This is a genomic window from Paraburkholderia caledonica (assembly GCF_000383275.1).
GTDB lineage: Bacteria > Pseudomonadota > Gammaproteobacteria > Burkholderiales > Burkholderiaceae > Paraburkholderia > Paraburkholderia caledonica.
Genome location: NZ_KB911050.1, coordinates 1 through 115,343, shown reverse-complemented (window position 1 = coordinate 115,343; position 115,343 = coordinate 1). Strand labels below are relative to the sequence as shown.

Annotated in this window: 98 protein-coding genes; 52 read left to right on the top strand and 46 right to left on the bottom strand. The window is 62.1% G+C overall.

Annotated elements, in window-relative coordinates; genetic code table 11:
* Nucleotides 1-30: 30 nt before the first annotated feature.
* Nucleotides 31-1,266, bottom strand: coding sequence for an NAD(P)/FAD-dependent oxidoreductase (locus H281_RS0131325; RefSeq protein WP_020071080.1), 1,236 nt, complete (start codon nucleotides 1,264-1,266; stop codon nucleotides 31-33).
* A 389-nt stretch (nucleotides 1,267-1,655) separates the two neighbouring features.
* Between H281_RS0131325 and H281_RS0131320 the strand changes: the two genes are divergently transcribed.
* On the top strand, nucleotides 1,656-3,059 hold the full coding sequence (locus H281_RS0131320; protein ID WP_020071079.1) for an aminotransferase-like domain-containing protein: 1,404 nt from the start codon (nucleotides 1,656-1,658) through the stop codon (nucleotides 3,057-3,059).
* Between the two features lie 383 nt (nucleotides 3,060-3,442).
* On the opposite strand, the gene H281_RS0131315 is transcribed toward H281_RS0131320, so the two are convergent.
* The 7 genes from H281_RS0131315 to H281_RS0131285 all read right to left on the bottom strand — a co-directional run bounded on the left by H281_RS0131315 (nucleotide 3,443) and on the right by H281_RS0131285 (nucleotide 10,028).
* A complete protein-coding gene (locus H281_RS0131315) occupies nucleotides 3,443-4,066 on the bottom strand; it encodes a hypothetical protein (RefSeq protein WP_027805107.1) in 624 nt (207 codons plus the stop codon).
* Between the two features lie 605 nt (nucleotides 4,067-4,671).
* Nucleotides 4,672-5,799: a porin gene (locus H281_RS0131310; RefSeq protein ID WP_020071077.1), complete on the bottom strand. Its 1,128-nt coding sequence runs from the start codon at nucleotides 5,797-5,799 to the stop codon at nucleotides 4,672-4,674.
* Nucleotides 5,800-6,127: 328 nt separating this feature from the next.
* A complete protein-coding gene (locus H281_RS0131305; protein WP_020071076.1) occupies nucleotides 6,128-6,484 on the bottom strand; it encodes a host attachment protein in 357 nt (118 codons plus the stop codon).
* 89 nt (nucleotides 6,485-6,573) lie between these two features.
* Nucleotides 6,574-7,788: an alkene reductase gene (locus H281_RS0131300; RefSeq protein WP_020071075.1), complete on the bottom strand. Its 1,215-nt coding sequence runs from the start codon at nucleotides 7,786-7,788 to the stop codon at nucleotides 6,574-6,576.
* 391 nt (nucleotides 7,789-8,179) lie between these two features.
* Nucleotides 8,180-8,422, bottom strand: a complete 243-nt coding sequence (locus H281_RS0131295) for a hypothetical protein (protein WP_020071074.1) — start codon at nucleotides 8,420-8,422, stop codon at nucleotides 8,180-8,182.
* 191 nt (nucleotides 8,423-8,613) lie between these two features.
* Nucleotides 8,614-9,252, bottom strand: coding sequence for an SDR family oxidoreductase (locus H281_RS0131290; protein WP_020071073.1), 639 nt, complete (start codon nucleotides 9,250-9,252; stop codon nucleotides 8,614-8,616).
* Nucleotides 9,253-9,497: 245 nt separating this feature from the next.
* A complete protein-coding gene (locus tag H281_RS0131285) occupies nucleotides 9,498-10,028 on the bottom strand; it encodes a DUF1269 domain-containing protein (RefSeq protein WP_020071072.1) in 531 nt (176 codons plus the stop codon).
* Nucleotides 10,029-10,460: 432 nt separating this feature from the next.
* Here H281_RS0131285 and H281_RS0131280 point away from each other — a divergent pair, with 432 nt between their 5' ends.
* Nucleotides 10,461-11,114, top strand: a complete 654-nt coding sequence (locus tag H281_RS0131280; protein ID WP_020071071.1) for a BON domain-containing protein — start codon at nucleotides 10,461-10,463, stop codon at nucleotides 11,112-11,114.
* A gap of 115 nt (nucleotides 11,115-11,229) precedes the next feature.
* Here H281_RS0131280 and H281_RS0131275 read toward each other — a convergent pair whose 3' ends face one another.
* Nucleotides 11,230-12,057 (bottom strand): helix-turn-helix domain-containing protein, encoded by an 828-nt coding sequence (locus tag H281_RS0131275; RefSeq protein WP_027805105.1) that lies wholly within the window; start codon nucleotides 12,055-12,057, stop codon nucleotides 11,230-11,232.
* A 446-nt stretch (nucleotides 12,058-12,503) separates the two neighbouring features.
* On the opposite strand from H281_RS0131275, the gene H281_RS0131270 reads away from it, so the two are divergent.
* The 3 genes from H281_RS0131270 to H281_RS0131260 all read left to right on the top strand — a co-directional run bounded on the left by H281_RS0131270 (nucleotide 12,504) and on the right by H281_RS0131260 (nucleotide 16,867).
* Nucleotides 12,504-13,079, top strand: a complete 576-nt coding sequence (locus tag H281_RS0131270; RefSeq protein ID WP_020071069.1) for an HdeD family acid-resistance protein — start codon at nucleotides 12,504-12,506, stop codon at nucleotides 13,077-13,079.
* A 143-nt stretch (nucleotides 13,080-13,222) separates the two neighbouring features.
* Complete coding sequence (locus H281_RS0131265; RefSeq protein ID WP_020071068.1) at nucleotides 13,223-13,858, top strand: Hsp20/alpha crystallin family protein; 636 nt, start codon at nucleotides 13,223-13,225, stop codon at nucleotides 13,856-13,858.
* A 174-nt stretch (nucleotides 13,859-14,032) separates the two neighbouring features.
* Nucleotides 14,033-16,867 (top strand): ATP-dependent Clp protease ATP-binding subunit, encoded by a 2,835-nt coding sequence (locus H281_RS0131260; protein WP_020071067.1) that lies wholly within the window; start codon nucleotides 14,033-14,035, stop codon nucleotides 16,865-16,867.
* A 53-nt stretch (nucleotides 16,868-16,920) separates the two neighbouring features.
* On the opposite strand, the gene H281_RS0131255 is transcribed toward H281_RS0131260, so the two are convergent.
* Together H281_RS0131255 and H281_RS0131250 are read right to left on the bottom strand one after the other, a co-directional pair.
* Nucleotides 16,921-17,193, bottom strand: coding sequence for a UBP-type zinc finger domain-containing protein (locus H281_RS0131255; protein WP_020071066.1), 273 nt, complete (start codon nucleotides 17,191-17,193; stop codon nucleotides 16,921-16,923).
* A 59-nt stretch (nucleotides 17,194-17,252) separates the two neighbouring features.
* Nucleotides 17,253-18,488, bottom strand: a complete 1,236-nt coding sequence (locus tag H281_RS0131250) for an NAD(P)/FAD-dependent oxidoreductase (RefSeq protein ID WP_027805104.1) — start codon at nucleotides 18,486-18,488, stop codon at nucleotides 17,253-17,255.
* A gap of 292 nt (nucleotides 18,489-18,780) precedes the next feature.
* Between H281_RS0131250 and H281_RS0131245 the strand changes: the two genes are divergently transcribed.
* Nucleotides 18,781-19,347 carry a phosphate-starvation-inducible PsiE family protein gene (locus H281_RS0131245; protein WP_020071064.1) on the top strand — a complete coding sequence of 189 codons (567 nt, stop codon included), beginning with the start codon at nucleotides 18,781-18,783 and terminating at the stop codon, nucleotides 19,345-19,347.
* Nucleotides 19,348-19,460: 113 nt separating this feature from the next.
* On the opposite strand, the gene H281_RS0131240 is transcribed toward H281_RS0131245, so the two are convergent.
* The 3 genes from H281_RS0131240 to H281_RS35050 form a co-directional block, all read right to left on the bottom strand.
* The gene (locus H281_RS0131240; protein ID WP_020071063.1) at nucleotides 19,461-19,772 is read right to left on the bottom strand and encodes a DUF4148 domain-containing protein; all 312 of its coding nucleotides are present in this window, start codon (nucleotides 19,770-19,772) and stop codon (nucleotides 19,461-19,463) included.
* Between the two features lie 243 nt (nucleotides 19,773-20,015).
* Nucleotides 20,016-20,981 (bottom strand): LysR family transcriptional regulator, encoded by a 966-nt coding sequence (locus H281_RS0131235; protein ID WP_020071062.1) that lies wholly within the window; start codon nucleotides 20,979-20,981, stop codon nucleotides 20,016-20,018.
* 287 nt (nucleotides 20,982-21,268) lie between these two features.
* Nucleotides 21,269-22,894 carry a putative bifunctional diguanylate cyclase/phosphodiesterase gene (locus H281_RS35050; protein ID WP_020071061.1) on the bottom strand — a complete coding sequence of 542 codons (1,626 nt, stop codon included), beginning with the start codon at nucleotides 22,892-22,894 and terminating at the stop codon, nucleotides 21,269-21,271.
* A 487-nt stretch (nucleotides 22,895-23,381) separates the two neighbouring features.
* Between H281_RS35050 and leuC the strand changes: the two genes are divergently transcribed.
* From leuC to H281_RS0131145, 17 genes are all read left to right on the top strand, one after another.
* Nucleotides 23,382-24,791: a 3-isopropylmalate dehydratase large subunit gene (leuC, locus tag H281_RS0131225; RefSeq protein WP_027805103.1), complete on the top strand. Its 1,410-nt coding sequence runs from the start codon at nucleotides 23,382-23,384 to the stop codon at nucleotides 24,789-24,791.
* A 5-nt stretch (nucleotides 24,792-24,796) separates the two neighbouring features.
* Nucleotides 24,797-24,955, top strand: coding sequence for an entericidin A/B family lipoprotein (locus H281_RS0131220; RefSeq protein ID WP_020071059.1), 159 nt, complete (start codon nucleotides 24,797-24,799; stop codon nucleotides 24,953-24,955).
* A gap of 86 nt (nucleotides 24,956-25,041) precedes the next feature.
* Entirely contained in the window at nucleotides 25,042-25,695 is a 654-nt protein-coding gene (gene leuD / locus H281_RS0131215; RefSeq protein ID WP_020071058.1) for a 3-isopropylmalate dehydratase small subunit, read from the top strand.
* A gap of 86 nt (nucleotides 25,696-25,781) precedes the next feature.
* Nucleotides 25,782-26,849 (top strand): 3-isopropylmalate dehydrogenase, encoded by a 1,068-nt coding sequence (gene leuB / locus H281_RS0131210; protein ID WP_020071057.1) that lies wholly within the window; start codon nucleotides 25,782-25,784, stop codon nucleotides 26,847-26,849.
* Nucleotides 26,850-27,254: 405 nt separating this feature from the next.
* Nucleotides 27,255-28,376 (top strand): aspartate-semialdehyde dehydrogenase, encoded by a 1,122-nt coding sequence (asd, locus tag H281_RS0131205; RefSeq protein WP_027805102.1) that lies wholly within the window; start codon nucleotides 27,255-27,257, stop codon nucleotides 28,374-28,376.
* Between the two features lie 140 nt (nucleotides 28,377-28,516).
* Nucleotides 28,517-30,835 (top strand): FimV/HubP family polar landmark protein, encoded by a 2,319-nt coding sequence (locus H281_RS0131200; RefSeq protein ID WP_027805101.1) that lies wholly within the window; start codon nucleotides 28,517-28,519, stop codon nucleotides 30,833-30,835.
* The gene (gene truA / locus H281_RS0131195) at nucleotides 30,832-31,650 is read left to right on the top strand and encodes a tRNA pseudouridine(38-40) synthase TruA (RefSeq protein WP_020071054.1); all 819 of its coding nucleotides are present in this window, start codon (nucleotides 30,832-30,834) and stop codon (nucleotides 31,648-31,650) included. Before H281_RS0131200 ends, truA begins: the two co-directional genes overlap by 4 nt.
* The gene (locus H281_RS0131190; protein WP_020071053.1) at nucleotides 31,640-32,365 is read left to right on the top strand and encodes a phosphoribosylanthranilate isomerase; all 726 of its coding nucleotides are present in this window, start codon (nucleotides 31,640-31,642) and stop codon (nucleotides 32,363-32,365) included. Before truA ends, H281_RS0131190 begins: the two co-directional genes overlap by 11 nt.
* Before the next feature lie 52 nt (nucleotides 32,366-32,417).
* Nucleotides 32,418-33,611 carry a tryptophan synthase subunit beta gene (gene trpB / locus H281_RS0131185; RefSeq protein ID WP_020071052.1) on the top strand — a complete coding sequence of 398 codons (1,194 nt, stop codon included), beginning with the start codon at nucleotides 32,418-32,420 and terminating at the stop codon, nucleotides 33,609-33,611.
* Between the two features lie 11 nt (nucleotides 33,612-33,622).
* On the top strand, nucleotides 33,623-34,534 hold the full coding sequence (locus tag H281_RS0131180; protein ID WP_020071051.1) for a DNA-methyltransferase: 912 nt from the start codon (nucleotides 33,623-33,625) through the stop codon (nucleotides 34,532-34,534).
* Between the two features lie 50 nt (nucleotides 34,535-34,584).
* Nucleotides 34,585-35,397: a tryptophan synthase subunit alpha gene (gene trpA / locus H281_RS0131175; RefSeq protein WP_027805100.1), complete on the top strand. Its 813-nt coding sequence runs from the start codon at nucleotides 34,585-34,587 to the stop codon at nucleotides 35,395-35,397.
* Between the two features lie 79 nt (nucleotides 35,398-35,476).
* Complete coding sequence (gene accD / locus H281_RS0131170; protein ID WP_012428630.1) at nucleotides 35,477-36,349, top strand: acetyl-CoA carboxylase, carboxyltransferase subunit beta; 873 nt, start codon at nucleotides 35,477-35,479, stop codon at nucleotides 36,347-36,349.
* A gap of 185 nt (nucleotides 36,350-36,534) precedes the next feature.
* Entirely contained in the window at nucleotides 36,535-37,845 is a 1,311-nt protein-coding gene (gene folC, locus H281_RS0131165) for a bifunctional tetrahydrofolate synthase/dihydrofolate synthase (RefSeq protein WP_027805099.1), read from the top strand.
* Nucleotides 37,846-37,874: 29 nt separating this feature from the next.
* Nucleotides 37,875-38,834: an SPOR domain-containing protein gene (locus H281_RS0131160; protein WP_020071048.1), complete on the top strand. Its 960-nt coding sequence runs from the start codon at nucleotides 37,875-37,877 to the stop codon at nucleotides 38,832-38,834.
* Between the two features lie 7 nt (nucleotides 38,835-38,841).
* Nucleotides 38,842-39,336 carry a CvpA family protein gene (locus H281_RS0131155; RefSeq protein ID WP_020071047.1) on the top strand — a complete coding sequence of 165 codons (495 nt, stop codon included), beginning with the start codon at nucleotides 38,842-38,844 and terminating at the stop codon, nucleotides 39,334-39,336.
* 144 nt (nucleotides 39,337-39,480) lie between these two features.
* A complete protein-coding gene (purF, locus tag H281_RS0131150; RefSeq protein ID WP_020071046.1) occupies nucleotides 39,481-41,031 on the top strand; it encodes an amidophosphoribosyltransferase in 1,551 nt (516 codons plus the stop codon).
* Nucleotides 41,032-41,354: 323 nt separating this feature from the next.
* A complete protein-coding gene (locus tag H281_RS0131145) occupies nucleotides 41,355-42,545 on the top strand; it encodes an O-succinylhomoserine sulfhydrylase (RefSeq protein WP_020071045.1) in 1,191 nt (396 codons plus the stop codon).
* Nucleotides 42,546-42,669: 124 nt separating this feature from the next.
* Here H281_RS0131145 and H281_RS0131140 read toward each other — a convergent pair whose 3' ends face one another.
* A complete protein-coding gene (locus H281_RS0131140; protein ID WP_020071044.1) occupies nucleotides 42,670-43,452 on the bottom strand; it encodes an AraC family transcriptional regulator in 783 nt (260 codons plus the stop codon).
* A gap of 33 nt (nucleotides 43,453-43,485) precedes the next feature.
* Complete coding sequence (locus H281_RS0131135) at nucleotides 43,486-43,827, bottom strand: FKBP-type peptidyl-prolyl cis-trans isomerase (RefSeq protein ID WP_006047612.1); 342 nt, start codon at nucleotides 43,825-43,827, stop codon at nucleotides 43,486-43,488.
* A 183-nt stretch (nucleotides 43,828-44,010) separates the two neighbouring features.
* Here H281_RS0131135 and H281_RS0131130 point away from each other — a divergent pair, with 183 nt between their 5' ends.
* Together H281_RS0131130 and H281_RS0131125 are read left to right on the top strand one after the other, a co-directional pair.
* Entirely contained in the window at nucleotides 44,011-44,814 is an 804-nt protein-coding gene (locus tag H281_RS0131130; RefSeq protein WP_027805098.1) for a sensor histidine kinase, read from the top strand.
* A gap of 93 nt (nucleotides 44,815-44,907) precedes the next feature.
* Nucleotides 44,908-46,251, top strand: coding sequence for a hemolysin family protein (locus tag H281_RS0131125; RefSeq protein ID WP_020071042.1), 1,344 nt, complete (start codon nucleotides 44,908-44,910; stop codon nucleotides 46,249-46,251).
* Between the two features lie 73 nt (nucleotides 46,252-46,324).
* Here the strand turns inward: H281_RS0131125 and treY are convergent, their stop codons facing one another.
* The 8 genes from treY to H281_RS0131085 all read right to left on the bottom strand — a co-directional run bounded on the left by treY (nucleotide 46,325) and on the right by H281_RS0131085 (nucleotide 65,994).
* Nucleotides 46,325-49,180: a malto-oligosyltrehalose synthase gene (gene treY / locus H281_RS0131120; RefSeq protein ID WP_020071041.1), complete on the bottom strand. Its 2,856-nt coding sequence runs from the start codon at nucleotides 49,178-49,180 to the stop codon at nucleotides 46,325-46,327.
* On the bottom strand, nucleotides 49,177-51,396 hold the full coding sequence (gene malQ, locus H281_RS0131115; protein ID WP_020071040.1) for a 4-alpha-glucanotransferase: 2,220 nt from the start codon (nucleotides 51,394-51,396) through the stop codon (nucleotides 49,177-49,179). The genes treY and malQ overlap by 4 nt, the downstream gene beginning before the upstream one ends.
* A complete protein-coding gene (treZ, locus tag H281_RS0131110; RefSeq protein ID WP_020071039.1) occupies nucleotides 51,393-53,312 on the bottom strand; it encodes a malto-oligosyltrehalose trehalohydrolase in 1,920 nt (639 codons plus the stop codon). Before treZ ends, malQ begins: the two co-directional genes overlap by 4 nt.
* 66 nt (nucleotides 53,313-53,378) lie before the next feature.
* The gene (gene glgX / locus H281_RS0131105) at nucleotides 53,379-55,598 is read right to left on the bottom strand and encodes a glycogen debranching protein GlgX (protein ID WP_020071038.1); all 2,220 of its coding nucleotides are present in this window, start codon (nucleotides 55,596-55,598) and stop codon (nucleotides 53,379-53,381) included.
* Between the two features lie 144 nt (nucleotides 55,599-55,742).
* Nucleotides 55,743-57,953, bottom strand: coding sequence for a 1,4-alpha-glucan branching protein GlgB (gene glgB, locus H281_RS0131100; protein WP_020071037.1), 2,211 nt, complete (start codon nucleotides 57,951-57,953; stop codon nucleotides 55,743-55,745).
* Nucleotides 57,946-61,407, bottom strand: coding sequence for a maltose alpha-D-glucosyltransferase (gene treS / locus H281_RS0131095; RefSeq protein WP_020071036.1), 3,462 nt, complete (start codon nucleotides 61,405-61,407; stop codon nucleotides 57,946-57,948). Before treS ends, glgB begins: the two co-directional genes overlap by 8 nt.
* On the bottom strand, nucleotides 61,404-64,856 hold the full coding sequence (locus H281_RS36220; RefSeq protein ID WP_020071035.1) for a maltotransferase domain-containing protein: 3,453 nt from the start codon (nucleotides 64,854-64,856) through the stop codon (nucleotides 61,404-61,406). The genes treS and H281_RS36220 overlap by 4 nt, the downstream gene beginning before the upstream one ends.
* 475 nt (nucleotides 64,857-65,331) lie before the next feature.
* Nucleotides 65,332-65,994 (bottom strand): DUF1345 domain-containing protein, encoded by a 663-nt coding sequence (locus H281_RS0131085; protein WP_020071034.1) that lies wholly within the window; start codon nucleotides 65,992-65,994, stop codon nucleotides 65,332-65,334.
* A 397-nt stretch (nucleotides 65,995-66,391) separates the two neighbouring features.
* Here H281_RS0131085 and H281_RS0131080 point away from each other — a divergent pair, with 397 nt between their 5' ends.
* Nucleotides 66,392-67,129, top strand: a complete 738-nt coding sequence (locus H281_RS0131080; RefSeq protein WP_020071033.1) for a metallophosphoesterase — start codon at nucleotides 66,392-66,394, stop codon at nucleotides 67,127-67,129.
* A 34-nt stretch (nucleotides 67,130-67,163) separates the two neighbouring features.
* On the opposite strand, the gene H281_RS0131075 is transcribed toward H281_RS0131080, so the two are convergent.
* The 3 genes from H281_RS0131075 to H281_RS0131060 form a co-directional block, all read right to left on the bottom strand.
* Complete coding sequence (locus H281_RS0131075) at nucleotides 67,164-67,865, bottom strand: RES family NAD+ phosphorylase (RefSeq protein WP_020071032.1); 702 nt, start codon at nucleotides 67,863-67,865, stop codon at nucleotides 67,164-67,166.
* Nucleotides 67,862-68,299, bottom strand: a complete 438-nt coding sequence (locus tag H281_RS0131070) for an MbcA/ParS/Xre antitoxin family protein (protein ID WP_020071031.1) — start codon at nucleotides 68,297-68,299, stop codon at nucleotides 67,862-67,864. Before H281_RS0131070 ends, H281_RS0131075 begins: the two co-directional genes overlap by 4 nt.
* A 723-nt stretch (nucleotides 68,300-69,022) precedes the next feature.
* Nucleotides 69,023-69,874, bottom strand: coding sequence for a LysR family transcriptional regulator (locus H281_RS0131060; RefSeq protein WP_020071029.1), 852 nt, complete (start codon nucleotides 69,872-69,874; stop codon nucleotides 69,023-69,025).
* A 98-nt stretch (nucleotides 69,875-69,972) separates the two neighbouring features.
* Here H281_RS0131060 and H281_RS0131055 point away from each other — a divergent pair, with 98 nt between their 5' ends.
* On the top strand, nucleotides 69,973-70,356 hold the full coding sequence (locus tag H281_RS0131055; protein ID WP_020071028.1) for a tautomerase family protein: 384 nt from the start codon (nucleotides 69,973-69,975) through the stop codon (nucleotides 70,354-70,356).
* Between the two features lie 154 nt (nucleotides 70,357-70,510).
* Nucleotides 70,511-71,347 carry a TOBE domain-containing protein gene (locus H281_RS0131050; protein ID WP_020071027.1) on the top strand — a complete coding sequence of 279 codons (837 nt, stop codon included), beginning with the start codon at nucleotides 70,511-70,513 and terminating at the stop codon, nucleotides 71,345-71,347.
* A 41-nt stretch (nucleotides 71,348-71,388) separates the two neighbouring features.
* Here the strand turns inward: H281_RS0131050 and H281_RS0131045 are convergent, their stop codons facing one another.
* The 4 genes from H281_RS0131045 to H281_RS0131030 all read right to left on the bottom strand — a co-directional run bounded on the left by H281_RS0131045 (nucleotide 71,389) and on the right by H281_RS0131030 (nucleotide 74,423).
* Nucleotides 71,389-72,090 (bottom strand): sulfate/molybdate ABC transporter ATP-binding protein, encoded by a 702-nt coding sequence (locus tag H281_RS0131045; protein WP_020071026.1) that lies wholly within the window; start codon nucleotides 72,088-72,090, stop codon nucleotides 71,389-71,391.
* A 1-nt stretch (nucleotide 72,091) separates the two neighbouring features.
* On the bottom strand, nucleotides 72,092-72,766 hold the full coding sequence (gene modB / locus H281_RS0131040) for a molybdate ABC transporter permease subunit (RefSeq protein WP_020071025.1): 675 nt from the start codon (nucleotides 72,764-72,766) through the stop codon (nucleotides 72,092-72,094).
* A gap of 51 nt (nucleotides 72,767-72,817) precedes the next feature.
* Nucleotides 72,818-73,591, bottom strand: a complete 774-nt coding sequence (gene modA / locus H281_RS0131035; protein ID WP_027805097.1) for a molybdate ABC transporter substrate-binding protein — start codon at nucleotides 73,589-73,591, stop codon at nucleotides 72,818-72,820.
* Between the two features lie 130 nt (nucleotides 73,592-73,721).
* Nucleotides 73,722-74,423: a phosphatase PAP2 family protein gene (locus H281_RS0131030; protein ID WP_027805096.1), complete on the bottom strand. Its 702-nt coding sequence runs from the start codon at nucleotides 74,421-74,423 to the stop codon at nucleotides 73,722-73,724.
* A 333-nt stretch (nucleotides 74,424-74,756) separates the two neighbouring features.
* Here H281_RS0131030 and H281_RS0131025 point away from each other — a divergent pair, with 333 nt between their 5' ends.
* On the top strand, nucleotides 74,757-75,947 hold the full coding sequence (locus H281_RS0131025; protein WP_020071022.1) for an extracellular catalytic domain type 1 short-chain-length polyhydroxyalkanoate depolymerase: 1,191 nt from the start codon (nucleotides 74,757-74,759) through the stop codon (nucleotides 75,945-75,947).
* A gap of 109 nt (nucleotides 75,948-76,056) precedes the next feature.
* Nucleotides 76,057-76,233 (top strand): DUF3563 family protein, encoded by a 177-nt coding sequence (locus tag H281_RS35040; RefSeq protein ID WP_084530981.1) that lies wholly within the window; start codon nucleotides 76,057-76,059, stop codon nucleotides 76,231-76,233.
* Nucleotides 76,234-76,369: 136 nt separating this feature from the next.
* On the opposite strand, the gene H281_RS0131015 is transcribed toward H281_RS35040, so the two are convergent.
* From H281_RS0131015 to H281_RS0130985, 6 genes are all read right to left on the bottom strand, one after another.
* Nucleotides 76,370-77,869 carry a cryptochrome/photolyase family protein gene (locus H281_RS0131015; protein WP_020071020.1) on the bottom strand — a complete coding sequence of 500 codons (1,500 nt, stop codon included), beginning with the start codon at nucleotides 77,867-77,869 and terminating at the stop codon, nucleotides 76,370-76,372.
* Nucleotides 77,870-77,992: 123 nt separating this feature from the next.
* Nucleotides 77,993-78,412, bottom strand: a complete 420-nt coding sequence (locus H281_RS0131010; protein WP_020071019.1) for an organic hydroperoxide resistance protein — start codon at nucleotides 78,410-78,412, stop codon at nucleotides 77,993-77,995.
* Nucleotides 78,413-78,583: 171 nt separating this feature from the next.
* The gene (locus H281_RS0131005) at nucleotides 78,584-79,036 is read right to left on the bottom strand and encodes a MarR family winged helix-turn-helix transcriptional regulator (protein ID WP_020071018.1); all 453 of its coding nucleotides are present in this window, start codon (nucleotides 79,034-79,036) and stop codon (nucleotides 78,584-78,586) included.
* Nucleotides 79,037-79,229: 193 nt separating this feature from the next.
* A complete protein-coding gene (locus tag H281_RS0131000) occupies nucleotides 79,230-80,039 on the bottom strand; it encodes a BPSS1780 family membrane protein (RefSeq protein WP_020071017.1) in 810 nt (269 codons plus the stop codon).
* A complete protein-coding gene (locus H281_RS0130995) occupies nucleotides 80,030-81,025 on the bottom strand; it encodes a homoserine kinase (RefSeq protein WP_027805095.1) in 996 nt (331 codons plus the stop codon). The genes H281_RS0131000 and H281_RS0130995 overlap by 10 nt, the downstream gene beginning before the upstream one ends.
* A gap of 218 nt (nucleotides 81,026-81,243) precedes the next feature.
* The gene (locus H281_RS0130985; RefSeq protein WP_020071014.1) at nucleotides 81,244-81,639 is read right to left on the bottom strand and encodes a hypothetical protein; all 396 of its coding nucleotides are present in this window, start codon (nucleotides 81,637-81,639) and stop codon (nucleotides 81,244-81,246) included.
* 200 nt (nucleotides 81,640-81,839) lie between these two features.
* On the opposite strand from H281_RS0130985, the gene H281_RS0130980 reads away from it, so the two are divergent.
* Nucleotides 81,840-83,366 carry an AMP nucleosidase gene (locus tag H281_RS0130980; protein ID WP_020071013.1) on the top strand — a complete coding sequence of 509 codons (1,527 nt, stop codon included), beginning with the start codon at nucleotides 81,840-81,842 and terminating at the stop codon, nucleotides 83,364-83,366.
* Between the two features lie 75 nt (nucleotides 83,367-83,441).
* On the opposite strand, the gene H281_RS0130975 is transcribed toward H281_RS0130980, so the two are convergent.
* Nucleotides 83,442-83,969 carry a chromate transporter gene (locus H281_RS0130975; protein WP_020071012.1) on the bottom strand — a complete coding sequence of 176 codons (528 nt, stop codon included), beginning with the start codon at nucleotides 83,967-83,969 and terminating at the stop codon, nucleotides 83,442-83,444.
* Entirely contained in the window at nucleotides 83,966-84,535 is a 570-nt protein-coding gene (locus H281_RS0130970; protein WP_027805094.1) for a chromate transporter, read from the bottom strand. Before H281_RS0130970 ends, H281_RS0130975 begins: the two co-directional genes overlap by 4 nt.
* 97 nt (nucleotides 84,536-84,632) lie before the next feature.
* Between H281_RS0130970 and H281_RS0130965 the strand changes: the two genes are divergently transcribed.
* The gene (locus H281_RS0130965; RefSeq protein ID WP_020071010.1) at nucleotides 84,633-85,565 is read left to right on the top strand and encodes a transcriptional regulator GcvA; all 933 of its coding nucleotides are present in this window, start codon (nucleotides 84,633-84,635) and stop codon (nucleotides 85,563-85,565) included.
* A gap of 39 nt (nucleotides 85,566-85,604) precedes the next feature.
* Here H281_RS0130965 and H281_RS0130960 read toward each other — a convergent pair whose 3' ends face one another.
* Nucleotides 85,605-86,348, bottom strand: coding sequence for an LOG family protein (locus tag H281_RS0130960; protein ID WP_020071009.1), 744 nt, complete (start codon nucleotides 86,346-86,348; stop codon nucleotides 85,605-85,607).
* Between the two features lies 1 nt (nucleotide 86,349).
* Between H281_RS0130960 and polA the strand changes: the two genes are divergently transcribed.
* The 3 genes from polA (at nucleotide 86,350) to H281_RS0130945 (ending at nucleotide 91,554) form a co-directional block, all read left to right on the top strand.
* Nucleotides 86,350-89,091: a DNA polymerase I gene (polA, locus tag H281_RS0130955; protein ID WP_020071008.1), complete on the top strand. Its 2,742-nt coding sequence runs from the start codon at nucleotides 86,350-86,352 to the stop codon at nucleotides 89,089-89,091.
* 155 nt (nucleotides 89,092-89,246) lie between these two features.
* Nucleotides 89,247-90,593, top strand: a complete 1,347-nt coding sequence (locus H281_RS0130950) for an NAD(P)/FAD-dependent oxidoreductase (RefSeq protein ID WP_020071007.1) — start codon at nucleotides 89,247-89,249, stop codon at nucleotides 90,591-90,593.
* A gap of 88 nt (nucleotides 90,594-90,681) precedes the next feature.
* Nucleotides 90,682-91,554, top strand: a complete 873-nt coding sequence (locus H281_RS0130945) for a dienelactone hydrolase family protein (RefSeq protein ID WP_020071006.1) — start codon at nucleotides 90,682-90,684, stop codon at nucleotides 91,552-91,554.
* Nucleotides 91,555-91,740: 186 nt separating this feature from the next.
* Here the strand turns inward: H281_RS0130945 and H281_RS0130940 are convergent, their stop codons facing one another.
* Together H281_RS0130940 and H281_RS0130935 are read right to left on the bottom strand one after the other, a co-directional pair.
* Entirely contained in the window at nucleotides 91,741-92,610 is an 870-nt protein-coding gene (locus H281_RS0130940; protein ID WP_020071005.1) for a sulfurtransferase, read from the bottom strand.
* Between the two features lie 160 nt (nucleotides 92,611-92,770).
* On the bottom strand, nucleotides 92,771-93,877 hold the full coding sequence (locus H281_RS0130935; RefSeq protein WP_020071004.1) for an aromatic ring-hydroxylating oxygenase subunit alpha: 1,107 nt from the start codon (nucleotides 93,875-93,877) through the stop codon (nucleotides 92,771-92,773).
* Nucleotides 93,878-94,164: 287 nt separating this feature from the next.
* Between H281_RS0130935 and H281_RS0130930 the strand changes: the two genes are divergently transcribed.
* The 4 genes from H281_RS0130930 to folE2 all read left to right on the top strand — a co-directional run bounded on the left by H281_RS0130930 (nucleotide 94,165) and on the right by folE2 (nucleotide 98,494).
* On the top strand, nucleotides 94,165-94,473 hold the full coding sequence (locus tag H281_RS0130930; RefSeq protein ID WP_020071003.1) for an exodeoxyribonuclease VII small subunit: 309 nt from the start codon (nucleotides 94,165-94,167) through the stop codon (nucleotides 94,471-94,473).
* The gene (locus H281_RS0130925; protein WP_020071002.1) at nucleotides 94,470-95,351 is read left to right on the top strand and encodes a polyprenyl synthetase family protein; all 882 of its coding nucleotides are present in this window, start codon (nucleotides 94,470-94,472) and stop codon (nucleotides 95,349-95,351) included. Before H281_RS0130930 ends, H281_RS0130925 begins: the two co-directional genes overlap by 4 nt.
* Nucleotides 95,352-95,436: 85 nt before the next feature.
* The gene (gene dxs / locus H281_RS0130920; RefSeq protein ID WP_020071001.1) at nucleotides 95,437-97,344 is read left to right on the top strand and encodes a 1-deoxy-D-xylulose-5-phosphate synthase; all 1,908 of its coding nucleotides are present in this window, start codon (nucleotides 95,437-95,439) and stop codon (nucleotides 97,342-97,344) included.
* Between the two features lie 343 nt (nucleotides 97,345-97,687).
* Nucleotides 97,688-98,494, top strand: a complete 807-nt coding sequence (gene folE2 / locus H281_RS0130910) for a GTP cyclohydrolase FolE2 (RefSeq protein ID WP_020070999.1) — start codon at nucleotides 97,688-97,690, stop codon at nucleotides 98,492-98,494.
* Nucleotides 98,495-98,582: 88 nt separating this feature from the next.
* Here folE2 and tsaD read toward each other — a convergent pair whose 3' ends face one another.
* On the bottom strand, nucleotides 98,583-99,611 hold the full coding sequence (gene tsaD / locus H281_RS0130905; protein WP_020070998.1) for a tRNA (adenosine(37)-N6)-threonylcarbamoyltransferase complex transferase subunit TsaD: 1,029 nt from the start codon (nucleotides 99,609-99,611) through the stop codon (nucleotides 98,583-98,585).
* Nucleotides 99,612-99,723: 112 nt separating this feature from the next.
* Here tsaD and H281_RS0130900 point away from each other — a divergent pair, with 112 nt between their 5' ends.
* From H281_RS0130900 to H281_RS0130855, 10 genes are all read left to right on the top strand, one after another.
* Entirely contained in the window at nucleotides 99,724-100,941 is a 1,218-nt protein-coding gene (locus tag H281_RS0130900; RefSeq protein WP_020070997.1) for a BaiN/RdsA family NAD(P)/FAD-dependent oxidoreductase, read from the top strand.
* A gap of 68 nt (nucleotides 100,942-101,009) precedes the next feature.
* Entirely contained in the window at nucleotides 101,010-101,222 is a 213-nt protein-coding gene (gene rpsU / locus H281_RS0130895) for a 30S ribosomal protein S21 (protein WP_020070996.1), read from the top strand.
* 234 nt (nucleotides 101,223-101,456) lie between these two features.
* Entirely contained in the window at nucleotides 101,457-101,903 is a 447-nt protein-coding gene (locus H281_RS0130890) for a GatB/YqeY domain-containing protein (RefSeq protein WP_027805093.1), read from the top strand.
* 75 nt (nucleotides 101,904-101,978) lie between these two features.
* Nucleotides 101,979-103,847 (top strand): DNA primase, encoded by a 1,869-nt coding sequence (gene dnaG, locus H281_RS0130885; protein ID WP_020070994.1) that lies wholly within the window; start codon nucleotides 101,979-101,981, stop codon nucleotides 103,845-103,847.
* Nucleotides 103,848-103,939: 92 nt separating this feature from the next.
* The gene (rpoD, locus tag H281_RS0130880; RefSeq protein WP_027805092.1) at nucleotides 103,940-106,351 is read left to right on the top strand and encodes an RNA polymerase sigma factor RpoD; all 2,412 of its coding nucleotides are present in this window, start codon (nucleotides 103,940-103,942) and stop codon (nucleotides 106,349-106,351) included.
* A gap of 632 nt (nucleotides 106,352-106,983) precedes the next feature.
* Nucleotides 106,984-107,715 (top strand): transporter substrate-binding domain-containing protein, encoded by a 732-nt coding sequence (locus H281_RS0130875; protein WP_027805091.1) that lies wholly within the window; start codon nucleotides 106,984-106,986, stop codon nucleotides 107,713-107,715.
* A 105-nt stretch (nucleotides 107,716-107,820) separates the two neighbouring features.
* A complete protein-coding gene (locus H281_RS0130870) occupies nucleotides 107,821-108,276 on the top strand; it encodes an MEKHLA domain-containing protein (protein WP_020070991.1) in 456 nt (151 codons plus the stop codon).
* Between the two features lie 279 nt (nucleotides 108,277-108,555).
* On the top strand, nucleotides 108,556-109,266 hold the full coding sequence (locus tag H281_RS0130865; RefSeq protein WP_033379740.1) for an FkbM family methyltransferase: 711 nt from the start codon (nucleotides 108,556-108,558) through the stop codon (nucleotides 109,264-109,266).
* A 440-nt stretch (nucleotides 109,267-109,706) separates the two neighbouring features.
* Nucleotides 109,707-110,057 (top strand): DUF4148 domain-containing protein, encoded by a 351-nt coding sequence (locus tag H281_RS0130860; protein WP_020070989.1) that lies wholly within the window; start codon nucleotides 109,707-109,709, stop codon nucleotides 110,055-110,057.
* Nucleotides 110,058-110,189: 132 nt separating this feature from the next.
* Nucleotides 110,190-110,936 (top strand): alpha/beta hydrolase, encoded by a 747-nt coding sequence (locus tag H281_RS0130855; protein WP_020070988.1) that lies wholly within the window; start codon nucleotides 110,190-110,192, stop codon nucleotides 110,934-110,936.
* A 271-nt stretch (nucleotides 110,937-111,207) separates the two neighbouring features.
* Here H281_RS0130855 and H281_RS0130850 read toward each other — a convergent pair whose 3' ends face one another.
* Both H281_RS0130850 and H281_RS0130845 read right to left on the bottom strand, forming a co-directional pair.
* Nucleotides 111,208-112,161, bottom strand: coding sequence for a quinone oxidoreductase family protein (locus H281_RS0130850; protein ID WP_020070987.1), 954 nt, complete (start codon nucleotides 112,159-112,161; stop codon nucleotides 111,208-111,210).
* Nucleotides 112,158-112,442 carry a hypothetical protein gene (locus tag H281_RS0130845; RefSeq protein WP_020070986.1) on the bottom strand — a complete coding sequence of 95 codons (285 nt, stop codon included), beginning with the start codon at nucleotides 112,440-112,442 and terminating at the stop codon, nucleotides 112,158-112,160. Before H281_RS0130845 ends, H281_RS0130850 begins: the two co-directional genes overlap by 4 nt.
* Nucleotides 112,443-112,537: 95 nt before the next feature.
* On the opposite strand from H281_RS0130845, the gene H281_RS0130840 reads away from it, so the two are divergent.
* From H281_RS0130840 to ppnP, 3 genes are all read left to right on the top strand, one after another.
* Nucleotides 112,538-113,329: an AraC family transcriptional regulator gene (locus H281_RS0130840; RefSeq protein WP_020070985.1), complete on the top strand. Its 792-nt coding sequence runs from the start codon at nucleotides 112,538-112,540 to the stop codon at nucleotides 113,327-113,329.
* A gap of 87 nt (nucleotides 113,330-113,416) precedes the next feature.
* Nucleotides 113,417-114,121, top strand: a complete 705-nt coding sequence (locus H281_RS0130835; RefSeq protein WP_020070984.1) for a hypothetical protein — start codon at nucleotides 113,417-113,419, stop codon at nucleotides 114,119-114,121.
* Nucleotides 114,122-114,279: 158 nt separating this feature from the next.
* Nucleotides 114,280-114,600: a pyrimidine/purine nucleoside phosphorylase gene (gene ppnP / locus H281_RS0130830; RefSeq protein ID WP_020070983.1), complete on the top strand. Its 321-nt coding sequence runs from the start codon at nucleotides 114,280-114,282 to the stop codon at nucleotides 114,598-114,600.
* A gap of 86 nt (nucleotides 114,601-114,686) precedes the next feature.
* Here ppnP and H281_RS0130825 read toward each other — a convergent pair.
* On the bottom strand, nucleotides 114,687-115,343 hold a 657-nt coding region (locus H281_RS0130825), incomplete at its 5' end, for a succinate dehydrogenase iron-sulfur subunit (protein WP_020070982.1).

Here is a 115,343-nt window from a genome sequence, read left to right as displayed (position 1 = left end):
CCGGTGAGTTGTCCGCAGTCTGGTCCTTCGCTAAATGCCAAAACGCGTCGCCGCATATGGCGCAAGATCGAGCGGAGGCGCACGACGCGCAACCAGGTCCGCGACGATTCGCCCGCTCACGCCGGCCAGCGTGAGCCCAAGATGCTGGTGACCGAATGCATAGATCACACGCTCGCTTGCACGTGAGCGCGCGAGCACCGGCACACCGTCGGGCAAGGTCGGACGAAAGCCAAGCCAGCTGGAGTCCGGCTTTTCGAGCAGAGGTAACGCGCGTCGTGATGAAAACGTCAACAGGTCGAGCAACGAGCGGTTGCGCGTGTCGCTGAAGCCGCCCAGTTCGACGGTTCCCGCGACGCGGATGCCGTCGCTCATCGGCGTCATGTAAAAGCCCCGTTCGGCCCAGCCGACAGGCCGCGAAATGAGTTGCTGCGCGCCCGGATAACGCACGTGATAGCCGCGCTCCGTGTCGAGCGGCACGACGTCGCCGCATTGCCGCGCGAACTGCGCTGAGCGCGCGCCCGTAGCGATGACCACATGACCAAAGCGCCGCGTGACTCCGTCGGCCGTCACGCTTGCGCCATCGCCGGAAGGCTGCACCGCGCTGACAGTCGAACGCTGCAGCGTCAGTCCTTGCGCCGCCAGTTGCTCAAAAAGCGCTTGCAGGAAGCCTTGCGGATCCGAGAAATGCCAGCTGTCGCTGAACAGCACGCCGCGCTCGAAAATCGGCGCGAGCGATGGTTCGAGCGCGCGGATGTCGTTGCCGCCCAGCACGTCGAAGATCACACCCAGCTTCTTGCGTAGATCGAGCGCGGGGCGCGCCGCGTTGAACGAAGCTGCGCTGGAGTAGAGATACAGGCATTCACGTGACCGCACGAAGCGCGCGAGTTCGGCGTTCGCCAGCAACGGCGCATAGCCTTCCTGCGCTTGCGCGAGCAGCGCAGCGAGCGCGCCCGCGCTCGCCTCATAGCGGCGCGGCAGCGAACTCATCATGAAGTGCGCGAGCCACGGCACGAGGTGCGGCAGGTATTGATAGCGCAGCCTGAACGGGCTGTCGCCTGAAAACAGGTAGCGCGGCAGGTCACGGAACACAGACGGGTTGTTCACCGGAATGCACGCGTAATGCGCGAACGTCCCTGCGTTGCCGAACGACGCGCCTTGCCCGACGCCGGACGGATCGAATATCGTGACCCGATGTCCGTCGCGCATCAACGAAGCGGCGCTGGCAAGGCCGATGAATCCCGCGCCGACGATGGCGATCTCAGACATTACTGGCGTCCATCGCGATCATCGCGACGTGCTGTTGACGTAAAGCCGCGCCGGGTTTGGGCGGTGCGTCGGAGACCGTGGACTGCGTAACACGCACTGGAACACTCCTGCTGACTGATTCCTGAACGATGCCGGGCGGCGTCGCGCCACGCTCGCTACCAGACAAACTCTGGCATCTAGAATCACACAATAAATTTTTGTGTGCAATTAAAACGATTGTTGTGTGGTCCTGGCATTTTCCCTGGATGAAGGCGGGCACAATCTTCGCCGCTGTCCACGACCACGTCGGGACCGTCAGGAAGGCATACGCTCGGGCGTGTCTGGTATAGAATCGCCACACCTCCGCACAATTGCGGACAAAGCCGGTTTGTATGGAGACAGTTGATCTTATGGCTTCTGGCAAAGACGCAGCCTGCGCGGCCAACGGCGCGCCGGAGCAGGCGAAGCGATCGACCTACATCGAAGTGTCTAGCTCGATCGAGAGCGAAATCCGCAGCGGCGTCTATCCGCCCGGCAGCCGTCTGCCGCCGCAGCGGCAACTGGCGACTGAACTGGGCATCAACGTGTCGACGGTGTCGCGTGCCTACAAGGAATTGCAGTTGCGCGGGCTGGTGATCGGCAGCAAGCGACGCGGCTCGCTAGTAACTGGCGGCGCGATGCCGAGCGTTGAACCGGCGCGCGCGACGAACAATGCCGCCATCGACCTGACGGTGAACCGGCCGGCCACGGGCGAATTTCTGGAGTGTCTGGCGCGCACGCTCGCCGAGTTGCCGCGCGATCCACGCTATGCGCAATTGCAGGAATACCAGCCGCCACAAGGTCCCGAATGGGCGCGCGCGGCTGGCGCACGCTGGATGGCGGCGCCCGGATTTACGCCGGATGCCGCGCACGTGGTCGTCACGAGCGGCGCGCAGCACGGCCTGTATGCGGTGCTGAACAGTCTGATCGGCACGGACGGCGTGATCCTCGCCGACCGGCTCACCTACTACGGGCTGAAGGCGCTTGCGCCCGTGTTCCAGTTCGAGATCGTCGGCATTCCGAGCGACGCCGACGGCCTGCTGACCGATGAGCTCGACGCCGCATGCCGGCGCATGCCGGTCAAGGCGATCTTCACGGTGCCCAATCTGCAGAATCCGACTGTCACGACGATGAGTCTCGAACGCCGGATGGCGCTCGTCGACATCGCGCGCAGGCACGGTGTCGTGATCATCGAAGACGACGTATATGGACCACTGGTGTCTCAGCGTCTGCCGACACTCGCGAGTCTGTGTCCGGAGCTGACCTTTCATATCGCCGCGACGTCGAAGATTCTCGCGCCCGGGCTGCGGCTCGGCTATCTGGCGAGTCCGCCCGACAGTTCCGCGCTGTGCGCGGAGGCCGTTCGCACTACCGCGTGGATGCCCGCGCCGATGTCGATGCTGATCGCGTCGATCTGGATCGAGGACGGTACCGCGCGCCACATCATGGATGCGCAACTCGCGGAGATTCGCGCGCGTCAGGCGCTCGCGCGGGAGTTGTTGCCGCAGTCGTTGCTACAGACCGATCCCGCCTGCATGTTCGTCTGGCTGAAGCTGCCGCCGCCCTGGCGCGCCGATGATTTTGCAGCCAACGCGAAGGCGCGCGGCGTGGTGGTCATGCCGTCGTCGGCGTTCGCGGTGGATCGCTCGGAAATCGAGCATGGCGTGCGTATCAATCTCGCGTGTGCATCGAGCCGCGATCAGCTCGTGAGCGCGTTGCGGTTGCTGGCGGGCACGTTAAAGGATCGGCCGAGGGCATTGTTTGGGACGATCTGAGTTCTGGCTCGTCGATGTCGCAAAGGCGGCTTCGCTTCAGGCTATCTACTACTCGTGCAAACCGTCGAAGCTGACGAGAAGCACATGTTCGACCTCATTGTGCCTGCCCTGATCGCCGTCTCCTCGCGATGATGGGTAACACAACAACCTGCCGGACCATCAATGTGCAACGTGATTGCGTCGAGTCCATGAACGTTGACTTTCACCTAGCCGTATTTCGCCGAGGTTGCACAAGAATTTAGATGAGTGCGAGAGGTCGAGGAAGCGACCCTATCGTCAGGCAGACGGTGCGGAATTAAAGGACCAGGAACTTTCGCCCAAGGCTGGGCTCAGCGCCGCTCATGGCAAGCGCCTCAGCGAGCGTGAGCCCATCTGGATCCCGATTAGCGGAAGCCGTAGACAACGATTTTCTTCCCCTCAAAATTCTCTTGCACAGCCTGCTCGCAATATTGCGGGCACATTACCGAGTTGTCTCCGCTCGCGCCGGAGACAGTGACCGCCCTGTAAACAACGGATTCGACGAGCGTCCCATCCGCGGCGATGACCATGTTCAGGTCAGTCTCGACACCCGCCGGCACGGCTCCCCCGGCGGTATAAATGATTTTCATGGTGCCGGTGCAATCGGAGTTCACCGAGTATGTTCCGTTCTGGTTTGGATTGAAGGTCGTGAGGCCCCCTTTCGGCAGCCCGCCGATCATGCCGAAGTCGGTGCGCGTGAAGCCGCCCGTGCCATCGAACGTCACGAGGGCGACGTCATCAAGAATCAACGTGGACGCATAGGGAGCGACTTTATTGTTCGGTCCTATCAATCCGATAATTTCACCGTGACCGGTAAATGCATACGGTCCTCTGAGCGTTGCGTTCGAACAAAGGCCGCGTGGGCCGCCGTGTCCGTCGTGTCCCTCGTGGCTGTCGTGTCCACCGGGACCCTCGGCTTGCGCGGCGCTGCTGAGTAAGAGAAGCGCCACGACGGTTGCTGAGAGAATGCTGAATGGTTTGATCTTCACGATAATCTCCTTGTTACCCAATCTGGCGCGAACCATCTCAGCGCAGGGGCCCATTGCCTGGCGGGATGAGACGCCCAATTCAAACGGAATGGAATTAGAGAATCGGTGCAGCGATAGGGCTGCCGCTGTTTGCGGAAACGAGCGATGGAAGAAAGAGGGCCGTCGGTGCTATTAGCTTTGGCTCACAGGATGCGAGAAAGCTCGTCGTTCGCTAGCTAGTTAATTGGCGAAACTAACTGGCGAAACGCTTCACCAAGCAGTAGTTTTGCCCGGTGTCGGCAGGCACGTGCAGAAGGGGTGCACGAAAGTCCGCGAATTTGTGACTTCGTGAGTCAGCCACGCTTTAATGTCGCATAGCAAAGGGGAGCGTAGTCCACAAACTTTGCCGATGCCAAACGAATATCGGACAAAACGCAGGCGCATTCAGAATCGCGTTGAGAGGACGATGGACTTTATCGAGTGATTCCCGACGACTCCGAAGAATCTTCGTTGAAGTGCGCTGTGCCCGAGCCCAAGGTGAATCTGCGCCGGCGGGTGGCTCGCCGGCGCACACGGCTCTTGCGCTAACACAGGGCTAACTCGCTAACCCTGCGCGCCAGACTTCCTTAGAAGCGGGTGAGTATACCGACCGAACCCATGACCTGATTGCCCGTCGACGAAGCGCCACCTGCGTTGTACATGACCGCGACGTTTTTGTTGCCGGTTGCATGCTGGTACATAGCTTCGGCATACAGCTCCGTACGCGTCGACAGCGAGTAGCGCGCAATCGCGTTGACTTGATTCCACTTCGGATCGGCGCCGAACGACGTTGCACCACTCAGATGCGCATCGGTGTAGGCATAAGAAACGCCGAGCATGAGCGCTGGCGTAACTGCGTACTTGCCATTGAGTTCGTAGTTGTCAAAATGAGCGCCACCATTTTTCAGCCCGAACGCGTTCGTATTCTGATATTGGCTGTGCGTGTAAACAAAGCCGACCGTCGCTGGGCCGAAGCCGTAGCTCACGCCTGCACCAGCCGTACGCTGTACATCCGACGTCAGGCCACCCTTGAACTCGGTTGGATCAGCGGCACCCGTGGTATTCGGATTCGAAGCGCCCGAACCATTGATCTGCAGGTAGGCGGCAGCCACGTTCAAGCCGCCGAATTTGTAGCTGGCGCCCGCGCTGTACGCACGATCGACAGCAAAGCCTGTTTGGGTGTTACTGAACGCATACATACCGCCAGCCTTGAAGCCCGCATAGTCAAGGCTGGTGAACTTGACCGCGTTGTTGAAGCGAACGCTATGTTGCAGGTTGTCGTTGTCATACGGATGCGCGAACCCCGAGTCACCGAACGGGCCTGCTGTGGCAGACAGCGGTGCGACGAAATCAACCATCGAGTCATACTGGCGGCCCAACGTGACGGTGCCAAAACTGTTGCTGCTCAGGCCGACATACGCCTGGCGACCAAACATCCGGCCACCCTGGCCGAGCGTGCCGTTATTGACGTTGAAGCCATTTTCGAGCACGAAGACGGCCTTCAGGCCGCCACCGAGATCTTCCGTGCCACGCAGGCCGAAGCGGCTACCGCTGATGTTGCCGCTCGCCAGTGCAACCCGGCTGCTTCCGCCGACGTTATTCGTGTAAGTGATACCGGCGTCGATGAGGCCGTACAGCGTGACCGAGGTCTGTGCGTGGGCGGCCGTCGCGGCAAGCGCAACGGAGACAGCGAGGGCGATGCGAATCTTTTTCATGAATTAACTCGAGCGTGTTGGGATTGCGTCAGAAGACAGCGGGGCGAGTATAAAACCGCCCAAGCGGCGCACTTCATTTCCGGTCTGGATTGGACCTTTGCGTATTTCTGAAGTAATTCGCCACAATTTCGCCACAATTCGGGTGGTGTCCCAGCCCGCAAGGCGCAGCGCTTCCGTGCTTCATCGCACCGCTCGAGTCGCTGTTGTATCGAAGCGACGGTATTGGGGTTAGCCGCCGCCGCGAACCAGAGAGAACACGCCCGCGTGCAGGCCCGACTCTCTGACGGCTTGACGCATTTAATGCGGCATACGACCGGGCAGTTCGCCGTCAATGACTTCGCAGGTGCGCTTGAACTTCGCGCGCATCGAGGGCCGAGAGGTCTTCGTTGATCTCTTCGAAAACCATCTGACGCGTCTCCTCGCTCAGGCGCGCGCGCAGCATCCCGAGAAACTTCGGCTCGGCGGCTAATCGTAATCGCTGATACCGCTGATGGAGCCGTCCCTGTTCGATATAGTCGGCGACGGTCTTCGCGAACTTTTCGCGATCCTTCTCGCTCAGCGCCGGTCCACTTGGGCCGACATTGACGAGGTCTTCGATTTCCCGCAATTCCAGTTTAAGTCCCGGTGTCTCGAAGATTCGTGCACGGCTGCCGTCGGCAACGACAACCCAGGTAGTCACAACCATGGTGCGCCTCTCAGCAATGATCGATCGCCGACTCTGCGGCCATCGCAAATCGTCGCGTGACGTCAGCGGGCTCGCCGGTCAACGACGGTCTATCTCCAACGCCCGTCGATGACGGACCGTGGGGCCTCCCCGCGCTCCTGCGCAAGCGACGGATAGTCGGTGTATCCGCGCTCGCCGCCGCCGTAGAACGTGGACGGATCCGGCGAATTGAGCGGAGCGTGCAACCGGAGGCGTTCGGGCAGATCGGGATTGGCGATGAACGGGCGTCCGAACGCGATCAGGTCCGCGTTGCCATCCTCGAGCCATCTTTCCGCACTGCTGCCGTCGAACCCGCCTGCGACCATCAGCACACCGCGATAGGTGCGCCGTATCATCTCGCTCATGCGTTTCGCACGCTCCGTGAAAGTGCCGTCCTCACCGGTCGCCGCCAGCGCGGGATTAACGATGTGCAAATAAGCGAGCCGGTATCGATTGAGTTTCTCGATGACGTAAGAGAACGTCGCCTCGGGATCGTCGTCATGCATGTCGTTGAAGGTGCCGAGAGGAGAAAGCCGCACGCCGACCCTTTCGGGCCCCCAGACTTCGCAAACCGTCTCGATCACCTCAAACAGCAGCTTGGCCCGGCGCTCGCTCGACCCGCCATATTCGTCCGTGCGGCGGTTTGTGCCGGACAACAGGAACTGGTCGAGCAGATACCCATTCGCTGCGTGCACTTCGACGCCGTCCATACCGGCAGCCTTTGCGTTGCGCGCACCCCTGAAATACTGGCGCACGAGGTATGGCATCTCTTCGATCTGCAGCGCGCGGGGCGTGACGCAGGGCGCGAGGACACCTTCGCCGCGCTCATTCTCGATGAACGCCTCCGCTTTCGGCTGGAGCGCAGACGGCGCAACAGGCAGCATTTCATCAGGCTGCAACGAAGGGTGCGATATGCGTCCGACGTGCCAGAGCTGCATGAACATCAACCCGCCCGCCTCGTGCACGGCGTTCGCCACGAGCCGCCAGCCTTCGACCTGCTCGCGACTGTGAATCCCGGGCGTCCACGCATAGCCCTGTCCTTGCATCGACACCTGCGTCGCCTCGCTGATGATGAGCGCGGCCGATGCACGCTGCGCGTAATAGCAGGCGTTGAGCTGAGACGGTATGTTGCCTGGCCGGCTCGCGCGCGAACGCGTCAGCGGCGCCATCACGGCACGATGTCGCAGGTTGTACGGCCCCACCTTGACGGGTTCGAAGAGCTTGCGCAGCGGGATCTGTTCGTCGTGCTGCCCGGCGGCAGCAAACGTGGTTTCCGTATCCGGCATGAATTCGCTCCTTGCGTTTTTGACTCGGCCCGAAAAGTACTGCCATGACGTTTCCAGGCGTCGGCGTCGGATCACATCGTCCTGATTCCGCTTCTAGCCACTCTAGCCATGGTCCGCGCACGCTTCTTTCCGGTTTCTGCCCAGATCTGTCGCGATCCTGCCGCCACGCGGTCTATCGCTTCATCGCGCCGGATCTGGTCCTCTGCAACGACCCAACGCATGTCCGGCTGCGTTCCGGTCGAGTTTCACGCCGCCGTCATCGGCGTACAGCGTGAGTGCGGCGCAGAGATCATCCGCTTCACTCTCCGAACTCATCGCCTGACCTTACAAGCCGTTGTGTGCCCGACCTCGTTCAACGGAACCGCTCACGCGATCATGCGGCGTTGCAGCGTCAATCCGGCAGAACGAACTCGGTGCGCATGTCTTCGACAATGCGCCGGACCTCGTGGGTGAAGTCGGTGCCCTTCTCGTTGAGCGGCACCATGTTCCAGTTCCTGCCGGCGGCATCGGGCGGGTGCCGTTCGGGCAGCGGTATGCGCACGCGCAGTTCTTCCGGCGTATTCGCGCTTATTTTTGCCACGCGACTTTGCGCTTCATCGCGAATCTGCTCAGCTGAGAAAACGGTCTTCGGCATGGGAGTTCTCCATCGCGACGGGCCGCACGGCTCTGTTCTCGCGGGCAGGCGGCCGACATTTCAGTCTAGTTCGTATTGTCGGAATGTTCGCCCGGACGTTCGCGCCGTTGCGCGCGTGTGAGTGCGCGACGCAACTGGCGGCCTGCGTCACCGCCTATGGCGCGACGATCTGGCATGAGCGGCGCGCAACGTCAATGAAGTGCGGCCAACGCGTCGTCGATCGGTTTGCTGCCACCAGCAAATCCGACGATCCTGTTGACAAGGCCGATCCTGAGCGCTTCGAGCGCGACATCGGCAACATCCTCGCGCGCAACGGGGGCACGGGCGGACTGCGCGTCGGCCACGATCTCAATCTTCCCGGTACCGGGCTCCATAGTCAGTGTGGCGGGACGCAGCACAAGATAATCGAGTCCACTGCCGATCAGATAATCGTCAGATGCGCGCTTCATCTGGGCGTAATGCCGAAGCGCATCTGGAGCGGATTCAGGGGCGTATGCCAGCAAGGTGCTGACGACGATGAAGCGGTCCGCGCCATGCTGCTTCGCGCAATCGACCGCCTTGATGATTGCGTCCCGGTCGATCTGACGCTCCTGCTCGGCGCCCTCGGATTCAGCGGAGCCAGCGGCAAAGATAACCGTATTAACCCCCGCAAGCGCCGCGCAAAAGTCCTGCGTCAGGTCGACGATCACGGGGCTCCCGCCGAGGCTTTCGAAATGGGCCCGCTGCGCCTCGTCGCGCAGCAATGCACGAAACGGAATGCCCGCACGGTGCAATTTTTCCGCGACTAAGCGACCGGTGCGGCCGGTGGCGCCAATTAATGCAATGCTCATCGTGTCTCTCCAGGAAGGCATCCGCGGGATGCGCGAGCTTTCGGTGTGCTGACGCTTTCCCGCAAGCCATCAGATAGCGGGGTTGCGCTCAAGGGCGGCATGGTCAGCTTGCATGGGTTCGCGCGCGGTTGGAAGCGATGTCCGGATCGCACTTCCGTTCGTACTCCGCGTCCGGGTGTCGATCCGACCCAACTGCGAGCTTCGACACAACTCACGACCACGACCGTGATGCAGCGCAGTGATGCTCATGCTGTCGTGCCGCTGCTGTTCAGGCTCTCTAGTGCCTTTTTCAGGCGTTCCTCCTGATCGTTGGTGAGAGACGTTTTCAATACCTTTCCGCCGAAAGGCTTCAGCTCAGGCAGGACCTTGTCGAAATTCACTTGACGCACGAGGATGAAGAGTGCCGACGATCCCGGCTCGATGTTCTGGCCCGTCGAACGCATGAAATCATCATCGATTCCATAGTCCGAGAGCGCGCCCGACAGCGCGCCCGTACCAACGCCGATGGCCATGCCTGTAGCCAGTCCGGCGAGCGGATTGAGCAACATGAGACCAACCAGCGCACCAAACAGGCCACCCCACGCCGCGCCACTGAGCGCGCCGATCTTGACGAGATCGACGGCTTGCTTGAGGTGTACCTTGCCATTCGCGCTGCGGACCAGAACACAGGCATCCTCAAGGTCGATCAGGTGCTCCTTTTGCATCTGCTGGAGTTTGGTCAACACCTGGTCGGCCGTTTCTTCGCCTTTAAAGCTTACAACGACTAAATCGCTCATCGATTTGCTCCTTTTCTCTGGAAATAAGCGCAGACCGCTTACGCGGCAAGACGGTTGCACTCATGCTCAGTGCCGCGCGCAAGATGTCGACCGCGCCGCAAAACAGCAGCGGTGTCAGCCAACCGTGCATGTCGCGCCCGGCGCGCACCCTGGAATGTGGACGGGTCATTGTCGCGATGACGATGACCTCAAGACTAGGTTCTTGACGGTTGCACTTCTTCCTCATTCCTGCGAAGACGTGTCGGATCTCTGCGCTGTGCTGCGCGGCTTTCGAATGTGAACGTAAGGTGGCATTGCGCAAAACTGCGCAGGCGTACGGAAGAAAATGGGCCCGGCGCGTCATACCGTTGCCCTATTGCGGACCGATGCGTGTGGAGTAGGGCGTGGTCCGCGTGCGCGCGTTAGTCCATCAACAAACCGACGAGAAGCGTGATGAGCGCCGACGAAGACCTCAAGCGAGACGTAGAGAACGAACTGAAGTGGGATCCGGACGTCGATGCAGCGGATATCGGGGTTGCGGTCAGGGACGGTGCGGTCACATTGTCCGGTTTCGCGCGCAGTTTCCGGCAGAGGCGCAAGGCCGAAGAGGACGCGACGCGCGTGCGCGGCGTGAGGGGTGTCGCAAACGATGTGGAGGTGCGGTTGCCTTTGATCAACAGGCCGCCCGATCCGGAGATCGTGCGCGAGATCATTGCTCAACTGCAGGTCGAATTGCCTGATGCGGCGGACACCATCAAGGTGGTTGTCAGGGACGGAGATGTGACGCTGAAGGGCGAAGTCGAATGGGACTACCAGCGCCGCCGCGCGGCAGATACGGCGCTACGGGCGAGCGGCGTAACCGGCCTGACGAACGAGATTGAGATCAAGCCGAAGGTCGAGCCCGACGACCTCAAGCGCAAGATCGAGGACGCGTTCAAGCGCAACGTGGAAGTCGACGCACAGCACATCACTGTGGAGGCCGAAGGCAATAATGTCGTCCTGCGCGGCACGGTCCGCTCGTGGGCCGAGCGCGAGGAGGCCGAGCGGGTAGCATGGCTTGCCCCCGGTGTGATGCGGGTCGACAACCGGATCACCGTCGATTACTGACAGGTTCGCGGGTCATAAATCAAGGCGAACCCGCATAGTTCCCCCGCTACGGGGGCATCAATCGCGATCGCGGAAGTACAGCGGTTGTTACCTGTTCGCAACTTCGCTAAACGAATTAATTACCGGAGCTCCGGTGGGAAAGCCGGAATGCGCGCGGCGTCACACCGGTATATCTATGGAATACGTCGGTGAAATGCTGCTGCGTCTGAAATCCCGCGCGTGCGCCAACGTCGACCAACGGAATGGTCTCCTCGCACAACATCGCTCTCGCAAATTTCACTCGTTCGAGTGTCACGTACAGATGGGGCGGGCTTCCCGTCGCCGTTTTGAAAACGCGTGCAAACTTTGAAACACTCATGTTCACCAGAACTGCGAGTTGCTCGACCAGAATGGTTTCGGCGATGTTGTCGTGAACGAAGGCTTGAATGCGAGCCAGCATTTGACGCGTAATAGGCATGTCCGGCTCGGTCGCACCAGCACAGTGCCCGTAACGGACAGCGATGTGCACCGAAATGACATCGGCAAAAGCGTCGGCGCACGCAGCGTCGAAAAGATCCGCGTTCGCCAAGGCATTCAATGTATCCGCGGCCTCGCGCAAAAAGGGATCCCAAGACTCGGACCATTTCGGGAGGGCGTCAAACGCTTCTTGCGAGACTTGGCCCAGTACGCTCGGTCTAAGTGCGATAAGCCATCCGCTGAGATCGTTGTCAGCGTTCGTGGCCAACTGCGCCGCCCCGGTAATAACTGCGACAAATGGAGCACTTATGAGAATCGAGTGACTCGTTCCAAGGTCGTCGGAGCCCACAGCCTGCACAACAGTGTTACCCGTGGGTATGACGAGCCGAAATCCTTGCACCAGATTCAGCTCGCCATTGTTGAAAACGACGTTCATCGGTTGGCAGCGTAACCCGTGATCAGGAGTCGATCCTATTGCTTGCTTCATGATGAGCAAAGTCTCCTTCTTGCGTTGGCGCATACCTAAGCTTAGGCCGAATTGAAGGCTGCTTTAGGCGGGTTCGTAATATGGGCAGAAGCAACCGGCTTCGTTGACGGAGCGCAGTTTCATTGCTGGGCAACCCGGCACGACGTTTGACACGATGATTCAAAACGATACCGACCTGTCCTGTGCCACAAGAATGTCATGAATGACGCAATGCACGGACCGTGCGCTGCAAAGTTCATGTTAGAACTCCTCACGGCGAACCGCTATAAGACGCGGTGATGGCTCGGGTCATTTCGGTGCATCCGGGATACCAATCTGGATGCTGTTCGCCATGCGTCCTGACTCAACGCAGAATTGCGAAACACATGGCAGAAACGCGAAAGAATCGCAGATGCGTGGAGCCTAGACTGAAGTTCATTAACTGACGTTACGGCTCGGAGTCCCACATGGATGAACTACTTGGGCGCGCCTGGTGGATGCTCATTCTGCGCGGCACGGTAGCGCTGCTGTTCGGCATGCTGGCGCTGTTCTGGCCGGGTCTTACTCTGCTACTGCTCATCACTCTTTTCAGCGCCTACGCAATTGCCGGCGGCATTGTCACGATCGTTGCGGCCATCCGCTACCGCTCGACGCACGGCACGTGGTGGGTGCTCTTGCTGCTGGGTATCTGCAGCGTCGCAGCTGGTGTGATAGCCGCGTTAGTGCCGGGACTTACTACGCTTGTGCTGATCGCCGTTATCGGTGCAAACGCGATTATCACCGGCGTACTCGATCTGATCGCGGCAACCCGGCTGCATAGGCGTCTGCGCAACGCGTGGATGCTGGTGCTCACCGGAGTGCTCGCCGTGCTGTTCGGCATCTTCGTGCTGGTCTTTCCGGGCGCCGGCGCACTGACGCTTGTCTGGCTGATCGGCGTGTATGCGTTGTTCACGGGCGCGCTGCTTTTCGTACTCGGCATCACTGCGCGTGCCTGGCACCATGACGGCCTGACCGGCGAGCCACACGCGCCTTTACATCCGTAAGTGCACCGCTGGCGGGACTCGTCGTGGGTCAAAAGGTCACCCCCGCGGCAAACCTCGCATCCGGAGATCGAGTGGACCGTCCGTCTCCTCCAGTGGTCCGGCCTCAGGTCTGGCACTGGCGTACCTCACGCAGGGAGAATCACATGCTTCTCGATCTCGACAAATGGAACCCGTTCCGGTTCTTGCGCTCGCACACCGCGCAACAGAGCGCATCGGGCGGCGCCGGCGCACCGAACACCAGTCAGCAAAGCGCGAGGTCAAATGCGCAACAGACTGGCGGCACGCAAACGGGTAACGGTGCACCGGCGGCAGCCGCTGCTGCGCCGGTAGCACTTTCAGCTGCCGCGTGGCCGCTGCCCGATCCGATTCATCTGTTGGCCGAATTGATACGCGATCCGTTCGGCGGCCGTGGACCGCTCGGAAGCTGGTTCGGCGACTTCAGCGCCAGCGAGTTTCAACCGCGGATCGATGTTACCGACGAAGGCGACGCACTGCGTATCGTCGCCGAATTGCCAGGCATGACCCGTGACGACGTCGAGCTCGAAGTGGTTGAAGACATGCTGATCATCAGTGGCGAAAAGCGCCTGGAATCGACGAGCGAAGAACAAGGATGCTATCGCGTCGAGCGGTCGTTTGGACACTTTCAGCGCGCGGTCCCACTGCCCGCAGGCGTCGATCTCGATCGGGTAGAGGCCAGATTTGAAAACGGCGTGCTGACGCTGCGCGTTCCCAAAGCGGCCGGAGAACCGGCACCGAAGCGGCGCATCGAGATCAAGTGAAGATCCGCACTCCTCAGCCATGCCTGTCGTGAACAACCGGTCAGCTTCCGCGGTCTCGATGAAGTCCGGCGCGCAAACAGGGGCGGCATCGGAATAAGCAGCGGAACAGAGATTTTCCACCCACCCATTACCCGCCCGCAAAGCGATGCGCTCTCGGACGGACAGGAGATCATCATGGCCGAGTGCAGTGTTTGTGGAAAGCCAGCAACCTCGCAGATCACGATCACCGAAAACGGCCAACGCCGTCAGCTGATGCTGTGCGATCAGCACTACATGGAGTTCATGGCGCGCAATCAGCGCCGCCTGTCGCCGCTCGAATCCCTCTTTCACGGCGGACTTTTCGAAAGTCTGTTCGACGACATGTGGCCGCAGATGGAAGACGACCGCGGCAGCCGGTCACGCATTAGACGCGCGCCGGGACAATCCGGCGGCGCGGAGCAGGATACAGGCACCGGTAGCGGACAAATCGGCGATTCAGCGGGAGGACAGTCGGGCGGCCGGACACGCCGTCATCGCCGTGCGCGTGAAGCGGTGGACCTGCAGACGTACCTGAGCCAGAGCGGTCTGGACCGCCTGCAAGCTGCGGCGCAAGCAGCCGTCGAATACGGCAAGAACGAAGTCGATACGGAACACCTGTTGCTGGCGCTCGCCGATAACAATGTCGTGCAGGAAGTCCTGCGGGAATTCAAGCTCGATCCCGAAGAGATCAAGAAGACCATCGACCAGACGGCGCCGCGCGGCACCCGCAAGGAGCCGAGCGACAACGAGCAGATCGGCGTGTCGCCACGCGCCAAAAGTGCACTGGAAAACGCGTTGAAGGCGTCGCAGGAACTGGGTCACAGCTACGTCGGGCCTGAACATATTCTGATAGGGCTCGTCGAGGAAGAAGACGGGTTTGCAGGTGAATTGCTGCGCAAGCTCGGACTGTCGTCGCCATCGCTGCGGCAAAAAGCAGTCAAGGTGGTCGGCCAGGGTGCCGAAGACGGCAAGATGGAGGGCCGCTCGACCACGCCCACGCTCGACAAGTACGCGCGCGATCTCAGCGCGCTTGCGCGTCAAGGCAAGCTGGATCCGGTGATCGGCCGTGACAAGGAAATTGAAACCACCATTGAAGTGCTCGCGCGGCGGCGCAAGAACAATCCAGTGCTGATCGGCGAGCCCGGTGTGGGCAAGACCGCTATCGTCGAAGGTCTTGCGCAACGCATTGCTCAGGACCAGGTGCCGGAGGTGCTGCGTGGCAAGCGGGTGGTCGAGCTGAATATCAATAGCGTCGTGGCAGGCGCGAAGTATCGTGGCGAGTTCGAGGAACGCGTCAAGCAGGTGCTGGACGAGATCATCGAGAACCAGGACCGTCTGGTGGTGTTCATCGACGAACTGCATACCATTGTCGGCGCTGGCCAGGGCGGCGGCGAAGGCGGTCTGGATATCGGCAATGTCTTCAAGCCCGCGCTCGCTCGCGGTGAGTTGCACCTCGTGGGCGCGACCACGTTAAACGAATACCAGAAGTACATTGAGAAGGATTCGGCATTGGAGCGGCGCTTTCAGCCAGTCATGGTGCCTGAGCCGAGCGTCGAGGAAACGATCGAGATTCTGCGTGGACTGCGCGACCGGCTCGAAGCGCATCACAAGGTAAAGATCACCGAAGAGGCGATCGATGCTGCTGCAAAGCTCTCGGACCGCTATATCGCCGCACGCTTTCTGCCAGACAAGGCAATCGATTTGCTCGATCAGGCCGCCGCACGCGTGCGCATTTCGTCGAATTCGCGTCCGCAGCCATTGCACGATGTCGAGGCGACCATCCGCCGTATCAAACAGGAACAGGACGCGGCCAGCGCTGCAAAGAAATTCGATAAAGCCAAGGAACTGGAAGAGAGGCTCGTCACCGAACAGAAACGCCTGCATGAAGCCACTGAAACGTGGAAGAAAGAGCGCGGCACCAGTTCGCAGGAAGTCACGGCGGAGGATATTGCGCAGATCGTTTCGTCGCTCACGGGTGTGCCGTTGGCTGAACTCACTGCTCAGGACCGTGAAAAGCTGTTGCGACTGGAAGACCGCCTGAAGGAGCGCGTGGTCGGCCAGGATGAAGCCGTCTCCGCCGTCGCCAAAGCAGTGCGGCTTTCGCGCGCCGGTCTGACAGAAGCCGGCAAGCCGACTGCCAGCTTCCTCTTTCTGGGCCCAACGGGCGTCGGCAAAACCGAACTCGCGAAGGCGCTTGCCGCTTCGGTGTTCGGCGACGAGAACGCGCTGGTGCGCATCGACATGAGCGAGTATTCGGAGCGCCACACGGTGGCACGGCTAGTTGGTGCGCCGCCCGGATATGTCGGCTACGAGGAAGGCGGCCAACTCACCGAGCGCGTGCGGCGCAGGCCATATTGCGTGGTGCTGCTCGACGAAATCGAAAAGGCGCACTCGGAGGTGCACAACCTCCTGCTGCAACTGTTCGACGAAGGGCGCCTCACCGACGGCAAGGGACGTCTGGTCGATTTCACCAACACGATCATCATCGCGACCAGCAACGTTGGCTCACAGGTGATCCAGGACAACATGAAGGCCGACTCGAAGCAGCTCGACTATCCTGCACTGCGCGACCGGTTGATGGAAATCCTGCGGCATCATTTCAAGCCGGAGTTTCTCAATCGCGTCGACGAGGTGGTTGTGTTTCATGCGCTCGGCAAGGAGCAGATTCGCAGCATCGTCGATCTGCAACTTGCGCGCGTACGGCGTACGGCGCTGGCCCAAGGCATCGATCTGTCGTTCGACGATGGCTTGCGCGATCACCTTGCGCAGATCGGCTATGACCCCGAGTTCGGCGCGCGGATGCTCAAACGTAAGATTCGGCTCGAAGTGGAATCGCAACTCGCCGATGCGCTGCTGCGAGGCGACGTGCGCGACGGCGACAAGGTCACAATGACCTACGACTCGGGTACGCATTCGGTGCGTGTGCAAAAAGGAGCAACGCCTGCAGAAGCGCCCAGCGAGGCGCCAAAACAGGCACCGGCGCATGCGTGACGCGGGCATGCCGAAGAACGCAAAACCGGCCGCACGTGCGGCCGGTTTTGCCGTCACGACTCAAGCTCACCTACGACGATCTCGTCGCGATAACACCAGATCCACGTTTCGCCGGGTTCGATTGAACGGACCAGCGGATGGCCGGTCGCGAGAAAATGTTTGCTTGCATGCCGGTTGGGCGACGAATCGCAACAGCCGACGTGTCCGCACGAAAGACAAAGCCTTAAATGTACCCACGGCTGGCCGAGCTTCACACAATCCTCGCAATAGTCGATGGGCGTGTGGAAAATGCGGGCCGCGCCTTGGTGCGTGCAACCAGGGGTCATGTTCGTACTCCTCGGACAAGGTACGCGCAGAGGCGCGTGGATCAAGGTTGCGCGTCCGCTCAAGCGCTAGTGAGATAGCGATGCACCAGCGCCACAGCCATTGCGCCTTCGCCCACTGCTGACGCCACGCGCTTGATCGACGCGTGACGCACGTCGCCTGCTGCGAATACGCCGGGCATAGATGTTTCCAGATGCAGCGGCGCGCGCTCTAACGGCCAGTTGAAGTGCGCCCGGTATTCCTGCAGGTCGGGACCGGTCACGAGGTAGCCGCCTTCATCGCGGACAATGCCGACCTCCTGCGCCCACTCGGTCTGTGGCACCCCGCCAATGCACACGAATAGCCAGTTCGTCTTTACCGTGCTTTGCCGGCCGGTGCGGATATCGGTCAGCGTGACCTCCTCCAGCACGTCACCGCCTGCGAGCGCGGTAACTTCGGTGCACGTGCGTACTTCGATGTTCGGCGCGGACGTGATGCGATCCACCAGGTAATGCGACAACGTGTTCTTGAGCGATGTGGCACGCACGACCATGTAGACGCGGTTGGCCGACTGCGAAAAATGCATGGCGGCCTGTCCTGCCGAATTGCCGCCGCCCACCACATATACGTCTTCGCCATCGATCAGCTCGGCTTCACTCGCACCGGCGCCATAGTAGAGACCCGCGCCGAGAAAGCGCTCTTCACCCGCGAGGGCCAGCGTGCGATATGCCACCCCGGTCGCGCAGATAGACGTGCGCGCCGTGATACGTGTGCCGTCTTCCAGAGATACGATGCCACGGCCTGGCGGAAACTCCGCGTGCACGCCGGCGCGCGCCAGCAGGATTTCGGCGCCGAACTTGACGGCCTGAACGCGCGCCCGCTCTGCGAGTTCCGCGCCGCTCAAGCCCTGTGGGAAGCCCAGGTAGTTTTCGATTTTCGAGCTGCTGCCTGCCTGGCCGCCCAGTGCCCAACGCTCCACTAGTACCGTTTGCAGCCCCTCCGATGCACCGTACACTGCCGCGCTCAATCCCGCTGGTCCCGCGCCGTAAATCGCGAGATCGTAGGCCTCACGGGATGGACTTGCGAACCAGCCGAGCTTTTCGGTGATTTGCCGGATGGTCGGACATTCGAGCCGCGTGCCGTCGTGGAAGACGCAAACCGGCAAGCGCGAGTCGGAAAGATGCTGAACGTGCGCCAGTTCCTCCGCTTCTTTATCGCTGCGCAGCTCGATCCATTCGAACGGAATGTCGCTCCGATGCAGGAAGTCGCGTATTGCGTAGCCGTTTGCGCTGCGCATGGGTCCATAGATTCTGACCATGAAATGCTATCCGCCTTAGATGACGTTCACGAGCAGGCGACCGCGTTGGGATAACCGCGGTCCGCCATATTGGTGCATCGTAAGCACACGGTGAGTGGGCGTCTTTCGCGATACTCCCGGATTTTGTTCGCTTTCCGCCGATCGTTCCTTTACATCGCGACGCGCTCGACTTCCGCGTCTTCCGATTGAATGACGCATACGCTCTTGCATGCCGTGCATGCGTCTACGATGCTTCAAGTCTAGTCGTTAATCCGGGTATGCTTGGACAATCCGGCCGCTGCGGAGCCAAATCATGGAAAGAAAGAAAAGCTGGCTGCGTAAGGATCTCGATACGCTACGCGTACAGTGGGATCTGCTCACCTTTTATGAAAGATTCGAGCAGATTGTCACGCATGTCCTGAGCGTGGTGATTTCTATCATCATCCTCGTGTCGCTCTGGCAGTTGATTCGCGCGGTGATTTTGTTGCTGGTTTCGAACGCGCTGAACCCGCTGGATCACGAGGTGTATCAGACCGTTTTCGGCATGATCATGACGCTGTTGATCGCTATGGAATTCAAACATTCGATTACGCGCGTGATGGCCCGGCGCGATCACATCGTGCAGGTCAAAACAGTACTTCTGGTTGCGCTGCTGGCTATCGCCCGCAAATTTATTATTCTGGATCCCGCCGGTGCGCCGGCACAGATCGCGGCGCTTGCGTTTGCGTTGGTGGCGCTGGGGAGCGTCTACTGGCTGATGCGGCAGCGTGATGACCCGATCGACGCAACGGCCGCCGCGCAAGCGGAACGAGATCGCGTTGCGCTCGCGCAGCGACGGCAAAGGGCAGGGGCCGGCGAAGGCGAGCAGGGCGACAATTGACCCGAGTTCCGGCAACACGAGACCGACCGCATATCGATCTACGACGGAACCCGACGGCGCGGATGACCAGATACTTTTGCATCCTCCTGCCGCGCACATTCAAAACTAATGCATTACGGGTGGTTGTACATCGCGTTCCAGTCCGCATTTGTCACTGACGGGTGTCCTGATCCCGACGAACCCTTTACCTCACCGCCGTAACCGCTTGTCGCGCCGTTCTGCGCAGCAACCTTGGCTTCAGCAGCCTGAATGGCTTCGGGATAGTGTGCGTTGTCGCCGTCACCAACGTGATAGCCCGCGTTTTGCAACTGGGTCAGTTCGGCGCGTACCTGTGCACGGGTGACTGACCCATTCGATTGCGCGAACGACACTACCGGAGCAGCAAGGGCAGCGGCAACGACAACGGCGTGAATGAGAGACTTCATGATTACCTACCTCCAGACTTGTTTGTCCTGCTACGAACAGCCCTGTTCGTAAACCAGTGATCACAGTCTAAATAAGCAGGCGCTTAAAATTAAGGGTGCTCCGTGCAGAAGATTGTTCTTGGATTTGGGTAAACCTCTCGTTCGCGGGAACTCATTGCGCATGTGCAAAGGCAGATGCTTCGTCACGCCGCCCGTGAGAGATTTCGGTATCTGCAAGGTGTGACAGACCTATGTATGGCCGCGCTATCCGCGCGGCTTCGCATCGCTGCCGCTATCGGTCCGGCCAATCTCAGCCAGCAAAGCCTCGTCGCGGGCGATCACCTTTGGCAAATGCGCGCGCAAAAACTCCACCCATGTCCTCGTCTTTGCGTCGATAAACTTCCGCGACGGATACAGCGCATAAACGTGCATCTTCTGCAGCGTGTAGTCCGGCAATACGCGTATTAACGTGCCATCCCTCAATCCGGCGATTGCCGCGTAAAGCGGCACCATACCAATGCCCATCCCTTCCCGGATCGCAACGACGAGCGACTCCGCGATATTCACCTGCACCGGGCCGTCGATCTGCATCGCCTCACTGCCGTTTGGCCCGTCGAGTATCCACTCGTGCGGCGCGAATGCGGGCGTCTGCAGAATCAGGCACTCATGGTCTGCAAGATCCGCCGGCCGCTTCGGCGCACCGTGCGTTTTTACATACGAGGGCGATGCGCACAGTATGCTGAACGTCGTTCCAAGCGGGAACGAAACGAGGTCGGAATCGGGTAGTGCAGAAGCGCCAATCACGGCGACATCCGCGCTGCCTTCGAAAAGATCCGGCATGCGCTGCGACAGTGTCAGCTCAACGGTCACGTCGGGATAAAGCGCGCGATAGTGTGCGATGGCGGGCAGCACATAGTGTTGTCCGATACTCGCAAAGCTATGCATACGGAGCGCGCCGCTCGGGCGTTCGTGGGCACAACTCGCTTCTTCTTCCGCTGTGTCGATATCCGCAAGAATCTGTTGACATCGCTTGAGATAACGCTCGCCTGCGGTAGTGAGCGCGAGACGGCGTGTGGAGCGATTGAGCAAGCGCGTGCGCAGATGAGCCTCCAGTTCGGAGACTGCGCGTGACATGGCGCCGGTCGTCGAATTAAAAGACTGAGCGGCGGCGGTGAAACTGCCGGCCTCCACTACGCGCACGAAAACGCGCATGTTCTGTAATGTGTCCATCGATCACTGACGCGTGCAGCGGAAGTGGGAGTCGGGATTGTTTGCTCAAGCGCAGCGGCGCGTTGACTGTGCCTCAGCGCTCAGGCCTTGTGCTGTTGCAAGCAATGCAAGTCCGTCATGGAGAGTGTACTGCGTTCGCTGTCGACATGCTTTCCCGCCGGGTTGATCGGAGAGCATTCGTGTGCACGGTACAACCTGGAACAAACAGCAGGCGGGCCGCATTATCAGCCGCGTTATCGGCATCACGCAGTTGCAAGCTGAAGTCGCCAACATTACTTTCAATCGCGCTATGACACTCGCAACATGAACTCCGCCACGGCCTTCGAGTCAAGCGGGCGGCTCACCAGATAACCTTGAATGGCATCGCACCCGGCGTCCTTCAACTCTTCGGCCTGGTATTGGCACTCGACGCCTTCCGCGATAGTTTTCATGCCCAGCGAACGTGCGAGACCGACAATGCCTCGAATGACCGTCGACGCCTTCTGTGACTCGGCCAGTGCTCGAACAAACGACTTGTCGATCTTCAGCGTGTCGATAGGCAATCGGACCAGATAGCCGAGGCTGGAGTACCCGGAGCCAAAGTCGTCCAGCGATGTGGATATGCCCGCTTGCTTCAGCGCGGACAGAATGGACGTTGCCTTTTCGATATCGCTTACCAGCGAATCCTCCGTGACCTCAATGTCGAGCATTGCGGGGGAAACGTCGTATTTCGTTGCGATATGGAGAATCCTGTCTGTAAGACCCACGCTCACAAGTTGCCGAGCCGACAGATTGAGGCTGACCCGCGGTATGTATATGCCCTGCCGTCGCCATTCAGCAATATGCCGGCAAACTGCATGGAGCAGCCATTCGACGAGCGCCCCTTCGTAAGGGGACTCAAGTAAGACTGCGAGGAATGCGTGCGGAGTCAGCAACCCTCGTTCAGGATGACGCCAGCGAAGAAGTGCCTCGACACCGATTGCGGAATTGTTCGTCAGCGATATCTGAGGCTGGAAATGAAGCTCGAACTGGTTCGCCTCAAACGCTTCACGAAGATCCATGCGCAAAGCAAGGCGCTCACGCACGCCTCGGTCGAGGGCTCCATCGTACGAGCGCACCTGGAAACGGCCAGATGACTTCGCTGCGTACATGGCCGCGTCGGAATGATTGAGCAACGTCTCGGCCGAGCCCGGCGCTTCTCTTAGCAGCGCGATGCCAATGCTAGCCGACAGCGAGATGGATCTTCCAGATACTTCGAATGGCGCTGCAAGTTCGCGAAGCACCGCATGCGCGAACGCTTCTGCCGCGCTTGCCGTGATGTTGCGTAACAACAGAACGAACTCGTCGCCCCCTACGCGTGCGGCGAAAACCGCAGGGTCGGGAATGGCCATCAGCCTTTTCGCAAAGCCGCGTAGCAGTTCATCGCCGACAGCATGACCAAAGGCGTCGTTGACTTCCTTGAAATGGTCCAGGTCGATAAACAGGACCGCATCTGAAGCATCGTGCGTAGAGCGAGGCGAAGCAGCGTCAGCGACGGCGCGTGACAGAACTTCCATGCACTTGCGCCGGTTCGCCAACCCGGTCAGATAGTCGTGGCTCGCTTCGAATTCCAGTTGCGCCGCGTGCTCGCGTTCACGTGTGACGTCGCGAAAGAGCACGGTAATGCCATCGTCGTGCGCAAATGAACGAACCTCGAACCACGTGCCGAGCGGTGCGTAATAGTCAGTGTGCCGGCCGGGAAGACCCGTTGCCGCCGTCTCCTGATAGACGCGATAGTAGCCGGAGCCTACCAGGTCCGGGTAACACTGCCATATGTCGCGTCCGAGCAGATTTTGCCGTTCCTGCTGCAAGAATCGTTCAGCTGTATGGTTGAGATAGGTGAAGCGCCACGACCTGTCGATCGACATGAGTCCGTCGCTCAAGCTGTCGAGCATGTCGGCGAGGTGGGTCGGTGCAGACTGTCGGGAGCCGGCATCTGTCGGGCGGGGAGGACGAGAGTCGGACTGTCGTTCCATTTTTTGTCCTTCTATTCGCGTCGGATCAAAGGCGTCGCTCGTGCGCAAACCGGGGCTCGTCGCATTCTAATCGGACTTGTCAGCGTTTCGAACACTGAAAGCTGTCGCGCCGCGCCGCTGAGCGAGTCGCTTATTCATCGTGCATTGCGTTCGCAATCAATCCGTCGATCAAGCGGGACCACCGTTCCTCGTGATGCGCCGGAAAGTTCTGCGGGAACAGATTTCTTCTGCAATCACCGTCACGATCCTTCCGCTCATCAGGGTAACGTCGATACAGGTATCGACACTACCACCCAACTCACTGTTTTTTATCGCTTTTTCCCATCGCGAGGCGCCCTGGGGCGAGACTTTGCGTGGCATAATCGACCGACACAGTCAGCCCGCAGTCATTACTACCCCGCATACCATGCCACAGACTCTCTACGACAAATTGTGGAACACACACGTGATCCACACGGAAGAAGACGGCACGACGATTCTCTATATCGACCGTCACCTGCTGCACGAAGTGACCAGCCCCCAGGCATTCGAAGGTCTGAAGCTGGCTCAGCGTCCGGTGTGGCGCATCAGCGCGAATCTGGCCGTCTCGGACCATAACGTGCCCACCACGGACCGCAGCCACGGCATCGCCGATCCGGTGTCGAAGCTGCAAGTCGATACGCTCGATTCGAACTGCGACGCCTACGGCATCACGCAGTTCAAGATGAACGACCTGCGTCAGGGCATCGTGCACATCATCGGGCCGGAACAGGGCGCTACGCTGCCGGGCATGACGATCGTCTGCGGCGACTCGCACACGTCCACGCACGGCGCGTTCGGTGCGCTGGCGCACGGCATCGGCACGTCGGAAGTCGAGCATGTGCTCGCCACGCAAACACTCTTGCAGAAGAAGAGCAAGAACATGCTGGTGAAAGTAGAAGGGCCGTTGCCGCGCGGCTGCACGGCGAAAGACATCGTGCTCGCGATCATCGGCAAGATCGGCACGGCGGGCGGCACTGGTTACGCCATCGAATTCGGCGGCTCGACGATTCGCTCGCTGTCCATGGAAGGCCGCATGACAGTCTGCAACATGGCGATCGAAGCGGGCGCGCGTGCCGGCATGGTCGCAGTCGACGACACGACCATCGAATATCTGAAGGGCCGCCCGTTCTCGCCACAAGGCGCGGAGTGGGATCACGCGGTCGAGTACTGGAAGCAGTTCAAGTCGGACGAAGGCGCGCAGTTCGACCGCGTTGTCGAGCTCAACGCGGCGGACATCGTGCCGCAGGTTACCTGGGGCACGTCGCCGGAAATGGTCACCGCCGTGGACGGCCGCGTGCCGGATCCCGAGCGCGAGAAAGACCCGGTCAAGCGCGATGCAATGGAACGCGCGCTCAAATACATGGCGCTCGAACCGAACGCGCCGATCGAGTCGATCAAGCCGGATAAAATCTTCATCGGGTCGTGTACCAACGCGCGCATTGAAGACATTCGCGCCGCGGCTTACGTCGTGAAGAAACTGGGTCGCCGCGTCGCGCCGAACATCCGTCTCGCCATGGTTGTGCCGGGTTCGGGTCTGGTCAAAGCGCAGGCGGAACGTGAAGGCCTCGACAAGGTCTTTACAGACGCCGGTTTCGAATGGCGCGAGCCGGGCTGCTCGATGTGTCTCGCGATGAACGCCGACCGGCTGGATCCGGGTGAGCGTTGCGCGTCCACGTCGAATCGTAATTTCGAAGGTCGTCAGGGCGCCGGTGGCCGTACCCATCTCGTGAGCCCCGCCATGGCCGCAGCCGCGGCCATCGAAGGGCATTTTGTCGATATTCGCAAGCTGGGATAAATCGCATGATGAAGAACATGAATCGCACCGCTCTTTTGCGCCGCTTCGCGCTCGGTACTCTGGCTGGGCTACTGCTCGGTCTGACCGGCTGCAACACGGTGCACGGATTTGGGCAGGACATGTCGCACCTCGGCAATTCGATCAGCAATCACGCTGAAAAATAACCGGTTTTTGATTTTTGCCGGCGACGCGGCGAGCGGCTCTCATGCCGCCACGCGCATCGCCCGGTCCTGAAACAGGCGCAAGCGTCATGGATAAATTCACCGTACACACAGGCGTCGTGGCCCCGCTCGATCGCGAGAACGTCGACACGGACGCGATTATTCCGAAGCAATTCCTGAAGTCGATCAAGCGCACGGGTTTCGGTCCGAACGCGTTCGACGAATGGCGGTATCTCGACCACGGCGAGCCGGGTCAGGACAATTCGAAGCGTCCGCTGAATCCGGACTTCGTACTGAACCAGCCGCGTTATCAGGGCGCTTCGGTGCTGCTCGCGCGCAAGAATTTCGGCTGCGGCAGCTCGCGTGAGCACGCGCCTTGGGCGCTTCAGCAATACGGCTTTCGCGCGATCATCGCGCCGAGTTTCGCCGACATTTTCTATAACAACTGCTTCAAGAACGGCTTGCTGCCGATCGTGCTGAGCGAACAGCAGGTCGATCACCTGTTCAACGAAACGTATGCGTTCAACGGTTTTCAGTTGACCATCGACCTCGAAGCGCAAGTCGTGCGCACTTCGGACGGCGGCACCGAGTATCCGTTCGAAGTCGCGGCGTTCCGCAAGTACTGCCTGCTGAACGGTTTCGACGACATTGGCCTCACGCTGCGTCACGCCGACAAGATTCGTCAGTACGAAGCCGAGCGTATTGCGAAGCAGCCGTGGCTCGCGCATCGCATCGTCGGTTAAGACTTGCGTGCTTGAGCGCTTGAGTGTTTGAGGCGCGTCTGTTAGCTCAGGCTCGAAGCCTGGAAGACAATCATTAAGGAATTCGCATGAAGATCGCAGTGCTGCCGGGCGACGGCATCGGTCCCGAAATCGTCAAAGAGGCCGTGAAGGTTCTGAACGTGCTTGGCGAAAAGTTTGAACTGGAAGAAGCGCCGGTTGGCGGCGCGGGCTACGAGGCGAAAGGTCATCCGCTGCCCGATTCCACGCTCGCGCTCGCTAAGGAAGCCGACGCCATTCTGTTCGGCGCCGTCGGCGACTGGAAGTACGACAAGCTCGAACGCGCGCTGCGCCCGGAGCAGGCGATTCTCGGTCTGCGCAAGCATCTGCAATTGTTCGCGAACTTCCGTCCGGCAATCTGCTATCCGCAATTGACCGGTGCGTCGTCGCTGAAAGAAGAAATCGTTTCGGGTCTGGATATTCTGATCGTGCGCGAGCTGAACGGCGACATCTACTTCGGCGCGCCGCGCGGCGTGCGCGAAGCGCCGGACGGCCTGTTCGCCGGCTCGAAGGAAGGCTTCGACACGATGCGCTACTCGGAGCCCGAAGTGCGCCGCATCGCCCACGTCGCGTTTCAGGCCGCGCAAAAGCGCGGCAAGAAGCTCACGTCGGTGGATAAAGCCAATGTGCTCGAAACGTCGCAATTCTGGAAAGACGTCATGATCGACGTGTCGAAGGAATACGCGGATGTGGAGTTGTCGCACATGTACGTCGACAACGCCGCGATGCAACTCGTCAAGGCGCCGAAGTCGTTCGACGTGATCGTGACCGGCAACATGTTCGGCGACATTCTTTCGGACGAAGCGGCAATGCTGACGGGCTCGATCGGCATGCTGCCGTCGGCCTCGCTCGACAAGAACAACAAGGGCTTGTACGAGCCGTCGCACGGTTCCGCGCCGGACATCGCCGGCAAGGGCGTCGCGAATCCGCTGGCCACCATTTTGTCGGCGGCCATGATGCTGCGTTATTCGCTGAACAAGGCCGAGCAGGCGGATCGCATCGAAAATGCGGTGAAGAAGGTGCTTGAACAAGGCTACCGAACCGGCGACATTCTCACGTCCGGTTGCAAGCAGGTCGGCACTGTCGCAATGGGCGACGCCGTCGTCGCGGCGCTGTAACTACCGCTCGCGCGTCGACAAGCTTACGGCTGCGCGGCTGGCTTGACGGAAGATCGGTCAGTTCATCAGTCAGGTCATTAACCAGCCTCAAAAACGCGAATCGGCCTTCAAAAAGGCCGATTCGTGCGTAATACGGACGGCAGCGACGGACATTGACGTCGCCGGATTCCGGTTTTCGTGTATATTGTAGCGATGGCACAAACGGCTCAAATCTCCTCGATTTCGAAACTGCACGGCAAAACGGCCCGTGTGGTTAAGCTCGCCATTACCACCGCAACATCCACTAAAACGATTACCCCGAAAACGATCACGAAGCGCTGATCGTCCGTCGTGCCCGCTCATCTTCCCCGCGCGGTCACTGCGGGCAAAGATGCGGGGAAGTTTCCACTCGAAGGGTATGAAGTCATGAACGTAGGTCTCGTAGGTTGGCGCGGCATGGTCGGCAGCGTCCTGATGCAACGCATGCAACAGGAAGGCGATTTCGACTTGATCGAACCGGTGTTTTTCAGCACCAGCAACGCGGGCGGCAACGCGCCGTCGTTCGCCAAAAACGAGACCAAGCTCAAAGATGCAACAAGCATCGAAGACCTGAAGAAGTGCGAAGCAATCATCTCCTGCCAGGGCGGCGACTACACGAACGAGGTGTTCCCGAAGCTGCGCGCGGCCGGCTGGAACGGTTACTGGATCGACGCGGCGTCGTCGCTGCGCATGAAGGACGACGCGGTCATCATTCTCGATCCGGTCAACCTCGACGTGATCAAGAACGCGCTTGTGAAGGGGCAGAAGAATTTCATCGGCGGTAATTGCACGGTCAGCCTGATGCTGATGGCACTCGGTGGCCTGTTCCGCGAAAACCTCGTCGACTGGATGACGGCCATGACGTATCAGGCTGCATCGGGCGCGGGCGCGCAGAACATGCGCGAACTGCTGCAACAAATGGGCACGCTATACGGTGCAGCCAAAGAAGATCTGGCTGATCCGTCGTCGGCGATTCTCGATATCGACCGCCGCGTGTTGTCCGCCATGAATAGCGACCGCATGCCGACCGACAACTTCGGCGTGCCGCTCGCCGGCTCCCTGATTCCGTGGATCGACAAAGACCTCGGCAACGGCATGTCGAAAGAAGAGTGGAAGGGCGGCGCCGAAACCAACAAGATTCTCGGCAAGCCGGCCATGGGCACGCCGGGTTCGATTCCGGTAGACGGCCTGTGCGTGCGGATCGGCGCAATGCGTTGCCACTCGCAAGCGTTGACCATCAAGCTGAACAAGGACGTGCCGCTCGACGAAGTGAACAGCATCCTCGCTTCGGGCAATGACTGGGTCAAGGTTGTCCCGAACGAGCGCGAGGCGTCCATGCGCGACCTCTCGCCGGCAGTGGTAACGGGAACGCTCACGGTGCCGGTCGGCCGGGTGCGCAAGCTGGCCATGGGCGGTGAATATCTGTCGGCATTCACGGTCGGCGACCAGCTGTTGTGGGGCGCGGCCGAGCCGCTGCGCCGTATGCTTCGCATTGTGCTCGACAAGTAAAGTAAACTACGCGGTCACGACGCGTAGAAAACTCAAGAAGCGTCGCGCTTGCGCGGCGCTTTTTTCATTTGTGTGCTCCGAATATCTTGTCTTTTTATAACCGCAAAAAAGGGCCGCGCGCTGACGCGCCAGGAGTCCCGATGAATCTTCGACTCTCTTCCCTTCGGGCCATGTTTGCGCGCCCAGATACCGGCCGCCTGGCGGTCGCAGCCGCTTTGGCGGTGATGCTGGCTGGCGCCGCTTCGAGCAGCGCCATCGCGGCGCCCGTCGACGCAGCGAGCGCGCCGGACGGCGGTTTGGTATCCGCTTCCGGAACCGCGGCCGTCTCCTCTGCGGCTGGCGGCCAATACACGGTGCGGCCTGGTCAGTCGCTGAACGACGTGGCGATCGCCGTCACGCAGTCACACGACCGCGCCACGCTCGCTCGCGCGGCCCGCGCGCTCTTCGACGCGAATCCAAGCGCCTTCATGGGCCACGATCCGAGCCGCATGCGATTGGGCTCAGTGCTGAACGTGCCGGCGCTGGACGCGTCGGGCGCGGTTGCAGCGTCTGCAACGGGTTCGGCATCGGCGCCGACGGCTGACAGTGGCTCGTCGTCGAATGCGGCAGTCGGATCCGGCGCAAGCAGCGCCGCGCCGGGCAATGCAGCGGCGGCGAGTGCGGCAGGCGGGCAAAGCCCCGCTACGCAAGCTGCGACGTCGCCCGCGGTTCAGGGCTCGGCCAGCGACGCAAGCTCCGTGGTGTCGAGCGACGCGGCATCGTCGGGTGCTGCTACTGCTGCCGGATCGCAAGCTGCATCGGCTGCGAGCGGCACGCATGTGTGGGCCGGCTCGGTCCAGCCTTCGGCAAGCGAGGCAGCCGCCGCCACCGGCGCCTCGCAGCCGCGCGCACAAGTGTCGAGCTTGCAGCAGTTGCTCGCGCTCAAGAATCGCGTGCTGATGGAGTTGCAGAAGCACGGCATCGGCAAGGCCCCGGCAGCGCCGGTCGCGCCTGTTGCAAGCGGCACGCAATCGGCCGGGGGTGCGTCGTCTGCCGCGGTCGTGCCCGATCGTTCGGGCACTGGGACCACCACGTCGAACGATACGGGCATTTCGCAGACGAACCTCGCTATTGCGGCGGCGGTCGGCGCTGCGCTGGTCGTGCTGTTGACCGCCTTGCGTCTTGGCCGGCGCAAGCGTGAGCGTCTGGCGCAGGAGGAACACGCGGCGTCAGCGGACGGCATAGCGGCGTCCGGCGTGGCTGAGCAGTCGAATCGGATTGCGCCTGCAGACGAGGTGGTCGAGCCTAACTTGACCGACGCGGACGCCGCCGCCGCGCAGCATGCGGCCGCAATGGCCGCCGCCGAGCGCGAAGCTGCCGAGGGCGAAGCCGCCGCTCGCGAAATGTCGGAGCGTGTTGCTGTAGAGCGCGAGGCGGAAATTCGCGCAGCCGCTTCGCGCGAGGCTGAAGCGCGCCAGGCGGCAGAGCAGGGAGCAGCAGAGCGGGATACTGCGCAATTCGCTACCGACGAGGTCGCGGGCGTACGCGACATGGCCCAGCCAGCCGCAGAGCACGAGCCATCGGCGGACTTCGCGGCGTCGAACGCCGAACTGAGCGACGACCACGCCGCGCCCGCGGAAGCCGCTGCGCTGGAACAATCCGAACTCCCGCCGGCCCAGATCCACCACGAACTGGACGCCGCGACGACCGTTGCCAGCCTCGACGCCGCTGCCGAGCTAGGCGCCGACGCACTGCCGCGCGCGCCGCTCGAGCCGCTCGAGCAGGTTAACGAGGCGTGGGAGCCGGAACCGCTTTCGCATCGTCTCGAATGGGACGACGAGCCGTTGCCGGCCGAGCCGATGGAGCCGTTGAGTCCGCAGCCGCTGGCGACAACCGCGCAAGTCCACGACGATCAAGTCGACACTCCCGCGCAGCCCGCAGCGGCCGACCAGCCGCGCGTCCAGGCGCCGGCGGACTTCCCGCGCGACGCCCTCGATGCATTCGGCAGTCTCGATATGCCCTTGCCGCCGCGCGTGGAGTCGGCGGCAGAAACCGTTCATGCGCCCGAGTCGCTGAGCACACAGCCCGTCGCGTCCCAGGAAGCAACGGCGCGGCAGGCGGTGCTGCCGCCCGATGCGGACGAAGCCCCGCATGCGGCCGATGAAATCGCAGCCGGGACCGCCGGCCGTGCTGCCGTGGCAGGTCTCGGTGCCGGCAACCTCGGCACGGCGGGCTTCGGCGCGCTGAAGCTCGATTTCGATCTGGAGTTGCCGCCAAGCCCGGCCCAGCCGCTGCCGGCGTTCACGCCTGCCGACCTGGCCCGCATCGCGCGCAACAAACTGGACCTGGCGGCCGAGTACATCGAACTGGGCGATCTTGCCGGCGCACGCACGCTGATTAACGAAGTGATCGAGTCAAACGATCCGGCCACGCGCAACGACGCCCGCGCGTTGCTCTCGACGCTCGCTCCGTTGTCGTGAAGCGGATTGCTTTGGGCGTCCAGTATGACGGTTCGGCGTTCTGCGGATGGCAGTCGCAACCGCATGGCAACACGGTTCAGGACGAGCTCGAAAAGGCGCTGCGCGAATTCGCACAGACGCCGGTGCACACCGTAGTCGCCGGCCGCACGGACACGGGCGTGCATGGGCTCGGCCAGGTCGTGCATTTCGATACGGAGCTCGATCGAGCGGACATTTCGTGGATTCGCGGGACGAACTCGTTTTTGCCGAAAACAATCTCCGTGCAGTGGGCGAAGCCGATGCCGGAAGCGTTCCACGCGCGGTTTTCGGCGTTCGAGCGCACGTATCACTATCTGTTGTACGTCCATCCCGTACGCTCGCCGATGCTCGCAGCGCGCGCCGGCTGGGTGCACACGTCGCTCGATATAGACGCGATGCGGGCGGCAGCGACCCTTTTGATCGGTGAACACGACTTTTCGGCGTTTCGCTCGTCGCAATGTCAGGCCAAGACGCCGGTTAAGCATCTGTATCAAATCGACATTCAGCAACAGGGCGACTTCATCCATTTCCGTTTCCGGGCGAACGCGTTCCTGCATCACATGGTGCGCAACCTGATGGGGTGCCTGGTCTATGTCGGCAAGGGTCGGCGCCCGGTCGCGTGGATGGCCGAAGTGCTCGCGAGCCGCGACCGCGAATGGGCGGCGCCGACCTTCATGCCGGACGGGTTGTATCTCGCGCAAGTGGGCTATCCTGAGCACTTCGCGGTGCCCGCGCCGCAGACCGGCAGCGTGCCGTGGAGTACCGTATGGAACGAGCAGGCACATCATGAACTTTGAAAATCACGGGACCGACAGCCTCGCGAACGAAGCCGGCGCTGCCGCGCCTGAGCAAGGCATTCCGCGGCGAACGCGCATCAAGCTGTGCGGACTGTCGAAACCCGCCGACGTCAACTGCGCGATAGATCTCGGCGCCGACGCCATCGGCCTCGTGTTCTACCCGCCGAGCCCGCGTTCAGTGAGCGTTGCGCAGGCCGTCGAGCTTGTGCATCAGGTGCCGCCGTTCGTGTCGGTGGTCGGCTTGTTCGTGAACCCCACGCCCGACTGGATGCGCGAGGTGGTCAGCAACGTCGGGCTTTCGCTGTTGCAGTTCCACGGCGACGAGACGGCGGACCAATGCGAATCGCTCGCCGGCGTTGCGGGTTTGCCTTGGTTGCGCGCGCTGCGAGTTGCGGCGGATACTCAACCGGCCGATTTGGTAAAATCGGCTCTCAACTATTCAGCTGCCAGCGGCTTTCTGTTCGACACCCATGTCGAAGGCTATGGCGGCGGCGGGAAGGTTTTCGATTGGTCACTTATTCCAGCAGAGCTCGCGCGTCGGGCCGTTTTGAGTGGTGGGTTGAACGCGCAAAACGTCAGTGACGCGATCCATCGCGTGCGCCCGTACGCGGTCGATGTCTCGAGCGGCATCGAAGTACCGGGCGCCAGGGGCGTGAAAGATCACGCCCGGATGGCGGCATTCGTGCGCGCGGTGCGCGCGGCGGATGCCGGATGATTTCGCGGCGCGGCACCCAAAAAATGCCGCGCGCCAGATATGAGTGATCACCATGTACAACTTGCCTGACGAAAGAGGCCATTTCGGCCAGTTTGGCGGCGTGTTCGTCGCTGAAACGCTTGTGCACGCGCTCGACGAGCTACGTGCTGCCTACGAGAAATTCCAGAAAGACCCGGAGTTCGTCGCCGAATACGAGCGCGAACTGAAGTATTTCGTTGGTCGGCCCTCGCCGATTTACCACGCGCAGCGTTGGAGCGAACTGCTGGGCGGCGCGCAGATTTTCCTCAAGCGCGAAGACCTTAATCACACCGGCGCACATAAGATCAACAACGTGATCGGCCAGGCATTGCTGGCCAAGCGCATGGGCAAACCGCGCGTGATCGCCGAAACCGGCGCCGGCCAGCACGGCGTCGCCACGGCGACCATCGCCGCGCGTTTCGGCATGGAATGCGTGGTCTACATGGGCGCCGAAGACGTGCGCCGGCAGGCCGCGAACGTCTACCGGATGAAGCTGCTCGGCGCTTCGGTTGTGCCGGTCGAGTCGGGGTCGCGCACGCTGAAGGACGCGCTGAACGAAGCAATGCGCGACTGGGTGACGAACGTCGAAAACACGTTCTATATCATCGGCACGGTGGCGGGGCCGCATCCTTATCCGATGATGGTGCGCGACTTCCAGCGTGTGATCGGCGACGAGTGCAAAGTGCAGATGCCCGAACTCATCGGGCGGCAGCCGGACGCGGTGATCGCGTGCGTTGGCGGCGGTTCGAACGCTATGGGCATTTTTTACCCGTACATCGACGACACCGCGGTCGAGCTCATCGGCGTGGAAGCGGCGGGCGACGGCATCGAGTCGGGCCGTCACGCCGCCTCGCTGATCGGCGGCAGTCCTGGGGTTCTGCACGGCAACCGTACTTATCTGCTTCAGGACGAGAACGGGCAGATCATCGAGACACATTCGATCTCGGCGGGCCTCGACTATCCGGGCGTCGGCCCTGAGCATGCGTGGCTAAAAGAGATTAACCGCGCCCAATACGTTGGTATCACCGACGAAGAAGCGCTCAAGGCGTTCCACGACTGCTGCCGCATCGAGGGCATCATTCCGGCGCTGGAGTCCAGCCACGCGCTGGCTTACGCCACGAAGCTCGCGCCGACGCTGCCCAAAGACAAGCACCTTCTGGTGAACCTGTCGGGCCGCGGCGACAAGGACATGCATACGGTCGCCGAGCGATCGGGCATCCAGTTCTGAGCACCGCACCGATGCGTGACGAGTTCGACGAGCCGCAACCGGCGACCACTGACATACCGCCGGCCGGCGCGCCACTGACGCCCGAGGCGCCTGCTCTGTTTTTGCCGCAGGTGCCTGCGGGCATCCAGTTGCTGAACCGCGATTTTCTGACCGATGTAGCGAACATTCCCGACGGGTCGATCGACCTGATCCTGTGCGATCCGCCATATGGGCTCGGCAAGGATTACGGCAACGACTCCGACATGCGAACCGGCGACGATTTTCTCGCCTGGACGCGTGGTTGGCTGGAGCTGGCAATCCCGAAGCTCAAGCCGTCGGGCTCGCTTTATATCTTTTGCACGTGGCAGTACGCGCCGGAAATCTTCAGCTTCCTGAAGACAAAGCTCACGATGATCAACGAAATCATCTGGGACCGGCGTGTGCCGAGCATGGGCGGAACGGTGCGCCGGTTTACTTCGGTGCATGACAACATCGGCTTTTTCGCGGTGTCGAAAGATTACTATTTCGACCTCGATCCCGTCCGCATCCCGTACGATGCAGTCACGAAGAAGGCGCGTTCGCGTAAGTTGTTCGAGGGCAGTAAGTGGCTGGAGCTTGGCTATAATCCAAAGGACGTCTGGTCTGTATCGAGGCTGCACCGGCAGCACGCCGAGCGCGTCGATCATCCCACGCAAAAGCCTTTGGAAATTGTCGAGCGAATGGTGCTGGCAAGTTGTCCGAAGGGCGGCCGCGTGCTCGATCCTTTCATGGGCAGCGGCACCACCGCAGTCGCTTGCGCCCGTCAGCAGCGCGAATTCGTCGGCTATGAGATCAATGAAAGTTACTGCGCGATAGCGCGCGAACGCGTGAGCGCGGCTGCTTCCGCGCCCGCAACGCGTCGGCCGGCCAAACCCAAGGCTCAGCGGCAAACGGAAGTTCAATGACGCAACGCGCCGAGCGCCAGCGCAGCAGTCGCTTAATCGAGAATAACTCCATGTCCCGTATCAAGAACACGTTCGACGCGCTGTCAGCGCAAGGCAAAAAAGGCCTGATTCCTTTCATGACGGCCGGCGATCCGGATCCAGCCCGCACGGTCGAATTCATGCACGCGCTTGCCGCCGGCGGCGCCGATGTGATCGAGCTCGGCGTGCCGTTTTCCGACCCAATGGCGGACGGTCCGGTCATCCAGCAGTCGTCCGAGCGGGCACTCGCACACGGCGTGTCGCTGCGCCACGTGATCGCCGACGTAAAACGCTTCCGCGAGACCAACGACACCACGCCGGTCGTGTTGATGGGCTACGCCAATCCCATCGAACGCATGGGCGCGGAAGCCTTTGCGAAGGCAGCGAAGGAAGCGGGCGTCGACGGTGTGCTGGTAGTCGACTATCCGCCGGAAGAATGCGCTAACTTCGCCGAAAAAATGCGCTCCGCGGGCATCGACCCGATCTTTTTGCTTGCGCCCACGTCGACCGACGAACGTATCGCGGAAGTCGGCAAAATAGCCAGCGGCTACGTCTATTACGTATCGCTGAAAGGCGTGACCGGAGCAGCAAATCTGGACGTTTCCAGCATCGCGAGTAAAATCCCGGCCATCAAGTCGCGCGTGCCCTTGCCGGTGGGCGTCGGTTTTGGCATCCGTGACGCCGAAACGGCGCGTCTCGTGGCCGAAGTATCCGACGCCGTTGTGATCGGCAGCCGTATCGTGCAATTGCTCGAGCAGACGGCTCCCGAAGCCGCCGCCGGGACGCTCACACGCTTCGTCGCCGAAGTGCGCGAAGCGCTCGATAGCGTCGCGACCGCCCGATAACAGTAATTTTGTCGTCTGTAGTGCGAGCGGCGGGTTTGTCCCGCCGTTTGCTCGACCGTTGACCCCAGAAGGATTGAATATGAGCTGGCTCGATAAGCTGCTGCCGCCGAAAATCAAACAAACCGACCCGAAAAACCGCAAGGGGATTCCGGAAGGCCTGTGGATCAAGTGCCCGTCGTGCGAAGCCGTGCTGTACCGCAACGACGTCGAGGCGAATCTGCACGTTTGCCCGAAGTGCGATCACCACATGCGTATCGGCGCGCGCGAGCGGCTGGACGGCTTGCTGGATCCTGAAGGCCGCTACGAAATCGGTCAGGAAATCGTCCCGGTCGACGCGCTCAAGTTCAAAGACAGCCGCAAGTACCCCGATCGCCTGAAAGAGGCGATGGACGACACCGACGAAACCGACGCAATGGTCGTCATGGGCGGCGCGATCCACACGCTGCCAGTCGTCGTGGCCTGCTTCGAATTCTCGTTCATGGGCGGCTCGATGGGTTCGGTGGTCGGCGAGCGCTTTGCGCGCGGCGCCCAGAACGCGCTCGAGCAAAAAGTGCCGTTCATCTGCTTCACCGCTTCGGGCGGCGCGCGGATGCAGGAAAGCCTGCTCTCGCTGATGCAAATGGCGAAAACCACCGCCATGCTGACCAAGCTGGCCGAAGCCAAGCTACCCTTCATCTCGGTGCTGACCGACCCGACCATGGGCGGTGTCTCGGCGAGTTTTGCGTTCCTCGGCGACGTCGTGATCGCGGAGCCGAAGGCGCTGATCGGCTTCGCCGGCCCGCGTGTGATCGAACAAACCGTGCGTGAAAAACTGCCGGAAGGCTTCCAGCGCGCCGAGTTCCTGCTGACGAAGGGCGCGATCGACATGATCGTGGACCGTCGCAAGCTGCGCGAGGAACTCGCTCAATTGATGGCGTTGCTGAGCCATCAGCCGGCGGACGCCGTCGCGTAAGCAGCGCTTGACGGGAACGCCCGTCGAACACCGTCCTCGTTGAAATGCAGTAAAAACAGCGCGCCGCGTGAGCAATCAAGCGGCGCGCTGCCATTTCCGGGATAATCACGGACTCACCTGCAGCACCATGCGCCGTCCCGCGCATGTTCGTCGCACCGCTCAATGATTTTCTCGCGATTCACCCGATGACCACATTCCCCACCCTCGACGCGTGGCTCACGCACCTTGAATCCGCGCATCCGGTCGGCATCGACATGGGTCTCACGCGCATCAGTCAGGTGCGCGACGCGATGGAACTGTCGTTCGCGTGCCCGGTGATCACGGTCGGCGGAACGAACGGCAAGGGCTCGACGTGCGCGATCCTCGAATCGATCCTGCTGCGCGCCGGTTTTACCGTGGGTTGTCATACTTCTCCGCATTTGCTGTCGTTCAACGAGCGCGCGCGGATAAACGGCGAGATGGCGAGCGACGCCGAACTGCTGTCGCACTTCGAAAAGGTCGAAACCGCACGGGCGAGCCTTGCCGAGCCGGTCTCGCTCACTTACTTCGAATTCACGACGCTGGCGATCATGAGCCTATTTGCGTCGCGCGGACTGGACGCGGTGATTTTCGAAGTCGGTCTGGGTGGCCGCCTCGACGCGGTGAACATTCTGGACACCGATTGCGCGATCATCACGAGCATCGACATCGACCACACGGAATACCTCGGCGACACGCGAGAGAAAATCGCGCTCGAGAAGGCTGGCATTTTCCGGGCGGGCAAGCCGGCGATCTGCGCGGACCCGGTCCCGCCGCAAACGCTGATCGACTATGCCGACCAGATTGGCGCCGATTTGTGGTTATTCGGCCGCGATTTCCGCTACGAAGGGCAGGCCGGCAGCGAGCGCCAGCAATGGAGCTACGTCGGCCCTACGCTGCGGCGGTCCGCGCTCGCCTATCCGGCGCTGCGCGGCGCGAATCAGTTGATCAATACCTCCGCGGCGCTGGCCGGGCTGGAGGCACTCCGCGACCGTCTGCCGGTCTCGGCCCAGGACATCCGGCTCGGTCTCGCGAACGTCGAATTGCCCGGACGTTTCCAGGTCCTGCCGGGCAAACCGGCAGTCGTGCTGGACGTCGGCCACAATCCGCATGCGGCCGCCGTGCTGAGCCAGAATCTCGGCAATATGGGCTTTTTTCCGTACACGTACGGCGTGTTCGGCATGATGGGCGATAAGGATATTGCCGGCGTGCTCGCGCACCTGAAGGGCGAGATCGACCACTGGTGTGTGACCGATTTGCCGACGCCGCGAGCGGCATCGGCGGAAGAACTGGAAGCCGCCTTGCACGCGCAAGGCGTGGGCGACAGCGCCGACAGCACCGTGACGCGCTACGCCACGCCAGCCGAGGCGTACCAAGATGCGCTAAAGCGGGCGTCAGAGAATGATAGAATCGTGGTTTTCGGCAGTTTCTATACGGTAGCCGGCGTTATGGCCTACCGTAAATCGCAGCAACACTGAACGGGCGCCACGCTCGAACCAAGCGATTCATGGGAATTTTCTCGTTCGGCAAGAAAGACGACGCGCCCAGCCGGCGCGACGCAAACACCAGTTCCACCCGGGCTGCCCGTAGCGAGCGCGTGGAGCGGCGAACCCGCCGCACGGAGCGCACCGTCGACGCCGATGCGATGCTGCTCGACCCCACGTTGCCCGAAAAGCAGCGCGCGCGGCGTCGGCTGGTTGGTGCAATCGCAATGGTCGTCGCGGCCGTGGTCGTGCTGCCCATGGTGCTCGACTCGCATCCGAAGCCTGTCACAGACGACATCTCCATCGACATTCCGAGTCGCCCGGCGCCCAAGCTCGCGCGGCGCGAGGAAGACACTCAGGCTGGCGTAGCGCCGGACAATCCGACGCCCGACTCAGCGCTCGCGGCTTCGGGCCTCGCGCCCGCTACTTCGTCTGCGCAAACGCAGTCAGGCGGCGCAAAGAAGAACGCCACGCAGGAAGCAAAGCAGGACGCCAAGCCGGCGGAAGCGAGCGCGAATCCTGCGCCCGCCGCCAAGCCGGCTGTGAAGCCGCAGGCACCCGCCGTTGCCGCCAACGCCGCGCCTGCACCTGCGCCAGCCACCGCGGCGCCAGCCGTTGCCGCGAAGCCGGCCAGCAAGCCCGCACCGCGCAGCAATGCAACGTCCGCCGCGCCATCGGCGGAGGAATCCAACGCCGTCGCCAATACGGACGCGAATTCGGGCACGCCGGCGTCGCCGCCAGGCAGCCGTTTCGCTGTGCAGCTCGGCGCTTTTGCCAACGAAGCGAATGCGCGCAGTTGGGCAACCAAGTTGAAAGCGGCCGGAGTGCCCGCATATACCGAACATCGGAAACAGGCTGACGGCACAACGCTCACACTTTTGCGTGCCGGCCCGTTCGCGGACCGGGCAGCGGCAAGTGCCGCAATTGCAAAGGTTCGTGAGGCCGGCCTGTCGTCGGGCGCGAACAACGGCGCTGCACAGTAAGCGAGCGATGTTCACTGCCTTCGACTACGCTGTAATGGCGGTGATCGGTTTGTCGGCCTTGCGCGGCACGTGGCGCGGGTTTTTGTCCGAGGTGTTCGGCCTCATCGGCTGGATTGCGGCGTTTTTCATTGCTTGCCGCTTCGTCGGTTATGTCGTGCCGTATATCCCGTCCACGTGGCCGGGCGGCGCGTTGACACAGTGGCTGCTGGCCTTCGCGTTGGTGGCGATCGGTGTGGTGCTGGTGGCGAGCGTGCTGAACGCGCTGCTTGGCCGCATCGTGCAGGCTACCGGCCTGAGCGGCGTGGACCGCTCGCTCGGTTTGATGTTCGGCCTCGTGCGTGGGGTCGTTCTGGTGCTGATTCTGGTCGCCCTCGCAGGCTTGACCGAATTGCCTCAACAGGAATTCTGGCGCAACGCCTTGCTGCGGCCATATGCGGTAGAGGGCGTGCACGTAATGAAACCGCTGCTTCCGGAGACGCTCGCTGCCTACGTCCGCGTGTGACGAGCAAACGAGTGTCTAAGGAACGCCGCAGGAATCCGGCTCAAACCGGCTGCCTCTACATCATGTCGCGAACCCGCGCGTCATATCGTGCGCTTGCGAGGCACCGGCCGCTCTGACGAATTTCGTACCTTTGAAGGACATGCCATGTGCGGCATCGTAGGCGTAGTTTCCCATTCTCCGGTCAACCAGCTGATCTATGACAGCCTGCTGCTGCTGCAGCACCGCGGTCAGGACGCCGCCGGCATCGCCACGGCGAACGGCAGCAATTTCCACATGCACAAGGCCAACGGCATGGTGCGCGACGTGTTCCGCACGCGCAACATGCGCAGCCTGCCGGGCAACACCGGCATCGGCCAGGTGCGCTACCCGACCGCCGGCTCGGCGTCGAGCGAAGAAGAAGCCCAGCCGTTCTACGTGAACGCGCCGTTCGGCATCATCCTCGCGCACAACGGCAATCTGACCAACTGGCAGCAGCTGAAAGATGAGATGTTCCGCATCGATCGCCGCCACATCAACACGAATTCCGACACGGAAGTCATGCTCAACGTGCTCGCGCACGAATTGCAGCTTTCGAGCTCGGGCCTGCAACTGGATCCGGCTGCGCTCTTCAAGGCCGTGTCGGGTGTGCATCGCCGGGTGCGCGGTTCGTATGCGATCGTTTCGCTGATCGCCGGCTACGGCCTGCTCGGCTTCCGCGATCCGTTCGGCATTCGCCCGCTTTGCCTCGGCAAGCAGGAAACGGCGGAAGGCGTCGAATGGATTCTCGCGTCGGAGTCGGTGGCGATTGAAGGTATCGGTTTTGAATTCGTGCGTGATATCGCGCCGGGCGAAGCGATTTTCATCGACATCGAAGGCAATCTGCATTCGCAGCAGTGCGCGACGAACCCCAGCTTGAACCCGTGCATTTTCGAGCTCGTGTATCTGGCGCGTCCGGATTCGGTGCTCGACGGCGTGCCGGTCTACAACGTGCGTCTGCGCATGGGTGACTATCTCGCCGAGAAGATCCGGCGCGAGCTGCCTGACGTCGCAATCGACGTCGTGATGCCGATTCCCGACTCGTCCCGTCCGGCCGCGATGCAGGTCGCGAAGAAGCTGGGCGTGGAGTATCGCGAAGGTTTCTTCAAGAACCGTTATGTCGGCCGCACGTTCATCATGCCGGGCCAGGCCGTGCGCAAGAAGTCGGTGCGCCAGAAGCTGAACGCCATGGGCATCGAGTTCAAGGGCAAAAACGTGCTGATCGTGGACGACTCGATCGTGCGCGGCACCACCTCGCATGAAATCGTGCAGATGGCGCGCGATGCCGGCGCGAACAAGGTGATTTTTGCTTCGGCCGCGCCGCCGGTGAAATTCCCGAACGTCTACGGTATCGACATGCCGACGCGCGGCGAACTCGTCGCTCATGGCCGCTCGGACGAAGAAGTGGCACGCATGATCGGCGCGGACCATCTCGTCTATCAGGACGTCGACGCGCTCAAGCAGGCCGTTCGTGACATCAATCCGGCGCTGAAGGAATTCGAGGCGTCGTGTTTCGACGGCAACTACGTGACCGGCGACGTGACCACGGAGTATCTCGACCGCATCGAAACCGCGCGTCTCGCACCGTCTTCGCAGTCGGATCGCGACGCCGCGAGCGAAGCGATCGACGGTGGCGGCCCAGCGCGCTCGCAGCTGCATTTGCAGTTGTCGGTGGGCTGAGTTCAGAGCTGGCGTTCGCGGCATGGCGCGCCTCGCTGCACGCCGCGCCGCGAGCGTGTTAGCATGGCAGCTTGCGTCGATTTGATCTCAGCTTGCGGACGCGGGGCAACCCAAAACAGCTAAAGCGAATGGTGGACAAGCCGCAACCATCCGCCTCCGCTCCAGCTTTCCCCCGCATATGAAGCCCGCTTGTACCGACGCAAAAGCGCCGGCACAGAAGCGGGCTTTTTTGTTGCTGCCGTTCGGCCGCGGTTTCGCTGCATACAACCGCATACTAGCCGCGCACCGAATGCAGTCATGGAACATTGGAAACCACAACGAACATGGACGACTCCCTGAACTTCGATACGCTGGCAGTCCGCTCGGGCACGGTGCGCAGCGACTTCAACGAGCATTCGGAAGCGATATTCCTGACGTCGAGCTTCGTCTTCGCGAGCGCCGCGGACGCCGCCGAGCGCTTCAAGAATTCCGAGGACTATTACACGTATTCGCGCTTCACCAACCCGACCGTCTCGATGTTCCAGGACCGTCTGGCCGCGCTCGAAGGCGGCGAAGCGTGCATGGCGACTGCTTCCGGCATGGCGGCGATCATGTCCGTCGTGATGTCCACGCTGCAAGCGGGCGACCACCTGGTCAGTTCGCAGGCGTTGTTCGGTTCCACGCTCGGCATGTTCTCGCAGATTTTCAGCAAGTTCGGCATTACCACCACGTTTGTCGATCCGACGAATCTGGACGCGTGGAAAAACGCCGTGCGTCCGGAGACGAAGATGTTCTTCCTCGAAACGCCGTCGAATCCGCTGACCGAGGTTGCCGACATTGAAGCCATCAGCAAGATCGCCAAAGCCGCCAATGCGTTGTTCGTGGTCGACAACTGTTTCTGCAGCCCGGCCTTGCAACAGCCGCTGAAGCTTGGCGCCGACGTCGTCATGCATTCGGCCACCAAGTTCCTCGACGGCCAGGGGCGAGTGCTGGGCGGCGCGCTGGTCGGCTCGAAGAAGTTCATCATGGAAAAGGTGTTTCCGTTCGTGCGGAGCGCCGGGCCGACCTTGTCCGCCTTCAATGCATGGGTGTTGCTCAAGGGCATGGAAACGCTGTCGCTGCGCGTCGAAAAGCAGTCGGCGAACGCGCTCGAAATTGCACGCTGGCTCGATGACCATCCCTCCGTAAAGCGCGTGTTTTATCCTGGCCTCGAATCGCATCCGCAACACGCGCTGGCCATGCGTCAGCAGAAGGCGGGCGGCGCGATCGTCTCGTTCGAGTTGAAGGGCGACACGCCGGAACAGATGCGAGCGAACGCCTGGCGCGTAATCGACAGCACGAAAATCTGCTCGATCACCGGCAATCTCGGCGACACACGCACGACTATCACCCATCCGGCGACGACAACCCATGGCCGCGTGACGCCCGAAGCGCGCGCTGCTGCAGGCATTACGGAAGGGTTGATTCGACTCGCCGTGGGGCTGGAAAACGCAGCGGATATCCGCGCCGATCTGGAGCGCGGTCTGGCAGGCTGAGGCAGTCTGCGTTATCGAAAAGAGTGGTACATGGCGCGCTGAGATGGTCGGTCAGCGCGCCTTTTTCATGCCCCAAAGCTTGGCGTGTCACCGCGTCATTGGTCAACGCTCAACTGCGCGATGCTCAATGCCGCAACGCGCGCCATTGACCGGGCGCGAGACCAAACCGTCGCGTGAACGCGTGCGTATAAGCGCTTTGATCGCCGAAGCCGATGTCCAACGCAATGTCGGTCAGCGAAAGCCGCGGATCGGCGAGTAGCGTGAGCGACGTATCGAGCCGCAGCCGCTGCAAATAGCGATGCGGCGTTTCGCCGAACGCTTCGATAAAAAGCTGGTGGAACCGCCGCATGCCGAAGCCGCAATGCGCGGCGAGATCGGCGATACGTAGCGGCTCTGATAAATGCGCGCGCAGCCAGCGGTCGATTCTCGCGAAGTCGAGTCCCGCGGCCGGCGCGTCGGCGTCGGTGCATTTCATCGCCGCGCCCGCCACCAGCGCCGCGCCCAGACGTGCGGCAGCATCCCAATGGAAACGACGGGCGTCGAGATCGTCCGCCGGCGCACCGTTCGCGGCCCGCGACGCAATGCGCTGAATAAGTTCGGTAAGCGGCGCGTCGACGGCGACGGCTCGCGCACGGTCAAACAGACGCTCGGGCACAGCGAGCGTCGTAGCCGGAAGATCCAGCACCAGCTGCCGGTTCTCGCCGAGGCCCGCGTAATCGTGCCGCGCGCCCGCGGGAATGAGCCAGGCGCAGTGTGCGTCGATGCGTTGCGCGACACCGTCCACCGACATCACCATCGCGCCATGGAGCCCGAGTACGACCTGGTGAAAGTCGTGCACGTCCGACGCTTGCGCCGCCTCGAAGCGGCGCAGCGAAACGCTCGGTGCGGTAACAACGGCGTGCGTCATCGGAAAGGCGCCATGGCGAACAGCAACGACGATTTAGACGTCGAGCAATTCGACTTCGAACACGAGCGTCGCGTTGGGCGGAATCACGCCGCCTGCGCCACGCACGCCGTAGCCGAGTTGCGGCGGAATGGTCAGCTTGCGCGTTCCGCCGACCTTCATGCCTTGCACGCCTTCGTCCCAGCCCTTGATGACCATGCCGCCGCCCAGCACGAACGCAAACGGATCATTGCGGTCCTTGCTCGAGTCGAACTTCTGGCCATCGGTCAGCCAGCCGGTGTAGTGCACGCTGACGGTCTTGCCAGCAACCGCTTCCGCGCCCGTTCCTTCAACGATGTCTTCATACTTCAAGCCGGATTCGGTAGTCACAGTCGACATATGTCGCTCCTCAGTTCAAAAACGTGAAACCGACATTGTAGGCGCGTTGACGTGGTGCGGTCGAACAATGCCGCGTGGCACGACGATTGCGTTCCAGCCGTCCATCCGGCCAGGGTGGTGACGCCCGGCGGCATGCCTATAATGGGGCTCCCCAATCATGATGCATTGCCAGAGAGGTCGATCGTGACAACGTCTTCAACCGGATCCGCTGGCGCACAACCGGTGACTTCCGGCTTCGCCGTATCCGAACGCACCGCGCATTTGCGCGCTGAAACCGCGCTGTTCATGCGCGACCACGTGCTCTCGCTGGTATCGCACGATCTGCGTGGTCCGTTGAACGCTATCCATAGCTGGGCTTACGTGCTCGAACGCAAGCTCGACGCCAACGATCCCAATTCGCAGCGCGCGGTCACCGGCATCCGCAATGGCGTGGACCAGCAGGTCAAGCTGCTCGAAACGATCGTCGACGCCACGCGCGCCGAGACCAAAACGCTCGCGCTCGTTTATGAGCCGTTCCCGCTTCATCCGCTGCTCGATGAAACCGCCGAAGAGGTACGCTCGGCACTCGCGCGTTCGCGGCGCGTGGAGATCGCAATCAACTCGCAGCTCGCCACCGAGCAACTGAATGGCGATCGCGAGCGTCTTGCCGCCGCGCTGTGGCTGATGCTCACGTTTGCCGTCGAATCCAGCGCAGAAGACGCGACTATCACGCTGGAATCGCGCGCGGATGCGACCAGCTGGCATGCGGCTGTCACGTACCAGACGAGCGCCGCACTGGACGATCCGTCGCTGCCTCATGTGCTCGAAGCGTTCGCGCGCAAGCAGGCCCGGGAAACGCGGGAAGCTAACCGCATCGCATGGGTACTTGCGCTCTGCAAGCGTGTCGCGCAGGCGCACGGCGGCAGCTTCGACCAGCATGACGCCACTGAAACCGCGCCGGCCACGCTCGCTTTGCGTGTTCCGTTGAGCGCGTCGTCGCCCCGATGAACGGCCGCGCCCTTGCACGTGTTGTTCGCGATTAACTTTTCGGCGAGCTTTCAACCTCTATACTGACAACTTTTGTCGCCGGAGCCCTCCGCTTTGATCCAGGTTGTCGCCCTTATCGGTGCGTTGTTTCTCGTCGCCCTGAACGGTTTCTTTGTTGCGGCCGAATTCGGCCTGGTCAAACTGCGGCAGACGCGCGTGCAGAGCCTCGCCGAAAGGCACGGCATGCGCGGACGTCTGCTCGCCAAGGTGCATGGCCGCCTCGACGCTTATCTGTCGGCCTGTCAGTTGGGCATTACGCTCGCGTCGCTCGGCCTGGGCTGGATCGGCGAGCCTGCGTTTGCCGAACTGCTCACGCCGCTTTTCAGCCTTGCCGGCGTGGAATCCGAGAAACTGATCCACGGCATTTCGCTTTTCTTCGCGTTTTCGTGTATTTCGTTTCTGCATATCGTGGTGGGAGAACTTGCGCCGAAGTCGCTCGCAATTCGCGAAGCGGAGAAGGTTTCTCTGTGGGCCGCCACGCCGCTGTACGGCTTTTATTGGGCAATGTATCCGGCCATCTGGGTGCTCAACACAAGTGCCAATGCGGTGCTGAGGCTCGCCGGTCTGAACGCCGACCATGCACACGACTCCCACTACTCCACCGACGAGCTGAAGCTGATTCTGCGCAGCCGCCGCACCAACGTTGCATCGGAACGCGGCGCGCCGGAAGACGCGTATAGCCAGGACGAGTGGAACACCATTGCGCATTCGCTGGACTTTTCGCGCATGACGGTGTCCGACCTGATGCGGCCGTCGTATGAAATGATCGGCTTGCGGCTCGACTTGCCACTGCGCGAGAACATGCAGGTTGTGGCGCGGCATCGCTTTAGCCGCTACCCATTGTTCGAGGACGCCTCAGGCGAGCGCGTAGCCGGCATGATCCATTTGAAGGACCTGCTGCTGGCCCGCCACGCCGGCAGTACGCTCGACGATCTCTCGCAGTACGCGCGCCCCGTTCAATACGTCAAGCCGGAAATGCCGGCGCTCGAACTGTTTCGCCGCTTCCGCAAGGGTGCGCCGCACTTCGCGCTGGTCGGTCACAAGAACTCGAAGCCTATCGGTTTCCTCACGCTCGACAACCTGCTCGGCGCGCTGGTCGGCCAGATTCACGACGAATTCCGTCAGGGCGACGCCGACTGGACTCGCATGGACGACGGCACGTTGATGGGCAAGGGCAGCTTGCCGGTCGTGTCGCTGGAGCGCGCGCTGGGTATCGACATCGATGAAGGCAAGGCCGAATCGGTTGGCGGGCTCGTCATTCAGGCGCTCAACGATCTGCCTACAGAAGGGCAGCGAGTCGAATTCGATCGCTTCGACGTCGTCGTGAAAAAGATGAAGGGTCCGCGCATCGTGCTGGTGCGCGTGTACCCCAAGGTCTTCGACGACGAAGGCGGCTAGAGTCTCACGACTCCAACACCGCCTTCGTTCCGGTTCGGCAAGCCGGCAATCACGCCCGCAATCACGCCCGCTCTCAATTGCGCGGCACGCCGTCCTCGACGAGCACTGCAATCGGCATTGCCGCAAGGGCATCGCGCAAATACAGCAAACCGTTTTCATCGACCTTCGGCGCAGCCGGACTCAGCCAGTCGAATAACGCTCGCGCTGACAGATCCGCCGGCATCTCGACCGCCGTGTCTTGCCATTTCTCCGGATCGACCATCGGCAGATCGCCTTCTTCGCCGAGCAAGCCGGCCGCGAGCCGGCTCGCTATGACGACGGCCCACGCATTCCCATGTCGCCGCGCGAATGCAATCACATTCGACGCATGCGCGCCCCGCACGGTTAGCGGCAGGTACGTGCCCTGGCTCAGCAACTCCGGCAGATGCGCACGCAATGCAAGCACTCGCTGCACGACGGCGAGCTTCACACGTCCATTACGCCACGTCGACAGAAACTCCGAAGGCGGCGCCTGGGCAAGCCAGCTCGCACGCTGCTCGAAATCGACGGGCCGGCGATTGTCCGGATCGACGAGACTAAAGTCCCACAACTCGGTACCTTGATAAAGATCCGGAATCCCAGGCGATGCGAGCCGCAAGACAGTCTGCTGCAAACTGTTGACCGCGCCGGCGCGTGAAATCCGTGCGACGAACGCGGCCAACTCCTTGAGGAAGCCGTCGCGCCGCTGCGGCGCCATGATGTCGAACAGGAAGTCGCGGCAACCGGCTTCATACGCTTCGTCGGGTGCGAACCAGTTGGTCTGCAGCTTGGCTTCGCGCAGTGCTTTGAGTTGCCATTGCGCGACGCGCTCAGCCAATGCCTTGACGCCCGCTTCGTCGTCCGGCTTCAGGTCCGGTGGCCAGCAACCGACCAGCGTCTGATACAGCATCGCTTCAGCGGCGGGGCCGGGCGCCCAGTCGTAGCTAGTGTCCTGTGCAACGCTGCTGATCGGCGAGCCTTCAGGCGAACGCCGGTGCGGCGCATTCAACGTCGACCATGCACGCGAGGTCGCGCTCCACTCGTGCGCGATCTCGCTGAGTACCGCGAGCCGTGCGCGCACGTCTTCGCCGCGCTTGTGATCGTGGGTCGCTGTTGCGAGCATCGCGTAAGGAAAGCGCTGCGAGCGCTCGACATTGCCCGCATGAAACTGCTCGACCGACAACGCAAATTCTCCCGGATCGGCACCCACCTCGTTACGCGACAACAGCCGCCCGTAGCGATAGCACGCGGTATCTTCGACGGCCTTCGCCGCAACCGGTGCAGTCAACTGCGAGAACAGCGTCTGCGCGGTGCGCCGAGCCGAACCCGCATGGTTCGGCGGTGCACCGTTCTGCCCTTGCTGAGGCTGGCCATGACGCCCGGCGGGCGCCTCGTCCACGCTGCCGCCGAGCCATGCATTGACGCGCTCGAGCACGCCATGATCGGCGCGAGAAAGCGTCGCGCGCGCGCCGGCCAGCGCCTGCTCGAAAAACACATTGTCGGCGGCACTGCGTAGACCGTTTTGCGGATAAATGCGGTACACCGGAAAATGCACGACCAGTTCGGTCAGCACCCGGCGCAATGTCGTGAAGGTGTAATCGCGCGTGGCGAGCGAGTCGCGCGCAATGCGATGCAGCGCTCGCGCCGCGCGGTCGAGTTCCGCCGAAAGATTTTCCGCAAGAACCTTGCGCCGTGCGACGAGTGCTTCGTCCGCAAAATTCGCGCTGCGTCCCGTGAGTTCGGTCCACGCCTGCGCAAGCGGCTCTGCGCCCGCCGGGTCGTGCAACAACGCGCCCACATCGTTCATGAAGTCGTAGCCGGTGGTCCCGTCCACCGGCCAGTCGTCGCGCAGCGGTTCGCCGCGCGCAAGAATCTTTTCGACGACTACATACGGCGTGGTGTCGCGTAACTCTGTCAGACGTTGCCGCAGCCGCTGACAGTACTCGCGAGGCTCGGCGAGTCCATCGACGTGGTCGATCCGCAAACCGTCGATCGTGCCTTCTTGATACAGGCGAAAGACCAGCGCATGCGCAGCTTCGAATACTTCCGGCCGCTCGGCGCGCACCGCGGCGAGCGTCGAAATATCGAAGAAGCGCCGCCAGTTGACTTCGTCCGCGGCGGTGCGCCACCACGCGAGACGGAAGTGCTGACGCTCGAGCAGCCGATGCAGGCGGTCGCGCGTGACCGGATCTTCGGGGGAATACGTCTGGATCACGGAATCGATTGCCGACTTGCCGTTTTGCGCGACGAACTCACGCAAAGCGTCGCGCCCTTCGGCGGCGCGCGGCTGATCCGCGGGCTGCGTCGTCAGTCCATGGAAGCGTTCGGCGAGTGCGCTGAGATCGGCGCGGTCGGCGCTCTGCAGAATCGACGCGTAGTCGGTCGGACACACCGGAAAGACGTGCGGCCCGTAGCCGACATAAAAGCGTCCGCTATCGGCCGCGAAGTGCAACGCGATACGGCCCGACGCGAGTTCATCGCCATACGGGCCGCCGAGTGTCGGCAGCAACACCTTGCCGCGCAAAGCCGGATCGGGCGAATGCCAGTCGACATCGAAGTGACGTGCATAGGCGCTATGTCGCCCCCATTCAAGGATATCGAGCCACCACGCGTTGCTCGATCCGCCGACGCCCATATGGTTCGGCACCATGTCGACGATAAGGCCCATGTCGCGCGCGTGGAGTTTGTCGACGAGGCGCTTCAAGCCTGCCTCGCCGCCGCATTCGGCGCTGACCTGGGTGTAATCGACGGTGTCGTAGCCGTGCATCGAGCCTGGCTCGGCCGTGGTAATGGGCGACGCGTACACATGGCTAATGCCGAGCGCCGCGAAGTAGTCGACGTGCTTCGCGGCGTCGTCGAACGTAAAGCCCCGGTGAAACTGGAGGCGAAGAGTGGAGCGCGGGACGGTCATGGCGTGTCAGGCCCCGAAGAAGTGTTGGCTGATGGATTAGAAACGGTCGCGGTGCTGCGGGCCCGATCGACGGCGAGAAGGCGGTCGCAGAAATTGTCGTCTTCAAACATCTCGTCTACAGACAGATTCCCGCGACGGCGCCAGTTCGGATGCTCGTCGATCGAACCCGGCAGGTTCGGCTGGTCGGTCTGACCGAGCAGGTCTTCAAGCGGAAATGTGACGAGCGGGCTCGGCGTCGCCGCAACGAATGCGAGGGCTTCATCGACGGGCGGGCTCTCGGGCGGCGGCGCTTCGACATCGGGCGCGGCGACGCCGGCTTGCTGGAACGCGCGCCACAATTCGGCGCGGTCGCTCGCGCGCTCTTCCTGCGCCGCTTCTTCCGGATCGCGGCCGTCGGCGCGCGCCGTCGTCTGCCCAATCTTGTTGCGCCACGTAATGTCGCTGCCGCGCCACCAACCGGCGACGGTCGGCAGATCGTGAGTCGTGGTCGTGCCGACCGCGTTGCGGTCCCAGGACTGCGGCGGCTTGAAGCCGGTGCCGTCTTCGTCACGCTCGAACCACAGCACGCGGATGCCGGCAATGCCATGATCGTCGAGGCGTTCGCGGAAGCCGGGCGGCACGGTCCCGAGATCTTCGCCGATCACAATCGCGCGATGCCGCCACGATTCGAGCGCGATAAGACGCAAGAGGTCTTCGAGCGGATAGCGCAGATAAGCGCCGTCGCGCGCGCTTTCGCCTTCGGGCACGAGCCACAGACGCCGCAAACCGAGAATGTGATCGATGCGAATGCCGCCGGCATGCGCGAATGCGGCGCGCAACATGTCGATGAAAGCCGAGAAGCCTTGCGTGCGCATCGCGCGCGGTGAGAAGGTGGTGAGTCCCCAGCTCTGACCGGCCTGATTGAACAGGTCGGGCGGTGCGCCGACAGACACGCCTTGCAGCATGTCGTCGCGATACGACCATGCATGGCTGCCGGCGCTGTCGCATCCCACCGCGAGGTCGGCGATCAGCCCGACGGCCATGCCTGCCTCGCGCGCTGCGTGCTGCGCGTGCGACAACCCCTTGGCCGCGAGCCATTGCAGGAACAGATGGAAGTCGACTTCATGGCGATTCGCTTCGGCGAACGCATCGACTTCGGGACTGCGCGGATCGCGCAAGGCCTCAGGCCAGTTTCGCCAATGACCGTGGCCGCCTTGTGCGAGTTGCGCTGCCTGTAGCGCTTCGAAACGCGCGTGGTCTTCGAGCGCACGTCCCGCGCGTTCGCAGAATCCGTGAAATTCCAGTGCGCGTGGCGTGTCCTGCTTGCCGCCTTGCGCACGTTCCTGGCTGCAGAAATTCTCGAACAGCGCGCGCAAGACTTTCAGCTTCAGCACCACGGCGTTCGGCCAGTCGATCAGCGGCAAGGCTTCGAGTTGCGTCCACGCGTCGGTGGCTTGCGCGGACTCCATCGCGGCGCGTGCAGCGTCTGCTCCGAACACGGCGGCCGGATCTATGTGCGTGACGTTCAGCCACAAACGCGACGACGGCGAATACGGGCTGAAGCGATTCGGCTCCGCGCTGAACATGGCGTGCGTCGGGCTGACGGCAAGCGCATGCACGCCGTGCTTCGCGCTTTGCGTCGCAAATTGCGAGAGCGCCGAATAATCGCCAATGCCTCCATCGCCCGTGCGTCGCAGGCCGTACAGCTGCGCGGCGATGCCCCATAGCGGCGGAGTCCTGGCGTCGTCACCGCCGTCGTCGTTGCGCAAGGCGCGCCACGCGTCGTCGACGGTATAGCAACGCGACGGCGCGACCGCGAGCGTGACGCGCTGTTCGTGAATCACGAGCGTGTGATAGCCGGGTTCGTCGATCGGCGCGAGCAAAGCCTGCTCGCCTTTGGGCGCGGTAAAGCGTCCGTCGATGATCGAGCCGCTCTCCAGCTCGATCCGGTAGTGGCTGCCCGACTTCAGCGCCGACGCAGGCAATGCTATGCCGCGCCCGACTTCCGCGGTCATGAGCGGCGGCAGCTTGCGGCCCGACAGTTCGGCTTCGAGCGCGGCGGCGCTCTGGCGGATCTGCGTGGCATTGCCGCATGGCAAGCCCATCCGTTCCAGCAGCACTGCAAGCGTGTTCTCGGGCACACGATGCACCTTGCGATGCGCGTCTTCCCACTCCACCTCGAAGCCGGCGCGCGTCGCAAGTGTGGCTATCGTGTCGTTAGGGCGTCGGGTACTCACGTGCGGCGCTCCTCTTTGCCGACAACGCGCGCATCGTGACCGCTCGCGTAGTCGTTGATGTCGCCCGTCAGCCATGCGACGAACGCATTCGGCGGCAACACGTTCGCATCGATCTGTTCGCGCACGCGCGGCGGCGTTTCGAAAATGACCTTGCCCGCGGGCACGTCGTTGAACGGCACACTCTGCTTCGACAAGTTGAGCGCGAACGACAACGTCTCGCCGTCGCCGAGTTTCCAGCGCGCAATCAACGCGTTCGCGTCAGCGCCGTTCTCGTCGGTGAGCACCGTTGCGCCGAGTGCCTTGCCGTGTTTCAGTCGCGGCGTAATCAGTTTGGCGCGTACCGCTAGCGCGGACTTGTAGAAGTGCATCCAGTCCAGCCGGTCTTTCGCTTCGTCGTCCTGCGCGGATGCCGTAGCGGTCTCCGGCGGCGACGATGCGGCGAACGTCCCGGCGTCGTTCGGATCGGGAATTTGCGCACGGCGTTTCTCATCGCTGAACGACGAGAAGCGCGCGAACTCGCGGCGGCGTCCTTCACGCACGGCGTCGGCGAGATCGCCGGTGTAGTCGGTGAAGAACAGGAACGGCTGCGTGGAGCCGTACTCTTCGTCCATGAACAAAAGCGGAATTTGCGGCGACAGCAGCAGCAACCCCGTCGCCGCGCGCAATGCGTCGTCCGAGGTCAGCTTGCGCAGGCGCTCCCCGAATGCGCGATTGCCGATCTGATCGTGGTTCTGCAGGAACATGACGAACGACGTCGGCGGCAGATGCCCGCTCGATTCGCCGCGCGGCGCACCGTCATGAATCGGCGACGGATCGCCTTGATACGCAAAACCTTCGGACAGCACGCGCGCGAGACGGCGAATCGGCTGATCTTCGTAGGCGTGGTAATAGCCTTCGGTTTCGCCGGTCAGCAGCACGTGCAGCGTGTTGTGCGCGTCGTCGTTCCATTGAGCGTCGAAGTGCGTCTCGAGCAGGCTCGCGCTGTTGTGCTCGTTTTCGAGCACGAGATGCACGTGGCGGCCATGCTGGACGTGCGCGCGGATATGATCGGAAAGCTCGCGCAGCCATGCGTGATTGTCGATGGCGTGGACGGCGTCGAAACGCAACCCGTCAATGCGATATTCGTTGATCCAGTAGATGGCGTTGTCCGTAAAGAAATCGCTGACTTCAGTGCGGTCGAAGTCGATTGCCGGGCCCCACGGCGTATGCGTGCCTTCGCGGAAAAACGACCGCGCGTATTCATGCAGGTAGTTGCCGTCAGGTCCGAAGTGGTTGTAGACCACGTCGAGAAACACCATCAGGCCGAGACCGTGGGCGGCGTCGATCAGCGCTTTGAGTTCTTCGGGACGGCCGTAAGCGGAGTCGGGCGCGTACGGCAGCACGCCGTCATAGCCCCAGTTGTGCTTGCCGGGAAAATCGTTCAACGGCATCAGTTCGATGGCGGTCACGCCAAGCGCAGCGAGCGCCGGCAAGCGCTTCTGCACGCCTGCATAGCCGCCCATTGCGCCGACATGCAGCTCGTACAACACCGTTTCTTCCCACGGACGGCCATGCCAGTCCGTATGTTCCCAACGATACGCGCGCGGGTCGATGACTTCGCTCGGGCCATGTACGTCTTGCGGCTGGAAGCGCGACGCCGGATCGGGCACCGCATTGCCGTCGTCCAGACGGAAGCGATACAGCGTGCCCGCGCCGCTTTCCACGCTCGCTTCGAACCAGCCGTTTCCCGCCGGCGTCATTTCATGCGCGCCTATCGCGGGGCCGTTCTCGATTTCAACCTGAACGCTTTTGCACGACGGCGCCCAGAAACGAAACCGTGTGCGTGGGCTCGTCCCTTTGGGACCCAGCAATTGCGCGCCAAACGGCAGGCAATGAGCGTAATGATGCGCGTGTGGGTCGATTGGATTTTCTGACATGACTCTTCACCATTCGGTTTTGCTGTCGGATTGCTCACACGCCGTTGGCGGCATCGCCGCCGCGATCTACGTGGTCGGCGACGAGTCGCTCGTCGGCGGATGCTCGCCGGGATCGGGCGGCAGGGCAGTCAACAGACGTGGCCCATGCTGCGCGCCGGCTATCCAGCCCGCTTGCCAGTCGGCCTCGCCGACCGGTTGCGCGGCCAGTATCACGAGGCCATGCGCCGCGACTTCGATATCCAACGCGGCGAGCCGGTGCGGCGCGCTTTCCGTATCCGCAGTGTCTAACAGCACGTGCCATTCCAGGTGCGGCGCAGGGGGCGTAAAACGCAGCCCTTCCGCGCTCGCGTTGAGCATCATCAACAATACTTCCGTTTCGCCATTCAGGCCCGGACCTGCGCGCCGCAATGTGAATGCGCGTCCTTCCGGATCCTGCCAGGCTTCGATCGTCAGAGGATCGCCTTTCTCGTCGAACCAGCCGATGTCGAAAAGCCCCGGCAACACTTCACGGTCGCCAAACAGAAAACGCGTTTCGCGCAGCAGCGGATGCCGTTTGCGCAGCGCGATCACGCGCGCCACGAATTCGGTCATCTGGCGGCCGTCCGGCGCTTGCGCGGCTTCCCAGTTGATCCAGGACAATTCGTTATCCTGGCAGTACGCATTGTTGTTACCGTTCTGCGTGCGCAACAATTCGTCGCCAGCGAGCATCATCGGCGTGCCGAGTGCGACGAGCAGCGTGGCCATCATCGAGCGCGCCACGCGTTTTCGGGTTTCGAGAATCGCCGGGTCGTCGGTCGGTCCTTCCACGCCCCAGTTGCTGCTGCAATTCTCGTTGTGACCGTCGTTGTTGCCTTCGCGATTCGCCTCGTTGTGCTTGTGCTCATACGCAGTAATGTCGGCAAGCGTAAAACCGTCATGCGACGCGACGAAATTGATCGACGCCCACGGCTTCCTGAAACGCCGGTTGAAGAAATCGGCAGAACCGGTCAGGCGCGCTGCGAGATCCGGCCGCAGGCCCGCGTCGCCACGCCAGAAACGGCGCACGGTATCGCGGAAACGGTCGTTCCATTCGCCAAAACCCGGTGGATGATTGCCAAGCTGATAACCGCCCGGACCGATGTCCCACGGCTCCGAAATCAGTTTGCGCTGCGAGAGGATCGGGTCCTGGCGCAGCGCATCGAAGAAGCCCGAGCCCGGATCGAAACCATGCTGCTCGCGCCCGAGCGTTACGCCGAGATCGAAACGGAAGCCGTCGATATTGAACGCCGTCGACCAGTAGCGCAGTGAATCCATCACCATTTGCAGTACGCGCGGATGCGGCAGATTCACCGTGTTGCCGCAGCCGGTGTCGTTGATATGGTGCCGTTCGTCGCCGGGAATCAGCCTGTAGTAGCTTGCGTTGTCGAGGCCACGCCATGAGACGGTCGGGCCCATTTCGTTGCCTTCGCACGTGTGGTTGTACACCACGTCGAGAATCACTTCGATGCCGGCCGCGTGCAACTGGCGCACGGCAATGCGCATTTCGTCGAGCCGGTGCGTGCTGAGATACGACGGCTCGGGCGCGAAGAATGCCGCTGTGTTGTAGCCCCAGTAGTTGCGCAGGCCGCGTTCAACCAGGAAGCGGTCGTTCAGAAATGCATGTACGGGAAGCAATTCGACGGCGGTCACACCGAGCTTCAGCAAATGCTCGATAAAGTCCGGTGACGACAGCGCCGCGAACGTACCGCGTTCATGCTGACGCAAATCGGGGCGCAGCATCGACGCGCCGCGCACATGCGCTTCATAAATAATGGTTTCGCCCCACGGCACATCAGGGCGCTTGTCGTGCGACCAGTCGAACGCTTCGTCGATCACGACGCATTTGGGCATCGCGGGCGCCGAGTCGCGCCGGTCGATTGAAAGATCCGCGCGATTCGAATGCACGCGATAACCGAACAACGCATCCGACCAGCGGAACTGGCCGACGAGCTTGCGCGCGTACGGATCGAGCAGCAGCTTGTGCGGATTGAAACGATGCCCATGCTGCGGCTGATACGGACCGTGCGCGCGAAAGCCGTAAGCGGTGCCCGGATGCGCGTTAGGCAGATAGCCGTGCCACACTTCGTCAGTGCATTCGGGCAGCGGGTAGCGCTTGATCTCCTTGCGACCCGTGGGATCGAACAGGCAAAGCTCGATTTTCTGCGCGTTCGCCGAGAACACTGCAAAGTTGACGCCAAGGCCGTCCCAACTGGCTCCGAGCGGATACGGCGAGCCAGGCAGAAGCCGGTCGGGCATTGCATGCGACATGGTTCCGCTTCCTTGTTCTGTTTGATGCAGCGCTAGCGCGGGCCTTCATGCAACGAGCGCGCGGCCGGTTTTCACGCGGCCGCGCGCTCGCTTCGGCATGACCGGGCGGCGCCCGATCGCACCCGGTTCCCTGTCAGTCTCCGCTCAATCGGCTCGCAGCACGATCGTCGCTAGCGGCGGCAAGGTCAGGGAGGCCGAATGCGGCCAGCCGTGGCTCTGAATCGCCTCGGTATGAATAAGACCGCCGTTGCCCATATTCGAGCCGCCGTACACGCCTGCATCCGTATTGAGCACTTCCGACCAGCGTCCTTCGCGCGGCATGCCGACGCGGTAGCCGACGCGCGGCACCGGCGTCATGTTGCACACCACGACCAGTTCGCGGCCCGCCCCGTCCGTGCGGCGATACGCGAACACGCTGTTGGCGCTGTCGTCGCCCACCAGCCAGTCGAAGCCGCCTGGCTCGCTGTCGAGCAGATGCAGCGCCGGTTCGTGGCTGTACAAACGGTTCAGGTCGCGCACCAGCCACTGCACGCCATGGTGATGAGCGTCGTCGAGAAGATGCCAGTGCGGGGACGCGTCATGATTGAATTCCGCGATCTGACCGAATTCACCGCCCATGAAAAGCAGCTTCTTGCCAGGGTGCGTCCACATGAAGCCGAAATACGCGCGCAGATTGGCGAACTTCTGCCACGTGTCGCCGGGCATCTTGCCGAGCAGCGAGCCTTTGCCGTGCACCACTTCATCGTGCGAGAGCGGCAGCACGAAGCGCTCGGAATACGCGTAGACCATGCCGAACGTCATGTTGTGATGGTGGTACTGCCGATAGACGGGATCTTCCTGCATGTAGTGCAGGGTGTCGTGCATCCAGCCCATGTTCCATTTGAAGTTGAAACCCAGGCCGCCGTCTTCGACGCGCGCCGTCACGCCTGGCCAGGCGGTAGATTCCTCGGCGATGGTGATCGCGCCGGGCACGCCTGGCACGTAACCTACCTCATGATTGAGGCGCTTCAGAAACGCGATCGATTCGAGGTTTTCCCGCCCGCCGTAAATATTCGGCACCCACTCGTCGGCGGCGCGCGAATAGTCGCGGTAAAGCATCGACGCAACGGCGTCCACGCGCAGGCCGTCCACGTGATAGCGCTTCAGCCACGCGAGGCCCGAGGCCACCAGGAACGCGCTCACCTCGTTGCGGCCGAGGTTGTAAATCATCGTGTTCCAGTCCTGGTGATAGCCCTCGCGCGGGTCGGCATGTTCGTAGAGCGGTGTGCCGTCGAACTCGACGAGGCCGTGCGCGTCGTTCGGGAAATGCGCGGGCACCCAGTCGAGAATCACACCGAGTCCGGCCTCGTGCGCCTTGTTGACGAAGGCGGCGAACTGCTCCGGTTTGCCGAAGCGCGCGGACGGCGCAAACTGCCCAAGCGGCTGATAGCCCCACGATCCGCCGAACGGATGCTCCGCGACCGGCATGAACTCCACGTGCGTGAATCCCATGGTCTTCACATAGGGAATCAGGCGCTCGGCGAGTTCTTCCCAATTCAGGCCGCGCTGACCTTCTTCGGCGATGCGCAACCACGATTCCGCATGCACCTCGTAAATGGAAATCGGCGAGCGCGGCGTCTGCTTTTCGCCGCGCGACTGGATCCATTCGTGGTCGCTCCACGGAAACTGTTCGATCTCGTCGACATGTGCGACGACCGAGGCCGTGCCTGGCGGCTTCTCGGTCTGCATTGCACAAGGGTCGGCCTTCAGCGGCAGCGGATGGCCGTCGCGTGCGAGCAGCTCGTATTTGTAGCGCGTGCCCGGCCCGACCCGCGGCACGAACAATTCCCACACGCCCGCCTGATGACGCAGGCGCATCGGATGGCGCCGGCCGTCCCACGCGTTGAAGTCGCCCACCACGGAGACGCGCCGCGCGTTCGGCGCCCAGACGGCAAAGCGCACGCCGGGCACGCCGTCCACTTCCATCGGACGCGAGCCGAGACATTCGAGCACGGCATAAGGATCCCCGCCCGCGAGACGCCCGAGCGGTTCATCGCCGAGAACGGGGCCGAACGAATACGTGTCCTCGATTTCCTGCTCCGTGCCATGCCAGTCGATACGCAGACGGTACGGCACCGCCGCGCTCACGCGACCCGCAAAAAGGCCCGGACGCAACTCCTGAAGTTCGCCGAGCAACGAGCCGTCGGCGCGCGAAATCACGCTGACGTGCGCCGCATTGGGCAACAGCGCGCGCACCACGGGACCACTGTCCGTGTGATGCAGGCCGAGCTGCGAGAAAGGATCGGGGTGACGCGCTTCGACGAGCGCATCCATATCGAGCGGCTGGAGGCCTGCGGCCGGATCGTGTTCACTCATAGTCGCCCTCGGCCGGATGAGGCGGTGTGGCGGCGTCTTGCGCCTGGGTTGACGAATCGTGCGACGTGGTTTTGTCGCCGAGCAAACGGCCTGCGAGCGCGGCTAGTCCGCGCACCGGCAAGCTGAGCCATGCCGGACGGTTGGCCGCTTCATAGCGGATTTCGTACGCGGCCTTCTCGATCAGGAACAGATCGAGTAGCGCCTGTTCCGCCTCCGGCGCGACAAGCGGCGTCGGTGCTTCGGCGGTGGCTGCGCGGTATTCCTTCAGGAATGTTTCCGTGGCTTGCACGCGGAAACGGTCGAACAGGGAACGTTTGCGATCCGCGGTCTGCTGCGGTGCGCTTTCCATCGTGGACTGCGCCGCGGCGCTCGCATACGACAACGAGCGCATCAGGCCGGCCACGTCGCGCAGCGGGCTCGACTTCTGCCGACGCTCTTCGAGCGAGCGCGCCGGCTCGCCCTCGAAGTCGATCAGATAGGCGTCGCCCTGTGCGACCAGCACCTGGCCCAGATGGAAGTCGCCGTGAATGCGAATCCGCTGCGCTTGCGTGTCGGGCGAAACCAGTTTGTTGACGGCCTCGACCAGCGCGGCACGCCGGTCGACCAGGCTTTTCGCGAGGGCTTTCGTCTCCGCATCGAGCATCTGTTCGACGCGCGGCGCGAGCAGGTCGAGCGCGCTCGCGAGCATCGACTGTGTGCCGTCGACCCATGCCTTCACTTGCTCGGCACTCGCCTGTTCGGGTGCAAACGCCGGGTCGTCGGTCGGCGAGGCGAGCGCGACGTGCAACTGTCCAAGGCGCCTGCCGATGATGCCGGCCAACGACGAGTAGCCTTCCAGCAGAAGAGTTTCGTTGCCGCGGTCGGGCGTCGATGACGCGTCGGTATCGACGGCGATCGCGAGTTCGTCCACCGAGCGGCGCAGATGATCGAGCGACCAGTTCCAGGCATCGCCCTGGTTGTCGACATAGCCTTGCAGAATCGCGAGCGTATGCGGCACGCCCTCGGGATCGACGCGCACCACTTCGCCAAAGAGCGGCGCGGTGTTCGCATAACCGAGCTGCGTCAGATAGCGGCTGATCTCCGCTTCCGGATGAATCCCGCTCACGAGGCGCCGCACCAGTTTCAGTACCGCAGCGTCTGCAATGATGAGCGAACTGTTGCTTTGCTCCGCCGCGAGCCACCGAATTTCCGGACGTTCGCCGAGATTTTCGAGTTCAGCGAAACGCTCCGTTGGAATGAACCTGATCTCGCTTTTCTGCACGGTCGGTATGACCGCGCGTTCGCGCAACTTGCGCATCACGCCGTGCGCGAAGATCGGCAACGCAAATGCGTCGGTCAGATGCCCGACGTTGCGGCCGCGCCGCACACGCGCCAACGCAAGTTGAAGGAACAGCGGTGTGGTCGTTTCGCCACCCCAGGTGATTGCGATCGGCACCACATAACGTTCGGTGTGATCGCCGACGTCCGCTTCAATCTCGGTGAAGGCGAAGCCTCCGTTGGGGATCGTGGTCAACGCGGCGAGCCGGACCGCATGCATCTTCTGATCCTTCGATGCAAACCAGCGCCGGCGGCTCAACCACGAAGGCAGCACTTCGGATTCGAGCAGCCGCACGTTTTCGGGTGTCGGACCGACCTGACCTTCGCGTATCACGATCGTGACGAATTCGGGCAACGGCTCGGGGTGCGCCTGCGACCAGGTCGGACGCTGGCCACCCGGACACAACATGAACCACAGGAAGCCGTACGGCGGGAACGTCAGCAGGTAAGTCAACTGGCCGATTGGGGGGAACACGGAATCGGCGGTCATTTCAATCGGCACCGAGCCGTTAAATTCCGACAGGTCGAGTTCCACCGCTTGTGGCGCGCGTGACAGATTCGCGACGCAAAGGATCGGCGGCTCGTTGGGCATCTCACGTAGATACGCGAGAATCTTGCGATTCTCCGGCTTCAGGAAGCGGATCGTGCCGCGTCCGAAAGTCTGTTTCGCGCGACGCGTGGCGAGCATACGCCGGGTCCAGTTGAGCAGCGAATGCGGATCGCGGCTTTGCGCTTCGACGTTGACCGCGTCGAAGCCGTAAAGCGAACCCATCACGGGCGGCAATACGAGTTGCTCAGGATCGGCGCGCGAAAAGCCGCCATTCCGGTCCGACGACCATTGCATCGGCGTGCGCACACCGTCGCGGTCGCCAAGGTGGATGTTGTCGCCCATGCCCAGTTCGTCGCCGTAATAGATAACGGGCGTGCCCGGCATGGACAACAGCAGCGAATTGATCAACTCGATGCGGCGGCGGTCGCGCTCCATCAGCGGCGCGAGGCGGCGGCGAATGCCGAGGTTAAGGCGCGCGCGGCGATCGCTCGCGTAGGTATTCCACAGGTAATCGCGCTCGGAATCCGTGACCATTTCGAGCGTCAGCTCGTCGTGATTGCGCAGGAAAATGGCCCACTGATTCGTTTCGGCAAGGTCCGGCGTTTGCCGCATGATGTCCGTGATCGGAAAGCGGTCCTCGCTCGCAATGGACATGTAGATGCGCGGCATCAGCGGGAAGTGGAACGCCATGTGGCATTCGTCTTCGTCGCCGAAATATTCCTTCACGTCTTCCGGCCACTGGTTCGCTTCGGCGAGCAGCATACGGTTCGGATATTCCGCGTCGATAGTCGCGCGAATCTTTTTCAGAATGGCATGCGTTTCCGGCAGGTTCTCGTTGTTCGTGCCTTCGCGTTCGACCAGATAGGGCACCGCGTCGAGCCGCAGCCCGTCGATACCCATGTCGAGCCAGAACCGCATGATCTGCAACACCTCGCGCAGCACGGCCGGGTTGTCGAAATTCAGATCGGGCTGGTGCGAGTAAAAGCGGTGCCAGTAGTAAGCGCCCGCGACCGGATCGTGCGTCCAGTTCGACGGCTCCGAGTCGATGAAAATAATCCGTGTTTCCTGATACTTCTGGTCGGTATCGGACCACACGTAGAAGTTGCGATGGTTCGAGCCCGGCTTTGCGCGGCGCGCGCGCTGAAACCACGGGTGCTGATCCGACGTGTGGTTGATCACGAGTTCGGTAATCACGCGGATGCCGCGCGCATGCGCCTCCTGAATGAAGCGCTTGACGTCCGAAAGCTGGCCGTAGTCAGGATGCACGTTGCGGTAATCGGCAATGTCGTATCCGTCGTCGCGACGCGGCGACGGATAGAACGGCAGCAGCCAGATCGCATTCACGCCGAGTTCGGCGATGTAATCGAGCTTGGCGATCAGGCCGGGAAAGTCGCCGACGCCGTCGTTGTTCGCATCGAAGAACGACTTGATGTGCACCTGGTAGATGATTGCGTCTTTGTACCAGAGCGGATCGTCGCTCAATGTCGCGGGCTTGCCGCGGCGGCGCGCGCGAGCTTTTGTTGCGGTGGCGGTTGCCGTGCTTGCCTGGGCTTCCGACGTGCCTTGTGAGGGATCGTCACGCTTCATATCGCACCTTCCGTCGGGGTAGGGTTGCCAGCGTCTGCGTGAAGGTCGCTGGTCGAATCGCTGTCGGCTTCATCGGGACGCTCTGCGGGCAGGCCGCCGAGCGGCGCAATGCGCCAGATAGAAAAGGGCTGGCCGGGGGCGAGCCGCACATGTTGCCAGCGGCCGTGCCATGTGAAACGCGCGCCTGTCATCTGATCGGTCACTTCGAGCGCGCCCTGATCGTGCAGATTCCAATTCTGGAATGTCTCCCACGACAATTCGATGTCCGCGCCCTGTTCGTTGAACGGGTCGAGATTGATGGCGACGACAATCACGTTGTCGCGCGTTTCGGTTGCCTTCTCGAAGAATAGAATGTTGTCGTTGTGCGCGGGCAGGAACGTGAGGCCGAGGTGCGTTTGCAGCGCGGGATTCGCGCGGCGAATGCGGTTCAGCGCGGCGATCTCCGCCGTGATGTTGCCGGGCCGGTTCCAGTCCCACGCGCGCAATTGATACTTCTCGGAATCGAGATATTCCTCGCTGTTCGGCAGCGCAGCCGCCTCGCAGAGTTCAAAGCCGCTATACACGCCCCACAAGCCGGCGAGCGTGGAAGCGAGCGCCGCACGAATCAGAAAGCCGGTGCGTCCCTGCGATTGCAGATGACGTGGGTTGATGTCCGGCGTATTCACGAAGAAGTTCGGCCGATAGAAGTCGCGTGCGCTGGTTTGCGTGAGGTCCGTCAGATACTCGATGAAATCGCGTTTCGACTCGCGCCACGTGAAATACGTGTACGACTGCGAGAAACCGATCTTGCCGAGCCGGTACATCATGCGCGGACGCGTGAATGCTTCGGCAAGGAAAATCGTGTCCGGATGCCGCGCACGCACGTCGCCGATCACCCATTCCCAGAAAGGCAGCGGCTTGGTGTGCGGGTTGTCGATGCGGAAGATATGCACGCCCGCGTCGATCCAGAACAGAAACACGTCGCGCAATGCGAGCCACAGGTCGGGCTTCGCGTCGTGCGCGTAGAAGTCGGGATTGACGATGTCCTGGTACTTCTTCGGCGGATTTTCCGCATATCGCAGCGTGCCGTCGGGACGCCACGCAAACCACGTGGGATGCTCCTTCAGCCACGGATGATCCGGCGAGCACTGCACCGCGAAGTCGAGCGCGATTTCGAGGCCATGCGCGTGCGCGGCGGCGAGCATCTTCTTGAAGTCGTCGAGCGTGCCCAGTTGCGGATGCACGGCGGTATGTCCGCCTTCTGCCGCGCCGATCGCATACGGACTGCCTACGTCGCCGGGCTGTGCGTTCAGCGTGTTGTTGCGGCCCTTGCGATTCGACACGCCGATTGGATGAATCGGCGGAAAGTACAGCACGTCGAAGCCCATGTCGCGAATGCGCGGCAGCTTGGTCGTGACATCGGCGAACGTGCCGTGGCGCGATTCGTCGTCGCTCATCGAGCGCGGGAAGATTTCGTACCAGCTTGCAAAGCGCGCGGCGGTGCGCTCGGCGTCGATCTTGTATGTCACTGGATCGCGACTCAGGAACGGACGATGCCGCGCGGCGGTCATCGCCTTCCTGGTGCCCGCATCCAGAAGCAGTTTGAGCTTCGTTTCGGCGTCGGCCTTGGTGAAATGCTCGACGATATTTTTGAGCGGTTCGATGACCGCACCTTCGGTCGTTTCGACTTCGGCCAGCACGAGCGCGAACAGATGCGCGGCTTCATCGAGTTCGGTCTCGACGGTTTGGCCCGCCTTCAACTTTTTCTCGACATGTTCGACGAGCGAAGCGAAGTCGTCGCGCCAGGCGATCACGGTGAATTCGTGACGTCCCATGCGATCGAGCGGAATGCGCGCCTTCCAGATGTCGAGACCCGCGGGCTGCGCCGGCGCCATCAGCACTTCGTGCCAGGTGTTCTCGTCGGCGGCACGCCACAGCACGGCGGCGGCGATCTTGTCGTGTCCTTCCGCAAAAATCGCGGCGCTGATTTCAGCGCGCTCACCCACGCTTCGTTTGGCGGGGAAGCGGCCATTGTCCACAGAAGGCGTCACGCTTTCGATCGCCACGCGCGGCGCGTTGATCGCTTCGATCACGGTCTTGCGACCGCTACGCTTGCTGTTGGGCTTGTCGATGGGCGGCGCAAGACAGATCGGCTTCTCCGCCACGGCCTGGAAGAGGCGCACGGCACCGGGTGCCAGCGCGAACGGCGTTAAAGCCGCAGGCGAGGCACGGCCTGGCGCATCGAGAGGGACGAAGCGCGTGAAATTGCCGGGCACGCTGGCGAGAAAACGCGCCGGATCGACGCGCACAGGCGCGCCGAGTTCCGGATTGATTGCGATGAGAACCGCCTCGGCGGCATCGCGCAGGTCGGGTTGGTCGGCGCGCAGCAGCACCGCGGCGGGTGCGCCAGGCCCGCTCAACGCGCGCAATTCCCCGTTCGCGTGCAGCGCTCTTGATGTGCGTGCAAGTTCATTGGCGCGCGTGATCTGCGGCGTCAGGTCGAATTTTTTCGCCTGGCAAGCCAGTGCGAATTGCGACGCGTCGCCTCGGGTTTGCGACATTGGTTCGCTCACGCCGTATTCGAAGCCCATCGGCATCAGCCAGCCGGTGCCGATGGCGGACGCCGCGTACAGCGCGCGGCGATACGCGCGTTCGACGATGCTCGAATCATGCGGGTCGCTCAACTCGGCGGCGAGGCGCGTGCCGTAAGGCGCTTCGGGAAACGCAATCGGTCCGCCGATGCGCGCGAGCACCGCATGCTCTTCCACCATCCAGCTCGCGCGATAGTCCCACCAGCGCACCGACGAGAACACGCTGTCGAAGCCCGCGCCCTGAAGACCGATCAGATCGCTGCGGGCAAGGCCTGGCGTTGCCGCGAGAAATCGCACGTCGGGATGCGCGGTGCGCACGGCGTCGCGCAAATGCCGCCAGACCTCGGCGGGTACGCGATGCGGAGAATCGAAGCGGAAACCGCCAATGCCGGCGTCGGCGAGTGCCAGCAGCTGCTGCGTCCACCAGTCGGCTAGCGCGGCACGCGTGCCGGCGTCGTTGAAGTTCGCGTAGGCGACGTTGTCCTCACGATGCACATGCCGTGGGTCTAGCCGCGCCTCTTCGGATTCCAGCGGATGGAACCAGTCCGCATGCTCCGCGTAGAGTGCGCCATCGGCGGCCACCCGGTCGATCACCAGATCGACCAGCAACGTGAGCCCTTGCTGACGCGCCCCGCCTGCGAGAGTGCGGATGGCGTCGACGGCCGGCTGTTCGGTTTCGAACACGGGATGCAGCCGCGCATGGTTGCCGACGACCTGCCCGTGGCTCGCCCGGCCCGGTTCGAAGAGGCTGCCGATCAACGCGTGATCGAAGCCCAGTGCGGCCGCGTGGGCGAACTGCGCGGGCCACGCGTCAAGCGGTCCAACCAGAAGTGAATGAAAAAAATAGATCCGCGGCGCGTACCCGTTTGGAGATTCCATCGGTCGTTTCCAGATTTGTCCTGCTGCGGTGTGGATGCAAGTGACATGCGATCACAGCGCTCATTGGGCTTCCAGAGCCGGAGGCCGCGCGGTCCGTAGACTGTGGCGCGTACTGGTCAATGTAGTGCAAAGATCGTCACGCCGCTGGCCAGTTACAGGTGCACAGACGCCAGGCGTCGGGGCGGGCCGGCCAGAACCGTCTGCGGAGGTCAGCAAGGCTTGTGCCACTGAATTGACGCGACGGGCAGTGTGGGGCGACGGAGTGCCCTTATGGGAAGGTGTGCGGCAACGAAGTCGGCGCGCCGCTGGAGAGGGCTGCGGGCACGTGTAAAACGGGCCGCAATGGTCCGCGTTTTACACGAGACCTGCGGTGGGACGGGCAAGCGCCGTCATTGGGAGCGGCACGCGCGACTCACGGCTCGGCGAGGCGCGCGCGTCGTATTGGTGCGTGCTCGCCTTCGAGCAGTGGCGAACCTCAGGAACCGAGAAGGCCCGCCGCGATGTTCACGCACAAGCCGAGCACGGCGACGTTGAAGTAGAACGACAAAACGGATTGTGCGAGCGCGGCCCGGCGAATGGGACGTGAGCGCAGCACGACATCCGAGGTTTGCGAGGCAACCGCGATCGTGAACGAGAAATAAAGTAGATCCCAATAGTTCGGCGTGAGCGAATGATCGGGAAACAGAAGGGGCGTCTCCTGTACGTCGGTATCGTAGTAGAGCCGGGCGTAGTGCTGGGTGAAGATGGTGGGAATCAGGAACCACGCGCCCATCAGCGTGAGGCCGGTCAGCGCGTAGTGCCATACCGTCGATGCACCCGCCGTGCCCTTCGCCGAGGCGAGTTCCAGCACGATCGCGGCAATGCTTGCAATGGTCGCCATGCAGATCACGAACAGTACGACGCCGGCGTTTTCGTCGTCACGGCGCGCGGAGTCGCGCACGCGGCCTGCATCGGCGGCGGCCATGTGCGCCCAGATCAGCACCAGGTAAGTCCACACCGTAGTGTCCCAACCGACCAGCACGCGGACCATCGGACGCATGTGTTGTGGCGTCAAGATGGCGACGACGACGCCGACCGCGAGAGCGATCAGCATGCGCGGACGATTGCGAAGCGTTTGCGGATAATATTTTATGAGCATGGAAGGGGAGCGGAAGGCGGGTGTGTCGCGGATTCTACTCGTCTGCGGGCGTCGATTGATGAACGGGGCGCGTCGCACTCACAGCCGCTTACAACGGCTTTGCGAGCGCCTTTCAGTCGAAGCCCGGATGCAAGCTCGCAGCACTGGTGTGCGCAACTTTCAGTGGCCGATCCGGGTCGGATTGCTGTTCGCGCGCGCGTGACAGCGGCTTGCGGGCAACATGAGTTGTCAAAACGCGAAGCCAGCAAGACCGCGCCCGCAAACAGGCTGTTTTCGGCAAACTCTGCCGCGTACGCGCGGGTTTTTGCGTGGTTTACTGTCAACTTTGCGCTTTCTCCTGCCGCGCTACGAGAGGCAGCGCTCATACGCATTGGAGATTGCGCATTATCATGAACGTATGGCTTCCGTACTCGACACCTCTGTTCAGCACCATTCGGCGAACCGGAGCGGCCGCGACTTCGTAGTCGGCGACTTGCACGGTTGTGTCGATGCGTTGCGCTATCTGCTGCGCCTCGTCTCGTTCGATCCTGCATGTGACCGGCTCTTTTCAGTCGGCGATCTGGTGGATCGCGGCGAGCATTCCGAACAGGCGTTGGCTCTGCTCGACAAGCCCTGGTTTTTCGCCGTGCTCGGCAATCACGAAGACGCGCTGTGCGCCGTCGCCGATGGCCGGTTGCGGCGGCAATGGTGGTACGGCATTGGCGGCGCGTGGGCAGCGAATCTGCCCGACGAGAGTTTGCGTCGCTATGCCGAGCGGCTGCGCACACTGCCGCTCGTGCGCGTGGTGGGCAGCGGCCCTGAACGTTTCAATGTTCTGCACGCCGAATTTTTCGGCACTGACGCCGAACTCGATGCCGGCAATTTCTCCGCGGACACGCGGCAGCAATTGCTGTGGGGACGTGATCTCGCGATGGGCAACGGCGATCCGCAGCGGCAGCGTGGTTTGTCGCTCACGTACTGCGGCCATACTCCGATGCGCGACATCAAGCAGGTCGGCGCGCAGGTGTTCATCGACACGGGCGCATTTGGCCCGGGCGGCAGGCTGACTATCGTCGAGCCGCGAGCGCTGCGGCGCTGGTCGATTTCAGTGGAAGAAGCGCGCGCCGAAGGCGCGGCGGCGCTGGCGTTGCCCTGACGAGGCGCTTATCGAGGCGCCCATCGAGGCGCTCTCAGCCGACCTGGTTGAGCTCGAACACCATATCCACGCTCGTGCCGTTCCAGTTGTATTCAAGATACGCCGCGTGGTGACAGTCGCGCAGCAGCGTTGTCCTGAATGCAGCGAGGCATTCGCCTTCAGTATCCCGCACCGATGGATACGCGATGCCCGGCGCTCCCGCCTCACGCACTGCACGGCCGAGCAATTGGCCGGCGAGGTAGTCGTCGGGAGAGAGCACTGCGAGATCGAGCTTCGGATCGCCGCGAAGGTCGACCACTTCCCCTTGGGCCACGACGGTATAGAGGCGCATTTGCTGACGCATTGGCGGCTCCGCGGTGGCCTCCAGAAATCTGGCCGTGTGATACCGCGTTTCGGCGATGGCCGTGACGCGCGAACGGGCGCAATAGAACACGCCGTAGGTGCCGTCGGAAAACCTGCTGCCTAGGGGATTCAGATGCGTGAGCGCGGCCATGATCGGTCCGTAGCCCGGCCCAAAACGGCGTTCTTCACGCGGCACGAGATCGAGTTCTCCGACCTCGGTGCGCAGACGGTCGTTGGTCATTGCTTCGAGCGCGTATAGCGCTTCGAAATCTTCCGGCGATGCGACCCGATCGAACAGATTGACGGCCGGAAAGCGAGTGGGAATCACGCGATACGCGGGCGACCAATCCAGAGGCGCGCTGCGCCAGCGGTCCTGCCAATGCGGTTCTGTCACGCCCAGCCGCCTCGCATTGCGTCGAGATACTGGCGCACGGCCACGAGGTCGCTGACATTGCCCGCCAGCATGCGGTCGAGCGCGCGACGGCCGCCAAACGGAGGTGCGCTGTTAGGGCGTTTGATCCAGGTGTCCGCTGTGCCCGGTTGCGGCAACAGGATTTGCAGCGCCTTGTAGATGCCGAGCAGCAACGACAGGCGTTCCAGCGTATCGCGACCGACGCGCGCCGTTTCCGGCGCCTGCTTCCACTTGAAGTAAGTGGAGCGGCCTGGCGAACCGAGCAGCATGATCTGCTCGTCGGCGCTCAGATCCCAGTCTTGCGCAATTCTGAAGAACGCGCGCAAACCCGCTGCAGACATTTCTGCAAACGATGGTTCCGAAGTCGGCCGATGCAGCGGTGCTTCGGGCTGGGTGGCGCGGGCGGCATGAGCCATGAGCGGGTAAGTCCTTATATGTACTTATTGCCTATGCTAGTCCAAATATGGATTTTTGCAAGGGAATATAATCCCGGCTCGTCACGAAAGTCGAAGATTCAGGAGATGCGGCAGATGTGGTTTCGAGCAGTAGCAACGGCGATCGCCGTGTGGTGTGCGTCTGGAGCGGCCATCGCGGCCGGTTATACAGAAGTGTGGAACCCGCCTGAGGCGAGCGCGCATGGCAAGCACGGCGCGGTTTCCGGGCAGTCTGTGCGAGGTGAAAAGAGCGCTTCAAAGTCGGCGACCGCGGCCGGTCACCTAGAAAATTCGACCGATCACGGCGCTAGCAAACGCGTGGCGGCCACGGGCGCCAACAAAGCCTCTCACACGGCGCAAGGTAAGTCGAAGCCGAAGGTAGCGGTCGCCGCCTCAGGGACGAAGGGCCGCGCCCAAGTGGCGCAGATGCAACCCGCTCAGTCGAAGGCAACGCACGCCGCTACGACCCAAGGTCACGCCGCTGGGGACGGCGCGATGAGCGACAACGGGAGCAAGCGAAGTGCGGCGAAAACATCGGCGGCGATCGCGCCTCATGCCTCCGCGTCCTCGCCAAATACCAGCGCTAATCAGACGGCAGCAACCGCGGACCCGGCAACGGCCCGCAGCGGTTCACTTCCGCCGATTTTGCACTGAGTCGGCCAACCGCTAATCGCCAACGCACCCACAACGCGTCCCTTAGCCAGCTCACCCGCTCGCCAGCCCGTTCGTCACGAGCCGCAGCGTTTCCTTCGAACGCTCGTCCCGCACGCGGGAGTGCAGCGTCACGCGAGACTCCGGCAGTCGCGGCAGCCCAAGCCGCCCGCCGACATCGATCAAACCGCGCGGCGCGACTCTGCGCGCAAGTGGCGACACCGCGAGCCCCGCAGCCACCGCCGCGCCGACAGCCGCGACGCCGCCACCGACGAACACCTCCTGCCACGCCACCGACGCCTCCGTCAGCGTACGCAGCGCGACATCGCGCACGTTGCACGGCGGGCTCAACAGCGCGAGCGCCAATGGCTCACCCATCCGCGGCAGCCATGCCGGCGTTGCCAGCCATTCGAGCGGCTCGCTGAACAACACCTGAGCGTCGTCGCGCGGCGGTTCGTCCGCGCCATACCGGATGATCACCGCATCAAGACGGCGTTCGTCGAAATGGGCGAGCAACGCAGCGGACGTACCCAGGTGCAGTTCGACCACGAGCCCCGGGTCGTGCGCGTTCAGTCGCGCCAGCAGTTGCGGCAGGTCGGGCCCCGCAACGTGTTCGCTCAGGCCGAGCGAGAGCCGCCGACGGTCCACTGACAGCGACCCCAGCGCCCGTTCATGCGCGGTCAACAGATCGCGGGCAGCGCTGAGAAACGCTTTGCCGTCGACGGAAAGACGCACCACGCGGGGCGTGCGCTCCAGCAACTGCTTGCCCAGATGCACTTCCAGGCGCTTGAGCTTGAGGCTGACCGCGGATTGCGTGGTGTCGAGCGCAGCGGCGGCGCGTGTGAAGCTGCACAGATCGGCGACAAGTACGAACGCACGGACGGCGTCCAGATCGAGGACTTTCATTTCGAGTGAATATAGATGAAATAGCCAGCAATATCTGTTCATTATGAACCTGCCGACCTAAGCTGTGTGCACGTATTCACACATTTGAGGAGTCAGTCATGCCGATTACCCGAATCGCTTTGCGCGCCGGCAAGCCCGCCGAATATCGGAAGGCAATTGCGGACAGCACCCAGCGGGCGCTCGTTGCCACATTCAACGTGCCAAAAGACGACATCTTCATGTTGATCACGGAGCACGAAGCGGACAACTTCGTGTACGACAACCAGTACCTGAATGTGCAGCGAACCGACGATCTCGTGATGATTCAGATAACGCTGAACAACACGCGCACGCTGGAGCAGAAGAAGGCGCTCTACAAGCGCATGGTCGATGAGTTGCATGAGTCGCCCGGGCTGAGGCGAGAGGATGTGCTGATCAACCTCGTCGAAGTCCTGAAGGAGAACTGGTCGTTCGGCAACGGGATCGCTCAATACGCGCTTTGAGCGGCGGCGCTCGCTTCAACCGGTGCGGTCCGGGCGGCGCGGCAGTTTCGCCGGGCGGCTTGCCTGGCACGCGCAGCCTTCAGCCTCCGAGGGGCGCAGCACCGGTCGCTATAATGATCCGCTGTTCCCGATCATTCACTGACCGCTCCTAGCCATGGCACCCGAGCTCAACGATCCGTCTCACGAACCGCTGGAAGTCGGCGGTTCGGTCTGGTTCCAGGCGGGCGCCAATACGCTCGGCGGCGCGTCGCGAATTGCGCTTCTCGCGGCGATCGGCGAAACCGGCTCCATCACCAGTGCGGCCAAGGCCGTCGGCATGAGCTACAAGGGCGCGTGGGACGCCGTCGATGCAATGAACAACCTCGCCGGCGAGCCGCTCGTCGTGCGTCTGACTGGCGGCAAGGGCGGCGGCGGCACCACGCTGACGCCGCGCGCACTCAAGCTCATCGAAACATTCCGCGCGGTCGAGCGCGAACATCGGCGCTTTCTCGAGCGGGCGGGCGCCGCAATCGAAGGTTTCGCGCCCGACTGGGATCTGATCGGCCGCATCGGTGTAAAAACGAGCGCACGCAATCAGCTGTACGGCACCGTGGCGCATATCGCGCGCGGCACGATCAACGACGAAGTCTCGCTCGCGCTCCCCGGCGGCCACACGATCGTCGCCGTCCTCACGCACGAAAGCACTGAATCGCTCGGCCTTGCAGTCGGCTCGGCGGCGTTCGCGTTGATCAAGGCGTCGTGGGTCGTGTTGCTAGTCGAACGGGAAAACAGCGCGCCGCTGAAGCTTTCTGCGCGCAACCAGCTGCGCGGCATCGTGCAAAGCGTGAAGCGGGGCGCGGTCAGTGCCGAGGTGTCGCTCATGCTCGAGGGCGGCGCGATCATCACAGCCGTGGTCACGAACGAGAGCGCCGAATCACTCGGTCTCGCACAAGGCGCGAGCGCCGTCGCGGCATTCAAGGCGTCCAGCGTGATACTCGGCGTGAAAGACTGAGGGCTCGTGCGAGAGAGGGCAAGGGCAAGGGCGCCCGCCAATCAGGTTTCGCTGCGGGCGTAGCCGCTGAATGTCTGGCTTTCGCGGACGCCGCCGTCGCTGATCTGCACGACCTGATCGCCGAAGGCGGCCACGTCGTCGGGATCGTGCGTGATAAGCACCATCGGAATATCAAGCCGTGTCTGCAAGTCGGACAACTCCAGCCGCATGCGCTGACGCAGCGTGCTGTCCAACGCCGAAAACGGCTCGTCCAGCAACAGCAGTTGAGGTTGCGCGACGAGCGCACGCGCAAGCGCGACGCGCTGTTTCTGTCCGCCCGAAAGTTGCGCCGGATAGTTGCCGGCGACACCGCGTAACTCCAGCGCGTCGAGCCAGTAATCGATCTGCGCATGACTGCTGCGCGCGCGCGGATTGAACCAGCCGCGCTGCAAGCCGAAACCGATGTTTTGACGCACGTTCAGATGCGGAAACAGCGCGTAGTCCTGGAAGAGGTAAGCGACCTTGCGCGCCTGCGGCTTCAGATCGACATTGAGCTTGCTATCGAACAGCGCATTGCCATGTAGCGTGATCTTGCCTTCGTCGGGACGCAACAGGCCGGCGATCGCCTGCAACGTCAGGCTCTTGCCCGCGCCGGACGGGCCGAACAGCACCACGCGCTGCGTGGTCGCAGTGAAAGCGACGTCGAGCGTGAAGCGGCGTTCGGCGCTTACGAATGTCTTGTGGATGTCGACTTCGAGCGGCATATCAGCGGGAAACCAGAAGCGTGCGCTGCGGCACGAGGCGGCCGGCGAGCAGCAGGATCACGACGCACGTCACCGAGGTCACGATCACGAGGAAGTTCGCCGTGGCGTCGTCGCCCGCTTGCACAGCTGAGTAGACCGCGACCGAAAGCGTCTGCGTGCGGCCCGGCAGATTGCCCGCGATCATCAGCGTGGCACCGAATTCGCCGAGCGCCCGCGCGAAGGCGAGCAGCCCGCCGGCGAGAATTCCGCGCGCGGCAAGCGGCAGGCTCACGCGAAAGAAAACCGCCGTTTCGCTGACGCCGAGCGTGCGCGCGGCGCGTTCGAGTTGGGGATCGACGGCTTCAAAGGCGGCGCGCGCCGATTTCAGCACGAGCGGGAACGCCACCACAGTCGACGCGATCACTGCGCCTTGCCAGGTGAACACCAGTTGAATGTCGAAGCGGTCGAGCCAGGCGCCGATCACACCGCGTCGCCCGAGCAGGACGAGCAGGTAGTAACCGAGCACCGTGGGCGGCATGACGAGCGGCAGCGTCAGCAACGAATCGACGACGTCGCGCGCTCCCGAGCGCCAGCGCGACAGGCCGAAACCGGCGGCCACACCGAACACCAGATTCAGCGCGGTCGCCCAGCCTGCCACTTTGAGTGACAGCATCAGCGGAATCCAGGCTTGTTGCATGATCGTCTGCGGTCCGTTGTCGACGTTGATGAAGGTAGAGCGATCCGGACGTTAGTGGGCCGGTTTGAAGCCGTACTTCGCCAACACCGCCTGGCCGGCCGGCGACAAAACGAAGCTCACGAAGGCCTGCGCGTCCGCTGCATGACGGCTACCCTCCACTTGCGCGATCGGGTAGGTGATCTGGGTTTGCGTCGGCACCGTCAGCGCGACCTTCACCTTGCCGGGGACGATGGCGGCGTCGGTGCCGAACACGAAACCGGCGTCCACTTCACCACGCGACACATAGTCGAGGCTTTGACGCACGTTCGCCGCCAGCACGGCCTTGGCGCTCACGGCATCCCACACGCCGGCGGCTTGCAACGCACCTTGCGTGTAGCGGCCAACCGGCACGGAGGCCGGATCGCCATACGCAATCCGTTTCACATTCGACGACGTCAATTCGTTGAGACTGGACGGCGCAAAACGGCTGTCCGCCGGGACGATCAGGACGAGCGAATTGGCGGCGAAGTCCTTGCGCGTGGCCGGTACGATGACTTTCTCCGCCGCAGCCTTGTCCATGGCTTTCTGGTCGGCTGACGCAAAGACGTCGGCGGGCGCGCCTTTGGCGATTTGCTGCATCAATACGTCGGACGCGCCGAAATTCAGCAGAACCTTGGTGCCGGCGTGCTGCTTTTCGAAGGCTTCGCTCACTGCGGTGAACGCATTGGTCAGGCTCGCGGCGGCGGACACCACCAGTTCATCGGCGCGGGCGTTGACGCTAAAGACAATAGAAACCGCGCTGGTCATCAGCAGCGCTTGTTTCAGCAGGCGGCGGGACAGTGTCATGAACGTGTGGAAGTCCGGCGCGCGCCGGACCATGATTGGAAACCCGTATCGTAATATAGACGAGGTTATAGCGCTGGCGCGACGAGCATGCCGCCGCGCGAAGAAGGCGGATGGCGAGCCAGAAAACGGCTTAGGCGTTCAGAGAGCGCGGCGGCGCGAGGCTGTTTCGCGTCTGCGAGAGTGGCGCGGCGGCCGGCCGGACATCGCGCACGGCCTTCCACTTTGCGCGGATGAACGGCCGGTCGTGGCCGGAGACTTTCAGCGCGATGTGCGTCACCCAGCGCTGAGTCGGCACGTGAACGCCGTGCATCAGCACGGCAAGCGCCATCAAACTGACGGCGACTGGGAGCACGGAAAGGCGCTCGGGAACGGCGTTCCAGGCCGTCCGCACGAACAAAAGCGCGGCTAGCGCGCCGACGAGGCACCCAGTGATTGCTTCCGAAGGCGAGTGCGCGCTCAGCACGACGCGCGACAGCCCAACCGCCATTCCGGCAGCCAGCCCGAGTACAACGCCCAGCACGCGGACGGGCGGCCGCGTGCGCAAAAGCATCAGGAACAGGGCGACGGGATAGACGGCCGTCGAGAGCATGGCGTGGCCACTGACGCCCGTGAAATCGAACTCGCGCACGCCTACGCCCCAGCCGAGGAACGCCAGCTTCGTCACCGTCACGACGCCGATTGCCGCGCCGAGCAGCAACAGCCAGCCGGCCGCCATGCGCCACGTGTAGCCGACCCCGAGCCACAGCGCGATCGCGAACGCTAGCGGCAGCGTCATGCCGGCGCCGCCGAGGCTGGTGATCGAATACCACAGTTGGGCTGGCAGGTCGGGCATCGAGAAAAGGCGGTCAGAGCCGCATAGAATCATTGATATCTCTCTAACGCGCGAGCGAGGCAAAGCGCCGACGCGTTGGGGTAAGCGCCTAGTATAGACGGCGCCTGCCGACGGCTCGCGGCGCGCAGACAAGCTTTTTGCTTGGGGATGTTAGGCGGCTAACAGGCGCCAGCAGCCTTTAATGGCGGTCGGGGACAAGGTTTGGTGCGGCGAGCGATGCCGGCGGACTCGCCAGGCGGCTCCTGCATCGCCTGAGGATTGATGTTATTGTGCATTGCACAAGAAACGCATGTGCGTTCGTCAATCCTGCCCTTTTTGCGAGGTTCAGCGCCGATGGCAAAAAGTTTATCGAAAATCTGGCTCCGCGGCCTCAAGCGCCTGCTCGCTATTCAGACCGAGCACGCCCACACGACCGCCAAGCGCGCCACTAAGCGCCCGACCCGCGCGGCGTCCAGTAAGCCGTCGACGAAGGTTCGCCCGCTGAAGTCTGCCGCACTGCGTTCGCCCGTCAAACGCGAAGCGCCGCACGCGGCCGCACGCGAATCGCGGGTGCGGCCGCGGGCGGCAGCGTGGGCGAGCGGATCGTGGACGCGTTCGTTCCATTCGGCGCCTGCGGCGCCCGGCCGGCTGGTCAATCATCTTCAATACGGCCTCTACGTTCCGTCGGGCCACGCTCTCGAAGCCATGCCGCTGCTTGTGATGTTGCACGGCTGCACGCAATCCATCGACGAATTCGCGCAAGGTACGCGGATGAACGTGCTGGCGGACCGCTATGGTTTCGCTGTCGTTTATCCGGAACAGTCGAAGCATGCGCATTCGCACCGCTGCTGGCACTGGTACGACGCCGGCGAAAGCGCGGGTGGTGCCGAGGCGCGGGCGGTGGTGTCGCTCGTTGATGCGCTGGTCGCCCAGCATGGTTTCGACAGCGAGCGCGTTTATGTGGCTGGAATTTCTGCGGGGGCGGGGCTCGCAGCGCTGCTGGCGCTGCGTTTTCCGGACCGCTTTGCGGCGGTCGCGCTGCACTCTGGACCTGCTTTTGGCGAAGCCCGCTCCGGCATTACGGCGATGGACGTGATGCGGCGCGGCGCGCGGCGCGATCCTGCTGAACTCGTCGATGAGGTGGCGGACGTTGCGCATTATCCGGGCATGCCGGCGCTCATCATCCACGGCGACGCCGATCATGTGGTTGCGCCGGTCAACGCCGACCAGCTTGCGACGCAATTTTTGCGTCTGAATCGGATGATCGATCCCAAAGGCGCGCGCAAATCCGGCGAAATGCGCGAAGAGCGCAAGGGCGGCATGACGCTACGCGACTATTTCCGTAGTGGCCGGCGCGTCGTTCGCGTGTGTCACGTGCAAGGCGTCGCGCATGCCTGGAGCGGCGGAGACGACTCTGTGCCGTTTCATTCCGCGAAGGGCCCGGACGCCAGCGCCATGGTGTGGGAGTTCTTCAAGCACCAGCGGCGGGTTGGCGCGGGCGTCGCCGAGAGCACTGCGGCCGACGCCTCTGCGTACGCACGGTGACTTTTGAGCAACAGCCGAAAATGAATGTTGGCGTAATCCTAGGGTTTTCCCTATAATACGGGTTATCCCCTAGGCGTTAATGCCTACACTCATTGCCGAGGTTCTCATCATGTACCTGCTTACCCGCCTGTTCCTGTTTTTGACCAAGTCGCCCGAACAACTCGCAAAAGAACGCGCTGACGCATTCCTGGCCGAAGCGACCGACCTGTACGACCTCGAGTTCCGCATGCGCAAGCTGGATCGCGACGCGAACTTTCGTCAGCCGTCGTGGATGAGCCAGCACTAAGCTGCGCTGTAATTGAAGCATCGGCGGTAGCAAATGACGCCGGTGCTAGCGAAGGGCTGAGCGTCGGCTCCAAGCCAGTAGCGCTGCTACAAAAACCCGCTTTCCGGCTGCGTCACTTGACGCGGTGAGCGTGTGCTCACTTCCCGAATCGAGCCAGCGTCCGGGCTCTCGCCTGCGCGTGGTCGACAATCGGCCCCGGGTAATCCTTGCCTAACACAACGTCGTATTGTGCGAGCCGTTCCGCGCCCGCCAGCCACGGCGCGTGGATCCATTTGGCCGGCAGTTTCCCCAACTGCGGCAAATAGCGTTTGATGAACCGGCCGTCGGCATCGAATTTCTCCGATTGCGTGACTGGGTTGAAGATCCGGAAATAGGGCTGCGCGTCGCATCCTGTGGAAGCCGCCCATTGCCAGCCGCCGTTATTCGCCGCGAAGTCGAAATCGTTCAGTTGATCGGCGAAATAGCGCTCCCCGAGCCGCCAGTCCACGCCCAAATCCTTCACCAGAAAACTCGCGGTCACCATGCGCAGGCGGTTATGCATGTAGCCGGTGCTGTTGAGCTGCAACATGGCCGCGTCGATCAGCGGATAGCCGGTGCGGCCTTCGCACCATGCGGCGAACGCTTCATCCGCTTCCGGGCCCTGCTCCCAACGCAGAAGGTCGTACTCTTCCTTGAACGACGCCCCGCCCGCCAACCTGGGGTGATGCGACAGGATCATGAAGTAGAAATCCCGCCAGATCAGTTCCGAGAGCCACGTGGCCGAGCCTTGGCCGTCCGGTTGCAGAGACATCTCATGAGCAAGCCGCGCGAGCGTGCGAATCGATACGGTGCCAAAGCGCAAGTGCACCGACAGATAGCTAGGACCCTTGGCCGCCGGAAAATCCCGCCGTTCTGCGTAGCTGTCGATACGCGTGAGAAAGTCGTCGAGCAGCAGCCGGGCGCCGCTCATGCCGGTGGGCAACTCGAGCTCTCCGAGATTGCTGGGCGCGAAGCTCAGTTGATCGAGCGTCGGTAGATGCCGGTCTAGTTTTGCCGGCAGCTTGGCCAGGTGGCCTGCGTAGGTTTCGACCGGATAAGGCTTCAGATCGAAGCTCGTCAGTTGCTTGAGCCACGCGTTCTTGTACGGCGTGAAAACCGTGAATGGCTTGTTCTGGCCAGTCAACAGTTCGGCGCGCTCGAAAATCACCTGATCCTTGAAAGTCAGCCATTGGCGTCCTGCCTCGGCGACACGCTCGCGCACGTTCTCGTCCCGCTCGATCGCGGCGGGTTCGTAGTCGTGGTTCGCAAATACCGCATCGACCTGCAGCTCATTGGCGAGCTTCGGCACGAGATCGACCGGATCGCCGCTCAGCACGACGAGCCCGCCACCCTGAGCGCGCAGCGCGTCGTCAAGTTCGCGCAGTGACGCAAGAATGAACTCGACACGGCGATCTTGCGCCTGCGTGCCCGGATGACGCGTCAACCACTTATCAATCAGCGGTTGCAGGATCGTCGTATCGAACACGAACACGCACCACACGCGCTCGCAATGCTTGAGCGCATAGTACAGCGCGGCGTTATCGGTGCTGCGCAGGTCACGGCGAAACCAGACCAGGCCGGTGTCGAAGGTGTCGTTCAGTCGTCGGACGCGTGTCATCGGCAAGTTGAGATGTAAATGGCTGCGCGCCCGCCCTCGGCGTCGAGGGCGGGCGCGAATAACGCCGGCAGTTAAAGTGCCGCGGTTCCCGGCGAGCCGTGAGCGACCCGCCGACCTGGCAGCTTACGCGACTTGCAGACGAACTGCGACGTTGTTGCGCGTAGCGTTCGAGTACGGGCAAACCTGGTGAGCGGCGTCGACCAGTTCTTTAGCTGCATCTGCATCCAGACCCGGCAGCGAGATGCGAAGATCGATGTCCAGTGCGAAGCCGCCCTTGTCGTTCGGACCGATGCCGACTTCTGCGGTGACCTGAGTATCGGCAGGCAGCGTCTGCTTGTGCTGACCCGCGACAAACTTCATTGCGCTGAGAAAACATGCCGAATAGCCAGCGGCGAACAACTGTTCAGGGTTCGTGCCAGCTGCGCCGTTGCCTCCCAATTCGCGCGGCGCAGCGAGCTTCACGTCCAACGCATTGTCCGACGATACTGCACGGCCGTCGCGGCCACCGGTGCTCGTTGCACTTGCTTTGTAGAGGATGTTCATCGCGCTGCTCCTTGATCTGGGTTTGGGAAGATCTGCATGTTGCCGCTTCACGCTACCTGCCGTTGTGGCGCGGTGCCAGTGAAGCGGCATGTGATAAATATAGTACACAAATCATTTGTGTACAAATGAAATTTCACATGATGTCGATAGCCAGCGTTTGCACCGGCGCGTCTAGTTATCCATGTAGTCGTTAAGCGTGGTGCGCAGGCGAGTCAGGTCGTCGCGCAAACGCAGCAGGAATTCGGGGGTCTGTTGCGTGGCGCAAAAGATTTCGGAGGGCACCTCGCGGGCCTGACGCTTGAGCGCTGCGCCGGCCTTGGTGAGCCGAACGTAGACGAGACGTTCGTCTTCCACTCCCCGCACCCGTTCCACCAGACCTTGCGTCTCGAGGCGCTTGAGCAGGGGCGTAACAGTTGCCGAATCGAGGTTCAGCCGCGCGGCCATTCCCTTGACCGTGACGTCGTCGCTTTCCCATAGCACCAGCATCGCCAGATATTGCGGATACGTGAGACCGAGCTTGTCGAGAAGCGGCTTGTAGGCCTTGGTCATCGCCAGCGACGTGGAGTAGAGGGCGAAGCACAGTTGCTCGTCGAGCGTGAAGGGCAAAGCGGGGCGCTGGGTCATGATGCATCTCGTGTCGAAGGAGTGCACGCAAATAGATTGAGTGCAAACCATTGTGCCGCAAATCGGCGCACATTGACGACTATGAGATGTAAAGGCGGACTACGAGAAGCGGGCGCCGCGGTAGACGCAGCGCCGCCAAACAAGCAACAGAGCGCCTGTGCCGCGAGCGGCAATGGGCGCCCGGCGTAAGGCCTCAGGCTGCCGGTGTAGTCGGCAGATCAGGCGTTTGCGGTGTCTGCACGCCGTAGCAGCCGCGATATGTTGCGTAGAACGAGCAATACAGCATGGTCGTGACGATCATCGTGGCGGGCATCAGCACGGCGAACGCGAAGTCACCTGCGCCGAGCGCCTGCATCAACGCCGACAAGCCGAGGGACACTATCATGGCCACGGCAAACCACAGCGCGCCGAACACGATGAATGCGCCGCGATTTCGCCAGCAACTGACGAGGCTGAAGAACATCGCCTTGACGGGCGGTACATCGTGCCATGCCGCGAGAATGGGCGAGAACCAGAACAGCATGGCCACTGGAATGTAGAACGCAAAGGCCGTAACCACGGCGAGCGGCATATTGCTGTTGGCGACTGCCTGTGGGTCCATTGCCGCGCCCGCGCCAAGCATCACCTTCAGCAACATGCCGCCGTCGGCGAGTGCCGAACCCGCGAGCACCACCGCCATTGCGATTACGTAGAACACGCCGAGCACGATCAGCCGACGGGCGACCACTGGTCCGTACGAACGGAAGCCATCCACGAGGATTGTTGGAAAGACGGGCTTGCCCGCGATCGTATTGCGGCATGCGGCCATGAAGCCGACGGCGACGCCTGGAATGAACGCGAGCGGCAACACGCTGCCGATCAGCGGGATTTGCGCAACCAGCGTCATCACCAGCAGATAGGTGAAAAACAGCGTGAGAAACGCGAGCGGATTCTTGCGGAACAGCCAGATACCTTGCCGGAACCATACGTAGCCGGTTTTCGCGGGAACTTCGATCAGTTGCATGAGGTGTGAATGCCTGGAAGTGCGACGCCGGACAGGCGCTCGCGCAGAATGCGTTCGAAATGGCCGGGATCGTGCGGTTTAAGCAGTTCGGCCGCGCGCGGCAAATGAAAATCATACAGGCGCGAGACCCAGAAACGGTACGCGCCCGTCCGCAGCATGTCGCCCCAATGACGGTTTTCTTCGACGGTAAAAGGACGCACCGTTTGATACGCGCGCAGCATGGCTTCGGTGCGCGCCTCGTCGAGCTTGCCCGTGGCGAGGTCGACGCACCAGTCGTTGACGGTGACCGCGACGTCGAACAGCCACTTGTCGCAGCCGGCGAAGTAAAAATCGAAGAAGCCGCCGAGACGAACCTCGTGACCGGTCTCCGGCGCGGCATGCGCGAACATGGCGTTGTCGCGGAACAGGTCGGCGTGACAGGGTCCCTCAGGCAGCGCCGCGTAGTCTGCCGACGCGAAGAACGCCTCCTGATACGCGAGCTCGGACGACAGCAAGTCACGCTGCTCGCCTTCGAGAAACGGCAGGATGGTCGGCACCGTTTCCTTCCACCACGGCAGGCTACGCAGGTTCGGCTGATAGCCGGTGTAATCGCGCCCGGCGAGATGCATGCGCGCAAGCATCTGTCCGACTTCGATGCAATGTTCGACGCCCGGCGCCAGTTCCGGCGCGCCTTCGAGCTTCGTCACGATAGCGGCCGGCTTGCCGTGCAGGATGCCGAACAGCGACCCGTCCTCGCGCGGCATAGGGTCCGGCACAGGCACGCGGTGCTCCGCAAGATGGCGCATCAGGTTCAGATAGAACGGCAACTGCCCGGCCGTGAGCTTTTCAAAAATGGTGAGGACGTATTCGCCGCGCGTGGTCGTGAGAAAAAAGTTGCTGTTTTCGATGCCGGATGTAATGCCGCGAAATTCGACGACTTCGCCGAGATCGTAATGGCGCATCCAGTCTGCTAGTTGGGATTCGGTGACAGCGGTGAAGACAGCCATGCGGGAAACGTCAGGTCAGGTTGGTCGGGCTGGCGCGATGTGGCCAGCGGGCTACGTGCGGTGGTGAAAGCAGTGTGGAGCGCGCGTTCAGGCAGGTCGGTGGAACGGTTGCGAAGCTCGGCGCACCGCCGCGCGATGCGGAATTCAAGCTCACAGCACCGGCGACGCGCGCCGGCGCAGGGCATTGATCAGGAGCGGCGCCGGCGCCCCGCCAGGCATCAGTACCTCAGGTTCACCGAAGGCAGACGCGTGCTCGCGCGTCCGTTGTCGCGCACGGTGGGCGACGTATCGAGCGGCGCGCTCATCTGGTAGCGCGTGCCAAGGTTCGAGCGGACGTTGATTTCGACGGGCTTGCCTTTGTCGCGGTATTCAGTGATTTCCGTGCCGTTCCCGCTGCGCTCGTGGAAGCTCGGCGTGCGCGGGACGTTGATTTCCACCTTCGAGCTGACCTCGGCTGCCGGCCGGTTGATCTTCTCCAGGTCGGGCAGGCCGGCGCGTTCGTTGGCGGACTGCGGCGCGCCCGGGGGCGGAGTGTCGTCGACAGGCTGGGCAGCCATCGCGGCGTTGCCAAAGGCAAGGGCCAGTGCAACGGCGACGGGAAGGAGCGGCTTCATGGTGATTCTCCGGAATGGTGCCCCGATTCTAGCAAATCCAGCTTCTGCCACGGGCGCAATCGCCTTATTTTGCGCCGCTTTCGCGCAGCGCGCCCGCAATCTCGCTCGCCCCCGGGCGGCGGCTGCTGCGTGCGCCGCGAGGTCATTTGGCGATCATGGGTTCCGTGGTAATGTCGTCTCATCAATAGAGGCGAATGAAGATGAACAACGATACCAATCAACGCGCGGTGCAAACTCCCGCCAACAGCTTCCCGACCGAATCCTTTGACGACGCCGCCGAGGCCGTCACACGCTTGTCGGCCATTTACGAAGCCAACACGTCTTTCTTGCGCGACGCCTTCGCGCGCTATCGCCGCAACGAACTGTTCGAACGCCGGGTACGTGCGTGCTATCCGTTCGTGCGCGTCTGCACGGAAGTCAACACGCATATCGACTCGCGCCGCTCGTACGGTTTTGTCGCCGGCCCCGGCGTGTTCGAGACAACTGTTACGCGCCCCGATCTGTTCGGCAACTACTATCGTGAGCAGTTGCGTCTGCTCGCTAAAAACCATCACGTGAAGATCGAAGTTGGCGTGTCGAATCAGCCGATCCCCATTCATTTTGCGTTTGCCGAGGGCATTCACCTCGAAGGCGATCTGGATCGCGAGCGCCTCTTCCTGATGCGCGACGTGTTCGACACGCCCGACCTGGCGCTGCTCGACGACCGTATCGTCAACGGCACGTATGAGCCGCTGGCGGGCGAGCCGCATCCGCTCGCGCTGTTCACGGCGGCGCGCGTGGATTTTTCTCTGCATCGGCTGAAGCACTACACGGCGACTTCGCCCACGCATTGCCAGAACTACGTGCTGTACACGAACTACCAGTTTTATATCGACGAGTTCGTCAAACTTGGCCGCACCATGATGGCCCATACAGACGACGAGGAACTGCGCGCCTATCGCAGCGAGTACACGTCGTTTGTGGAACCGGGCGACGTGGTCATGTACAACGAGAATCTCGGTGAGCAGGCGCAGGAAGGCACGGCGCCACCGCGTCTGCCGCAGATGCCCGCGTATCACCTGAAGCGCGCGGACGGCAGCGGCATCACGATGATCAACATCGGCGTCGGGCCGTCGAACGCGAAGACCATCACCGATCACATCGCCGTGCTGCGTCCGCATGCGTGGATCATGCTGGGCCACTGCGCGGGCTTGCGCAACACGCAGCGTCTCGGCGACTATGTGCTCGCGCACGGCTACGTGCGAGAAGATCATGTACTCGACGCCGATCTGCCGCTGTGGGTCCCGATTCCGGCGCTCGCCGAAGTGCAGGTCGCGCTGGAGCGCGCGGTCGCGCAAGTCACGCGGCTCGACGGCGTGGAACTCAAACGGGTTATGCGCACGGGCACTGTCGCGAGTGTGGACAACCGCAACTGGGAGTTGCGCGATCATCGTGAGCCGGTTCAGCGGCTGTCGCAAAGCCGCGCGATCGCGCTCGACATGGAAAGCGCGACCATTGCAGCAAACGGATTCCGCTTCCGCGTGCCTTACGGCACCTTGTTATGTGTGTCGGACAAGCCGCTGCACGGCGAGTTGAAGTTGCCCGGCATGGCCGACCAGTTCTATCGCGCGCAAGTCGACCAGCATTTGCAGATCGGCGTGAAAGCCATGGAGCTTTTGCGCGAGAACGGGCTGCATCGTTTGCATAGCCGCAAGCTGCGCAGCTTTGCAGAGGTGGCGTTTCAGTAAACGGAGTGTTGGGTCGGGCGGTTCTTCCGCCGGCGGCTGCGATCGGCGGAAGAGCAAGGACATCAACCGATGCGTCTACTGCCCAAAGCCGGTCAGCCCGATCAAGCTTCCGGCGGCCAGCAGCCATAGCGGATGAATGCGTGTTTTCAATGCGATTGCGGCGGTGGCCGCCGTGACTGCCCACGCAATCGCCGTCGAATCCGACGCTTCCGCAATCAGCGCCGCGCTCGCTGCGACGATGCCTGCCGTAACCGGCACCAGCCCCAACTGCGCATAACGCCGCCACGGCCGGTCCTTGAAGCGGTCCCACGCGTGGAGCGCGAGTATGGTCACGATCGACGACGGCCCGAACTTCGCGATCGACGTCACCAGCATGCCAGGCCAGCCGGCCACGTGCCATCCAATCAGTGTGACGATCATCAGGTTGGGGCCCGGCGCGGCTTGGGCAAGCGCGAAGAGCGCACTGAATTCGCTGGCCGGCATCCAGTGATGCACCTCGACCACCTGACGCTGCATCTCCGGAAGAATGGTATTGCCGCCGCCGAATGCGAGCAGCGAAAGCTGACTGAAAATGATGGCGAGGGAAACGAGCGTGTCGTTCATTGTGCGCTCCTCGATGCAACGTAGATGCTGAGCGGCGTCAGCACAAGCATGGTAGGCAACAGCGGTAGCCGCATGATCGCGATAGCAACGAAGCCGAGGGCGGCGATGAGCGCGGCCATCGGTTTATTGCGCAGCGGCAGCACGATTTTTACGGCCATCGAAATGAGAAGCCCCGCTGCGGCCGCCGCGAGTCCCGCAAATAGATGACGCACGTGCGGGTCGTCCTGCGTGCGCTCGTACAACACGCCAAGACCGATCACCACCAGCGACGGCCCGGCGATCAAGCCGAGCAATCCAGCGAGCGCGCCCGGGATTCCGCGAAAGCGCATGCCGACGGCTACTGAGAGATTGATCACATTGCCGCCCGGCAGAAACTGGCAAAGCCCCAGCAGATCGGTGAAGTCTTCCGCGTTCAGCCAGCGGCGTTGCTCGACAAGCGCGCGGCGCGCGAGCGGCAGTGCTCCGCCAAATGAGATGAGTCCCAAGCCCAGAAAACCGCTGAAAATTTCCCGCAGAGTGGGCCTCGGCCCTGCGGCGGAGTCGAGTGAGGTGAGATTGTGGTCCATGGCGCTTCGCTTTCCGTTCAAGCTCAAGAGGTTAGCGCCGAAACGCCATGCGGCAAAACGATTTTTGCGCGCGTCTTTGTGATCTACAATCACAAGCATGGCCCGTAATCTTCCTCCTTTTCCCGCGCTGCGCGCCTTTGAAGCTGCGGCGCGACACGAAAGCTTCACCGCTGCGGCGAACGAACTGCATGTGACGCACGGTGCAATCAGCCGGCAAGTCGCGGCGTTCGAGTCGTGGCTCGGCGTGCAGGTGTTCCATCGTCACGGCAAGCGCGTGCGCCTGACGACGGCTGGCCGCCGCTATCTGTCCACCGTGCAGGCCGCGTTCGACAGCATCGCGCACGCCACCGATCAATTACGCGACACCGGCGTGGTTCACGTGCTGCGGGTCAATGCGCTGCCCACGTTCGCGATGAAATGGCTGCTGCCGCGCCTGCATCAATTCCAGCGCAAGGTGCCGAACGTCGAATTGCGATTGGCGACGTCGAACGCGCCGGTCGAAACATTGGATAGCTTCGACGTTGCGGTGAGGCGAGGCCCCGCTCACTGGCCAAACTGTGTGAGCGGCCACTTTCTTGACGAGAGCGAGCTTCCGGTGTGCAGTCCCGCGCTACTGCAGCGCTCGCCGATCAACACGGCCGACGACCTCGCGCGACACGTTCTCCTGCATTCCGACACGCGGCCCGATGCCTGGGGCAACTGGTTGTCGGCCGCGGGCGTGACCGCGAAATGCCGGAAGAAGCAATCGTTCGATCACTTCTATCTGGCCCTGCAGGCCGCAGTAGATGGACTCGGCGTGGCGCTCGGCCCGTTGCCGCTACTTGCCGACGAACTCGCGTCCGGCCGCCTCGTGATGCCGCTGGCGGCGCCGCGCATCGACGCGCGCGGCTATTGGTGGGTGGCAAGAAGAGAGGTCGCCCATGCGCCGCTCGTCGCGCAATTCTGCGAATGGTTGCAGGCGCAAGGCGATCAGACCGATCAGGCGCAAACGCAAACGGGCAGCCCCGAGGCCGCCCGCTTGAATGATTGATCCAGCAGTAATGCAGCGCGCGAGCGCTGCACTCGCACGTTACAGATAGAACATGCGGTCTTCTTCAGACTTGGTGGGTTGCGGCTCAGCGCCTTCGCGATCTTCGTAGAACTTGAGCACCGCTTCGAGCACCTGGTCCGGGTCGTCGATCACCTGCATCAGGTCGATGTCCGTCGGATTGATCAGGCCCATAGGCGTGAGCGAGTTCTTGAACCACGCAAGCAGACCTTCCCAGAACTCTGCGCCCACCAGAATGATCGGCACGTGACGCGACTTCTTGGTTTGAATGAGCGTGAGTACTTCCGCGAGTTCGTCGAGCGTGCCGAAGCCACCGGGCATCACGATCACGGCATCTGAATTCTTCACGAACGTAACCTTGCGCGTGAAGAAATGACGGAAGCGCAGCGAGATGTCTTGCCACTGGTTACCGGACTGCTCGTGCGGCAACTCGATATTCAACCCGACCGAAGGCGCCTTGCCTGCATGAGCGCCTTTATTTGCGGCTTCCATGATGCCTGGGCCGCCGCCTGAGATGACGGCGAAGCCTGCATCGGAGAGCTTGCGGGCAATTTGCGTGGCGAGTTTGTAGTACGGCGAGCTGGGTTTCAGGCGCGCTGAACCGTAGATGCTGACAGCGGGGCGGATCTCCGAGAGGTACTCGGTCGCCTCGATAAACTCTGCCATAATCGTGAACATCTGCCACGATGCGCGGGCCTTTTTTGCCGTTGCGCGCTCTTGATCTGCGAGTGATCGCAGACTCGGAATCACTTTTCTCTTAGTCATAATGCCTGAAGAACGAAGCCTTGAAGGTAAGACCCTGCTATTGGTCGACGGTTCGAGTTATCTGTACCGGGCCTACCATGCGATGCCTGATCTGCGCGGGCCCGATGGTGGTCCCACAGGTGCGCTCTACGGGATGATCAACATGCTGCGGCGCATGCGCAAGGAAGTCACAGCAGAGTATAGCGCGTGCGTGTTCGACGCCAAGGGCAAAACGTTTCGCGACGACTGGTATCCCGACTATAAGGCGAATCGTCCATCCATGCCGGACGATCTCTCGCGGCAGATCGAGCCAATTCATGTGGCCGTGCGTGCACTCGGCTGGCCGCTTCTGATGATCGACGGCGTCGAAGCCGACGACGTGATCGGCACGCTTTCCACCGAGGCGGAAAAGCGTGGCATGAACGTGATCGTGTCGACCGGGGACAAGGATCTGGCGCAGCTCGTGTCGGATCATGTCACCCTCATCAATACGATGACCAACGAAAAACTCGACCGCGCCGGCGTTCTTGCGAAGTTCGGCGTCCCCCCGGAGCGCATTGTCGACTACCTGTCGTTGATCGGCGATACCGTCGACAACGTGCCCGGCGTCGAGAAATGCGGGCCGAAAACCGCGCTCAAATGGCTGTCGCAATTCGAGTCGCTAGATGGCATCGTCGCACATGCAGACGAGATCAAAGGTGCGGTAGGAGACAATCTGCGACGTGCTCTGGATTTTCTGCCGATGGCGCGCAAGCTCGTCACCGTGGAGCGTCATTGCGATCTGACCGGGCATCTCACGTCGATCGAGGAGAATTTGCAGAGCCGGCCCGAATCGCGCGAAGAATTGCGCGATGTCTTCACGCGTCACGGGTTCAAGACCTGGCTGCGCGAGGTCGAAATTGCCGATGCGGTCGAAGGGCCGGAAACCGACGTGCCGCCTGCGCTCAGCGTGGATCACGAACGCCACTATGAAACCGTGCAAACGTGGGAACAGTTCGACGCGTGGCTGCAAAAAATCAACGCAGCCGGGCTGACCTCGTTCGACACCGAAACCACGTCGCTCGATCCAATGACCGCGCAAATCGTGGGTCTGTCACTGTCGGTAGAAGCAGGTCATGCCGCTTATGTGCCGCTCGCGCATCGCGGCCCCGACGCGCCTGTGCAACTGCCGCGCGACGAAGTGCTTGCGAGGCTCAAGCCTTGGCTTGAAAGCGCGGAGTACAAGAAGGTCGGTCAGCATCTGAAGTACGACGAGCAGGTGCTGGCCAATTACGGTATCGAGATGCGCGGCGTCGAACACGACACGCTGTTGCAATCGTATGTGCTGGAGTCGCATCGTCCGCATGACATGGACAACCTGGCGTTGCGCCATCTCGGCATCAAAACGATCAAGTACGAAGACGTCGCGGGCAAAGGTGCCCAGCAAATCGGTTTCGACGAAGTCGCGCTGGACAAAGCCGCCGAATATGCGGCAGAAGACGCCGACGTGACATTGCGTCTGCATCAGGCACTGTATCCGCAGCTTGCTGCGGAAGAGGCGCTCGAGCATGTCTATCGCGACATCGAAGTGCCCACGTCGCGCGTGTTGCGCAAGATGGAGCGTACCGGCGTTCTGATCGACGCGGAAAAACTGCGTCAGCAAAGCAGCGAAATTGCCGCGCGTCTGATTCAGCTGGAGAGCGAGGCGTATGTGCTCGCCGGCGGCGAATTCAATCTCGGCTCGCCGAAGCAGATCGGTCAGATCTTCTTCGAGAGACTCGAATTGCCAGTCGTGAAGAAGACGCCGAGCGGCGCGCCGTCCACCGACGAAGAAGTCCTTCAGAAGCTCGCAGAAGATTATCCGCTGCCTAAAATCCTGCTGGAACATCGCGGCTTGTCGAAGCTTAAGTCGACCTACACCGACAAGCTGCCGCGCATGGTCAACGCAACAACCGGTCGCGTGCACACGAATTACGCGCAGGCCGTTGCGGTCACGGGGCGCCTTGCGTCGAACGATCCGAACCTGCAGAACATTCCGGTGCGCACCGGCGAAGGCCGCCGTATTCGCGAGGCCTTCATTGCGCCGCCGGGGCACAAGCTCGTCTCGGCGGATTACTCGCAAATCGAACTGCGCATCATGGCGCACATTTCCGGCGATGAATCGTTGCTGCGCGCGTTCTCGCAAGGAGAAGACATTCACCGCGCGACTGCCGCCGAGATTTTCAGCGTGACGCCGCTCGAAGTGTCGAACGATCAGCGGCGCGTGGCGAAGGTCATCAACTTCGGTCTGATCTATGGCATGAGTTCGTTCGGCCTCGCGTCGAACCTCGGCATTACGCGCGACGCCGCGAAGCTCTATATCGACCGCTACTTCGCGCGCTATCCGGGCGTCGCTCGCTATATGGACGAAACGCGTCTGAGCGCGAAGGCGAAGGGTTATGTCGAAACGGTGTTCGGCCGCCGGCTGTGGTTGCCGGAAATCAACGGCGGCAATGGTCCGCGCCGCCAGGCCGCGGAGCGCGCGGCCATTAACGCGCCAATGCAAGGTACGGCTGCCGATCTGATCAAGTTGTCGATGATCGCGGTGCAGAAGTGGATCGAACAAGCCAGGATCGGCACCCGCATGATCATGCAGGTGCACGACGAACTCATTCTCGAAGTGCCGGACGCGGAACTGTCCGAAGTGCACCAGCGTCTGCCCGAGTTGATGTGCGGTGTCGCCGCGCTGAAAGTCCCGCTGGTCGCCGAAGTGGGCGCGGGCCTCAACTGGGAGGAAGCGCATTGACGCCTGTGTGACGGCGCGCGATATCGTCGTGTGCATGTCACATATGCGTATTGGCGGCTTGTGACAAACCATGCTGCTCGCGGACAATCGGTAAAGACGCGTGCCTCTCGCGCGCGATCACGACGCACAACCCATTGGCAAATACGGAGAGTTCAATGCATCGGTTTATCGTCGTTGGCGGAGGCGCAGGAGGACTGGAGCTGGCAACTCGCTTAGGCGATCGCTATGGTCACAAGAACAAAGCCGGTACGCGGGCGCAGGTCACGCTCGTCGACCGCAATCCGACGCACATCTGGAAGCCGCTGCTGCACGAAGTGGCGGCCGGCAGTATGGACCCGTTCACGCAGGAACTCGAATATGCCGCGCAAGCGCGCTGGCATGGCTTCGAGTTCCAGCAGGGCGAATTGACGGGCCTCGACCGCGCGAACCGGCGTCTTACCCTTGGCACAGTGCTCGACGACGACGGCGCCGAACTCCTTCCCGAACGCCAGCTCGAGTACGACACGCTGATCATCGCGATCGGCAGCACGACGGCATTCTTCGGCGTGAAAGGCGCGCCCGAGTTCTCTCTGGCACTCGACACCGTGAGCCAGGCCGAGCGCTTTCGCAAGCGCCTTATCGCGGCTTGCATGCGGGCCGAGCATCAGGCGCACGAGCCGGTCGAATCGGGACCGGGCACGTCGCCTTCTTCCGAGCCGCGCATTCAGGTGGCGATTGTCGGCGGCGGCGCGACGGGCGTCGAACTCTCGGCCGAGTTGCGCAATACGGCTCAGGTGTTGTCCGCGTATGGTCTGCACAAGCTCGATCCTCGGCACGACGTGGGCATTGTGTTGATCGAGGCAGGGCCGCGCATTTTGCCGGCTCTGCAGGAACGTGTGTCGACGGCCACCGCCGAGCTGCTCACCAAGCTCGGCGTAAAGCTCATGACGAGCGAGACCGTGGCCGAGGTCGCGCCCGGCATCATCCGCACCGCGAGCGGAAAAACCGTGCGTGCCGATCTGACGGTGTGGGCGGCAGGTATCAAGGCGCCCGCTATTCTGAGCCAGCTCGACGGCTTGCCGGTCAACCGCCTCGGTCAGCTCAACGTGCGCCGCACGCTGCAAACCGAGATCGACGACAACGTCTTCGCGCTTGGCGATTGCGCTGCCTGCCCTTGGCCCGGTAACGAAAAGAATGTGCCTCCGCGCGCGCAAGCCGCGCATCAGCAGGCGAGCTTTCTTCTGAAAGCGCTCGCTGCGCGGCTTGAAAACAGGCCGCTGCCGGAATTCACGTATCGCGACTTCGGCTCGCTCGTGTCGCTTGGACACTTCAGCGCGGTCGGCAATCTGATGGGCGGCGTGATCGGCGGCAATATGCTGATCGAAGGACTGTTCGCGCGTTTCATGTACATGTCGCTGTACCGGCTGCATATTGCCGCGCTACACGGCTACGCCCGAATGGTGCTCGACACCTTTGCACACTGGCTGCGGCGCACCACCTTACCGCGCGTCAAGCTGCACTGAAGGCGCGCCTCGCGAAGAGGTTGCATCTGCAACAGGACACGCGCGAGGCGTATCCTGTTGCCTCCACCGTTCAACGAGGAGCGCCCGCATGCTGAATCCCGATGTCGACAGCCTGGTCCCGCACGTTCCCTTCAACCGGCGCACTTTCATCAAGGCCGCGATCGGCACTGGATTTGCTGCCGCCGTGTTGCCCGTGTCGGCGCAAACCATCCATACCGACAGCGAAGGTCTCGAAGCCGGCGAGATCGCCGTGCGTTCAGGCGGCACGCTCGTGCCGGCCTATCGCGCGCAGCCGAAGGGCAAGACGCATCTGCCGGTGATTATCGTCATTCATGAGGCGTTCGGCGTGCACGAGCATATCGCCGACGTGTGCCGGCGTTTCGCCAAGCTCGGCTATCTGGCGATCGCGCCGGATCTGTTTGTCCGCGAAGGCGATCCGATGGCGCTTCCGACCATCCAGCAAATCAGTCAGCAGATCTTGAGCAAGGTGCCGGACGAACAGGCGATGGCCGATCTCGACGTGACAGTCGCGTGGGCCGGCGAGCACGGCGGCGATCTGAACCGGCTGGGCGTGACGGGCTTCTGTTGGGGCGGGCGCATCGCGTGGCTGTACGCAGAGCACAATCCGCGGCTCAAGGCAGCGGTTGCGTGGTATGGGCGTGTTACCGGCGATCGCACGGCGACTACACCCACGAACCCGCTCGACCGCGTGGCGGATCTGCATGCGCCGGTGCTCGGTCTCTACGGGTTGCAGGACCAAAGCATTCCGCAGGACTCGCTCGAGCAGATGAAGCAGGCGATTGCGCAAGGGCCGCAGGTAGCGCGCGGTTCGCAATTCGTTGTGTACGACGATGCGGGCCACGCGTTTTTCGCGGACTACCGGCCGAGCTACAAGAAGGCCGACGCGGAAGACGGCTGGCGTCGGACGCTGGCGTGGTTCAGGCAGCACGGAGTGGTTTGAGCTTCGGGCTTCGAGCTTTGAGCTTTGAGCTTCGACAGTGCGGCTTCTGCTTCTGCTCCGCGCGTGAGCTTGCCGCTTTGACTCCTTCGGGCCGCCCAGTCCTCGCCGCATACCAACACATAAAAAGGCCGTTGCCGCTCGTGAGCGGCAACGGCCTTCGGCTTTCCTGGCGGCGCTTTGCTTCGCTTAGGGATTCGGGCCGGTTGCGACGGGCCGCTTCGGATCAGAACTCCATTCGCTCCAGGAGCCCGCGTAGAGCGCTGCACCGTGCAGACCGGCGACTTCCATCGCCAGCGCATTGACGCACGCCGTCACGCCAGAGCCGCATTGCAGGACGACATGTTCCGGCGGCGTATCGCCGAGTAGTGCGGTGAACTCGTCGCGCAGGGTATGAGCCGGCTTGAAGCGGCCGTCAGCGGTCAGGTTGTCCTTGAAGAAGCGATTGAGCGCGCCCGGAATGTGCCCGCCCACCGCATCCAGCGTCTCGTTCTCGCCGCGATAGCGATCGGCCGAGCGCGCGTCGACCACCACGCGCTCTTTAGAGCCGAGATTGCGCTCGACCATGTTTGCGTCGACGGTGACGGAAAGCGGGGCGCCGGCTTTGAAGTCGCCGGTATTTTGCGGCGGCACGTCCTGCGTCAACGGCTGACCGGCGGCTTCCCACGCTTGCAGGCCGCCGTCGAGCAACGCCACCGCGTCGTGGCCGAGCCAGCGCAGCAGCCACCAGGCGCGCGCGGCGTACATGCCGCCTTGCGCGTCGTAGGCGACGACTTGCTGGCCTTGCTTCAACCCGCGCGATTCCAGCGTTTCAACGAGCCGCGCGCGATCAGGCAACGGATGGCGCCCGTTCGTACCGTTCTTCGGCCCGGACAGATCGCGGTCCAGATGCAGATAGTGCGCGCCGGGCAGATGCCCTGCGAGGTAGGCTTTTTCACCGGCTTCCGGGTCGGCCAGATCAAAGCGGCAGTCGATGACGAACACGCTGCCCGGGGCCTCGGCGAGTCGTTCGGCGAGATTCGTCGCAGAGATCAAAGTGGTGTAGTGAGTGTGGGGCATGACGTCTCCTCGATGCGGACGATGGCGGCTCCGTTGCCGGCGGTCTCATGACGCGACCGGATGGCCGGGCTACCTTGTTAGTCTAAACAAAAAAAGACGGGCCGAAGCCCGTCTTTCCGTGTGTTGATGCAAAGGCAAGTGAGTTGCAGCGAGGCCGCAATCAGATCGTGCCGAGCTCGCGCCGCAGGAACTCGTGGAAGTGCTGCATGCCGTCTTCCATTGGGCTCTGGTATGGGCCGACCTGTGATTCGCCGCGCTCCATCAGCGCGCGGCGACCAGCGTCCATGCGTTCGGCGATTTCGTCGTCTTCGCGGGCCGTTTCCATATAGGCGGCACGTTCCGCTTCGACGAACTCACGCTCGAACAGCGCAATTTCCTCAGGGTAATAGAACTCGACCACGTTCGTGGTCTTCTGCGGACCGCGCGGAATCAGCCACGACACGACCAGCACGTGCGGATACCATTCGATCATGATGCCGGGGTAGTACACCATCCAGATCGCGCCGAACTCCGGCGGAGTGCCGCCGCGGAAACGCAGCACTTCGTCGTGCCATTTGCGGTAGGTCGGACTGCCCGGCTGCTCGAGGTCCTTGTGAACGCCGACCGTTTGCACGCTGTACCACTCGCCGAATTCCCACGTGAGATCGTCGCAATTGACGAAGCTGCCGAGTCCCGGATGGAATGGCGCGACGTGATAGTCCTCCAGATAGACCTCGATAAAGGTCTTCCAGTTGTAGTTGCACTCGTGCACCTCGACATGGTCGAACATGAAGCCCGAGAAGTCGAAATGTCGTTTCGTGCCGAGGTTGGCCAGGTCGCGTGCGACGTTGCGGCCCTGCGCTTCGAAGAGCAGCCCCTGCCAGTTCTGCAGCGGCGTGGCGCCCAGGTTCAGGCACGGGTTGTCCGCGAAATGCGGAGCGCCGAGAAGCTGGCCGTTCAGATCGTACGTCCAGCGATGCAGCGGGCAGACGATATTCTCCGCGTGGCCGCGGCCGTTGAGCATGATGGCCTGCCGGTGGCGGCACACGTTCGACAGCAGTTCGACTTGCGACTGCTGGTTACGAACGAGCACGCGCCCCTCGCTCTCGCTGGGCAAGGCAAAATAATTCCCCGCTTCCGGCACCATGAGATCGTGCCCGACGTAACGAGGACCTTTCCTGAAAAGGGTTTCGATTTCGCGCGTTAAAAGCGCTTCGTCAAAGTAAGCCGTGACTGGCAGTTGGCTGTGAACAGACCGCAACTGCAATGCATTGCTCAGATTGGACATTCCCACTCCCGATGAAGACGTGAAAGCAGTGAACAACCCAACCATCGAAGATTCGATTTAGGGAGCCCAAGATTATACCTGTTTCCCCCTCCTTGGGACAGTTAAGTCACTGATTTGGGTCAAAAATGTCGAGAAAGTTCGGCCTTTTCGCCGCAGACCAATCGTTTTTTTTCTGCGAGACTGACAGGGCGGCGAAGGGCGGACAGGCGGCCCGAAGGTCGGCTGGCGAGTCGGATTTGTCTCTTTTGCCGTAGAATGTCCGACTTGTTTTAATTTTGCGACTATTCATGGCGAAGACCGCGTCGAACGATACTGCTGCGGCGCCGGCCGAAGGCGTCGATAGCGCGCCGCTGCCTGAGAACTACGAGGCGGCGCAGGCAGAGCTTGAAGGGCTCGTTGCACGCATGGAAAGCGGCAATCTCAGCCTCGAAGAATCGCTCTCCGCCTATCGGCGTGGCGCGGCTCTGGTTGCGTTTTGCCAGCAGCAGCTCGAGAAAGTCGAGCAGCAGGTGCGGGTGCTCGACGGCGAGACGCTCAAGCCACTGCCCGTGAATACCGCAGGAACAGCCGCTACTGAAAGCGGGGACGACCTATGACATTCGAACAATGGACGCGCTCGGTGCTCGAGCGCGTCGAAACGGCACTCGAACACTACCTGCCGGCTGAAACAACGGAGCCGGCCAATCTGCATGAGGCGATGCGCTACGCCGTGCTGGGCGGCGGCAAGCGGGTTCGCCCGCTGCTGTGCCATGCAGCAGGCGAGCTGACCGGCGCGCGCGCCGAGTGTCTCGATGCAGCAGCGGCTGCGCTCGAAATGATCCACGTGTACTCGCTCGTGCACGACGACATGCCGTGCATGGACGACGACGCGCTGCGCCGCGGCAAACCCACGGTACACGTCAAATATGACGAAGCGACGGCACTGCTGGTCGGCGACGCATTGCAGTCGCAGGCGTTCGTCGCGTTGACTTCCGAGGTTCTGGCGCCCGCGCAGCAGGCGGCGCTCGTGCGCGAACTGGCTCTTGCCAGCGGTTCGATCGGCATGTGCGGCGGTCAGGCAATCGACCTTGCAAGCGTCGGTCACACGCTCACGCGTACGCAACTCGAAACCATGCACCGCATGAAGACCGGCGCGTTGCTGCGCGCCGCGGTGCGCATGGGCGCGCTGGCGGGTGAAGCGCCGGACGCGAACGCCATGCGTTCGCTCGACGCATACGCGGCCGCGGTCGGCCTCGCGTTTCAGGTCGTCGACGATATTCTCGACGTCACCACCGACTCGGCGACGCTCGGCAAGACAGCAGGTAAAGACGCGAAGGACGGCAAGCCGACCTACGTGTCGATTATTGGGCTCGACGCATCGCGTTCGCTGGCAGCGCAGCTGCGCAGCGACGCGCACGCCGCGCTAGCGCCGTTCGGCGCGCGCGCGCAGCGTCTTGCCGAATTGGCAGATCTGGTGGTGAACCGGGTCAGCTGAACGCGAAAGCCCGCCGCCGCGCGCCGTCCCCACCAGGCGCATGTATGAAGTGCGGGCGCGTAAGTTTTCCTACAATGGAACGACGATGTACGACTTGCTGAAAACCATCGACGACCCGGCAGCCCTGCGCCGCCTCGATCGCCGCCAATTGCAACCGCTTGCCGACGAGTTGCGCGCCTTTGTGCTCGACAGCGTGTCGCAGACGGGCGGCCATCTTTCGTCCAACCTCGGCACGGTCGAGTTGACCATTGCTCTGCATTATGTGTTCGACACGCCGCACGACCGCATCGTGTGGGACGTCGGCCATCAGACGTATCCGCACAAGATCCTGACGGGCCGTCGGGACAGAATGCACACGCTGCGCCAATTGGGCGGCATCTCCGGTTTCCCTAAACGCGACGAGTCGGAATACGACACGTTCGGCACTGCGCATTCGAGCACGTCGATTTCGGCGGCACTCGGCATGGCGGTCGCCAGCAAGCTGCAGGGCGATAACCGCATGGGCATCGCCGTGATCGGCGACGGCGCAATGACGGCGGGCATGGCCTTCGAGGCATTGAACAATGGCGGCGTAGAAGACGACGTGCCGCTGCTCGTCATCCTGAACGACAACGACATGTCGATTTCGCCGCCGGTCGGCGCGCTCAATCGCCATCTCGCGCGTCTCATGTCGGGCCGCTTTTACGCCGCGGCGCGTGCGGGCGTCGAGCGCGTGCTGCGCGTCGCGCCGCCCATGCTCGATCTGGCCCGCAAGCTCGAAGAGCACGCGAAGGGCATGATCGTGCCGGCCACGCTGTTCGAGGAATTCGGCTTCAACTATATCGGCCCGATCGACGGTCACGACCTCGATTCGCTGATCCCTACGCTGCAAAACATCAAGGAACTGCGCGGTCCGCAATTCCTGCACGTGGTCACCAAGAAGGGCCAGGGCTACAAGCTCGCCGAGGCTGATCCGGTGCTGTATCACGGCCCGGGCAAGTTCAATCCCGCTGAAGGCATCAAGCCGGCTGTCGCGCCGTCCAAGAAAACCTACACGCAGGTGTTCGGCGAGTGGCTTTGCGACGCGGCCGAACTGGACGCGCGCGTGGTCGGCATCACGCCGGCCATGCGTGAAGGTTCCGGCATGGTGGAGTTCGAGAAGCGCTTCCCGGACCGCTACTTCGACGTGGGTATCGCCGAGCAGCACGCAGTCACCTTCGCTGGTGGTCTCGCGGCCGAGGGCATGAAGCCTGTCGTCGCGATTTACTCCACGTTCCTGCAACGCGCCTACGATCAACTGATCCACGACGTCGCGCTGCAAAATCTGCCGGTCGTGTTCGCGATCGACCGCGCAGGTCTGGTCGGCGCGGACGGCGCGACGCACGCAGGTGCTTACGACCTCGCGTTCATGCGCTGCATCCCGAACATGATGGTGATGGTCGCGTCCGACGAAAACGAATGCCGTCAGATGTTGTACACGGCGTTGCAGCAATCGTGTCCGACGGCCGTGCGTTATCCGCGCGGCGCCGGCACCGGCGTGGCCACCGTCAAGCAAATGGCTGCTCTGCCTGTTGGCAAGGGCGAAGTGCGCCGCGAGACGTCACAACCGGCGGGCAAGCGCATCGCGATTCTGGCGTTCGGCACGATGGTCGCGCCGTCTCTGGCAGCTGCAGAGCAACTCGACGCCACCGTGGCCAACATGCGTTTCGTGAAGCCGCTCGACGCTGACCTCGTGCGTCAACTCGCTGAAACGCATGACGCCATCGTCACCGTCGAAGAAGGCTGCGTGATGGGTGGTGCGGGCTCGGCATGCGTCGAGGCGCTGCTCGCGAGTGGGGTTACGCGGCCGGTATTGCAATTGGGCTTGCCCGACCGCTTCATCGATCACGGAGATCCGGCCAAGCTGCTCGCCGCGTGCGGCCTCGACGCCGCGGGCATTGCGAAGTCGATTCGCGAACGCTTTTTGTCGAGCGGTGCCGTGGCCGGCCAATCGTCGGTCAAGCGCGTCGCTTAAGGTCAGTTGATTAGCTTGTCGGCGAGCCAGGCGATAAAAAACATATCGACTGGCGCGCCGTAAAGCCCGGCACCGCGTAGTGCGCCGTCCGTTGCCATGGTGGCAATAGAAGTCGCTAACTTGAATCGATGGGCCCGTGCGTGGCTCATCATCGAACGCCGGCAGGGGCCGGCGTTTGCCGTTGCGGTTTCTGCTCCGCGCGGCCGCTGAGGACTCCCGAACCCCTCGCTCCGCAAAGCCCTGTACGGGCAGCCTTAAAGGCCGGCAAATTTGCTCCGGCGCATGGCTATCTGCGGAGCCGCACGCCTGAGGCGGGTCGGCGTCTTCCTGAAAGGACAAGAACATGAATCAGATGAATCCCGCCTTTGTGATGCCAGACGTGCAAAGCACGCCCGATACCCGCCAGATTCCAATTCAGCGGGTCGGCGTCAAGGCGGTTCGCCATCCACTGACGGTGCGCATGCCAAGCGGTGAGGCCCAGCCGACGGTCGGCACATGGAATCTCGACGTGCATTTGCCCGCAGAGCAAAAGGGCACGCATATGTCGCGCTTCGTCGCGTTGCTCGAAGAGAACAAGGCGCCGCTGGAACCCGCAACGTTCCGCAACATGCTCGCCGCGATGCTGACGAAACTCGAGGCCGAGGCGGGCCGCATCGAAGTGTCGTTCCCTTACTTCGTGAACAAGACCGCGCCGGTGTCCGGCGTGCAGAGCCTGCTCGATTACGAAGTGACGCTGACCGGCGACACGCGTAACGGCGAAACCCGTCTGTTCCTGAAAGTGCTCGTGCCGGTCACGAGCCTCTGTCCGTGTTCGAAGAAAATCTCGCAGTACGGCGCGCACAACCAACGCTCGCATGTGACGATCAACGCGGAACTGGCGGGCGAGGTCGCGGTAGAAGACCTGATCCGTATCGCCGAGGAAGAGGCGTCGTGTGAGCTGTGGGGCTTGCTCAAGCGTCCGGACGAGAAATTCGTGACCGAGCGCGCGTATGAAAACCCGAAGTTCGTCGAGGACTTGGTGCGCGACGTCGCGCAGCGTCTGAACGCGGATGAGCGGATCGTCGCATACGTGCTGGAAGCTGAGAACTTCGAGTCGATTCACAATCACAGCGCGTACGCCGTGATCGAGCGTGATAAGCGGTTGGTTTGACGCTTTGCCGCGAAATCCTGATTGCATGAAAACAGCCGCTCTAAACAAGCGGCTTTTTTGTCGGCGTAACGCGCCGTTCGCGAAGCATTCAGCGTGCGAGTGACGTCAGATCCCAGCGGGGTTTGACGGTGAACGCGTAGTCCTTGCCCGACTGACCGGGCCAGCGTTGCAGCCGCAACGCGCCTGCGAGCGCAATCATTGCGCCGTTGTCCGTGCACAGCGACAGGTCCGGGTAATGCACGTAGAAGTTGCGCTTTTGCGCGGCGGCCGAAAGGGCCTCGCGCAACTGCCGGTTCGCGCCCACACCCCCCGCCACGACTAGCCGGTTGAGCTTCGTGCGCTTGAGCGCGGCGAGCGACTTGGTTGCGAGCACTTCGACGGCAGCGTCCACGAAGCCGCGCGCCAGATCCGCTTTCGCCTGCTCGCAGATATTCGCGCCGCCAAGCTTTTTTGCGTGCGTCAGCACGGCCGTTTTAAGGCCGCTGAAGCTGAAGTCCAGATCGCCTGAATGCAGCATGGGACGCGGCAGCACCACCGCGCCCGGCGTGCCGAATTCGGCCATGCGCGAAACCTCTGGGCCGCCGGGATAGCCGAGGCCGAGCAGCTTGGCGGTTTTGTCGAAGGCCTCGCCCGCTGCGTCGTCGAGCGTTTCGCCCAGCGTTTCGTAGACGCCCACGTCGGTCACGCGCATCAATTGCGTATGGCCGCCCGACACCAGCAACGCGACGAACGGAAACGGCGGCGGCTCGTCGACAAGCAAAGGCGACAGCAAATGCCCTTCAAGATGATGAATGCCGATGGTCGGCTTGTCCCAGGCCATGGCAAGCGAATTGGCGACGCTCGCGCCCACCAGCAGGGCGCCCGCGAGCCCCGGCCCTTGCGTGTAGGCGATCGCGTCGATGTCGCCGCGTGCCGTGCCCGACCGCTCCATGACCTCTTCGAGCAAGGGCAGCGCGCGCCGGATGTGGTCGCGGGACGCCAGTTCGGGCACCACGCCGCCGTACTCGCGATGCATCGCAATCTGCGAATGCAGCGCGTGCGCGAGCAGGCCGCGCTCGGTGTCGTAGAGCGCGAGGCCGGTTTCGTCGCAGGAGCTTTCGATGCCGAGAACGAGCATGTCTGGTGGGCTGAAACGGGCGCTTGGACGCACCCGAAATGCAAAAAGATAAGCGTTAAAGTATAGCAGTGCGAGCCAGGACGCCGCAGGCGCGCAGGTACAATGCGGCCCCATGGAATCCTACGATATTGCAGTGATCGGCGCGGGCGCGGCCGGCATGATGTGCGCGGCGGTGGCCGGGCAACTCGGCCGGCGCGTGGTGCTGATCGATCACTCGCAGCGCCTCGCGGAGAAGATCCGGATCTCGGGCGGCGGCCGCTGCAACTTCACGAACGTGTATGCGGGCCCGGCCAATTATCTGTCGGCGAATCCGCATTTTTGCCGCTCGGCGCTCGCCCGATATACACCGCGCGACTTCATGGCGCTGCTCAAGCGGCATCATGTGACGTGGCACGAGAAGCATAAAGGGCAGCTTTTCTGCAACGAGTCGAGCGACGCCGTCATCAACGTGCTGAAAAACGAGTGCGACGCGGGACGGGTCGCATGGCGTGCGCCGCTCTCGGTCGAACATGTGAGGCAGGACGTGGAAGGCCGCTACACGCTCGACACGAGCGCGGGTTCAATCGCGGCTCGGGCGCTTGTCGTCGCTACGGGCGGCTTGTCGATCCCGAAGATCGGCGCCACCGACTTTGCCTATCGTCTTGCCAAGCAGTTCGGCCACAAGCTCATCGACATGCGTCCCGCGCTCGTTCCCCTCACGTTCGCCGCCGCCGACTGGGAGCCGTTTTCGGCGCTCTCCGGCGTGTCGCTGGAGGTGCGGATCGCGACCGGCAACAAGAAGTCCGGCGCTGAATTCGAAGAAGACCTGCTGCTCACGCACCGCGGCCTCTCAGGGCCGGGCGTGCTGCAGATCTCCAGCTACTGGCAGCCGGGGGAGCCGATTCACATCAACCTGCTGCCGGACCGCGACGCCGCCGCGGCGCTACTTGAGGCGAAGACCGGGACGCGGCGTCAGATTGCGAATCTGTTGTCGGAATGGGTGCCGCAGCGGCTTGCCCACGTGTGGCTCGAGACCCATCAGATTCCCGCCGAAGCACGCGTGGCCGACCTGCCGGACAAGGTGCTTCGCCGTGTTGGCGAAGCCTTGTCACGCTGGACGCTCACGCCGAACGGCACCGAAGGCTACCGCAAGGCCGAAGTGACCCGCGGTGGCGTGGATACACGCGACCTTTCGTCGACCTCGATGATGAGCGCCCGCGCGCCGGGCCTGTACTTCATCGGCGAGGCGGTCGACGTAACGGGCTGGCTCGGCGGCTACAATTTCCAGTGGGCCTGGGCATCAGGCGTGGCGGCCGGCGAGGCCGCTGCAGAGTATGCCCGGGGGGCTTGACGGCGCAATGGCTTTGTGAGAAAGCTCTGCTATACTCCTGAACCTTTACAAAGTTCCGTTATTGAAAAATGACGACCATCCGCGTAAAAGAGAACGAGCCGTTTGAAGTCGCCATGCGCCGTTTCAAGCGCACCATGGAGAAAAACGGTTTGTTGACGGAACTTCGTGCGCGCGAATTTTACGAAAAGCCTACGGCTGAGCGTAAGCGCAAGAAGGCGGCTGCGGTGAAGCGTCATTTCAAGCGTCTGCGTGGCCAGATGCTGCCAAAGAAATTCTACTGATTCTGGCGTTGCCGCTGTTCCGCTCAAACGGAGCCGCGACATGCAACCGGTGACGGCACAACAGGTGCTGCCTCGGAAAACAAGGTCTTTTCGGACCAGCCGGCAGGGTCGCATCCACTACGCACATTGCGCCAACCCGCTTGAGGAAGCTGTCCCAAGCGGGTATTCGTGTTGGTGAATGTCGATGCAGTCCACTCGGCCGGTTTTTCAATTTTCAACGCATTCAGGTGAGTAATGAGCCTCAGAGACCGGATCAACGACGATATGAAAGCCGCCATGCGGGCACGTGAAACGGAGCGTCTCGGCACGATTCGCCTGTTGCTCGCCGCGATCAAGCAACGTGAAGTCGACGAGCGCGTGACGCTCGACGACACTGCAATCACTGCTGTGATCGACAAGATGATCAAGCAGCGTAAGGACTCGATCAGCCAGTTCGAAGGCGCGGGCCGCACGGACCTCGCGGACAAGGAAAAGGCCGAGCTGGCTATTCTGTCGGCGTACATGCCCGCGCAGATGTCGGAGGCGGAGATCGTCGCCGAGGTGCAGGCCGCCGTCGCGCAAACCGGTGCCGCCGGCCCGCAGGACATGGGCAAGGTGATGGGCGTGCTGAAGCCGAAGCTCGCCGGTCGTGCCGACATGACCGCCGTTTCCGCGCAAGTCAAAGCCGCGCTCGCGAAGTAAACCGCGCGTTGTGGCCCGCGCGGCCGCCATGGGCGGCGCGCGCGGTATCGAGCTCCTAAGCTGGCGTCGTCTAACGTGATTCCTCCGTCATTCCTGCAGGATCTGCTCAACCGCGTCGATATCGTCGACGTGGTGGGGCGGTACGTGCAGTTGAAGAAGGGCGGCGCGAACTTCATGGGGCTGTGTCCGTTTCATAACGAGAAAAGCCCGTCGTTCACGGTGAGCCCGACCAAGCAGTTTTATCACTGCTTCGGCTGCGGCGCGCATGGAACGGCCATTGGCTTTCTGATGGAACACGTCGGCGCCTCGTTCCCCGAGGCAGTCAACGAACTCGCGCAATCCGTCGGGTTGACGGTGCCGAACGAGCCTTCGCCGGGCTACGGAGGCGGCGGTTCCGGCGGCTATGCACCGGCGGCCTCGAAAGCAGTAACTACCGCGCTTTCCGACGTCATGCAGACGGCTTGCGACTACTACCGCAAGCAATTGCGCGGCGCGCCTGTCGCAATTCAATATCTGAAGAAACGCGGCCTGACCGGCGAGATCGCCGCTCGCTTCGGGTTGGGCTACGCGCCGGACGGCTGGCAGAACCTGGAAGCGGCTTTTCCGAACTATCGCGACGATTCCCTGGTCGAATCGGGTCTGGTCATCGTCAGCGAGAAGTCGGACGCGCAGGGCCAGAATCGCCGCTACGACCGCTTTCGCGAGCGGATCATGTTCCCTATACGCAACGTGAAGGGGCAGGTAATTGGCTTCGGCGGCCGGGTGCTGGACGGCGGCGAACCGAAGTATTTGAATTCGCCGGAAACGCCTCTATTTAACAAAGGCAGCGAGTTGTACGGGCTTTTCGAGGCCCGCCTTGCGATCCGGGAACAGCACTACGTGCTGGTCGTCGAAGGTTATATGGACGTGGTCGCGCTGGCCCAACTGGGGTTTCAGAACGCGGTCGCGACGTTGGGTACGGCCTGCACGCCGATCCATGTGCAGAAACTGATGCGCCAGACAGACACGGTCATCTTCAGTTTCGACGGCGATTCGGCCGGCCGGCGCGCCGCGCGGCGCGCATTGGACGCCTGTTTGCCGCACGCGGCTGACAACCGGACCATTCGCTTCCTGTTTCTGCCGGCTGAACACGACCCGGACAGCTACGTCCGCGAGTTTGGTACCGAGGCGTTCGCCGAGCAGGTGGAACGCGCCATGCCGCTCTCGCAGTTCATGCTCAACGAGGTGCTCGCCGGCAAGGAGCTGGACCAGCCGGAAGGCCGTGCGCGTGCGCTGTTCGACGCCAAGCCGCTGCTCCAGGCGCTGCCGGCCAATGCACTGCGCGCGCAGATCATGCATATGTTCGCCGATCGGCTCGACGTGCCGTTCGACGAGGTTGCCGCGCTCTGCGAGGTCGACTCGCGCATTGCGGCGGCGGCGCGTTCGGCGCCGGCCCGTAAGGACCGGCGCAGCGTGACTGGGATCGAAGAAAAGACGCTGCGCAATCTTGTGATGTATCCGCGCACGGTCGCGGTGCTCGACGAAGAAGCCGAACAGGCGCTTCTCACCGTGACCCGGCACGGCGAACTATTTGAAGAAGTGACGACGCATGCGCGCGCACTCGGCGATTCGGCGGAGTTTCAATTGCTCTCTGACCTATTGCGAAACGGCGCAAACGCCCCAACTTTCGAGGAAATCTTTCGCAAAATTCTGGACTATGATGAAAATGTCCGGGATTTGTTGCTGAAGGACCCGGAAGATGCGACCGTCATAGAAGAGCGGCGCGAGCAGGAGAGGATCGTCGGAGAGGAGCTGAAAGCGGCGATTCTGAAGATGCGATACGACGCTTATTGCGATCGTCTCGAGCAACTTTCACGACAATCCCGGCACACGCCGGAGGAGTTCGCGGAGCTTGCAGAGCTCAACAGGAAGCGGGCTGACATGAAGCGCCAGCTCGGCTTGTAGGCGGAAGCGCAGAAACCTGAGTGGTATAATAAAAGGTTTCCAGCGGTTTGTTTTTCAAAGGGTTTTCCTAGCAAAGGCGAAAAGGCGATGCGATGGCAAAGACTACAGACGGAAAGAACACACCCGGCCCACGCTCCAGGGAGCAGACCAGAAAGGTCACTTCGGCCAGGTTAGATTCTTCCGTCCGGAAAGCGTCTGCCGTTAGCGTTACACCGGCTGCCGGGAAGAAGTCTTTAGCCACTCCGGCCGCGCGAGCGGAGCCGGCTCAGATGGCAAAGGCGGTCGCCAAGGCGGCGAAAACTGTACCACCTCCGGCCGCGAAACGACCGGGTGTCAGAAGCGCAAGGGAAGCGGCTGTCGCGCAGGACGATGCGGCAGTGCGCGAGACTCCAGTATCCACGGTTCAACCGGCTGTTGTCCACCAGCCGCGAGTCGAGACTACAGCCGGTACGGCGAACTCCATGACGAAAAAGCTGAATGAAGTACCCGTCGATGACGACGCAACCCAGAGCGAAGAAACCCCTGTGGCCGCTTCCGGCAAAGTGGAAAAGGCCAAGGCTCGCGACCGCCGTGCCAAAGAAAAGGCGCTTCTGAAAGACGCGTTTTCTTCATCGGCGCCCGGCACGGTGGAGGAACTCGAGGAGCGTCGCTCCAAATTGCGCGCGCTCATCAAGCTCGGCAAGGAGCGCGGTTTCCTCACGTACGCTGAAATCAACGATCACCTGCCGGACAACTTCACCGAGACCGAGGCGATCGAAGGCATCATCAGCACGTTCAACGACATGGGCGTGGCTGTGTACGAGCAGGCGCCCGACGCTGAAACGCTGCTGCTGAACGACAACGCGCCCGCCGCTTCGTCAGACGACGAAGTCGAAGAAGAAGCGGAAGTTGCGCTGTCCACCGTCGACTCGGAATTCGGCCGCACGACCGACCCGGTGCGCATGTACATGCGCGAAATGGGCACGGTCGAACTGCTGACGCGCGAAGGCGAAATTGAAATTGCCAAGCGCATCGAAGACGGCCTGAAGCACATGGTGATGGCCATCTCCGCGTGTCCGACCACGATCGCCGACATTCTCGCCATGGCAGAGCGCGTCGCGAACGAGGAAATCCGCATCGACGAACTGGTCGACGGCCTGATCGACGCCGACGCAGAAGACGCGGACGGCTTCTCCGTGCAGGAAGCGGAAGCGATCGAGAGCGAGGACGACGAAGCCGAGGAAGAAGACGAAGAGGACGAAGAAGAAGACGACGGCACCGCGCAGGCCACGGCCAACGCAGCGCAGATGGAAGCGCTCAAGCGTGCGTCGCTCGAAAAATTCGCCCTGATCAGCGAATGGTTCGACAAGATGCGTCGCGCGTTCGAGAAGGAAGGCTACAAGTCGAAGTCGTACCTGAAAGCGCAGGAAACCATCCAGAACGAACTGATGACGATCCGCTTCACCGCGCGCACCGTCGAGCGTTTGTGCGACACGTTGCGTGCGCAGGTGGACGAAGTGCGTCAGGTCGAGCGTCAGATTCTGCATACGGTGGTCGACAAGTGCGGCATGCCGCGTGCGGAGTTCATCGCGCGTTTCCCGGGTAGCGAAACGGACCTCGAGTGGGCCGACAAGATCGTCAGCGAAGGTCACGCGTACAGCGCGATCCTCACGCGGAACATTCCGGCCATTCGCGAGCAGCAACAACGTCTGCTGGATCTGCAGGCGCGTGTGGTGCTGCCGCTGAAGGACCTGAAGGAAACCAACCGTCAAATGGCGGCCGGCGAACTGAAGGCGCGCCAGGCGAAGCGCGAAATGACCGAGGCAAACCTGCGTCTCGTGATCTCGATTGCGAAGAAGTACACGAACCGCGGTCTGCAGTTCCTCGACCTTATTCAGGAAGGCAACATCGGCCTGATGAAGGCGGTGGACAAGTTCGAATATCGTCGTGGCTACAAGTTTTCCACGTATGCAACGTGGTGGATCCGTCAGGCCATCACGCGTTCGATCGCGGACCAGGCGCGCACGATCCGTATTCCGGTTCACATGATCGAAACGATCAACAAGATGAACCGCATCTCGCGTCAGATTCTGCAGGAAACCGGTCTCGAGCCGGATCCGGCAACGCTGGCCGAGAAGATGGAAATGCCGGAAGACAAGATCCGCAAGATCATGAAGATCGCGAAAGAGCCGATCTCGATGGAAACGCCGATTGGTGACGACGACGATTCGCATCTGGGCGACTTTATCGAAGATACGAACACCGTAGCGCCGGCGGACGCCGCGTTGCATGCGAGCATGCGCGACGTCGTCAAGGACGTGCTCGATTCGTTGACGCCGCGCGAAGCGAAGGTGCTGCGCATGCGTTTCGGTATCGAGATGAGCACCGATCACACGCTTGAAGAAGTCGGCAAACAGTTCGACGTCACGCGTGAGCGGATTCGTCAGATCGAGGCAAAGGCGCTGCGCAAGCTGCGTCATCCGAGCCGCTCGGACAAACTCAAGTCGTTCCTTGAGGGCAACTGATCGGCAGGTGTGGCCATAGTGAGTAAGTAGCAGTTTGAAGGGGTCTCCCAATCGTTCCGTCAAGGCGGAGCGGTCGCGGAGGCCCCTTTTTCGTGTAGTATGGCGGCCACTCGACGAACAGGCATGCGCAACATGCTGTACGTTGGTCGCTTCAGATACGGTAAAATCTCGAGTTCTCAGGGCCTCTAGCTCATGCTTGGTTAGAGCAGCGGACTTAGCAAAGACTCACCTAAACCATGCAGCACGGCATGGTGAGTCATGAATGGGTTGCCTTGGGGTAAGTTAGCTCTGCCCCTTGGTAGAACTGCTCAAATTCGGGGAAACCTCTGCTGTTCTCGCAGCGTGGCAATCCCGAGCGAAGCTCTCTTTGAGAGAACGTGTAGAGACTGAACGGGCAGGTCGTAAAGACAAGAGACAGTCCAGACCACAAACCCGAAAGGGGCGGCGAAAGCCGTAGCTGGTTAGCATAATCCGTTGGTGCCGTGTTCGACTCACGGGAGGCCCACCAAACATTGAAAAAGCCACCCTTCATGGGTGGCTTTTTCTTTGCGTCGAACTTTGCGTTTTCTTGCGATGCCGCGTGCGCCAGTACAATCGACGCACCATCGACGTCGCGGATTTGCGAGGCAGCAATGAAGATTCGGATCGCGTACCTGGAAGAACCTCCGTTTGGATGGAGCGGACCGAACGGCGCGGCTATGGGCGCCGATATCGATCTGGCCACGGTTGTTCTTCGTGCCATTGGTGCGACGGAGATCGAGCATCGCCTCACTACATTTAGCGAGTTGCTCGATGGTGTAGCAACTGGCCGCTGGGATATGAATGTTCCTCTGTTCATCACGCCGGAGCGGGCACAGCAGGTGGCCTTCAGCGTTCCAGTCTGGGCGATGGCAGACGGCTTTCTCGTTCGTACAGACAACGACAAGGCGCTGGACAGCTATGCGTCGGTCGCCGAGCGGCGCGATGCCCGGCTTGGCATCATCGCAGGACAGGTGCAGCACGAGTCGGCCAGAGCGGCTGGCGTAAGCGAGGACCAGATTGTCGTCTATCAGCAGCAGGCTGAAGCGATAGAGGCAGTTCGCGCAGGCACCGTTGACGCTTATGCGAGCACCGCCCTCGGGAATCGCATACTGGCTGAGCGCATTGGCGGCTCGGTGCTCCGTGCAGTCGAGCATCGGCCAGTGACAGGCAGCGCGCTCGAAATACCCTTCGGTGCATTTTCGTTCAGCAAGAACAGCAATGATCTGCGCCATGCGGTCAACCGTGAATTGCGATCGTATTTGGGCTCGGCCGCGCATCGCGAGCAAATGGCGAGGTTTGGCTTCACGCACAAAGAGATCGATCCCGTTCTCTCTGTCGGTTGATAGAACGGTCGTGATTTGCGTAATCTCGCACGTGTTGCGACGAGCGGTATTCACAATGGTCCCATTGCACTGCTTTGGATAACCAGATTTGGAGCGATCTACACCATGTCACTGAAGACGGATGTCGAATTCTTCCGCCTCCTCACGAATAGCTATCGCCGTTTGCTCGGTAAATCGCTGGTGCCGTCCGATATTAGCGACACGGAGGGTGCTGCATGGCTCTATTCGTCGGCGCCGTTCGGCCTTCTCGCGCACGATACGCAGACCGACCCGATGTTCATCTATGGCAACTCAAAAGCGCAGACGATCTTCGGATACGACTGGGACGAGATCACGTCTCTGCGCTCGCGGCTTTCAGCGGAACTTCCGGAGCGCGGGGAGCGCCAGGCGTTTCTGGATCAGGTCGCGCGCGACGGTTTCGTCACCGGGTATCGCGGCATTCGCATTACGAAGTCCGGACAGCGTTTCTGGATAGAGCATGCAACGGTGTGGCAGTTATTCGACGACTCAGGCGTGGTGCGTGGCCAGGCGGCCATGATTCCGCAGATTGCGAAGTTCTAGAGATCCTATGCTGGCCCGAAAGCAACGACATAATCGCTTCTTCCGGGCTGCGAGCCCGCGACATCAAGCAGATCTTTTTATGCGGTGATTTTCAGGCACTGAGAATAAAGTGACGGCCTGCTGAGGGGTGTTAAAGACTTAGCACATCAAGTCTTCGAAAGACGCAAATGATAGGCCCCTGTTTCTGAAAGGCCCAATTCGTTGAGTTAATGTCCTTGAAAAGCGCTGAATGTTGATTAGTCTTCCGCCATCGCATCCATTTCAGGGCGTGGGGCTACCATGAGTTCGCTTAAGACCTTCGGGCATTTTCTTTGGCTTGTGCGGAAAACGTGGCTGACACGGGGAGCACGCTTGTATTATTCCCAGTTCGGAGAAGATGCTGTGCTCCGCGAGATAATCAGCCCTGCGTGCTCCAAGGGCGTCTATGTGGATGTGGGTGCTTATCACCCAATCAAGTTTTCAAATACGTATGCGTTGTACAAGCGCGGCTGGCGGGGCATCAACATTGATATGGACCCCATCAAGATCGAGGCGTTCAGACTCGCGCGGGCATCCGATACCAATGTGTGTGCGGCTATTTCAAGCGAAAAGGCTGTGAAGAACGTCTATAACTTCTCGAGCTATGGGTTGACCTCCACTCTCGATCCCGAAGTAGCCGCAAATGGAACGGCGTCGCCTACATCGGTGCGCAGCGTCGAGACCACGACGTTGGACGACGTGCTCGAACATAGCCGTTACTCCGATCATGAGATCGACCTGCTTTCCATCGACGCCGAAGGTCACGATTATCAGGTGTTGATGTCGATCAATATTGAAAAGTACAAGCCGAAAATCATCATTGTCGAATCCTCATCTACTTCAATGCGGGATGTCGTCGGCTCGAAAGTGTACGACTATCTTGAGAAGCGCGGTTATAGGCTCGTCAGCTGGACGCATCTTTCGCTGATTTTCAGGGTAGATAAGTCCAGAATCTTCCGCTACCAGCTATAAGGGCGGCGCGAACGCGCACTTCGCGACGTCTCTTACCAGGATGCCGGGCCGCGCAACCGCATGCGTCGCGGAAACAAACAGGCGTTTGTGCGCGGGCTCGCAAACGCATTCCTTGCATTTTCCTTTATGTCCGCTTGCACGCCGACTGCTAAGGTTCGCCGCGAGGTGAGCGCCGCGGTCCATCAATTTCAAAAAACTTTGGAATAAACGTCGGGGCCCTGTGTTTGCCCCTATGTAGCCAGATGCAAACGCATTAATCCGGAACCCGACGAGAAGGAAGTTCGAAGGAACGAATGCCAACCCGTGAGACCGGAAAGTCAGATAGTTAGGAATCCGATAGTAATTGTTGTTCGGCGGAGATGATCCTGCCGATCTGTGCAAAGCGATTTTATCCGCGGCTTGCCGCCGCGAACCATTCACTTAATTAAGGAGTATTGATCATGTCCAAATTGTTCGTAAGCCTCGCTCTCGCCGTTTCCGCTCTCGGCGCTCCGGTACTCAGCTTCGCTCAAAGCAGCGCTCCGCTCACACGTGCGGAAGTTCGTGCGGATCTCGTTCGAGTCGAGCACGCTGGATATCGGCCTACCAGCGGTGACGATGTTAACTACCCGGCAGATGTCCAGGCAGCGGAAGCAAAAGTCGCAGCACAAAGCGATCAGCAACTGACGATGCAAGCCGTCGGCGGTGTTGCGCAAAGCGGCAGTTTGGCGTCGGGTGCTGCGTCGCATACAGCAATGCAATCTGCTTGCGTCGGCCCGGTTAGCTTCTGCAACCTCTACGCCGGTAGTTAAGTGCCGCAAGTCGGATCCTGTGGACCATGCAGTCATGCGCAGGATCCCACCTGGTTATCCAATCGTTATCAATGGAGTTTCGCCGTGAAAAGCTTGCCATTAGCCGCAACGGTTCTTTCCTTGTCTGCATGCATGTTCGCATCCGCCAGCGCAATGGCGCAGGACACGCAACCCGCCAAAGCGCCGATCCGCAATATCGTTCTCGTTCATGGCGCGTGGGTCGACGGCTCGGGGTGGAGACCGGTCTATGACATCCTGACCAAAGACGGCTACCACGTCACAATGGTGCAGGAGCCGCTGACCTCGCTCGACGACGACGTGGCCGCAGCGAAGCGGGTGATCGACATGCAGGACGGTCCCACCATTCTGGTCGCGCATAGCTATGGCGGCTCGGTGATAACCGAGGCTGGCGTCGATCCGAAAGTAGCGGGGCTCGTATACGTCGCGGCTCATGCGCCGGCAGTGGGCGAAGACGAAAGCGATCTGGGTAAGAAGATGCCCAGCTACACGTCGCAGCAGGCAGGCGCCATCAAGAAGACGGACGACGGTTACACCTATCTGAATCCCGCCGATTTCGCGAAAGATTTCGCAGCCGATCTGCCGCTCAAGGAAGCGGAGTTCGAGTCACGGGCGCAGATTCTCACGGCAGCCAAGGTCTTCTCCGAGCCGATGAAGGTCGCCGCCTGGACCATGAAGCCGAGCTGGGGCATCGTGGCAGCCGACGACAAGATCATCAATCCGGACCTCGAGCGCTTTTACTACCAGCGCGCGCATAGCCACACCACGGTACTGGCGGGGGCAAGCCACTCCGTGTATGAATCGCGTCCCAAGGAAGTCGCCGCGGTGATCGAAGACGCAGCGAAGCATGCGCAGCAGTGAAGATGTATCAACGCCAGCGCGTCGCTGTGGCTGGAATTGTTGCCGGCTCGCGCACGCGCATCGAATTTCATCTGCCAGGGTTCGGCGACGCGGCCACCGTTCGATCAATGCGCGTCAGTTGCCGTCGTGCCGAACCGGCTGTCCTTTACGTGCGTCTCGCCCTGCGATCGTGCTTAGTCGATCGGTGCGATGCGCGCATAGACACAAGCGAGAGGATTGAAGGCCTTGCATGCCGCGTTCGTGCTTTTGCTGCAACGCCCACCCGTCACTCTTACATGATAAAAACCGTGCGCGCGCGACTCCCATTGTCTTCCCAATGCGTCGCTAGTTCTGCAAGAGGAACCGCGCGTGTATCGATTTCGAAGCGCGACGGCACGGCCGCTTGGAGCACCTCGCGCACCGCGTGCAGAAGCCGCTCGAAAGGAATGCTGCCTATACCGCTGCCGAGCAACGTGATTGCCGAAGCGCGCAGCGCTGCGGCCGGCAATGCAACAGCGGCGCCGGCGATCGAGCCGATCTGCACGAAACGCATCGGATAACCGCCGGGAAGCGACCGCGCCGCGGCTGTCAGCAGCGTCAACGCGCTCGCGCCCCACAAGTAGTCGAGCACCACGTCAACGCCGTCACGAAAGTGCGGTTGCAGCGCACGGTTCAACGCCGGCTCGTCCTGATCGAGCGAGATCACGCAGTCCGCGCCCACGGCCTGGAGTCGGCTGAGGGTTTGCGGATGCCGCCCTGTTGCAATCACTTTTGCGGCCCCGAGATGCTTCGCAATCTGCACGGCGAGGCGTCCCGATGCACCCGTCGCACCGTTCACCAGTACAGTCTCGCCGGCAACGAATTTTGCGCGCTCGGTGAGGGCTGTCCACGACGACATGCCGGGAATGGCCAGGGCCGCCGCGGCGACAGGTTCGAGTGCCTCCGGAATGACGATGCACTGCTTCTGCGCGACCAGGGTTCGCTGCGCGAAACCGCCTGACGGCTCGCTGGGTCCGAAGAAATAAACGCGCGTGCCGTCCGGGCGGCGCCCGACACCGTCGATACCGGGTACGAACGGCAACGTCTGCGACGACGAATAGTGCGTGCCGGACGCTCTCCCGCGCGTGACATGGCTGAGGGCGGAAGCCTCGACGTCGATCACCACGTGGCCATCCGCGGGTACAGGTTCAGGGAAGTCCCCATAGACGGGCATGTGGCCGGCTTGCATAACGACGGCTGCTTTCATCGTTGCACCTCGTCGAGCGAACAAGTAAGCGGCTGCGCGTCGATCCATGCACGCAATGCCGGATCGATAATGGTAAGCACATCGAACAGTCCCGACGCGCGCAAGGCCGGCAATGCCTCGACAATATCGGCGGCGGCTCGCTCACGCGCCGTCTCGCTGGAGGCGCGGTCGCTCCAGATACGCGCATTGGCAAGAAAGGCCGCGACGGTGCCCTTGCGGATCGTCACGCCACGAACGTCGACGGAATCGACGTGGTCTGGAAGAAGCTGATCGGCTCTCATCGCAGTGAGTTCCTCGAAGTGGTAGTGCGCTCAGTGTAGGCATGCAGCGGCGGCGCGTCTCAGGTATAAAGGCCATTCGATACGGATTTCCAGCCATGACCACTCCGCTGATTCGCCCAGAGCTAGTGACATCGCCCGACGGGCCGTTCCTTGCTGCCGCAGAACTCACGCAGCGCGAATCGCGCGCGGTGTCGTCGCATGCCCATGCGCGCGGGCAATTAATGGGCGCATTGAGCGGGCTCGTTTCGGTCGGCGTGAAGCGACAACAATGGGTCGTTCCCGCAATTCACGCGATATGGATTCCGCCGCATTGCGAGCATTCGATCCGCTCGCATGGCCCGTTTTCAGGGTGGAGCGTGTTCATTGCGGAGCACAGGTGCGATGCGTTACCGCGTGAGCCGCGCTCGGTCCGCACCACGCCGCTGCTGCGAGCCGCTGTTCGGCGAGCAGCAAGCTGGAACGGGTCGCTGCTCGATGTGCAACAGACGCGGGTCGCCGAGGTGATCCTGGACGAACTGGCGGCGTCCAAGGCAGAATTGCTGGGCTTGCCGAGCCCAGAAGACGCACGGCTGGTGCGCATCACCGACGCGCTCGTTTGCAATCTGTCCGACACGCGCCGTCTCGAACAATGGGCCGAGTGGGCAGGGCTTTCGCCGCGCACGCTGAGCAGGCGGTTCGTCGCCGAGACGGGGCTCAGCTTTGCGCAATGGCGCGCGCAGGCCAGATTGCTGCGCGCGTTGGAACTGGTCGCCGATGGTGTCAGCGTCACGACCATTGCACTCGAACTAGGCTACGAGAACGTGAGCGCTTTCATCGACATGTTCAGGCGCGCAACGGGAACCACCCCCGGCCGTTATGCAGCGGCGGGCGGTAGTTCCGTTGACTAGCAAGCGGCTGGCGCAGCGCGAGCGAGCGGCTCGCTATCGCTACAATGTGCGGATGTTTCGTCCTTCCAATGGCATCGAGCGCCAGACATGCTGATCTCCTGTTTCTCCAGTGGCGACGCCATTCGCACACGGCGCGTGAGCGACATCGTGCTGTCGGGCATCGTCGACGTGCCCGAACTGCCTCATCGTGTGCTGGTCGACTGGGAGAGGGAGACGTCGTCGCGCATGGTTCTCGATCCCGGCGATGTCGAAGTCATGCCTTTCGCGCGAACACGTATGCGTTGGCCGGATTACACGCTCTGTGTTCAGGCGATGTCGGACTGGACGCGCTCACTCGGATTGCCCGACGTACTTGCCTCCAGCGACGTCGCCTTAATGGCTTGCCGCGGGGCCACGTATCACCATGACGCCATGCAGTACGGCGGCGCGGCATTCTGCAACCTGTTCCTGAGCGACGACAAGGGGCTCGACCTGCATTTCGCCTCTTCGGGGCAGCGCATTCCGTTGACCCGCGGAACGGCCGTGATATTCGACACAGGTCAGCCCCATGGTGTGATCCGGCGAGGTAGCAGCGGCTTCAACGTGGACGACTTCACGCCGGATCGCGATAGTGTGCAGATCTTCCTGACGTGGGAGCTTCCTATCGAAGACGTACATGTCGCACGCGCGCTTCAAGTCGAATTCGACGTTGCACCTTTACCCATCTCACAGCCCGCTGAAGAGCAGGTATTGCTGAATGGCGAACCGGTCGTCGTGTGTCCGGATTCGGGCCGCTGGCGTAAGCCTGATTGATGTTCGGCGTTATGCCGATGTCGATGCGCGACGTCTGTATGATGGCGAGTTGCGCTCGACCGCAAGCTCGCGCAAACGGTCGACGCAGACCACGCACAACGGGCTGCCGCAACGCAGCGCCAACGCATTCCTTCACGACGATTCATAGGAAGACCGCCATGACGGCCGCAACGCAATTCGATCACGTTTCCGTTATCAAACGTGCCAACGTCTATTTCGACGGCAAGTGCGTTTCGCACACCGTTCTCTTCGCGGACGGCACGCGCAAGACGCTGGGTGTGATTTTGCCGGGCACGCTCAACTTCGGAACGGACGCGCCTGAACTGATGGAAGTGCAAGCCGGCCAGTGCCGCATCCGCCTTGAAGGCAGCGACGAATGGAAGACCTATCTCGCGGGCGAGTCGTTTTCGGTGCCCGGCAAGAGCCGCTTCGACATCGACGTGATCGAAACGCTCGACTACGTCTGCAGCTATCTGTAACTGCGATTGAACGTGTAGCGCTGGAGTCTCGGAGCGAGACTCCAGGCAAACGCGATGCTATGCCGATAGGTTCTATCGGAAGTGCTTCAAACCGCGCGACGCACCATCAATTCCTTGATCTTGCCGATCGCCTTGGTCGGGTTCAGTCCTTTCGGGCAGACGTCGACGCAGTTCATGATCGTGTGGCAGCGGAACAGGCGGTACGGGTCTTCCAGATTGTCGAGCCGCTCGCCGGTGGCTTCGTCACGGCTGTCCGCGATGAAACGGTACGCCTGCAGCAGACCCGCCGGGCCCACGAACTTGTCCGGATTCCACCAGAAGCTCGGGCACGACGTCGAGCAGCTCGCGCACAGAATGCATTCGTAGAGCCCGTCGAGCTCGTCGCGCTCTTCCGGCGACTGCAGACGCTCCTTCTCCGGCGGGGGCGTGTCGTTGATCAGGTACGGCTTGATCGAGTGGTACTGGTTGAAGAACTGCGTGAAGTCGCAGATCAGGTCGCGCACCACCGGCAGCCCCGGCAGCGGACGCAGCACGATCTTCTGCGGCAGGTCGTTCAGGTTCGTCAGACACGCCAGACCGTTCTTGCCGTTGATGTTCATCGCGTCCGAACCGCACACGCCTTCGCGGCACGAACGGCGGAACGACAGCGTCTCGTCCAGTGCCTTCAGCTTCACCAGCGCGTCGAGCAGCATGCGCTCGTGCGAGTCGATCTCGATCTCGTACGACTGCATGCGCGGCGCCGC

Coding starts and splice junctions, on each gene's coding strand:
- H281_RS0131325 (WP_020071080.1), bottom strand. CDS start 1,266: ATGTCTGAGATCGCCATCGTCGGCGCGGGATTCATCGGCCTTGCCAGC.
- H281_RS0131320 (WP_020071079.1), top strand. CDS start 1,656: ATGGCTTCTGGCAAAGACGCAGCCTGCGCGGCCAACGGCGCGCCGGAG.
- H281_RS0131310 (WP_020071077.1), bottom strand. CDS start 5,799: ATGAAAAAGATTCGCATCGCCCTCGCTGTCTCCGTTGCGCTTGCCGCG.
- H281_RS0131305 (WP_020071076.1), bottom strand. CDS start 6,484: ATGGTTGTGACTACCTGGGTTGTCGTTGCCGACGGCAGCCGTGCACGA.
- H281_RS0131300 (WP_020071075.1), bottom strand. CDS start 7,788: ATGCCGGATACGGAAACCACGTTTGCTGCCGCCGGGCAGCACGACGAA.
- H281_RS0131295 (WP_020071074.1), bottom strand. CDS start 8,422: ATGCCGAAGACCGTTTTCTCAGCTGAGCAGATTCGCGATGAAGCGCAA.
- H281_RS0131290 (WP_020071073.1), bottom strand. CDS start 9,252: ATGAGCATTGCATTAATTGGCGCCACCGGCCGCACCGGTCGCTTAGTC.
- H281_RS0131285 (WP_020071072.1), bottom strand. CDS start 10,028: ATGAGCGATTTAGTCGTTGTAAGCTTTAAAGGCGAAGAAACGGCCGAC.
- H281_RS0131280 (WP_020071071.1), top strand. CDS start 10,461: ATGAGCGCCGACGAAGACCTCAAGCGAGACGTAGAGAACGAACTGAAG.
- H281_RS0131275 (WP_027805105.1), bottom strand. CDS start 12,057: ATGAAGCAAGCAATAGGATCGACTCCTGATCACGGGTTACGCTGCCAA.
- H281_RS0131270 (WP_020071069.1), top strand. CDS start 12,504: ATGGATGAACTACTTGGGCGCGCCTGGTGGATGCTCATTCTGCGCGGC.
- H281_RS0131265 (WP_020071068.1), top strand. CDS start 13,223: ATGCTTCTCGATCTCGACAAATGGAACCCGTTCCGGTTCTTGCGCTCG.
- H281_RS0131260 (WP_020071067.1), top strand. CDS start 14,033: ATGGCCGAGTGCAGTGTTTGTGGAAAGCCAGCAACCTCGCAGATCACG.
- H281_RS0131255 (WP_020071066.1), bottom strand. CDS start 17,193: ATGACCCCTGGTTGCACGCACCAAGGCGCGGCCCGCATTTTCCACACG.
- H281_RS0131250 (WP_027805104.1), bottom strand. CDS start 18,488: ATGGTCAGAATCTATGGACCCATGCGCAGCGCAAACGGCTACGCAATA.
- H281_RS0131245 (WP_020071064.1), top strand. CDS start 18,781: ATGGAAAGAAAGAAAAGCTGGCTGCGTAAGGATCTCGATACGCTACGC.
- H281_RS0131240 (WP_020071063.1), bottom strand. CDS start 19,772: ATGAAGTCTCTCATTCACGCCGTTGTCGTTGCCGCTGCCCTTGCTGCT.
- H281_RS0131235 (WP_020071062.1), bottom strand. CDS start 20,981: ATGGACACATTACAGAACATGCGCGTTTTCGTGCGCGTAGTGGAGGCC.
- H281_RS35050 (WP_020071061.1), bottom strand. CDS start 22,894: ATGCTCGACAGCTTGAGCGACGGACTCATGTCGATCGACAGGTCGTGG.
- leuC (WP_027805103.1), top strand. CDS start 23,382: ATGCCACAGACTCTCTACGACAAATTGTGGAACACACACGTGATCCAC.
- H281_RS0131220 (WP_020071059.1), top strand. CDS start 24,797: ATGATGAAGAACATGAATCGCACCGCTCTTTTGCGCCGCTTCGCGCTC.
- leuD (WP_020071058.1), top strand. CDS start 25,042: ATGGATAAATTCACCGTACACACAGGCGTCGTGGCCCCGCTCGATCGC.
- leuB (WP_020071057.1), top strand. CDS start 25,782: ATGAAGATCGCAGTGCTGCCGGGCGACGGCATCGGTCCCGAAATCGTC.
- asd (WP_027805102.1), top strand. CDS start 27,255: ATGAACGTAGGTCTCGTAGGTTGGCGCGGCATGGTCGGCAGCGTCCTG.
- H281_RS0131200 (WP_027805101.1), top strand. CDS start 28,517: ATGAATCTTCGACTCTCTTCCCTTCGGGCCATGTTTGCGCGCCCAGAT.
- H281_RS0131190 (WP_020071053.1), top strand. CDS start 31,640: ATGAACTTTGAAAATCACGGGACCGACAGCCTCGCGAACGAAGCCGGC.
- trpB (WP_020071052.1), top strand. CDS start 32,418: ATGTACAACTTGCCTGACGAAAGAGGCCATTTCGGCCAGTTTGGCGGC.
- H281_RS0131180 (WP_020071051.1), top strand. CDS start 33,623: ATGCGTGACGAGTTCGACGAGCCGCAACCGGCGACCACTGACATACCG.
- trpA (WP_027805100.1), top strand. CDS start 34,585: ATGTCCCGTATCAAGAACACGTTCGACGCGCTGTCAGCGCAAGGCAAA.
- accD (WP_012428630.1), top strand. CDS start 35,477: ATGAGCTGGCTCGATAAGCTGCTGCCGCCGAAAATCAAACAAACCGAC.
- folC (WP_027805099.1), top strand. CDS start 36,535: ATGACCACATTCCCCACCCTCGACGCGTGGCTCACGCACCTTGAATCC.
- H281_RS0131160 (WP_020071048.1), top strand. CDS start 37,875: ATGGGAATTTTCTCGTTCGGCAAGAAAGACGACGCGCCCAGCCGGCGC.
- H281_RS0131155 (WP_020071047.1), top strand. CDS start 38,842: ATGTTCACTGCCTTCGACTACGCTGTAATGGCGGTGATCGGTTTGTCG.
- purF (WP_020071046.1), top strand. CDS start 39,481: ATGTGCGGCATCGTAGGCGTAGTTTCCCATTCTCCGGTCAACCAGCTG.
- H281_RS0131145 (WP_020071045.1), top strand. CDS start 41,355: ATGGACGACTCCCTGAACTTCGATACGCTGGCAGTCCGCTCGGGCACG.
- H281_RS0131140 (WP_020071044.1), bottom strand. CDS start 43,452: ATGACGCACGCCGTTGTTACCGCACCGAGCGTTTCGCTGCGCCGCTTC.
- H281_RS0131135 (WP_006047612.1), bottom strand. CDS start 43,827: ATGTCGACTGTGACTACCGAATCCGGCTTGAAGTATGAAGACATCGTT.
- treY (WP_020071041.1), bottom strand. CDS start 49,180: ATGACCGTCCCGCGCTCCACTCTTCGCCTCCAGTTTCACCGGGGCTTT.
- treZ (WP_020071039.1), bottom strand. CDS start 53,312: ATGTCAGAAAATCCAATCGACCCACACGCGCATCATTACGCTCATTGC.
- glgX (WP_020071038.1), bottom strand. CDS start 55,598: ATGTCGCATGCAATGCCCGACCGGCTTCTGCCTGGCTCGCCGTATCCG.
- glgB (WP_020071037.1), bottom strand. CDS start 57,953: ATGAGTGAACACGATCCGGCCGCAGGCCTCCAGCCGCTCGATATGGAT.
- treS (WP_020071036.1), bottom strand. CDS start 61,407: ATGAAGCGTGACGATCCCTCACAAGGCACGTCGGAAGCCCAGGCAAGC.
- H281_RS36220 (WP_020071035.1), bottom strand. CDS start 64,856: ATGGAATCTCCAAACGGGTACGCGCCGCGGATCTATTTTTTTCATTCA.
- H281_RS0131085 (WP_020071034.1), bottom strand. CDS start 65,994: ATGCTCATAAAATATTATCCGCAAACGCTTCGCAATCGTCCGCGCATG.
- H281_RS0131080 (WP_020071033.1), top strand. CDS start 66,392: ATGGCTTCCGTACTCGACACCTCTGTTCAGCACCATTCGGCGAACCGG.
- H281_RS0131070 (WP_020071031.1), bottom strand. CDS start 68,299: ATGGCTCATGCCGCCCGCGCCACCCAGCCCGAAGCACCGCTGCATCGG.
- H281_RS0131060 (WP_020071029.1), bottom strand. CDS start 69,874: ATGAAAGTCCTCGATCTGGACGCCGTCCGTGCGTTCGTACTTGTCGCC.
- H281_RS0131055 (WP_020071028.1), top strand. CDS start 69,973: ATGCCGATTACCCGAATCGCTTTGCGCGCCGGCAAGCCCGCCGAATAT.
- H281_RS0131050 (WP_020071027.1), top strand. CDS start 70,511: ATGGCACCCGAGCTCAACGATCCGTCTCACGAACCGCTGGAAGTCGGC.
- H281_RS0131045 (WP_020071026.1), bottom strand. CDS start 72,090: ATGCCGCTCGAAGTCGACATCCACAAGACATTCGTAAGCGCCGAACGC.
- modB (WP_020071025.1), bottom strand. CDS start 72,766: ATGCAACAAGCCTGGATTCCGCTGATGCTGTCACTCAAAGTGGCAGGC.
- modA (WP_027805097.1), bottom strand. CDS start 73,591: ATGACACTGTCCCGCCGCCTGCTGAAACAAGCGCTGCTGATGACCAGC.
- H281_RS0131030 (WP_027805096.1), bottom strand. CDS start 74,423: ATGCCCGACCTGCCAGCCCAACTGTGGTATTCGATCACCAGCCTCGGC.
- H281_RS0131025 (WP_020071022.1), top strand. CDS start 74,757: ATGGCAAAAAGTTTATCGAAAATCTGGCTCCGCGGCCTCAAGCGCCTG.
- H281_RS35040 (WP_084530981.1), top strand. CDS start 76,057: ATGTACCTGCTTACCCGCCTGTTCCTGTTTTTGACCAAGTCGCCCGAA.
- H281_RS0131015 (WP_020071020.1), bottom strand. CDS start 77,869: ATGACACGCGTCCGACGACTGAACGACACCTTCGACACCGGCCTGGTC.
- H281_RS0131010 (WP_020071019.1), bottom strand. CDS start 78,412: ATGAACATCCTCTACAAAGCAAGTGCAACGAGCACCGGTGGCCGCGAC.
- H281_RS0131005 (WP_020071018.1), bottom strand. CDS start 79,036: ATGACCCAGCGCCCCGCTTTGCCCTTCACGCTCGACGAGCAACTGTGC.
- H281_RS0131000 (WP_020071017.1), bottom strand. CDS start 80,039: ATGCAACTGATCGAAGTTCCCGCGAAAACCGGCTACGTATGGTTCCGG.
- H281_RS0130995 (WP_027805095.1), bottom strand. CDS start 81,025: ATGGCTGTCTTCACCGCTGTCACCGAATCCCAACTAGCAGACTGGATG.
- H281_RS0130985 (WP_020071014.1), bottom strand. CDS start 81,639: ATGAAGCCGCTCCTTCCCGTCGCCGTTGCACTGGCCCTTGCCTTTGGC.
- H281_RS0130980 (WP_020071013.1), top strand. CDS start 81,840: ATGAACAACGATACCAATCAACGCGCGGTGCAAACTCCCGCCAACAGC.
- H281_RS0130975 (WP_020071012.1), bottom strand. CDS start 83,969: ATGAACGACACGCTCGTTTCCCTCGCCATCATTTTCAGTCAGCTTTCG.
- H281_RS0130970 (WP_027805094.1), bottom strand. CDS start 84,535: ATGGACCACAATCTCACCTCACTCGACTCCGCCGCAGGGCCGAGGCCC.
- H281_RS0130965 (WP_020071010.1), top strand. CDS start 84,633: ATGGCCCGTAATCTTCCTCCTTTTCCCGCGCTGCGCGCCTTTGAAGCT.
- H281_RS0130960 (WP_020071009.1), bottom strand. CDS start 86,348: ATGACTAAGAGAAAAGTGATTCCGAGTCTGCGATCACTCGCAGATCAA.
- polA (WP_020071008.1), top strand. CDS start 86,350: ATGCCTGAAGAACGAAGCCTTGAAGGTAAGACCCTGCTATTGGTCGAC.
- H281_RS0130950 (WP_020071007.1), top strand. CDS start 89,247: ATGCATCGGTTTATCGTCGTTGGCGGAGGCGCAGGAGGACTGGAGCTG.
- H281_RS0130945 (WP_020071006.1), top strand. CDS start 90,682: ATGCTGAATCCCGATGTCGACAGCCTGGTCCCGCACGTTCCCTTCAAC.
- H281_RS0130940 (WP_020071005.1), bottom strand. CDS start 92,610: ATGCCCCACACTCACTACACCACTTTGATCTCTGCGACGAATCTCGCC.
- H281_RS0130935 (WP_020071004.1), bottom strand. CDS start 93,877: ATGTCCAATCTGAGCAATGCATTGCAGTTGCGGTCTGTTCACAGCCAA.
- H281_RS0130930 (WP_020071003.1), top strand. CDS start 94,165: ATGGCGAAGACCGCGTCGAACGATACTGCTGCGGCGCCGGCCGAAGGC.
- H281_RS0130925 (WP_020071002.1), top strand. CDS start 94,470: ATGACATTCGAACAATGGACGCGCTCGGTGCTCGAGCGCGTCGAAACG.
- dxs (WP_020071001.1), top strand. CDS start 95,437: ATGTACGACTTGCTGAAAACCATCGACGACCCGGCAGCCCTGCGCCGC.
- folE2 (WP_020070999.1), top strand. CDS start 97,688: ATGAATCAGATGAATCCCGCCTTTGTGATGCCAGACGTGCAAAGCACG.
- tsaD (WP_020070998.1), bottom strand. CDS start 99,611: ATGCTCGTTCTCGGCATCGAAAGCTCCTGCGACGAAACCGGCCTCGCG.
- H281_RS0130900 (WP_020070997.1), top strand. CDS start 99,724: ATGGAATCCTACGATATTGCAGTGATCGGCGCGGGCGCGGCCGGCATG.
- rpsU (WP_020070996.1), top strand. CDS start 101,010: ATGACGACCATCCGCGTAAAAGAGAACGAGCCGTTTGAAGTCGCCATG.
- H281_RS0130890 (WP_027805093.1), top strand. CDS start 101,457: ATGAGCCTCAGAGACCGGATCAACGACGATATGAAAGCCGCCATGCGG.
- rpoD (WP_027805092.1), top strand. CDS start 103,940: ATGGCAAAGACTACAGACGGAAAGAACACACCCGGCCCACGCTCCAGG.
- H281_RS0130875 (WP_027805091.1), top strand. CDS start 106,984: ATGAAGATTCGGATCGCGTACCTGGAAGAACCTCCGTTTGGATGGAGC.
- H281_RS0130870 (WP_020070991.1), top strand. CDS start 107,821: ATGTCACTGAAGACGGATGTCGAATTCTTCCGCCTCCTCACGAATAGC.
- H281_RS0130865 (WP_033379740.1), top strand. CDS start 108,556: ATGAGTTCGCTTAAGACCTTCGGGCATTTTCTTTGGCTTGTGCGGAAA.
- H281_RS0130860 (WP_020070989.1), top strand. CDS start 109,707: ATGTCCAAATTGTTCGTAAGCCTCGCTCTCGCCGTTTCCGCTCTCGGC.
- H281_RS0130855 (WP_020070988.1), top strand. CDS start 110,190: ATGTTCGCATCCGCCAGCGCAATGGCGCAGGACACGCAACCCGCCAAA.
- H281_RS0130850 (WP_020070987.1), bottom strand. CDS start 112,161: ATGAAAGCAGCCGTCGTTATGCAAGCCGGCCACATGCCCGTCTATGGG.
- H281_RS0130845 (WP_020070986.1), bottom strand. CDS start 112,442: ATGAGAGCCGATCAGCTTCTTCCAGACCACGTCGATTCCGTCGACGTT.
- H281_RS0130840 (WP_020070985.1), top strand. CDS start 112,538: ATGACCACTCCGCTGATTCGCCCAGAGCTAGTGACATCGCCCGACGGG.
- H281_RS0130835 (WP_020070984.1), top strand. CDS start 113,417: ATGCTGATCTCCTGTTTCTCCAGTGGCGACGCCATTCGCACACGGCGC.
- ppnP (WP_020070983.1), top strand. CDS start 114,280: ATGACGGCCGCAACGCAATTCGATCACGTTTCCGTTATCAAACGTGCC.